Genomic DNA, 90,986 nt, shown 5'->3' with positions numbered 1-90,986 from the left:
TCCTATCATCAGCGTCCCATTTCAATCATCCGCGCGAATTCCTCGAAGAAGTATTTCGCGTCATGCGGTCCAGGCGCGGCTTCGGGATGGTATTGGACGCTCAACACAGGCGCTTCGCGATGACGCATGCCTTCGACGGTGCCGTCGTTGAGGTTGATGTGCGTGACTTCGACGTTGCTGGGCAGCGAAGAAGGATCAATGGCGAAGCCGTGGTTCTGGGCGGTGATGGAAACCCTGCCGCTGCGCAGGTCTTTGACGGGCTGGTTGCCGCCACGATGGCCGAACTTCAGTTTGAAAGTCTTGCCACCGTAGGCGTGGCCGAGAATCTGATGACCGAGGCAGATGGCGAAGATCGGCTTTACACCGATGAGCTGTTTGATCTCCTTATGGATGTAATCCAGCGCCGCAGGATCGCCGGGACCGTTGGAGAGAAAGACGCCATCGGGATTTTTGGCGAGCACATCCTTGGCGCTCGTGGAGGCGGGCACGACATCGACGCGGAAGCCGTTCTGACGCAGGCGGCGCAGGATGTTGCGCTTGATGCCGAAATCGTAGGCCACGATGTGATGCTTCGCGCGGGGCAGCGAATGGTACACTTCGCCATCAGGTCCGGCTTCGCGATTCTGTGAGGGGCTGGGGATGTCCCAGTCGCGGCTTTCCTTGTCCTCGGGATCCCAGAGATAGGGTTTCGGCGTGGTCACTTCCTTGACGTAATCGCTGCCTTCCATCGTCGGGCTGCTGGCGGCCATCTTCACAGCTTCTTCAGTGCTGGTGGCAGTCGTGGTGATGACGGCGCGCATCGCGCCACGGGTGCGCAGATGTTTGGTCAACGCACGGGTGTCGATGCCCTGGATGCCGGGGATGTTCCACTCCTTCAAATAAGCATCAAGCGACTGCGTGCTGCGCCAGTTGCTCGGCACATCGCAGAGTTCTTCGATGACGAAGCCGCGCACATGCGGTTGGTCGCTTTCGGTGTCGAGCGGGTTCACGCCGTAGTTGCCGATGAGCGGATACGTCATCGTCACGATCTGGCCGCGATAGGAAGGATCGGTGAGAACCTCCTGATAACCGGTCATGGAGGTGTTAAAGCAGATTTCGCCGGTGTGGGCGGCATCGGCGCCAAACGCCGTGCCTTCAAACACTCGGCCGTCTTCGAGGGCGAGGAGGGCTTTCTTCATCAAGGTGCGCCGCTGGTCATAGCCAGAAGGGCGGGGGGTGCAAGGAATGATCGCGCGGCTGTTTTGAGATCACTTTTCTTCGGCGATCTCCAGACGCGGGAACAACGGCACAGGTGCGCCGAGTTGATGGCCGCTTGGGAGCATGCCCCACTTCAAATCGCTAACCTTGAGATCATCCGGCAGCTCCCAGCCGATTTGAGCACGTGCTGTGACCATCGCGGTTGGCATGATCGGATTGAGCAGCATGGTGACGTGCGTGAGCGCCTCGGCGAGGTGGTAGAGCACGCTGTCGAGCCGTGCGGCTTGCGCGGGATCTTTGGCGAGGGAGAAGGGCTTGGTGCTATCGACAAACGCATTCGCATGCGTGACGATCTTCCACGCAGCGGCGATGCCTTCGTGGATGTCCCAGCCGTTCATCTTCTCAAGGTAGAGTGGCAGGGCCTCGGCGACGGTCTGGCGCAGGGCTTGATTGATTTCGTCATCGTAATCGCCGGGCGTGAGCACACCTGCGCGATACTTTTGCGCCATGTTGATCGAGCGGTTGAGCAGATTGCCCAAGCCACCGGCCAGCTCCTTGTTGTAGCTCATGATGATGCGTTCATCGCTGAAATCGGCGTCGTAGCCGGTCGCGATGTCGCGCATCAGGTAATAACGCAAGCCGTCGGGCGTGAAGTTGTTTGAGAGCACGTTCGGGTCGATCACATTGCCGAGGCTCTTGCTCATCTTCGCGCCTTTCACGTTCCACCAGCCGTGGACGATGAGTTTCGGGATCTGGTCGTCGGGGAAACCGAGCGCATGGAGCATGATCGGCCAATAGACGGCATGCGCGGGCACCAGGATGTCCTTGCCGATCACATGAGCGTCGGCAGGCCAGATTTTTTCAAACTCTGGCAGGCCTGCGTTGCCGACCTCACCGGCCAGATAACCGGCGAAGCTGACGTAGTTCACCAGCGCGTCGAACCAGACGTAGTTCACGAATTTTTCGTCGAAGGGCAGGGGAATGCCCCAGCTCAAGCGCTCGATGGGACGGCTGATGCACAGATCCTGCGCCGCTCCTTCGAGCGAGTTCAGCACATCGTTCGCACGATGCGGCGGGAAGATGAAATCAGGGTTTCCTCGGATGTGGTTCTTGAGCCATTCGACGTGGTCGCTGAGGCGGAAATACCAGTTCTCCTCCTGCAACTCGACCACTTCGCCCCATTCTTCGCCATACTGGCCGTCGGGGCCGCGTTCCTTGTCGGTGAGGAATTGCTCCTGGCGCACGGAGTAGAAACCGCCGTAGCTCTTTTTGTAAAGCTGGCCGCAGTCGTGCAGCTTTTGCAGCATCGCCTGCACCACACGCTTGTGTTTGATGTCCGTCGTCGCGGCCCAGCCGTCGTAACGCACGTTCAGCTTGTCCCACAGCTCGGTGAAGTGCTGCGTGATGCCATCGACGAACTCCTGTGGTGACTGCCCTGCCTTTTCGGCGCTCTTCTGCACCTTCTGGCCGTGCTGATCGACACCAGTGAGGAAATACACCTCGCGACCGTTCAAGCGCTGAAACCGCGCCATGACATCCGCCAGCACCTTTTCATAAGCATGGCCGATGTGCGGCGCTGCGTTGGTGTAGTCGATGGCGGTGGTGATGTAGTAGGGTTTCACGGCGGTAATTGGGGCGCGAATGATGTCGCGGAATGCCACGGGGGCAAGGTGAAGGCTGGAGACAAAAAATGGGGGCCGTGTGGCCCCCATTCGTGGTTTGAGATGAATTCGAGGAAGGCGCGGGTTATTTCGGCAGCATCGTCAGATACTGCTCGGTCATCTGCTTCACCTTCGTGCGCATCGGATCGAGCTGCGGCTGGAGCTTGGCGAGCTCGGTGGTGGCTTCGGCGATGATCTTGTCCTTCTCGGGGATTTCCTTCGTGGCGGCGGCGATGGTGGCCTCGGCGTCGGTCTTCTTCTTTTTCGCGCCTTCAAAGTCGGTGTTCGCTTTGGCGACTTCTGCTTTCTTGGCATCGAGAACCTTCTGCTCGGCGTCGAGTTTGGCGTGGGCGGCGGCGTAGGCTTGTTCGAGCGGCGGAAGGGCCGTTTTGGCGGCGGCGATGGCGGCGTTGATTGGCGCGATCTTGGCGGCGTAATCTTTCTCGATGGCGGCAGGCGCGGCTTGTTTCTCGGCGAGAGCCTTGCCCTGGGCTTCGATTTCTTTGGCGATGCTGTCACGCTGGCCGCGAAGAGGAGCGGCGGCTTTCTCGGCGGTGGCGAGTTCGTTTTTAGCCTGGGCAAGCTGCTTCTCGGTCTGCGCGACGGCGGTGTTGGCGTTGTTGAGGTCAGCCTTGGTCTTGCCGGCGATTTTGCGGGCCTCGGCAAGCTTCTTCTCCGCGTCGGTGCGAGCGGCTCGTTTGGCATCAAGTGCCTGCTGGGCTTGCGCAGGTTTTACAGCGGCCTCGGCTGCTGCTTTTTCCGAGGTGGCAACTTTGGCGGTCAGCGCGGCATCACCCGCTTTGGCTGCGAGTTCCTTCTTGGCGGCTGCGACGGCGTTTTGGGTGTCGGCAGCGGCTTTTTTGGCGTCAGCGAGCGCTTTGTCGGCGGCTTGAATTTCGGTCGTGAACTTCGGAATCGAAGCCTCGATGTCCTTGGCGGCTTTTTCCTGCGCAGGGAGAGCGGCGGTCAAATCGGCGGCGGATTTTTTCACGGCGGCGAGATTGCCCTCGAACTTGGCGACTGGAGCCTTCTTGGCCGTGACCTGAGCCTCGGGGCCATTGAGCTTGGCGTTCACCTCGGCGAGGCTCTTCTTCCTGGCTTCGATGAGCTTGGCGATGTCCTCGGCGGATTTCTTGGACGCGGCGATGGCTTCGTCCTTGGCTTTGGCGGCGGCGGCGAGTTCGGCTTCCTTGGTGGTGATGATGGTCTTCTGCTCAGCCACTTTGGCTGCGGCGGCGGCATCTGCGTCGCGGGTGGGCTTGGTGGTGGCTTCGAGAGCGGCGGCCTCGCCCTGCACTTTCTTCAAAGCGGCCTCAAGAGCGGGTTGTGCGGCGATGGATTCGGCGATGGCTTTCTTGGAGTCTTCGATGCGTGCGGCGGCGGAGACTTTGGCGGCCTCCGCGTCTTTTTTGGCTTCGGTGAAGTCGGTGAAGTCGGTTTCGAGTTTGGCGAGTTTTTCCTTCTCGACGAGCACGCCGGTGTTGAACTGGGCCGCCTTCAAAGAGGTGGGCACTTTTTGCAGCATGGCGATCTCATCGCTGGCGGACTTGGCGGCGGTCTGTGCGGCGGCGAGGGCGGTTTTGCCTGCGGCGGCATTGCCTTCGGCTCCTTTGATGCGATCCGGGCCGGCTTTGACGAGCGCGGGCAGTTTGGGCAGCTCGGCTTTCTTCGCGGCAATGCTGTCGGTGGCGGCTTTGATCTTGGCGTCGGTTTCAGCGATGAGTTTGTCGAGATCGGCGACGAGAGCAGGTGCGGCACCGAGTTCCGTCTTGGCTTTGGCAATGGCGGCGGTGAGTTGATTGGCCTTGGCCTTGTTAGGCGCGATTTTTTGCTGCTCGGCCTTCACTGCGGCGAGTTTGGCTTCGAGTTCCTTCAGCTTGGGCTGTTGCGCTGGATCTTTCTTGGCGGCTTCGAGCGCGGTGTTGGCATCGGCGACGGCTTTGTCGGCGGCGGGCAGTTTGGCGGCCTCTGCGGCGGCTGGAGCGAGTTCTTTTTCCTGCGCGGCGATCTTGGCGGCTTTTTCGCCGTAAGCTTTGATGGCGGCGTTGCGGGCGGCTTTGTCCTGATCGGCCTTGGTGCGGGCGGCTTTGAGCGCGGCGAGGGCTTTTTCCTCGTTGGTGATCTCGCCGGGGTAGGCCTTGCTGCGACGGTCGTATTCGGCGACTTCGGCACGGACTTTGGCGAGTGCTTCATCGCGGGCTTTGGCATCGGCCTCGGCTTTTTTGATCGCTTCCTGAAGCGAAGGCAGCTTGGCGGTGAGTTCGGCGGTGCGCTGCTCGGTTTGCACGATGCGCTGGGCGATCTGCGAGGGATTGCTGACGTAGCGGGCGGTTTCGATGAGAGCGGTGGCACCGAAGTTCCACTGGATGATCTCGCCGCGCCAGTTGGCGGAAATGGCGGACTTGGAATCAAAGCCTGCGACGACTTTGGTCACGAGATCGCCCTGGCTGGGGGCTTCGCCAAGTTTGGTGCCGTTGATGTCCCAGGTGCGGACGAGGCCGTCGTTGCCGGAGGAGACGATCTTGCCATCGGGCGTGAAGGAGACGGACTGCACGCCGCCGCCGTGAGCGGCCCAGTTTTTGACCTGCTTGCCCTCGTTCATCTCCCAGGTGGTGATGGTGCCGTCCATGGAGCAGGAGGCGAGGATGTTCGAGTCGGCGCGCCAGGAGAGATCAACGCATGAGCCTTTGTGCTGGCCGAGGATGTAGAATTCGCCGCCGCTGTCGGCCTCCCAGACCATGACGTTGCCGTTGCGGTCGCTGGTGGCGAGCAGGACGCCGTCGGGGCTGAAGGCGGTGCCCATGACCCACTCGGTGTGCTTGCTGATGACGTATTCTTCCTCGCCGGTGGCGGTGCTGTAGCACTTCACCTTCTTCGACGGGCTGCCGATGACGATGCGCTTGTGATCGGGGCTGATGTCGGCGGACATGACCTGGTCGAATTCCTTGCCGACTTCGGTGATGCGTTTGCCTGTCTTGACATCCCAGACAATGGCGTGGCCGATTTTACCGGCACGACCGCCACCCATGATGAGGAGCGATCCATTCCGGCTGAAGCGCAGGCTGCGGGCGTAACCTTCGGTGTAAGGGAAGATGCCGACGAGCTGACGTGTGTCGGTGTCGTAAAGCAGGATCTGCTTCGGTGCGGCGAGCGCGAAGAGCGAGGTCCACGGGCTGAAGGCCATCGCGGTGATGGCGGTGGTGCGCGGCGTGACGACGACGGGCTCCAGCAGAACGTGTTCCGGCTTGGCGATGGGGCCTTCCGGTTTGCCACCGGTGACGGCGACGGCCATGTCGATCTTCGGTTTGGCGGATTTTTTGGCGATGGACGATTTGGTGTCGAGCACCCCGCCTTTGACCCAGGCGGCGAGGAGATCGAGATCCTTCGTGCTCAAAGGGGCGCCTTCGGGCGGCATGAAGGGCTCTTCTTTTTTCGCGCAGGTGCTCCAGATGCGGCTGCCATCGACATTGCCAGCATCCACGATGGTACCGCCGCCGCCGCCCGTCATGAGGGCACCGAAGCTGGTGAGATCGAGATCGCCCTTCTTCTTGTCCGGGTTGTGACAGGAGAAGCATTTGTTCTCCAGCAGGGGGCGGATGTGGTCTTGATAGGTGATTTTTTCGCCAGCGTCCTGGGCGTGAAGGGACACTGCGGCGAAGGCCGCGCAAGTCAGCGAGAGGGTGGTTTTGGACATCATAGGGGGATGATGCCCTGAACTACGGGACTGAAGGGCGCGGACTTTCGAGAGAGAAGAGGCGGTCAAGAAATGGGTCAAGGAAGCCAAGAGGTGGTCAAGACGGGCAATCTTGACTCCTTGACGGCGCAGCCAGCTTGACCGCAAAGCAAAACTACTTGCCCAGCTTGTAGATGACTCCGTTCCAGTCGAGCACGAGCATCTCTCCAGCGGCGTTGGCGCAGAAGGCGGTGGGTTTGACCAGGACGGTGGGCTTCTTCTTGGGATCGTTGGCCGGGGTTTGCGGGCTGGTGTAGAGGAGTTCGTTGCTCTGCACTTTGCCTGCGTCGTCGGTTTTGAGCGCCCAGATTTTGCCGAGGACAAAGTCGCCGTAAACATAAGCGCCCTGGAGTTCAGGAAGCGATTTGCCCGCGTGAACGATGCCGCCGGTGATGCTGAGACCTTCGGCGTGGTTGTAGGAATGGATGGGTTCGATGAATTTGGCGTCGGCGGGCGGCGTGTCGGTGTTCAGAGCGAAGGGGACGGGGCCTTCGCGGAACTGCCAGCCGTAGTTGCCGCCGTTGGTGATCCAGTTGATCTCCTCCCAGATGTCCTGGCCGACATCGGCGCACCAAAGATGGCCTTTGGCGTCAAAACTCAGGCCCCAGGGGTTGCGGATGCCGTTGGCGTAGATTTGCGGCAGCGCATTGACGCCGCTGGCATACGGATTGTCGGCGGGGATGCCGTAGGCGTTGCTGTACTCGCGGCTGTTCACGTCGATGCGGAGGATTTTGCCGTAGAGCGTGGCATTGAGCTGGGACATCTTGAGTTCGCCATTGCGCTTCGAATTGTCGCCGACGCCGATGTAGAGGAAGCCCTCGGGGCCGAAGAGGATGTTGCCGCCATGGTGGTTCCAGTTGATGAGCGGGACTTCGAGCAGCACGCGCTCGGATTTTTCGTCGGCTTTGTCGCCGTCAGCCTTCATCTCGGTGACGATGAGACGTTTCGGCTTCTGCAGCGTGTAGCAGAGGTAAAAGAGGCCGTTGTCCTTGAACTTGGGATGGAAGGCGAGGCCGTTGAGGCCTTCTTCAAAGAGGCCGTCCTTCGCCTCCATGTCACGGGGGGTGAGATCTAGAAAGGTTTTGGCTTCGGCGGCCTGTTCGTCCTTCGGCAGGATCAAGATCTTGCCGCGCTGAAGGGCCAGGAACTCGCGTCCGCTGCCGTCCTCCGGGATCACGACGGCGATGGGGCGCTCGGTGGCGATTTTTTCGTAAACGCGGGTGAGTTTGTGTGTGTCAGCGGCGAGGGCTGTGGACGCGACGAGGGCGAGGCAGAGGAGGGAGCGCATAAGTTCGAGATAGTCAGTCTATGCGGCAGCAGTCTTGCAGGGCAATGAAGATTTTTGGCGTGGGAACGGTGGAAGCCTGGTTTTGATCAACGCCAGGAAGGCCATCAGGCGGACGATTGTCCCACGTCATGCCAACCCTCACGGCGTCATCTCTGCCTTCAGCATGAGAAATTTCTTTCCCGCGCTTTGTGGCACGCGGACGCGGCGCTGGGTGATGCTGCCGACCTGCGAGACGAATTCGCTGGTGGCGTCGATCCAGTTGGTGAGGTCGCTGGAGATGCGCGGGGTGATGACAAGATCGGTTTTGGCGTCATCCGTGGTGTAGTCGAAGAAGATCTCGCTGCCGCCTGGCTGTGGTGACACGGGCTGTGTGAGGTCGTGGATGAGTGGTGAGCCGCCGAAGGCGTATTCGTGCAGATTGCTGCGGCCGTCGCCGTCGGAATCGATGTCGGGGCCGGTGATGAAGCCGTTGCCGAGTTGATTGGCTGGGAAGAGGCCATTGAGCCATTGCGCGTAGGGCGGGCCGCTGGCGAAGGTGGTTGTATAAGTGATCGAATCGAGCCAGCAGGCGTCCAGGCCAGCCGCCACGGCTTCGTTTTTGATATAGCGCCAGCGCAGCAGGTGCTGGCCGGCGGGCACGCTGAAGGTTTGTTGCGTCCAGGGGAGGTTGTCGCCGCTGCTGTTGCCACTGATCTGAGTTTGCACGGTTTCGTCGATCTCGAAGCGGAAGTAGTCGGCATTGAGCTCGGATGAAACCGTCCACCAAAAGGACACGGTGCCAGGGCCGGTCACCGGCGTCTCGATGACGCTGCTGCGGCCATGATCGAGGAAGATGGGGCTGATGAGGGCATCCACGCCGTCGATGGTGCGGCGGTTCTGCAGCACCCACGAATCTGCGCTGGGCATCTGCCAGGTGAGGTTGGGATTGTCGAGCGTGTTGCCGAGGAGCTGCTGCACGCCCTGCACTTCCACTTGATCCACATAAAGGCGGTCCTGGCCGGTGCTGGCGCTGTCATCCTTCGTGTAGTTCCAGCGGGCGGTGTGGATGCCGGGCGGCACATAGAAGCCGAGCAGCCGCCAGGCGTGGAAGCCATCGCTGTACCAGAGTTCCTGGCCGTCGATGGAGAAGCGGAAGAAGTCGTAGCCAGCCTCGGAGTCGAGCTGAAACCAGAAGTGGACGTAGGCGGGGCCGGTGATGGTGGTTTCGAGCCAGCTTTGCTGGTTGTGGGTGATGTCACCACTCTCAGCGGCATCGCTGCCATCATGCGTGCTGGTGGCGGGGACGACCCACGGCACATCGCCACCGGTGGTGAAGATCAATTGCGGTGCGTCCAGCGCCTGGGCCAGCAGAGAGGCGGTGGAGCTGACATCGAGCACCAGTGTCTGCGTGTCCGTGCCGTCGGCGTTGGTGGCGGAGAGGGTGATGTTGAAGGTGCCAATCGCCGTTGGAATGCCGCTGATGGCTCCACTCGTCGTGTTCACAGCAATGCCAGCGGGCATGCCGCTGGCGGCATAACTGGCGGGCGAGTGGGTGGCGCTGATTTGATAATTGAAAGGCACATTGAGCACGGCCTGGGCGGCGAGCGTGCTGGTGATGACCGGCGGCGTTGGCAGACGCGCGTCGATGTTCATCACGAGTGTTGCATTGCCGGTGCCGAGGATGTTGGTGGCGCCGAGGGTGACGTTGAAGGTGCCCTGCTGCGTCGGTGTGCCCTGGATGAGGCCGCTGGCGCTCAGGCTCAGTCCATTGGGCAGTCCCGTGGCGGAAAAGGTCTGCGGATTGTTCGTGGCGGTGATCTGATAGCTGAAGGGCGACTCCACATTGCCGCTCGCGCTCAACACGCGGCTGATCACCGGCGGCGTGGTCGGCGGTTCGGTGTTCGCGCCGTGGAGCGTGAGCGTGGCGCTCGTCAGCGTGCCGAGATTGCCCCCGGCGAGGTCGCTGACTTTCACACTCCAGTTGCCAGCGGCACTTTCGCCCCAATGCCGCACGGAGGAGAAGGTCCAGTCCATGTCGAGATTGGCATCACCGGTGTGGGTGACGAACAACTTGCTCACGGTGCCGCCGGGTGAGGTGAGCGTGACGTTCATGTCACCGCGTTTGCCGTGCGTGGCGGCGATGTGGAGCGTGGCGTGCTCCACCCGCATGAAGACCGTGCCCGGCACGGTGAAGGTGCGCGTGACACCGGTGGCGCTGCCGTCGGGAATGGCATCGGCGAGACCCGTCTGGGCGATTTGATGCGTTGTTTGCGGGCCGAGGTTGGTCCAGCCGACGGCCATCGCCACGGCGGCCTGCGCGTTGATCAAACCGGCGCCGTAGTCGTGATTGAAGTGATAACCGGCGCTGTTGTTGATCCAGTCGGCATGCGTGGGATTCACCTTGGTGGAGCTGCGCAGCAGGATTTCCTTCACATCCCGCCAGCCGAGATTGGGATTGCTCTCCAGCAGCAGGGCCACGACACCCGCCGCCAGCGGCGTGGCGGACGAGGTGCCGCCGAAACTGTGCGTGTAGCCGCCGTTTGTCGTGGTGGTGGTGATGCCGCGATGGCTGCCGGTGCTGTCGTTGGAAGGCGCGCAGATGAGCACATTGGCCCCTGGTTCGGAATACGCGCTGCGCGTGCCTGTGTCGTTCATCGCCGCCACGGCGATGGTGTAGATGGAGTTGGCATAGCCGTCGTAGTTGGAGTTGTCCGTCACATCGCCGCCGTTGCCCGCCGCCCAGAGCCAGATGGAGCCTTTCCCGCCGCGGCCTGTGCTTGCGCCGCTGGCCAGCGCCTGCTTCACCAGCGGTCCGGCATCGCGCAGATCGCTGCCATCGTCATTGGGGCCCCAGGAGTTGCTGTAGAGATGAATGAGGTCGTTTCTCCAGGAGAGCGCCGCTGCTTCATCCGCATCGCTGATCGCGGCGGCAATGAGGCGCAGGCCGACAAGCGTGGCGTTTGGCGCGGAGCCGGAGGTGCCCGCGCCGTTGTTGCCGCGTGCGCCCGCCACGCCTGCGCAGGCGGTGCCGTGCGTGTCGGAGCTGGGATTGCCGGTGGGATCATCCGGCGTGCCGTCATTCCAGTCGTGATCGTTCACCGTGTCCGCATTTGGCGAGAGGTCCGGATGCGCGACCTCCAGGCCATCATCCACGATGCCGATGCGGATGCCGCTGCCGGTGAAGCTGTCCCACGTCGATGTCACGTTCACATCGATGCCCGCTGTGCCCGGCGACTGGCCGGTGTTGCGCAGATGCCATTGGTAACCAGGATTGGCGGCGTTGTAGGAGAAGAAGGTGTCGTTGGGAATGAGCCGCCGCTGCTGCTGCCGGGCCAACTGCGGTTCCACCGAAAGCACACCCGGCAGCGCGCGCAGCGTGTCCAGCGCCGCCAGTGCATCGCCGGGGCCTTGCACCGTCAACAGGACATATCCAGGCGCATAACCGGGCTTCTCCGTGCCCACCGCGTTGATCTTCAGCGCCGCCGCATTGAGATCAAAGCCTGCCGCCACTTTCATGAGCACCTTCCGTGTCACAATCCGGCGGGAACTCTCGTCGCGCGGCTTTCCCTCTTCATAGAGCACGATGTCCTGCTTCACGCCCGTCGCCGCCTCCGTCTGCTTCGCCTGCCTGCGCACTTCGCCGAAATTTTTGGCCGCTCTGGCCATCTTCGAGGCCCGCTCCTTGCCGCCCGATGGTTTTTCCGCCAGTTCATCCAGCGCCAGCTCAAAGCGCCGCTTTTTGCCACCGTCTTCAATCTCGAAAGCCGTGCGCGCGTCAATGGCGGCCGGTTGCTGCCCCGCCGCCAGCGTGCAGAGCGACATGGCGAGCAGGAGAGGGAGTCGTTTCATGATGCAGGCGGCTTGAGACAAGTAGCGGTCGGATTGGATCAATCAAAACACAATTCCGCCATGCCCGTGCCCGTTGACCACTGCGGCAAACCATCTACCATGCCCTCCCCATGAGCAACGCCACCGCCATCACCCCCACACGCGACAAAGACTTCCCCGAATGGTACCAGCAGGTCGTGCGTGCTGCCGACATGGCGGAGAATTCCGAGGTGCGCGGCTGCATGGTGATCAAACCGTGGGGCTACGGCCTGTGGGAGAACATCCAGCGACAGCTCGATGTGAAGTTCAAGGCCACCGGGCATGTGAACGCCTACTTCCCGCTGCTCATCCCGCTTAGCTATCTCGAAAAAGAGGCGCAGCATGCCGAGGGTTTCGCCACCGAGTGCGCCGTGGTCACGCATCATCGCCTCGAAGCGCAGAAGCAGCCGGATGGTACGACGAAGCTGATCCCCACCGGCGAACTGGCCGAGCCGTTCGTGATTCGCCCGACTTCGGAGACGATCATCGGCGCCGCTTTCGCCCGCTGGGTGGAAAGCTATCGCGATCTGCCGCTGCTGATCAACCAGTGGTGCAACGTCATGCGTTGGGAGATGCGTCCGCGTCTGTTCCTGCGCACTGCCGAATTCCTCTGGCAGGAAGGGCACACCGCGCATGAAACGGCCGAGGAGGCCATCGCCGAGACGGAGCAGATGCACAGGGTGTATGCCGACTTCCTCACGAACCATCTCGCCATCCCGGTGATTCCTGGCGAGAAGACCGAGCGGGAGCGTTTCCCCGGAGCTGTGCGCACCTTGACCGTCGAGGCGATGGTGCAGGACCGCAAAGCGATCCAGGCCGGCACGTCGCATTACCTTGGTCAAAACTTCGCCAAGGCCGCGAACATCCAGTTCCTGGGCCGCGACAACACCCGTCAGCTTGTACACACCACGAGCTGGGGCGTCAGCACACGCCTCATCGGCACGGTGATCATGGCGCACGGCGATGACGACGGCGTCATCATCCCGCCCCGCGTCGCGCCGAACCAGATCGTCATCCTGCCCGTCACGCCGAAGCCTGAGACGCGTCAGGAGATCATTGATGCCTGTGAGGCGCTCGCGCAGACGCTGCGTGCGCAAACTTTTGCCGGCGAGCCAATCCGTGTGCATGTGGACAAGCGCGACCTGCCCGGCGGCCAGAAGAACTGGGAGTGGATCAAGAAAGGCGTGCCGCTGCGCGTCGAAATGGGACCGCGCGACATCACCAGCCGCAGCGTGGCCGTGGTGCGCCGCGACAAGACGCCGAAGGACAAGGAATTCATTCCGAAGGAGGACTTCATCCAGACCGTGGCCGAGCGGCTGCACGAGATTCAGGATGCGCTGCTCGCGCGCGCCGTCGCGCTGCGCGATACGAACATGAAGAAGCTCGAAACACTCGAAGAGTTCAAAGCTTTCTTCGCCGAGAACTCCGAAGGCGGCTTCGCCCTCATGCACTGGGCTGGCAGCAGCGAGGATGAGGACACGCTCAGCAAGGATCTGAAAGTTACCATCCGCTGTATCCCGCACGGGGATCAATACGCCGAGGAAGGCAAGTGCTTCCTCACCGGCAAGGCGAGCATGCGTCGCGTGGTGTTTGCGCGGAGTTATTGAGCCATTTCATCCTCAACGGATGAAGTAGCTCAGGTTCTCCAGTTCCACCGCCAGATCGACGCTGTTCACCACGACGTGCTCCGGCACGTCGAGCACTGTGGGGGAGAAGTTCAGGATGGCCTGGATGCCGTGATCGACCATTTCGTTGACCACGGATTGTGCGTTGTGCGCCGGAACGGTCAGGATGGCCATTTTGACGTGGTGACGGTGGATGAAGCTCTCCATCTCGGCCATTGCCAGCACCGGCACGGTCACCTGTGGCAGTTTGCGCGGAGAAAGGTCGAACGCGGCGGTGATTTCGAAGCCCTCCTTGCGAAACCCCCCGTAGCGCAGCAGCGCCGAACCCAGATTTCCGACGCCGACGAGGATCACCGGCTGAAGTTTGTTCTGACCCAGCACCTCACCGATGGTGCTGCTCAAGGCATCGACGTTATAACCCAGGCCACGGGTGCCGAGCTGCCCGAAATAGGCCAGATCCTTGCGCAACTGGGTGGATTTCACCCCGGCGGCCTTTGCCAAGGCGGCGGAGGACACGGTGTCCACCCGGTTCTCACGCAGCCGTTGTAGGCAGCGCTGATAGATGGAAAGCCGGTAGATCGACTTGCGGGGGATGTCTATTTTGGCGGGCATTGGTTCAGGGCATGTGAAATTTCACCCGGATGCCACGGAAGTCAAACCTGCCAGATTGCCATCCTTCTCACCTTTGTGGCCCAGTTTGCGGCTCAGGCACCTTCCGCACCGGGGCCGCATCCGGGATGCGCTGTTCGGTCGGAATATGCAGATTCTGCTCCAGCAGCTTCAAAAACTCGACCAACCCCGGCGTGGCCTTGTTCGCATCGTAGTGGCGTTTCAAAATGGCATAACCCTTTCGCCATGAGTCAGGATCGTTCGACTGCGCATAGGCGAATCCGGCGAAGCGCTCGGTGAAGTTCAACCCGCCGTGCTGGAATGAGTTCCAATACGCGTCACCCGCCTGCTTGAAGTCCTTGCTGCGATGCCAGTGCGTGTCTCCGAGTTTCTGCCACAAGCGCGGATGGTCCGGCAGAAATTTCAAACCCTCCTCCAGGATGGCGACGCCGCGCATCACATGATCGTGAAAAAGCTGCCCACGTAGAGCTGGTTTCAGCTCCTGATTGTAAAGGTAGTAGGAGGCCGCGTTGTAAGCCATGTGCCACGATGCCTCCTCCCAGTAGCGTACGTTTCGCGGCTGCAACCGGGTCACCAGCTTGTAGAGGCTGTCCACCTTCGCCCAATTGACGTGGGTGAACTCCAGATGGGCGCGCAGTTGAAACATGCTGGCCGCAAGCCCGCGCAGTCCGCCCAACGATGCCGCGATGCCTGCCTGCCCCAGGTTTTCTCCCACACCGAGACGGATCGGCTCATCGAGCATCTTCTGCTTCCGCAAATCCTGCGTCACATGCTCCTCCAGCGGCAGCTTAGCCACGCCGAAGACCAGCAGCACCGCGATGGCCTGGAGTTCGCGTTTCATAGCTCCTTCTCCACGAACAAGAGATGCGTGACGAACAGATAAACCGTCACATACAGCGCCGCGATGCCCGTCATGTCGTAAACCGCCGCCCATGGCACGATCTCGCCGTTCACCACGCTGTCCACGATGTCAAACTGGGCCAGGTCCGGGCAGATCGCCGCCAGCAGCAGCGCCGCCGCACGGCCTGCCCAGCCGGACAGATGCGGCTGGAAAAAGAACTCACGGATCAAGGCATGTCCGTGCCCGATGATCGTGATGCAAAACGTCATGATGATGGTGAACAGCGTGGAGCTGGCGATGCAGGACAGAAGCAGCGCAACCATTGTCACGACAGAAGCCTTCAAAAAGATCGCCCACACGGCCCAATGCAGATTCCACGTCAGCCCCTGTCGGGCCACGATCTCTCGCACCTGCTCCACCACCTCTGGCGAGTCCATTTTTTCCAAACGCATGCGGGCCACGGCATCTTCAAATACCATCGACTGCCGCAGCCATAGGATCAGGCTCAGCACCACGTCCATCACGATCAAGCCGCCGCCGATCATCATCAGCACGCCCAGCAGCTTGCCGAGCAGGTAATCGAATCGCGGCACGGGTTTTGACAGAATCGTGTAGAGCGTACGGTCTTCCAGATCCTTCGGCAGCAGCAGAGCTGTTGCGACGACACCGAACACAATGCTGAAAATCTGCAAGGCTCCCAGCGTCACGCTTTTCAATAAGTTGAGTTGCTGCTCTGGGTTGATCACCGAGAACGCAAACCCCAGGCCGATCGCCATCAAACAGAACAATAACAGGAACACTAGGATCTTCATTCGTACGAGCTGCGTCACCGTCGCCATCGCCAACGTCCAGACACGCCGTGGCGAGAACCGCACCTTGGGCGTCATTGCGGCGACAGAAATGTTTGCGGCGTCGCTCATGATTTTTTCGCTTCGTTCGTGGCTTCGAGGAACAGGCGTTCCAGCGTCGTGCGTGGATGGCCGCTGCGCAGGATCTTCGTGCCACCGCTTTCGGCTTTTACCAACGCATCAATCTTCGCCAGCAGCTCCGGCGAGGCATTCTCCAGCACCATCTCGGTTTGATTCTCCACTGCGATCAAATCCTCCAGCCTTCCCTCCCGCACCATGCGGCCATGCGCCATGATGCCCACGCGGTCGCACACCTCCTGCATCTGCTCCAGCAGGTGAGAGGTGACGAGCACCGTGATACCACGGGAGCGGAACTCGATGATCAGATCACGAATTTTCCGCGAACCCGCCGGATCAACACCCGCCGTCGGTTCATCCAGCACCAGCAGGCGCGGTTCGTGAATCAACGCCTGTGCCAGACCGAGACGTTGCAGCATGCCTTTGGAATAACCGCCGACACGGCGCGATGCCGCATCTTCAAGGCCGGTCAGCTCCAGCATTTCCGTCGCACGTTCCTTCAGTTTCGTGCCGCGCATTCCGCACAGGCTGCCGTAGAAGTGGAGCGTCTCGCGTCCGGTCAGATGCTTGTAGAAATACGGGTTCTCCGGCAGGAAGCCGACGCTGTGGCGGCTGGCCACTTCGCTGCTCGGCACACCGAAAATGCTCGTGTCACCCTCGGTCGGCTTCAGCAGGCCCAGGATGACCTTCATCGTTGTCGATTTGCCTGATCCATTCGGCCCGATGATGCCATACACCTCGCCCGCCTTCACGGTTAGAGACAGATCATGCACCGCACGAAACGCCCCCTTCACCAAGGTGCCTTTGAAGACCTTGGTCAGATGGTTGACGGAAACGGCGGGCGTGTCGGACATGGCGGTTGGGTCGATCAGAACGCGAATGAGCACGAATACCCGCGAATCGTCGCGAATACAGACGATCTGCATGCTGGCAGCGAGCCATTCGTGTGAATTCGCGGCCATTTGCGGCCATTCGCGTTTTGATTCTGATTCATGGTTGGGCGGCGCTAATCAACGCACGATGCTGAATCCGCGCAAGTTTGGCTCTGCGGGCACCACTTTTACTTCGCTCCCCTTGATATGCGATCCCAGGCTGCTCCGCTCGATGTCTTCGAGGAACGCATCCAGCTCATCGATATCCAAGGCCTGCGCAAACAGCTCCACGCGGCCGTCCGGCAGATTTTTGACCCAGCCGGTCACATCGAAGCCGGAGGCGATCCGTTTGGTGCTGTAGCGAAAACCCACGCCTTGGACGTGGCCGGTGTAGAAAACATGTTTGGCAGTCATCACTTCATCAAAAGCTTCAAGGCGGCGCGTGCTTCTTCACTGGCCGCATCAATCAAAACCACGCCCGCCTCGCCGCGATTGCGCATCAGCGTCACAAACCGGCCCTGCGCGGTAAATTCGGCCTCGCCCTTCGTGTCATAGCGTTGTTTGAGCGAGTTCAGCATTGCCTTGTGAAAAGCATCGGCGGACGCTTTGTCCATGAACAGCGTCTGCCACGCCGCGTGATCGCGTTTCGCGCCGCCATCCGCCGCCCAGGCGAGAAATCGATCCGCCACGAGGCCACGCGTGCCCAGACCTGCGTCCTCATCGTTGTTGTAGGTGCGCAGCGCCGTCGCGCAGACGAATTTGCCGAGGCGGTCGTCGAGAAACGGCAGCGCGCCGCCGAGCTTCACGTCATCCAGCTTGATCTCCACCGGCGCAGGCCGTTCGGGATTCAAATACACCTCTGGTTCGATCACTTCCGCCGTGTTGATCGGCGGACGGCTGTAGGCGGAGTTGAGCTGCGGAAAACTTCCCGCGCTATGCAGCGTCTGTGCGAAATCAAAGCCACGGCTGAAAGGAAACAACGCCATTTCCCGCAGGAAGGCCGGCATCGGCACCTGGTTCAGCGGATGATCAGGATCTTCAGCGGGCAGATCGTCCTTCGGCGCTGAAGCTGGATTTTGCAGCGAATGCAGGAAGCGCGTCAGCCCCGCATCGCCCGAGATCAATGCCTCACGCGCCAGCCGCATGTCCGTCGTCAGCGGTCCGTGCTGCGGCTGAAACAAGGTGCTGCCGTATTCACGCAGCAATTGTCCGAAGGCGATGCCCGTCGGCTCGTTCGAGGTCACCGCAGGGCCGGATGCCGTTTCAGGATCGACGGTGAGCATCGTTTCCGTTTCCGCGTCATACCAGCCGCCGAGCTGACGTGCCAGCAGCGCCGCACGCAGCGGCAGCGGATCAATTGCTTCGGGAATCCAGCCCAGCGCCGCGAGGCCGCGAGCGAATTTCTTCGCCTCGTCATTCGGCTGCTGCCGTTTCAACCACGCGAGAATCGCTGATTCCACCTCCTGCTGGCTCACTGTCGTCGTCACCATCGGCAGCGCATGCAGCTTACGCATCTTCATCATCTCCAAACCCATGCCCACGAAGTCAGGAGCCACGCCATCGTCCTTCAAATTCATTTTCGGCGCGTCCTTCATGCCCAGCGTGCCGAGCTTTTGCAGCATCTGCGCGTTCTCATCCTTGAGCGCGTCGTTCTGGCCTTGCAGATACTCGATCTGTCCCTGCAACAGCACGATCTGCTTCTGCAAATCGTCCACAGTGCCGTTCGTCACGTTGATCGGCGCCGCTTCCGGCTTGGCGGCCACCACCACCGGCTTCTCCGGCTTCGTTCCCGCCAGAAAAAACGCCGCCGCGCCTCCAAGCGCGAGGAGAATGAGCAGCAGGGCGGTGGGGTTGAGCTTCATGCCGGTTCCATAGAGCAGCCCGCCGATCATCTCCAGTTTTCTCGTTGGACGGACGCAAATTCACGCCACCATGCCGCATGTTCCGCTGGCGTTTCGGCAACCACGACCTCGATCTCACGCATCGCGGCCTCATCATGGGCATCGTCAACGTCACGCCCGACAGCTTTTCCGACGGCGGCCGCTTCAACGACCACGGTCGCGCCGTCGAGCACGCGCTCGCCTTGATCGCCGAAGGAGCCGACATCCTCGACATCGGCGGCGAATCCACCCGCCCCGGTGCCGAACCCGTCGAGGAAGCCGAGGAACTGCGCCGCGTATTGCCGGTGATCCGCGCCGTGCGTTCCCAAACCAAGGCGCTCATCTCCATCGACACCATGAAGGCCGCCGTCGCCCGCGCTGCGCTCGATGCCGGGGCCGACATCATCAACGACGTCACCGGCTTGCGCGCCGATGCCGCCATGCCGCGTCTTGCAGCTCAAACCAGCGCCGGCCTCGTCGTCATGCACATGACCGGCACCCCGCAGACCATGCAGGCGAACCCGCACTACGACGATGTCGTCGCCGAGGTGCGCGGTTACTTTGAGAACCGCCTGCGCCTGCTCGAAAATGAAGGCATCGCCCCCGAACGCGTCGTGCTCGACCCAGGCTTCGGCTTTGGCAAGACCCTGGAGCACAACCTCACCCTCATGCGCGAGCTGCCAAAGCTCGCCGCGCTGCGCCCACTGCTCATCGGCGTCTCACGCAAATCCATGATCGCCAAAGTCCTTCATTCCGACGCCATGGACGATCGCTTCTGGCCTACCATCGCTCTTAGCGCCTACGCCCGCGAACACGGCGCCCGCATCGTCCGCGTCCACGATGTGAGGCCCAATCGCGAAGCGCTGCGGATGATGGAGGCGATTTTGACAAGCGTGTGAAATAGGTGCATTGGCAGAACAGTCGTTTATGGCCCATTTATTTTTTTACACAGGGGACGGGACTACAATCGTCCATGACCTGAAACATGACGCGACTACAATTGGTCGTCATCCCCAAAGCATTGTGATGCTCACTCACAATTCTGTATCGGGACATCATGCCGTCATTCGTAAACATGGTTCTAAATTCGACATTCAGGATCTCAGTTCCAGTAATGGCACGCGGGTGAACGGTGCCCAAATTGAGGAAGCCAGCCTCAATGATGGGGATCGAGTAGGCTTTGGGGATGTGCAGGCAGTTTTTTATTCCAGTAACCCAGCCCCCGTTGTCAAAACACAGGCAATGGAGTGGCCCCCAATAGTTCCTTTGAAGAAAAATGACATTGCGCCCGTGCAGCCGCAACCCGTAACCGTAGAAAACAAAGACAGCGGTTGTTATTCGCTGATTGGAAAGACCGTGGTGGGCTTGCTTCTGCTTGTTGGACTAGTTGGAACCATGATGGGGACACGTTCAAAGAACGACGTAGCCAATCCATCAGGCGAACCGGTGCAAGCACAGGCGACTCATTCTGCATTCCAGGAACTTTTACAGATGATTGACAACCTTAGGAAGACACAATTTCCTTCTCCAAGTGAAAGTGTTCGCTTCGCAATCTTGCGATCTTCTGAGATAGCAAGGATGCCAAATGTGGATGCCGAATTTGCGTCCCTTTTAAGATCTTATATACAAGCGCTCGTCGAAGCCCAAAAGGCCATGGGGGCTATGGAGGCTGAAGCCCGGGAATTGTCCGCCAAGGTTGAGGTTCTTGCATTCATTGGCCGTTTGTATGGGCTGAATCGCACTCAAGATCAGTTTGGAGGAGATTTTGGAGAGGCAATTACGCGCCTAGGATTGGCACCCGCACAACAACAAGAGCTCGAATCAATCCTAGCAAGGCACAGGCCTGCGTTTTCGCGTTGGCAATCAGAAACAGGTGTTTTTATCAAACATCTCGAAGAGCTGCGACAGAAGCTAAAAACGCGTTACCCACAGTGTGACTTTGATAGGCTTTGAGTTGCTGACTACTCCCCCCCAAAAAACGGAATCCCCAGCTTCTTCGCGAGACGTTTCGGCCTTCTCATCGCTTCTTCCATGCGCTGGGCTTCGTCGGCTCCGCGCAGGTCTTTGCAGGCGGGATGTGCTTCAGGAGCGGCGATGAGGCCGAGTTGATGGAGAACGTGCGCGGTGCTGTGCTTGTAGGGCGAGGCGCTCATGCGGTCGTCGAGGCGGAAGACGAGGTCTTCGAAGGATTGGAAGGCTTCGAAGAGCTTGTACACGCGTGTGTCGAAGCGGCCGGTGCCGGTTTTGAATTGCTTGTCGGCGACGCTGTCGAGCAGCCACATGTCGCGGGCGGCGCAGATGAGCGGGCAGGCGCTCACGCCCGCGCCGATGAGCAGCGGCAGGCCGAGCTTGATGGCGGTGGCGATGCCGTAGTCGTCGCCGCTGTGCGGTGAGAAGGGCAGGTTCAAGCCTTTGCACATGGCGGCCCAATAATGGAAGTGTGGCTCGTCGAGCGTGCTGACCTTGCCGCCGACATAGGCCGGATGCACGGCGATCTCATGGAACAGCCACGGATCAAACGGCGTGGCCCACGACACGAAGGACGGCTCCAGCGCATGCGCGATGCCGGGGCGGATGAGATGCTCGGCGATTTGGAAGTAGGCATCGCGTCGTGGCTCGTTTTCCAGCGTGTTGAGCAGCTTGCTGGTCATGATCATCATCTCGCAGTTGTCGTGCTCCTGCGCGATGTCGAGCAGCGGCCAGTAGCGCTCCGCTTTGAAGGCGCTGTCGTTCTCCGCACCGCGTGCGGTGACGCCGGCGATGAAGCGCTGCTCGGGAAACTCGGCGCGGAATCGCTTCAGTACCTCGGCGTAGAGGTCGTTGTCGAGATCGAAGATGTAACCGGTGTCCGCATTGAGCACGAAGACCATCTCGACGCCGTAATGCGCGGCGCACTGCTGCATCCAGCGCACGCTCTTGTTGAAGCCGTCCCAGTCGGGCTTCTTGTCCTTGAAGGGCAGCAGCGTGGCCACGCAGAGACGCGCCTTCGTGGTGTGATCGACGAGTTCCTCCTCGCTCGTGTAAGCCCAGACCGTCTCGTTCCAGGCGGTGGACGGTTTGAGGTCGGCGGGATTGGAAATGAGGGCGCGGGTGTCAGGCATGCGGCATGTAGAGCATGATCGGTCCGTGAGGCCAAGACGAATTCCGAATGCCTGAGATCGGAAATTCTGATTACCGAACGATTTCCAGAGTCCCTGCCGCTCCTGAAGGCCAGTTTGCGCCTTCCTTCACCCACTTCGTGAGGATGGCGTACTCATCCTTTGTCAGGCGCTCGCCCACGGCGGGCATGACGCTGACGTTTTGATGTGCGGAATGGACATTGGCAATGAGCAGGCTGTTCTCAGGATGACCGGGCACGATGTAAGCGCCCAACGCCCCGGAGCGCATCGCCTGCGTGCGGTTTTCGAGGCTCATGTGGCCCGGCAGCGCCTTGCGGTTGTGGCACATCACGCATTTCCGTTCCAGCACCGGCTTCACATGACTCACGAAATCCACCGGGCCGGCCTTCGCGGCCTTGATCTCTTCCTTGCTCAGCGCATTCTCGCCCATCGGCTTTGTTTCCGGGTCAGGCGGCGTGGCGCAGGAGGCGATGAGAAGGGCGTAGAGCAGGCTGAAGAGGTGGCGGATGTTCATAGGACAATGAGAATATGAAATACTGGCGCATGCAATGCGGCTGTCTGCTCATTTCTTGAACGCCTTCTCCGCTTTCACGCCCTTTCCCTCGTTTTGCAGCTTGTCGAACCACGCGGCCTTGTTGCCGGTATTGAGATCGTTGAATCTGCCTTTCACGTTGAAGAGATAATCGTCTTTGCTCATCGGCTTGCCAGCGGCGGGCGCGCTGGGTTGCTGCGCGGGGGCACCGTTCGTTGGCATCGGCACGGGGGTGCGCACCGCGACCTGCGGAGGCATCAAGGGCGTGGCGCTGCGATGAATGGCATAACGATTCTCACCGAGTTTCACCACCACGGTCGCATGACCGTGGATGCCGCTGGCGCTGAAGGCACCGCGTGGATCGGTGCGGCCTTTCTGCGGCTGGGCGGTGCCGCTGCTGTCGTAGGCGGCGATGTCGGCGTCGGCTACGTAGGCGTTGCGGATGGTGTCGCGCAACTGCACGCGGATGCCGCCATTCGTGGCGTCCTCATTGACCTCCAAATCGAGCGTGGTGAGCAGCACAAGCCCGCTGGTCATTTGTGAATCGCCACGGCAGATCACGAGATACGCGCCTTCGTCTTTGAGTGGCAGCTCGATGCTGCGTTTCTTCCACGCGTAGTCGAGTCCGTCGCCCAGCGGCACCTTCATCTCCGCCTGTGGTGTGATGCCAGAGAGATTCACACCGCTGACGCTGCTCAGATCCTTCTGGCGTTCGTGCAACTTCATCAAATCGACACGGTAGATGAGCAATGCCGCCTCCTTCACGTTGCGGTGGTCGAGTTCGAGCTTCACCGGCTGTCCGGGCTTCACCCGTGTCGCATGTGGCAGCTTCACGCCTTTTTCCTGAAGCACGGCAATGGACTCTCGGGCATCATCGAAATCGTCCTTCACCTTTTCATACCAGCGGATCGCCTCGGCGACCTTGCCCTGCGCGTGATGAATCTGCGCGGTGATGTAGCGCGCGTTCGGCGCATCCTCGCTCATGCCAGAAGCCACCGGCGCGGCGGCGGCGAGTGCCTCAGGAAACTGATACTGCCAGAAGCGGCCCAGCGCGGTCATGTAATGGAAGTTGTTCAGGAAGGTGCTCTTGGTGAACGTCGTCGCGGCATTCCCGGCCGTTGTGACGACGCTGGCGTAGTCTTTGAGATCGAAGAACACATTCGCGAGACTGAACGCGGCATCGTCGGCGAGATCGTCCTTTGCATGCAGCGTCACCAACTGCCTCAAAAGATCGCGGCTGCGTTCCAGAAGCTGGTTCTTCGTCCACTTCGCCGCTCCAGGCCGCAGCGGCACACTGGTGGGATTCGCCGCCATTTCCTGGAAGCGTTGCGCGAGGCTGAAGGAGGCGAGCAAGCCGTCCGCGCCATCGGGATACTCCATCCACAGGCTTGTTTGATGCTCGGCGCTGCCGGGGAAGTCACCGGCAGTTTCGAGCGCGGCGCTCACGCCCGCGTCGCTGACGAAGCTGCTGTCCATCGTGGCGCGATACACGAGCCAGGCACGCTCAAACTCGCCGATCTGGCGATACGCGGCGGCCACCTTCAAAATTTTGTCGAAGGGAATGACGATGTCGGGATGGCGTTCGCTCAGCGCCTCGAACAGCTCCACCACCTGTCGTGCGTCTGTTTTCTCGCGTGTGGTGTGAATCCACAGCAGCATGCGCGCGATGTCACGCTCATGGGATTTCATCGCCTCGGCGTCGTTGCGCAGGATTTCGAGATGTGTGCGGGCTTCTTCGAGCGCGTTCTCATTGAAGAGCAGTTCCGCCAGCTCCAGACGCTCGAAACCGTTCATCACATACGGATCGGTGGAAGGCTTGCCCGGCGCGAGAATTGTCAGTTTGCCCTCCGGCCCGGCATTGAAGCGCTCTGGACGGCAGGCGTCGCGCACGCGCGTGTGCGGGATGCGATAGGTGCCCGGATGCAGCGCGATTAACTCGTAACTGATCTCAGTGCTCTCAACAAACATGCCGGGGATGAACCACAGCCGCAGCATGCCCGGAAGCTGTTCCACGCGAGCCTCGTTCGCAGAAAGAGAACCCGGCACGAACATGCAGCCGCCGGGCAACGGTTCATCGATGATGACGTAGCCGTTTTGCGGCTGCTTCGGTGTCTTCAACTCCAGCCGCACGCGCAACCGCTGCCCCTGCGCCGCCACATTCACCGGCGAGCTGCTTTCCGCCTGCAATGGCAGATCGTGATGCCGCAAGCCTTCATGCAGCCACTGCCGTTTCGCGATCGTCGGTAACGAATCGACGGTGGCTGCTTTTAGATCGACGGGCTTCTCGTTGATGAAGGTCGTGATAACGATGGGCGTGCCTTTGTTGTCCTTCCAGCTCAGTCCGAGATGAATCTTGCCGTCCGCACCCGGTTTGGGTGTCGGGATTTGAATCTTCTCACCCGAGCCGACATTCCTCGTGTTGCCATTCAGCGTCAGTTTCATTTCCTCGGCTTCCGGCGTTTGATGCATGCCGGTGCTGATGAAATGCTCCGCCAACGCCGCCGTCCACAGGCCTTGCAAGGCCGACTGCGCGCCGAGATCGACGCCAAGCCGCTGCAACAGCACATCTGCTGCCTTTTTTGCCAACGTGGAGCCGGGTTCGGTCTTCGCCGCCGCGTACAGTACGATGGCGGTGGTGTCATCGTCACTGCTGAGGCGTGAGGTGGTCTTGCTTCCTACCCATACAGGCTTCGCTTCGAGCGCCTTGAGCAATTCCTTCGCCTCATCGACGCGATTCATGCGTTGGAACGCCGCCGCCAGCCACGCAAGCGCCGGATCGTTCAGTTTCGCACGGTCGCGATACATGCGGTTCGCTACCGAAAAGTCCGCCTCATTCACACAGGCCAGCGCATGCAGAATCACCGCCGCCTTGTCCGGTTCATCCGGTGGAATGATCGCCAGCGCTTTCTTCAAGTAGGCGCTGGTACCTTTGACGGCGGTTTCCTCCACCTCAAGGCCGAGCGCCTTCGCCTCCACCAGCGCCCACAACGCGAGGCTGCTCACGACGCTGTCATGCTGCCACTTCACGTCCTGCCATGTCCAGCCACCATCGCGTTGGGTGATTTGGAGCTCGGAGATGAGGAGACGAATCTGCTCCTCATTCGATGCTTTGCCAGCACGTGCCGTGGAAACGCGGCTCAGCAGACGGCTGGCAGCCGTTTGCGACAGAGAAGACATGTTCTGCAGCAACACGAACGGCGAGCCGAACACAGACGCCTGCAGACTTTGACCCGGAGCAGCAGCGATCAAGGCCTCGCCCGGAACAGCGAGGAGATTCGCGGCGTGAGTGCGTTGAGTTTCGCCAACGGGCGGCACGATGAAGTTCGCCGAGAGCGCAACCGTGCCCTTGTCGGTCTTCGCAGAGGCGGTGGCAATGCTCAAACCATGCGACGCGGGCGCCGTGACCGGATCGAAGATAACTTCGGCAGTTCCATCCGGCTTCAAGGTCACCATGCGTTTTTGAGTGCTAGTCGATTCAAACGTGGCCTCCGCAGTTGTTTCACCTTCGGGAGCGCCGTGAAGCAGCATGCGCGGTGTGAAGCTGTCGCCGGGACTGACCGCGACCGGCGTACGAATCTCGGGAGCGAAGTCCCATTTCGTGATCATCTCCTTCTCCGCCTGGCCGACGCTCGTGGTGATCGTGCAGCCACGGCTCGACAAACGCCAGGCACCGCCGACGCCGGGTGCGGTCATGGACACTTTCACTTTGCCCGAGGCATCGGTGACGAGTGGGCAAAGCCACTGCGCATCCGAGGCGAACGGTTTGCCGCCAGTCGAACGCGCATCGTCGGCTTGGAAGGCCATCCTTCCGACAATGGGTTGATCACCGGAGCGGAAGCCATAAGTGTTGAAACGCGTCGTGCCATTGATGTCGAAAGCTGTCGGAGAAGTTGGTGTGTTCATGACCAAGCCGCCGCTGAAAACTGCGCTGCTGCCGGACACGACCAAACCATTGCTGCCACTGATGTTGAGTGTCATCACGCCGTCGCCCAAGGCCAGTGCCTGGCCTCCTTGCGGCAGTTGCGGCGGATCAAACTCTGTCAAAAAGAGGCTTTCGCGTTGGACGAGCAGTTCATCGACGCTGCGATAAAGACGCTGGCGTTCGCTGGACTGCTGATACCACACGCGGCTTTCGTTCAACTGCATGTCACGCAAACGCTCGACATGCGACGGCGTGGTGTTCGCGCTGGCGATGACGTTACCGGACTCATCGCGCGTGAGGACTTGGGAAGCGGCGCGATGCTGGAAGCCGGCGTTGCTGTTGATACGCAGGCTGGTGGCGCGGCGCAGGCTGCCGTGGAAGAAGTCGTCGATGTTTTCGGTGCCATCCGCGTATTGCGCAAAGAGCGCGGCGCTGGCGAGTGCGAGGCTCAGCTCGGCGGCGACGGGTTTGCCGTTTGCATCGGTGGTGGTGAGCGTGATCTCGGCGGCTGCGCCGGGTTTCACCGCTTGAGCGGGTGTTTGAATTTCAATCTTGAGCGGACGCTTCACCGCGAAGCCCTTGCGGGCGCTGTGCAGCTTGTCGCCGTCGAGGCAGGCGATGCTGACCTCGAAGTGCGGCCAGTGCGCGGCGGCGATGGTGACGGGAAGTTCATTGTGACCGGGCGCGAGCTTGAGAATGCGATGCTCGATCATCTCCTCGCCTGCGAGCGTGATGAGCGCGAGCGGCGCGGGGATCCGGCTGTGCGCATCAACCTTGAGCGCGGCTCCTTCGTTGACCTCGTCATCGTCGCTGAACAAGCGAAGCTTCGTCGTGTCCTCGGGGCCGGAGGCCTGCACGCTGGTGGTGATCTCAACGGTATTACCGCGTGCGTCGGCGGCCTGCGCGTGAAGCTGGTGCGGGGTGGCGGATTGCAGCACCACGGTGGAACTGCCGAGACCGGTGGCGGCATCGGTTTGCACGGTGAACTCCGCGATCCGCTCCGGAACGCTGGCGTTTGGGATGTAAACGAGTCCCGGCAGGCCGGAGAGCACCGGGTTCGCCGGTTGCGTGTCGAGACGCGAGAGCGTGACCTTCACCGATGTCGCAGCAGGTTTACCGCGATGATCGAGCGCCTTCACACGAATGAGCGCGGGTTCGTCCGTGAGCGCGGGAGCTGGCACGCGATCCCACACGAGCCGCAATCCAGCGCTCAAGATGGCGACAGTGTGCGGCACGCTGCGACTGCGTGCGGGCAGTTCGGCATTGAAGGACACAAAGCTGCCGGGCTGAAACGCCGTGGTCTCTTGGGTGAAGGCGAAGACACCTTTTGTGTCGGTTTTGCCTTCAAGCAGCCGTCCATCAGGCATGCGCAGACGCACCGGCTCGTCCACGAGCGGCGAACCCCAGGAGTAGCTCACGCGCAGCGTGCCTTCGATTCGATCACCGCGAAACACGGCCTCCGGCTTTGTCTCGATGACGGCGCTGATCTCCTCAATCTCGAATTCCTTCACCTCAAACCACGCGCTGTGCGTTTCGTCGCCCTCCACGGCCTTCGCGGTGATGCGATAGCTGCCGACCGGCGTGCTGGCGGGCAGGGGCACGCTGTGCGTGAAGGTGCCGAAGTCGCTGAGCTTCGACTTCATGCGACGCAGCACGCGACCACCGTCATCCGTGATGCTGATGTTGTATTCGCGGCCCACGGGCACGCTGTAAGCACCGTCCTGCACCTCGCGGATGATGCCGCGGAAGTGAACCGCATCGCCCGCGCGGTAGGCGGGCTTGTCCGTGTAAATGAAACCGCGTCGTGACAGCACCACGCTGTCGCGATCCGTGCTGCCGCCGGTGATTTCTTGCGTCATACCGCGCAGATTGAGCCGTTGGATCGCCACGCCGGCCTCGGTGCGCACATGCACGCAGAGATCGGCCGCCTCGCGGATCATTTCGCCGCGCAGGCGGAACACACCGTCCTTTGCCGTCTTGCCCTGACCGATGATTTCCTTGCCGTTGCTGATCAACACCTCCACATCGGCCACGGCGGTGCCTTTGACGCGGTCCTGCACAAACACGAGCGCCTCCTTCCATGCGGACTGCACGATCAGTTCAATATCACTGCGAATGACAATGGTGCTGGCCTGCCAGTCCTCGCCTTCGACGCGGATGAGGCACACGCCGGGCTTCGCATCGTCAAAAGGCACGTCGATGGCCTGCTCGATGGGTTTGAGCCGCGTGTAGTCCGCCACGGCCACTTCCCAGGTTTTGTCCGGCTGGATCAAATCAATGTCGAGTGAGCCGATGCCCGACTCGCCATCAAGACGATGGCGGCTGCGGAAGAAATCTTCGAGATTCAGCGTGTAGCGCGAGACCTTCAGCTTCTCGATGTTGCGCACGTTCACGCGCACCTGTGCGGTTTCGTTCGTGCGGAAGGTGCGCGGCGTGCGGAGCGCCAGCGAGTGCTGCGGCATCATCGCGGCGCGTTCGGCGGCCAGTTGTTTCCAGCCGCCCCAGTTCAGGCGCTGAAAAGTGTTCAGCGCGTCTTCATGCCGGTCCAGATGCTCCGCCTGGATCACGCCGGTGCGGTAGAGTGCGAGCGAGGCTTCCTCGCTCTGCGGATGCTTGATGATGAGCCGCGCCCATTCGGCGATGGCGCTTTCAAACAGCGGCTTGGCCTTGGCGGCATCTTTTTCCTTCAACGCGGCCGCGTAAGGCCACTGCCCGTTCAAGAACAGCAACTGCGCGCAGCGAGCATCGAGGGGATGCGCGGCGATGAAGGCATCGAAGCGCTTCGTGGCCTCCTCGCGGTTGTCCGCCGCCACCGCTTCGAGGCAGAGCTGAAACTCCGCCTCGATGATCCGCGCCTGCGCCTGCTGCCAGAGGCCGCCATCGGGATGCTTGGCAATGTAGCCACGCCATTGCTCGATTGCCTGCGGATAACGCCGCGCGGCGAAATGCAGCGCGCCAATCTGGAAGAACGCCATCTGCCTCCAGGCTTCCAGGCGTTCCACCGGTGTGCGTTTGTCCATCTCGTTCGCGGCGGGCGCGGGCCAGTCGGCACGATCATAGAGCGCCTTGCAGGCCTCGATGGCCTCATCCGGTTTGTTTTGAGCAACGAGTGCCTGCACCAACGTTATCGCTGCCTCGGCGGATCGCGCATGCGCCGGATACGACTTCAAAAAGGCGCGCAGCGCCGCGACATGCTTCACGGGATCGCCTGCTGAGACAGGAAAATGCTGCATCGCGCCCTGCTGGATTTGCAGCCGCTGAAAAGATCCCTGCTGAACGTCCTCCCGGACTTGCGCGATCTGCGGCGGATCAAACTCGCTGTAAGCCGGAGCGCCATGACTGCGGCACAGCAGCCACTCCAGCTCGCCAATGTCCGGCTTCGTGCCTGCGGCGGGCGGCTTGGTCTTCCAGAGCTTCAGCATGTCCTCGGCGTAAACGCGTGAAGCATCACCCGCGCCGTTGACGAGCAGGTTCTCGATGAGCATCGCCCGCACCTCCCAGCGGCGCGCGCCAGTTTCCTTCGCGGGAGTCTTCGGTGCTTCGCTGCCAGTGAGACCGCGCCAGTCAGGATCGAACTCGCGTAGATACATATCGCAGGCGGCGGGAAACTCCTGATGCTTCTTGATGCGGCGGATGATCGCGGCGGATTGAAACAGCAGGTTCTCGCGCACCGTGGGACCGGTTTCGAGTTCCAATGCCTTGCGGTAAAGCGCCAGCGCCTTGTTGTAGGCGTCACCACTCACGCTTTGGCCCGGCACGGCCGGTTTCGTGATCTCCTGTGCGAGCACGACGAGTGACTCGGCCAGTTTTTCCTTCCGCATCGTCGCAAACAACTGTGTGGCCTCCGCGCTGTAGATCGCCTCGGCCTCCTGATGCCGTTTCAGCTCGGCGAGGCACTGCGCCTTGAGGAAAAGCGCCTTCCGCTGCCACGCGTGGCCTGCGGGCACCGCGTCACAGTCGGTGATGGCCTTGGCGTGCTGTTTGGATTCCGACAAGGCGACGGCCCGCAGGTAATGCGCGTAACCGGCGTCCTTTTCAGCGTTGATGACCGCGTCCGTGAGCTTGGTGGCGGCGTCCTGATAGCGTTGCTGTTGCAGCAGCAGGCTGGCGTCTTCGACGGGGCCGGCATGGAGAAAAGCTGCAAACGCGAGCGTGAGGATCAGAACGATACGATGGTGCATGACGGACTCCTTGGGTTGTTGGGCCATTATGCTCTTCCGAAGTTGCACATGGCAAGGTGCATGAGATGAGTGGCGTCAATTTACGTTCAGTTTACAGACAGCACCCCTTCCACACCATGAACCGCCGCCACTTCATCCGCTCCGCCGCCGCGCTGCCTTTCATTTCAGCGCTTGCTGCGGAGAAACCCAAGCGCCTCATCCTGCGTTCGTCGTGGCAGACGGTGAACATCGGCGACATCGCGCACACGCCGGGTGTGCTGGCGCTTTTGGAAAAACATCTTCCAGAGGTCGAGGTGCGGCTGTGGCCGAGCAAGGTGGACAACGGCGTTGAGGAAATGCTGAACGCACGTTTTCCGAAGGTGAAGATCATTCGCGGTGAGGAGGTGAAGAAGGCCTTCGAGGAGTGTGACTTCCTGCTCCATGGCTCCGGGCCGTCGCTGGTGGCGCAGAACGATGTGGCGAAGTGGAGCAAGGCCACCGGCAAGCCTTACGGCGTGTATGGCATCACGTTTTCGTCGCAGGGTTCCACAGCGACGAAGCCGTCGTCGGACAAATCCATCTTATCGACGATCGACGTGTTCAATGGAGCGAAGTTTGTGTATTTCCGCGACTCGGTGTCGCTCGAACTCGCGAAAAGCAAAGGCTGCACCCGCCCGCTCATGGAATATGGCCCCGACGGTGCCTTTGCGGTCGATTTGAAGGACGATGCGAAGGCGGAGGCGTTCCTGAAGGCCAACGGCCTCGAAGAGGGCAAATTCCTCTGCTGCATCCCGCGTCTGCGCTTCACGCCCTACTGGACGATTCCCGAAAAGAAGGCCTCGAAGGACGAAACGAAGCATGCCCGCAACGAGGCGATGAAGGAGCACGACTGCAAACCGCTGCGCGATGCGATTGTCAGCGTGATCCAGCAGACCGATCTCAAAATCCTGCTCTGCCCCGAAGACAAAACGCAGATGGCCGTGAACAAGGAGATGCTCTACGACAAGCTGCCGGAAGACATGAAGGCACGCGTGGTGTGGCGCGAGAACTACTGGCTCACCGACGAGGCCATCAGCACCTATCGCCGCAGCGCCGGCCTGTTCGGTCACGAGATGCACAGCCCGATCATGTGCATCGGCAACGGCATCCCCGCCATCGTCTGCCGCTGGGCCGAGCAAACGAGCAAAGGCTACATGTGGCGCGACATCGGCCTCAACGAGTGGCTCTTCGACCTGGACAAGGAAGAGGAGTTGCAAAACGTGGTCGCCACAGTGCTTGCGATGGCGAAAGATCCCGCCGGATCAAAGGCGAAGGCCGCGAAGGCGCGTGATTTTGTGATGGGCAGATTTGCCGCCAGCATGGCCGTGGTGAAAAGCCATCTTCCGGCGTGAGTTTGGCTCCCGCTCAAAAATAATCCGCGTTCGGTGAACCTTTTGGATCGAAAGGCCCACGTTGGGGATGATAGGCTGCGCTTGCAGCCGGTGAATTGCCTCCCAACCGCGTGGACACCACGAACCAACCACCCTTGCTCGAACGCCTCTTCACCGAGAGCGCGGGGGATCTGACGCGCTACTTCGCGCGTCGCCATGGCGGTGCGGAAGGTGTGCAGGACTTGGTGCAGGAGACGTTTCTGGAAATGGCGCGCGGCTTGCGTGATGGGAAGTCGCCGAAATGCGCGCGCGGGTATTTGTTTGGCATCGCGCGGCATCTGAGCCAGGCGGCGTGGTCGAAACGTGCGGAGGTGATTCCGCTGAACGCGGAGTTACATGATGTCGCCGAGCCGACTCGGGATGACCGCGTGGAAGCCGCGAGGGAGACAATCTCTGCGCTGGAGCCTGTGCAGCGCGAGATCTTGGATCTGCGCTTCGCCCAGGGGCTGTCGTATGCGGAGATCGCCGAGGCCTTGGGCATTCCCATCGGCACTGTGCGTTCGCGTTTGCATCACGCGGTCGCGGAGGTTCGGCACCGTCTTGAATCTGAAATCAACCCCTGAAAACCATGAAACCTGAATCCTTGCACGCTTTGATCATCGACCGGCACTTTGGCGAACTGACGCCGGAGGCATCTGAACTGCTAGAGCTACATCTCGCGCAGAACGCAGACGCCCGCGCCGAGGCGGAGCGCATCCTGGCATCGCTTTCCGTCACGCATGACGCGGTGCTGCGGCACCCGGAGCTGGCGCGTGTGATGCCTGCGCCGGTGGAAAAAAACATCGTGCGAGCGCCTCGCCGCTCTTTGGTTCCATCGTGGCTCGCGCGTGCGGCGGTGATTGCGCTGCTGGCGGGTACTGCGGGCTTCTTCGCCGGACGTTCCGAATCACGCATGGCAACGCGTGATGTTGAATCACCTACGCAAACACCGCACAAAGAAAGTCCGTGGGCAAAGTATCGCATGAGTTTCGATCCTGCGGGTGAAGGCATGCAGGTCGTGCGCGTGGACACGGAGAAACTTGAAACCAAATCGCTGCCATGAACTCGAAACGCGTCTTTTTTGCCCTCGCGCTGACCGCTCTGCTTCTCCCCGGCTGTCTGCCGGAGGAGCGTGTGTGGTGGTCACCGCAGGGAGACGTCGCGGTGGTCGCCGCAGGAGACAGCGTGCATCTCGCGACGGTGGACGGACATCGCGGGCGTGCGCTTAACCTCTCGATGGAAGGATCCCTGTTCAAAAGCGTGAGCTGGTTGCGCGATGGGAGCGGTTTCGTGGCGCAACGCACGCGGGTGGTCGCAAAGTGGGATGAACTGCGCGGCTTGATCCCGGTGGAGGAGATTCGCTCGGTGGAGATGCTGCTGCCGTTGGTCATCCCGTTGCTGGAGGCGGCGGCGAGTCTCGGTGATCAGGCGAAGACGCTCGAAGATATGATCTCCGGCCTGTCGGAGGAGCAAATGACTCGTTTTGCACACGCGATACGGCGGAAATTCGAGCAAGAGCCGGAGCGTGTCGAGAAGCTGCTCCTCGCCCTGCCGAAGGGAGGCGAACTGGCCTCATCGTTCAAGAAATCCGGCACGGGTTACGAAATCAGCGAGCTGTGTGTCTTCAAACTGGGTGATACAGAGTTTATTGACTCGAAATCGCTCACTCGCAGCCTGCTGCGGCCGGCTTTGATGCCGCGCATGTCGCCGAAGCATGACGCGCTCGCGTTTCTGCGTCTCGACGAGGATGGAGAGAGCGTGGCGTTGGAGGTCATCACGCTCGATGATGGTGCGGAGCAGACGGTCGCACGTCAGGTGAACGGTGCGTTTGACTGGACGCCGGACGGTCGCGCGCTGGTCTTTATGGCACCGCTCGGTGGCGAGGGAGAAAAACTGCAAAGCATTCATCGCCTCACTGTCATCGAGGAAAATGGAACGTTCACCAAACCGGGCAAGCCGGCCACGCTGGCCACGGCGATCACGCTGAACCGTCCGGTGGTGCAGGTGCTGGCGGACGGACGCGTGCTTTTCGCCAGCCAGCCGGTCACGTTGCCCGCGACGGGCACGGGGCCGGAGCTGGCACCGCGATTGTATGTCATCGCCGCCGATGGCAGCGCGGTGACACCGGTCCCGACCGCGCCGGGTGATCTGCCGGTGAATCTCGGCTTCTTCATCGCCTCGCCGGATGGCAAACACGTCGCGGTCGTCGAGAGCGAGACTGATGCCGTGGCCGTGGTCGAGATCGACACGGGCAAAACGCAGATCATCTCGCCACCGCATCCGCGCTGGCAGTGCCGCACCATGCCCGCGTGGAAATCCGCCACTGAATTGACCTTCGCCGCGCTGCACGAAGGCGCGCCCGCATGGATGCTGTGGAGCGAAGGCAAGCCCCTGCGCTGCATCAGCGAATCCTGGTCGAAAACCAAAACCGCAAAGTGGCTGGAGCAAAAGAGCGATAGCACCACGAACTCCTCCCCGATCTCCAAACCTGATTCCACCCGATGAAACACACCCTTTCATTTCTGCTCGTGGCCAGCAGTCTTCATGCCGCCGACACAGCCTTCTTTGAATCGAAGATCCGCCCGGTGCTCGTGAAGCACTGCTACGAATGCCACTCCGCTGAGTCCGGTAAATCGAAGGGCGGACTGATGCTCGACACGAAACACGGCATCCGCGAAGGCGGCGAGACAGGACCGGCGGTCGTGCCGGGCGATGCGGCGAAAAGCCTGCTGCTCACCGCGATCAAGCACAGCGATCCTGATCTCGAAATGCCGCCGAAGGAGCCGCAGTTGCCTCCATCGGTCATCGCGGACTTTGAAACGTGGATCAAAGCGGGTGCTGCTGATCCGCGTGAGTCAGCGGTGAAAGTGGCGGAGCGTCCGCCGGTGGATTTGGAAGCTGGGAGAAAGTTTTGGAGCTATCAAAAACCAAAACAGGTTGCCGGGAGCATTGATGGCTTCATTCAGGCGAAGCTGAAGGAAGACGGGCTGGTTTCTGCGCCGGAGGCGGAACCGGTGGCGCTGCTGCGCAGGCTGTATTTTGACCTGATCGGCCTGCCGCCGACTCCGAAGGAGGTGAAGGCGTTTTCGATGGATAAGCTGGAGGCGACTGTGGACGAGCTTTTGAAAAGCCCGCGCTTTGGCGAGCGCTGGGGCCGTCACTGGCTGGATGTGGCGCGGTTTGCGGAGTCGAACGGGCGTGAGTCGAATCTGACCTTCCCGCATGCATGGCGGTATCGCGACTACGTCATCGATGCTGTGAATGCAGACGTGCCGTTTGACCGCTTCATCACCGAGCAGATCGCGGGCGATCTTCTGACCGCGAAGGATGATGCCGAGCGCGCACGCCTACTCGTCGCGACGGGATTTCTCGCCTTTGGTCCGAAGGGATTGAATGAACAGAACAAAGCGCAGTTTGCCGCTGATGTGGCCGATGAGCAGCTCGACACCGTGACACGCGCGGTGATGGCAAGTTCAGTGGCCTGTGCACGCTGCCATGATCACAAGACGGAGCCGTTCAGCATGGAGGACTACTATGCGCTGGCGGGCATTTTCAAAAGCACGCAGACTTTTTACGGCAACTGGATCGACTCCGAGAACAACAACCACGGCCATCTCATCCGCCTGCCGGAAGTGCCCGGACAAATCATCCCGAACCGTCCGGTGTCCGCAGAGCGTGTGAAGCAGCTCAAGAGCGACCTGGCGAAGCTCAATCAAAAGGAGAAGGACCAGCAGGCCTACGCGCTGAAGGCGAAGTTGGAGGGCCGCGACATCAGCGGCGAGTTTTACGAGATGCTGCGCATCGCCATCGGCATCCTGTGGACGCGCGGCGGGCTCGAAGGCCAGCTCGAAACAGTGGATGACCAAGGCCGCGCACTGCCGCTGTGCATGGGGGTCCAGGACGCGAAACGCATCCAGGACTCGCAGCTCTATGTTCGTGGTGAGATCGCGCATCCAGTGAAGGCGGTGCCGCGTGGTTTTCCGCGTGTGATTGAAGTTAAAGGCAGCGTGTCGAAGCAGCAAAGCGGCCGCCTCGAATTCGCGCAGTGGCTCACCAGCCGCGATAACCCGCTCACCGCCCGCGTGATGGCGAATCGTGTGTGGCGTCATCTGTTTGGCGCGGGATTGGTGCGCACGGTGGATAATTTTGGCTTCAGTGGCGAGCGTTCGAGCCACCCGGAGCTGCTGGATCATCTCGCGATCAAGTTCATGGACAGCGGCTGGTCGGTGAAGTCGCTGATCCGAGAAATCGTGTTCTCCAAGACTTATCGGCAGGCTTCGACGCATCGTACGGATGCTTTCGAGAAAGATCCCGACAACCGGCTGCTTTGGCGTGCCCCCAAACGACGCCTCGATGCCGAGGTGATCCGAGACTCGATGCTCGCTGTCTCCGGCTTGCTCGACACGTCCCGCAGACCAGGATCGCTCGTGGCGGAACTGGATGGGCAGTCGGTGTCGTTGATCGGCTTCAACACCAAACTGCCGCCGGACCTCGATGGCTCGAAGCGCCGCTCGATTTACCTGCCCGTGCTCCGCGACAACCTGCCCGACGTGCTGGAGCAGTTCGATGTGGCGAATCCGAATCTCGTCACCGGCGATCGTGATGTGACGAACGTGCCGCTGCAAGCCCTCTACCTCATGAACGGCCCCTTCGTGCAGGAGCAAGCCGCCGCATTGGCCCAGCGTGTGATGAAGGAGAAGCTCAATCTACCAGAGCGTATCCGTCGTGCCTTCGCACTGTGTTTCAATCGGGCCCCCGATGCTAAAGAACAGCAACTCGCCGAGTCCTTCTTCCAAACCGCTGCTGGCGACGAAACAAAGCTCATGACGGCCTATTGCCATGCGCTGCTGTCGAGCGCGGAGTTCCGCTTTGCGGATTGATCCTGTCATGAGTTCACGCCTTTCCATTTTCACCTGCCTGCTGCTGACCTCGTTCATTGCAGCCGCGGATTCACCGTCTCTCTGCCGCATCGAGGTGGTGGAGAAAGGCAGCGGGTGGCCCGTGCCGCTCATCGAGCTGCGCACGACACATCATTTGCGTTTCATCACCGACAACGCAGGCGTCATCGCCTTCGACGCGCCGGAGCTGATGGGGAGTTTGACATGGTTTGATGTCATCGGCCACGGCTACGAGGTGCCGAAGGATGGTTTTGGCATGCGCGGCGTGCGTTTGACTCCGGAACCTGGCAAAACGCTGCGTGTGGAGGTGACGCGCACGAACATCGCACGCCGCATCGGCCGCCTGACCGGCGCGGGATTGTTTGCAGAAAGCCAGAAACTCGGCAGCGAGCTGGACTGGAAGGACTCGGGCATTCACGGCTCCGACAGCGTGCAAAACGCCGTGCATCGCGGCCGCTTGTTCTGGGCCTGGGGCGATACCCAGATGCCTTGCTATCCACTCGGCATCTTCGACATGAGCAGCGCCACCACGGCGATGCAGCCGCTCGCCTCGCTGGAGCCGCCGCTGCGTTTGAAGCTCGACTACTTCACCGACGACAAGGGCAAGGTGCGTGGCGTGGCCAAGATGCCCGGCAGCGGTCCGACATGGGTCACCGCTTATGTCAGCTTGCCCGATAAAAACGGCACGTCGCGACTCGTCGGCTCCTATGTGAAGATCAAGCCGCCCCTGGATGCCTATGAGTCCGGCCTGTGTGTGTGGAATGACGACACGAGCCGCTTTGACCTGCTGCGCGTGCTTTGGACGAAATCCGCCGCCGCTCCAAAACAGCCGCCGATGCCGGAAGGTCACCCCGCGCTGTGGAAAGACGAACAAGGCAAAGAATGGGTGCTGTTTGGCAATCCGCTGCCGACGCTGCGCTGCCCCGCCACCTTTGAAGCATGGCAGGACTCGAACACCTGGGAAGCGCTGAAGCCGCAGACGACGCTCGCATCGGCAGATGGCGGCACGGTCAAACCTCACACTGGATCGATTGCCTGGAATGCCTTCCGCAAACGCTGGGTCACCGTATTCATGGAGAACTTCGGCAAGCCCTCAGTCTTCGGTGAGCTCTGGTATGCCGAGACTGATGCGCCCACAGGTCCATGGGGGCCTGCCGTGAAGATCCTCACGCATGACAACTACACCTTCTACAACCCGCGCATTCATCCCGAGTTCACTCCTGACGGCTCGCCGGTACTCTTTTTTGAAGGCACCTACACCAAGGAGTTTGCCAAGCACGCGCATCCCACGCCGCGTTACGACTATAACCAGATCCTCTATCGGCTGGACCTGGATGATCCCAAGCTAAAACCCGCAGGACTCAAACCATGAATACGATCCATTCACGACGCGAAATGCTGACGACGATGTCGTCGGGAATAGGCTGGCTCGCTTTTTCAGCCTTGGCCCAACAGGCCGCAGCCAAGGGCGGTCTGGCCGCCAAAGAACCGCATTTTGCACCCCGGGCGAAGCGGGTGATCTTTCTGACGATGCGCGGCGGGCCGTCGCATGTGGACCTCTTTGATTACAAGCCGGAGTTGATCGCCCGAAATGGCAAGACGGCGAGTTTGGGCCGTGATTCATCAGGCGCGAAGCTGTTTGGGCCGGTGCATCCGTTTGCGCAATATGGGAAGTCGGGACAGTGGATGACGACGCTGTATCCGAAGCTGGCGAAGCATGCGGACGACCTGTGCATCATCAACTCAATGCACACCGACTTGCCGAATCACGCGCAGGCTTTCGGGCAGATGCACACGGGCAGTTTTCAGTTCGTGCGGCCTTCGATTGGTGCGTGGACGCTGTATGGCCTCGGCACTGAGAATGAGAATCTGCCGGGCTTCATCACACTGAATCCACCGGCGGACAATGGTGGCGCTCAAAACTACGGCAGCGCGTTTTTGCCCGCGATCTGCCAGGGCACGAAACTCGGCGGCAGTCAGTTGCCGGAGCTGTATGCAGCCTTGTTGAAGAAGGACGTGGCTCCCGGACCGCCGATGAAGAACATCGACAACAAAAACGTGCCACGCGACCTTCAGCGCGCGCAGATCGACCTCATTCGCGGTTTGAACGAGCGGAAGCTGGATCGCGATGGCTTTCATCCTGAGATCGAAGGTGCCATCCAGTCCTTTGAACTCGCGTTTCGCATGCAGAGCGAAGTTCCCAACGTGCTCGACCTGCGTAGCGAGCCGGAGCACATCCTGAAACTCTACGGCATCGGCCAGGGAAAAGATCAGTTCGCGCGGCAGTGCCTGCTGGCACGGCGCATGGCCGAAGCGGGCGTGCGTTTCATCGAAATCGCCTCGCCGGGCAACTGGGACCACCACAATCGCCTGCGCGAACTCCTCGCCACGAATTGCGCGGCCACGGATCAGCCCATCGCGGCGCTGCTCACCGATTTGAAAGCACGCGGCATGTTGAAGGACACGCTCGTCGTCTGGGCCGGCGAGTTCGGCCGCACGCCGTATGCGCAAAGCGAGGACGGTCGCGATCACAATCACAAAGGCTACTCCATCTGGATGGCGGGTGGCGGCGTGAAAGGCGGCATCACTTACGGTGCCACCGATGAAACCGGCTACAAAGCCGCGCTGAACCCCATGCACATCCACGACTGGCACGCGACCATGCTGCATCTGCTCGGCCTCGATCACACCAAGCTCACCTACAACTACGGCGGCAGGAATTTCCGCCTGACGAATGTGAGTGGTGAGGTGGCGAAAGGGATTTTGGCGTAACGAATCTGGCCTAAGATTGGGATTGCGGTCCTGCGAGGCGGGGAGGTAATATCTGCCTGATTCAACGCGGGCTGATCTGCGTGGATGCTGGTGGACTCAAACCTTGAAATTGCCATGCGCGACGGTTCCCCTGATGACTCTGCATTTTCTGCCAAGCCACCATCACGTTGGGGGAATATCTTCATCGGACTCGTGCTGGGAGGTGCCGTGGGTGCAGGAGCGTTGTATCTGACGAAGGTCGATCCCTCGTTGCTAGCCAAGGTGACATCACCTTCGTCGCAGTCGCCGACCACTGCCGCTGCTGCGGGCGAGGAGGTGGAGGCGCCGGTGAAACACGAGGGTCTGCCACGCACGCCGTTTGAAATGGGATCGCTGCCGCCAGCCGAAGTGGTGGATTCCATCAAGATCACGCTCGGGGTGGGCACGGAGGGCGCGGCGTTGAGCGAACCGGTGGATGTGCATCTGGGTCTTGGTTTCCCGCTGCGGCTCTATCCGCTTGGCGGAGTGAAGCGGGAGCCGTCGTTCGCGGCGTTTCCGCACAAGTCATCGCTTGAAGGCATGATGACGGCGATTCAGCCGGGACAGATGGCGACGTTTGAGTTTTCGGCGAAGGCCGGCGATGCCGGGAGCGATGCGTTGCGCACCTCGCAGCAGCTTTTGACCGGGGTGAAGTGCGGTGATCTACAGAGCATCGGTTTTGCCTCGCAGGGCCGCACGGACTGGGTGCTGGCGGGCTACCGCATCGAGGTGAATGGCAAACTTTTCGCCGCGAACGGCCTCGTCGATGCGCGCGCGCAGGAGAAGCTGGCCGCCAGCCGCGAAAGTCTCATGAAAATGCTGCCGGAGTATGAGGCGAAGGTGAACAAGACCACGCTGAGCGAGGATGAGAAGGCGGTGCTGAAGACGGAGCACGCGCTGGTGCGCGCCTTGAGCGGACGTGTCGTGGGAGCGACGCCCTGGCATGAGGAGTCGGATGAGAAATTTCAAACCACTCCTGTCGCAGGCACGATGGTGGAAAGCCTGCGCATCACGCTCACCGGCGGCAGCGGGCCGCAGCAGGGCACGCGGAATCCGGTGTACCTTCAGGCCGGGTCGCGGAAGTTTCTGCTCTCGTCTGAATCCGCTCCTTTGGCCGATGAAGCAAAGCCACAGATGTTTGAACTGGCCGGTTTTGAACTCGCGCTGAATCCGCTGACCAAAGAATCACTGGGCACGCCCGGAGTCGGGGTCATCGGCAGCGGCGCACCGACAAACAAGATTCCCGATCGTGCGCAGCTTCAGCGGGTGCTGATTGAGGCCGACGGCCAGCCAGTGTATGACAGTGAGAAGCAGCCGGACGATCAGAAGACGCTGCCCGTGCTGTGGCTGACGCCTGCGGCGCATTTCGATGAAGCGGGTGATCTGGTGCGCTCGACGGCCACCGCAACGGAGATTCCGGTGTGGACATCCGGCATGAAAACTGCCGGAACGCCTGCGGTCACGCCTTTGCCACCAGAGCCACCCAAACTGCCGCCGCTGGTCACCGGGCCGGGTGTGCCGCCTCTGCCACCGCCGCCGCTGCTGCCACCGGACCGCACCATTTTGCCGGGAGGGTTGCCGCCGCCGGGAGGTGGTGGATTGCTGCCGCTGCTCAATACGCTGGCGCAGTTGCTGTTCCCGCTGCCACCGCCTGCCGCGCCGCTCATCAGCGGCGTGCGCATCGCACCCACGACACCGATCGTGTGTGATGGCGATGTGGTGACGGTGAACTGGGCCGTGGGGGGCAATACATCGCAGATTACCTCCTGGCGTGTCGATTTGTTCGCGGTGCTGCCGCACAAGCCCGCGCCGGTGCTGATCACGCCGATGGCGACAAGGATTGGTGGTTTTCCCGGCTCCACGAGTGTCGTGATGCCGCCGATCAACCGTGCGGCGGTGGCCGCGCTGCTCGCGCCCGGTTCAGCGGAGGCGCTTTATCTTTACGTCCAGCCGCGTGTCACAGCGCTCGGACCCACGGGCAATGTGCTGACGGCGGCAAACGGCTCGTTGCTGCCGTTGTTCCCGGCGGGCACGCCGACTGCTGCGGTGAGCCTGCGCCGTGGCGGTGTTTTGCGGCCGCCACCGATCCTTGCCAGCGCTCCCGCGCCGAGTTTTCAGGTCACTCCGGTGGTGACGCCGCCTTTTTTGAACTGGTCGGCGATGCCGCTGGCCGATCCGCTGGTGAGCCGCAATGCGTGGAGCCTCACTGCCGAGCATGGCAGTCATTTCGGTCTTCTTTTCGCGAGTCATGAGAACATTCCGGGTGCGGTCACGCTGCCCGCGTGGAGCACAGCGGGGCGCCCCACGGGAAATGGAGCGGAGACGATCACGATACGTTTCGAGGGGTTTGTACCGTGGCCTCCCGCCGGGGCAAACGGGCTGCGCGCCATCGCGCATGTGGCTTTCGTCGGCGGCTCGGCGGCGGGCACCACGGGCCAGGTGCTGACGCGCGCGGAACTCAGCAGTGGCGCGCTGCGGCGCAATCTCGCCGGAACGGCGATTTTGCCTGGGTTTCAGCCGTTTTTCAGCCTGGAAACCACCACACAACTGCCGCCTGCTCCGCTGACCAAAACGCAGCCACTGTTGCTCGTGGACATGCCGTTGCGCTCCGACCGCCTGGGGGCCAACAACCTAGTGGGTTACCCGCTCGATCCGGTGAATGGCGCGTCCTTTACCTTCGTGCCGCCAGCGGTTCCCGCCTTCAATTTCCCCGCCTACACCGCGCAGGCAGGCACTGGCACGATGTACGTCACGCTCACCTACATGATTTCGCTTACCACCACCGATTTAACGGACGGCGTCGGTGTGATCGGAGTTCGCCTCGTCCCTGACAACACGCCATGAAAACGCTCCTGCCCCTTTTCATTCTTTTGTGCTTCACATCGCTCCATGCCGCCGATGGCGGTGTACACGGCCGTGTTTACGGCCAGGACGTGAAAGGTGAAAACCTCGGTCCCGTCGCCGGGGCGCGGATCGAACTGAAAAGCGAGACGGGCGGCGCTGCGGCGACGGTGACGACGAACAACCACGGTTACTACCAGATCGCCACGCTCACACCGGGCGCGTATCGCTACAAGGTCGCCGCCGCTGGATTTCGTGATGAGGATGAGCAGCGCGGCTTCGCCATGCCGCAGGACACGCGCGAGTTCGTGCATGATTTCCTTCTCACGCGTGAGCCAAAGCCTGGCAGCGGCCCCGCGCAGTCAAATGTGGTGCAGCCGGCCGTGCATGGCCGCGTTTACGGCCAGGATGAGAAGGGAGAGAACCTCGGCCCGATTCCCGGCGCGAAGATTGAGCTGCTGTCCGGGCAAGGCGGCACGGTGGTGGCGACTGCGATGGCGAACTCGCCCGGCGGTTACTACGAGATCAAGAATCTGTCGCCCGCCGATTACGCGTATCGCGTCAGCGCCGCCGGATTTGCGACGGAAGATGCTGGTCGCGGCTTCACCGTGCCGAAGAACACGCTCGAATACGTTCATGACTTCCTGCTGAGCAAAACACCGCCCAAGCGTGACCGCTGCGATCTCGCGATCCTCGTGGTGAAACGCATCAGCAGCGGCAAAGACCCGGCCAATGACGCGCGTCTGCCGGTGGCTAACGCCAAACTCATCCTCCAACCCACGGGCAATCTGCCCACTCCGGCCGGCCAACCCTTCGTGACCGATGCGAAGGGTGAATACCTTGCCAAAATGCTCGGGGAAGGGGATTACACCGTCGCCATCGACGCGCCGGAGTGCGAGCCGTTCACCGGAACGCTCATCGTGAAGTGCGACAAAGACGGCGAGGTCATCTTTGAACTCCAGCCCTGCAACGAACTGCTGCACGGCTACGTGCGCGCGATGCTGAACGACGGCTGGGGCACTTCAGCGCAGGCGAAGGCCGCGTGTGACCGTGCCTGGCAGCGTGCTGTGAAGGCCGGGCCGTTGGATTGCAGCCTGAACTATGCCCAGGCGCTCTGCCGCCTCAGCGCCGGGGATCATGCCGCCGCGCAGCAAAGCCTCGCCGCCGCCATCGGCAAGAAAGCCGACGACTCCGTGTGGGATCGCGCCTGCGAAGCACGCCTATGGATGAATCTTTGCCTGCATCAGCCGACGCAGGCGTTGCGGGAGATTCGCTCGTTGATGCAGAACCACTATGCCACCCGTGCCCCGACTCCCGCCGCAAAAGATACCGCGCATGTGTGCGGCATCGCCTTGGGTCTGTTCAAAGGTCCGTGGAAGGATCAAATCGCCGCGGGCGAAGCTGTGCTGCTGGAAAGCGAGCTGCTCTCCGCGCTCAAAGGCGATCTGCAGGCCGAGTGCGCGAAGGCCCGCGATCATGTGGCCGTGGAATACGGCAAGCTCAAAACCGCCGAGGACGCGGCGCGCAACAAACTGATGGCCGAGGTCACCGAGAAACGAAACGCCGAGGTGGCGCGCATGGCGGAGCGCCAGACGGTGATTAGCAAAGACGTGGCGGTGCTCGACGCGGACATCCAGACGCTGCAGGCCACGGTGAACCAGTTTGACCAGCAGTTCCGCGTGCAGGCCGCCGGTTTCATGCAGCAGCGGCAGATGAACGCCGCGCAGATCGCGCCGCTGAACGCACGCCTGCAGCAGATCACCGCCTGCATGGCGCAGGACCAGGTAAACATGCAGGCCGCCCGGCAGCCGATGCAACAGAGCCCGACCATGCAACCTGGCATGCAGCCCGGCGCTGGTGGCCTGGCCATCATGGCCGAGATACAGCAGCATCAGGTGGAGATTCAGCAGATCCGGCAGCAGATGGTGCTGATTCAAAATCAGGATGCGCAGATGGCCGCGCAGATCGTGAATCTGCAAAATCAGTTTGCCGCCAGTGCTGGAACCGCCCAGGCCAGCCTGAACACCAAATTGCAGCAGCGTGAAAGGATGGCGACTGAGTTTGACACGCTCGACCACCAGCGCACCGCCCCGTTTGACCCCGCCTCGTTCAGCACGCCGGAGATTGATAACCTTGTGCGCCAGGAGTGTGCGCTCAAAACCTACTGCGACCTGCCGCTGGAGCCGCGTCGTGAGGAATTGCTCGATCAATTCGACTGCGGAGCCGCCAAGGATCCCCAACGGCCCATGAACGCGATGACACCCATCTCGATCAATGAACCCCCTTTCACCGCGCAACGCCCGGTCTCAACGTTCCCGGCCTCGGCAACCGCTCCGATGCGTACTTTGCCCGCCGTGGCTCCGCTGACACCCGCGCCTTCGTCCGCGATGCCTTCGACGACGCTGGCTCCGCAGAACCCCGGCCTGCCGCCGCCTAAACCGTTGCCTGCATCCGCCACAGCGGTCAAACCGCCGCCCAACCTGGGTGATCCAGCTGAAGTCGTTGTTACCAACAATCACACCGGTGCGGTGCGCATCTTTGGCATCGCGCCCGGAGCGGAGAACGAGCAATTCGTGCGCTCGCTGCAATCCGGCGAGGAGGCGATGATTCCCGCCGCCATCGGCCAGACCTTCATCATCAAAGCCACCACCGGCGGCCGTGAGTTGCAACGCCACAAGATTGGCAAGAAGCTGGAAGTGCTGAAACTCAGTGGAGCGAGGTGAGTCGATCCCGAAGGGATCAGAGAAATTAGCCAGGGGTCGCATGACCCCTGGAATGCAAGTTCCATCACATTCTTTCAAGGGCGCATGCCGGAGGTATGCGAGAGGCATGCGCCAATCCGGCGTCAACGAGGAGCCGTCGGACACCTCTTGCATACCTCCGGCATGCCTCCTTGGGAATGTGAGTGGCATCTGGTTGTCCGGGGGTGGCGTCTGCTGCGCATACTTACCCCCGGCTACCATCTTTGATCCCTTCGGGATCAGGCGTGCCGTCCCTTGAACGTCAGCTCAGCGATGCCGGATTTGTCGAGACCACCAAGGCCGAGCACGACCATCTTGTCGTATTGGGACTTCGTGGCGTCGTTGAGCGGCAGATTCAGACCCACGGTCTTCGCGACATCGGCGGCGATGCCGCTGTCCTTGGCGGCGTGTTCGGCGGAGAACCAGCAGTCGTGCTCGCGGGCCACCATGTCGCCGCCATCGGTCTCCAGCACGCGTGAATTGGCCCCGGTCTGGCTGAAGACTTCGCGGATCATGCTCAAATCATGTCCAAGCGCGGCGGCGAGACCCAAGCCTTCGGCGAGACCGGCGGTATTGATGTTCATGACCATGTTCACCAGCGCCTTCACTTCCGCGGCACGTCCCGGGCCGCCGATGAAGCGGCGGTTCACGCTCATCTGCTCGATCATCGGCTGCACCTGTTTGTAAATGGCTTCATCACCGGCGAGCATGAGGTAGAGCTTGCCTTCACGCGCATGGCTGATGCTGGAGGCCATGCAGGCTTCGAGACTGTGCGCACCGGCTTTTTCAGCGGCGGCATAGACTTCGCGATGGATCGCGGGCGAAAGCGTGGCGCAGTTGATGAAGATCTTGCCCTTCGCATTGGTGAGCAGGCTGTCACCGCCGCCAAAAAAGATGCCACGCATCGAGGCATCGTTTGTCACGACGGTAAAAATGACATCGGCGGCTGCGGTGACATCGGCCAGCTTTGTGCAGGCCTTGCAGCCGAGTTCGGCGGCCAGATCGGCGGCGGCCTGGGTGTTCACATCGAGCACAGCGGTGACGCTGTAGCCACAATCTTTAAGACGACGGGCCATGTTGGCCCCCATTTTGCCGACTCCGACGAATGCAACGGTTTGGGACATGATTGAGATGGTTGGTTATTTGAACTCGGGATAAAACGGATTGCGCGCTTTTTCCTCGCCGACGCTCGTCATGGGCCCGTGGCCGGGGCAGATCACGGTATTGTCGGGCAGGGTGAAGATCTCTTGGCGGTTCGTGGCGAGCGCGTCAGCATATGAAACCAGGCCTCCGCCCATGCTGGACGCAAACAGGGCGTCACCCACGATTGCAACCGGGCGTTCGAGACCGCTCACGATGTAGGTGATGCCGCCTTTCGTGTGTCCCCAAGTGCTGCGGGGTTCGATTTTAAGAGCACCGGTCTGCCAGGATTCGGTGTCCTCGATGCGGAATGTTTTGCCACCGTCGCAGGATTCCCGCTCGTTGACGAAGGTCGTGACGGCACCGTTCACGGACAGTTTTGCCAGATCCATGATATGATCGGGGTGCGTGTGCGTGAGAAAGATCAGGCTGAGGTTGAGATGGTTCTTTTGGATGAACTCGATCATCGGGCCGGCATTGGCCCCGGTGTCGAAGGCGGCGGCGTTTTTCGTCTCAACATCCCACACAAGGTAGGAGTTCACCGTCATGTCATTCCAAGGTGTGTTGAATTGCGCCAGGCCGGTCAGGTTCACTTCCACAGGACGCCAGGCATTGTGTGACATTGTCACAAGCGAGGGGCCATGCAGCTTGAGATGCGGGGCCAGCTTGAGCAGTTGTGCGTAATCCGCTTTGCCGGCTCTTGCGTCCAGGATTTCATCCACGGAGAGCCCGGACTGGGCGGCAAGCCGTGAGTCGCTCAGGCCGAGTCCACGCTGGGCCTTGGCGATGACATCATTGAAAAGATCTTCGAGGGGAATCGACATGCGCGGCGATTCAAGGCGTTATGGCGACGAAGGCAAGATTTTATATGCAACATGGTGATTGGGGGAGGCATCCTGCCCGGCCGGACGATCTCATCGTGATCCAGGCCGCCACCGCCGCCGAAACCGTGCGTCATTTGAAGATGAGACATCGGGTCGCCTGTGGACTGAATCCAGCCAGCAGGACGAAATGCTTGCCAGATCACTCCGAATTCGGCTACTAGGAGCCTGCCCACCGCCATGACCACAACCACCGCCACTCTCGTCAGCATTGCCTGCGGCTATCTTTGCGGCTCCATCCCGTTTGGATACCTCGCCGGGAAATTGAAAGGCATCGACATTCGCCTGCACGGCAGCGGCAACATCGGCGCCACGAATGCGATCCGCGTGCTGGGGAAGGGGATCGGCATTCCGGTCTTCCTTCTCGACATGTTCAAGGGCTGGCTGCCGGTCTGGCTGGCGGCGGGCTGGATCGCGCACGCAGGTGCTTCGGTCGAAATGGTCTCCTTGGGCAAAGTGCTGGCAGGTTTCGCCGCCGTGCTGGGCCACATGTTCACCTTCTGGCTGGGCTTCAAAGGCGGCAAGGGCATCGCCACCACGGGCGGTGTGTTGCTCGGCATCTCACTGGCCGGGATGATCGGTGGCTGGGTCGGCTTTCTCACGTTTCTCTTCGCGTTTCGTTATGTCTCGCTCGGTTCGCTGGCCGCGGCGATCGGCGTTCCCACGGCGATGGCCATTCAAATGTGGCGTGAAGGCCGTTGGGATTACGTGCTGCTCAGCTTTGGCCTCGTGGTGATGGTTCTGGCCTTCATCCGGCATCGTTCGAACATCCAGCGCCTGCTCGCAGGCACGGAGAGCAAGGCCTTCACGAAAAAGACGCCGCAATCATGATTCAATCCGCCACAGTCATCGGTGCCGGAAGCTGGGGCACCGCACTTGCTATCCTGCTGTCATTGCGCGGCCTCCAGGTGCAGTTCTGGGGGCGCGATGCCGAATTGATGGCTCAGATTCGCGCGACACGTCGCAACGAGCGCTATCTGCCGGACTTGGTGCTGCCGGACAACATCGTGGTCACGTCCGATCTCGCGGCATTGCAGCCTGCCGGCATGCTCGTCTTCGTCGTGCCGTCCAAGGCGATGCGCAGTACGGCGGAACTCGTCGCGCAAAGCAGCGCGGCCTCTAAAGCGCGTGTGCTGGTCTCCTGTGCCAAAGGCATCGAACTCGAAACTGGCCGCCGCATGAGCGAGATGATCGGCGAATCGCTCCCTAGCATTCCATTGGCCGTGTTAACCGGCCCCAATCATGCCGAGGAAGTCGCCAACAAGCTCGCCACCGCCGCTGTCGTGGCATGTGCCGACGATGATATTGCCAAGGCAGTGCAGTCCTGCTTCACCCTGCCATTTTTCCGCACCTACACCACCGATGACATCATCGGAGCCGAATGGGCCGGGGCGATGAAGAATCCCTATGCCATCGCTGCCGGCATGGCGCTCGGTTTGAAACTCGGCGACAACGCCATCGCCGCGCTCGTCACTCGCGCACTCGCCGAAATGGTGCGTCTCGGTGTCGCTGAAGGCGGCAGGATCGAAACCTGCTACGGTCTAAGCGGCGTTGGCGATTTGATGGCGACGTGCTACTCCGAGCACAGCCGCAATCACCGCGTTGGCCTCATGCTTGGCCAGGGCAAGGCGCTTGATGACATCATCGCCAGCACCCGCATGGTCGCCGAAGGCGTGCCGAACACCGCCAGCCTGCATCGTGCCGCCAAAGCACGCGGTGTGCGCACACCGCTGCTCGACGAGATCTACGCCATCCTGCATCAAGGCAAGTCTCCCAAGGACGGCATGCGTGCTCTGCTTTCCCGCGATCCGCGACCAGAGGCGGATTGAATCACGCCACCGGCAGCACCTGCGGCTTCAGCACCGCCACCTGCATCGGTTCGAGCACGGTTTTGAGCCGCTTAAACATCGCGTCATCCTCGTAGGTACCCACGATGGCGCCGCCACTGCCGGTGAATTTGGCGCTGGCGCCCACGCTGCGGGCGCCTTCGATCATATCGACATTGCCCTGGCTGAGTTTGCAGATGCGGCGGCGCAAATCGAAGTTCTCGTTGAGCAGCGGACCGATTTCACGGCCACGGCCTGCGACCAGCATGTCGCGTACGCGTTGGGCGAGGTCGCCCCATTGATGCATCGCGCTCACCACGTCTATTTCTCCGCGATTCCAGCGTCCGCGCAGATCATTGTGCAGGACCTCGGTGCCCTCGCTGAGGCGCGTGGTGTAGGCCACATAGACCGGCGGCAGCGTGGAAGGATCGAGTTCCTCATAGATTCCGTGGCCGTTCCGGGCGATGTGCTCCCGGTCGAAGTTCATGAACACCATGCCTTCGTAGTTCTGAATCACGCGGTCCTGCAAACCAGCCGGGATGCCAAGTTCCTCGTTTTCCACGGCCAGAACCAAGGTGGGAATGATCTCCTTCGGGATTTCGACGCCGTAGAAGTCCATCAAAGCACGCCAGCAGGCGGTGATGATCGCACTGGAGCCGGCCATGCCGACTTGGGGAGGGATATTGGTACGATACCGCAGTGTGAAATTGCGGTCGTGCATCGGAATGCCGTTCTTCTGGCAGTATTCGAAGAAACGCTTCACACCCGCTTTCAGCAGGCGGATGCCTCCGTAGTAGCCGAACTGCCGCACGTTGCGTGTCAGCTCTTCGATGCTGTCGAACACTGAATCATCTCGTTCGCTCGGCGAGATGCGCAACTCAGGCGATTCAAATAGCGTCACCTCGGCCCAGAAATCACGGATGATGAAGGAAACGGTCTTGCCGAAGTAGCCGTCTGACGGGTTTCCGATTAGACCCGCACGGGCATAGGCTTTCTTTTTGAAGAGCATGAGGTGGTTGGGCGGGTGGAATAAAACGCGAAGGCTAACGACTGCCCTCTGTGCTGACAAGATTAAAGACGTTCGTTGATTCAATCCCGATTTGAGGCCATGAGCGGAGTCCATTCACATGTCTGACCCCAACGGCTATGAACTCCTCGACAGCGGCGCTTTTCAAAAGCTGGAGCGCTTTGGCAGCGTCGTGCTCTCACGACCTTGTGCGCAAGCCGTCTGGCAGCAGACTTTGCCCAAAGCCGACTGGCAAAAGGTGACCGCCACCTTCTTCCGCGAGGGTGGCAATCAATGGCGTGGCCGCGACAAACTGCCCGAAACCTGGACCATCGAAGTTGATGGCACGAAATTTCAGCTCAGTTCCACGGACTTCGGTCACCTCGGCATCTTTCCCGAACAGCGCGATCAGTGGCGGCGCATTCGCGAAACGTGTGAGGAATATGCCAAGCGAAATGGCAGGCCTGCTCGTGTGCTCAATCTCTTCGCCTACTCCGGCGGCAGCACGCTGGCCGCAGCGCTGGCGGGTGCCGAAGTCTGTCACGTCGATGCCTCGAAGGGCATGGTCGATTGGGCGCGCAAGAATGCCACGCTCAACGGTCTCGAAGAAAAGCCCGTGCGCTGGATTGTGGACGACGTGACGAAGTTCCTGGAGCGTGAACTGCGCCGTGAACGCCAATACGACCTGCTCATCCTCGATCCTCCCAGCTACGGTCGCGGAGCGAAGGGCGAAGTCTTCAAAATCGAAAACGATCTGCCACCGCTGCTTGCCTTGCTCGGCAAACTCTTGTCGCCGCAGCCGCTCGGCGTTCTGCTGTCCTGCCACACGCCGGAACTCACGCCCATCTCGCTCCATCACCTGCTCCAGCAGCAGTTTGGCCGAACCAGCGGCACGGTGGAGCATGGCGAGATGCAGCTTCGTGGTGCAGCGAACGTCCTGCCGCTGCCCAGTGGCAGTTTTGCCTGGTGGCTCGCCTGATTGACCATTCGACATTCCACATTCGTCATTCGACATTTCGTCAGATGCTCCCCTTCCTCCTCCGCCGCGCCCTCAGCAGCGTGATCGTGATCTTCTGCGTGATCTCGATCACGTTCGTGCTCGCACGCATCACGAAGGGCGGCCCGTTTGACAAGGAGAAGGAGCCGCCGCCGCACATCAAGGAGGCGCTGCTCACGCGCTACAAGCTCAATGGGACCGTCTGGGAGCAATACACCGCCTATGTCGGCTCTTTGATGCGTTTCGACCTCGGTTTGTCCACGCGCTATCGCGACTGGCGTGTCTCCGAGCTGCTGCGGCAAAAAATGCCGAACTCCTTCGCGCTCGGCACGCTGGCCTTCGTCATCGCAAGCTGTGCAGGCGTCCTGCTCGGCAGTCTGGCTGCAATGAAGAAGGACACATGGACGGATCGTGCGGCCATGTTCGGTGCGCTGCTCTCCATTTCGATTCCCTCGTTCATCAGCGGCCCGTTTTTAATCGCCGTGGTAGCGCTAGGTCTTGGCTGGCTGCCCGTCGGCGGTTGGGGCACAGCACAGCAGATGATCCTGCCTGCAATCTGCCTCGCCGCTCCCTACATCGCCTATGTCGCCCGTTTGATGCGCAACAGCCTGCTCGATGTCCTCAAAAGCGACTTCCTGCGCACCGCACGCGCCAAAGGCCTCACCGAAACGCAGGCCGTGGCCAGACATGCCGCGAAAGTCGCGATCCTGCCTGTCGTGACCTTCCTTGGGCCGCTTGCCGCGCATCTGCTCACGGGTTCGATGATCGTCGAAAGCGTCTTCAACATTTCCGGGGCCGGCATGATCTTTGTGAACTCGATTCAGAACCGCGATGTCTTCCTGCTCAGCGGTGCCGTCATCGTTTACTGCGTGCTGCTTGTGCTCTTCAACCTGTTCGTGGACGTGCTCTACACGCTGCTGGACAAACGCATCAAACTCTATGCCTGATGCCGTCGTTCCAGCACGAATCGCGCGGCCCGACGGCTGGCAGATCCTCAAGCGCAACCGCACGGCGCTCATCGCGCTCGGCTTTCTCGCCGCGCTGTCGCTCATCGCCATCGTGGTGCCCATGCTGCTGCCAGAGTCGTTGAAAGTCACTAGCAGCGCCTCGTTCGTGCCGCCGATGCAGCGTGCGGTGGAAACCTCCGCACTGCACGTCCTCGGAACCGATGTGAACGGCCAGGACATGCTTTACCGCATTCTGGCTGGTGCGCGTGTGTCACTCGGCGTGGGTCTCGTCGGTGCTCTTATCAGTCTCGTCATCGGCACGCTCTACGGCATGGTCAGCGGTTATGCGGGTGGCCGGGTCGATGCGATCATGATGCGCACGGTCGAAGTGCTGCAATCCGTGCCGCGCATCCTGTTCATCATGATCCTCATTGCCGCGCTTGACGACTACGTGAAGGAATGGATCGACGGTTGGCGCCTGCTCGCGCAGAAGAGCAACTGGCAGGATACCGCTGAATCCATGAGCGATTTGAAGGCCTACTCGAAGGTGCTGGTGATGATCGTCTCCCTCGGCCTCGTCGAATGGCTGACCATGGCCCGCATCGTGCGTGGTCAGGTGCTCGTGCTGCGCGAGATGACCTTCGTCACCGCGTCACGCGCGATGGGACAGAGCAGTTGGGGCGTCCTGCGCCGTCACCTGCTGCCGAACCTGAGCACCATCATCCTCACCTACCTCACGCTGACGATTCCCGCCGTCATCCTCGACGAATCCTTCCTCAGCTTCCTCGGTCTCGGCATCGAAGACCCCGCCGCAAGCTGGGGATCGCTCCTCAAAGACGGCGCACAGGTCATCAACCCGCTCGAAAGCAAGTGGTGGCTCCTCGTTTTCCCCGCCCTTCTCATGTCCGCCAGCCTCCTCGCCCTCAACTTCCTCGGCGACGGCCTGCGCGATGCCTTTGATCCGAAGAGCGGGGAGTAGCCATGCATTCAGAACCGGAGTTCAACAGGAGATAACAAAGAGAACGGAGAATTCAGAAACTCTATTGTCTTCGTTATCTTCTGTTCAATCAGATGCTTTTCAGCCTCTCGACAAATCCAATTCCTCAAGGTAGAATCACGCCATGACTGCCACTGTGGAACGCATCAAAAAGGAAATTCGAGGCCTCGATCCCTCGGATGTCGAAGCGCTGCTTCGTGATCTTCAAAATGAATACGTGATGCCGTCTCCTGTCGATGCTGATGAGGCGTCCGTTGAAGCCGAATGGGCTGCGGAGATCGACCGCCGGGTGCAGGAGATCGAAGACGGCACCGTCCAGTTGCTCACCGCCGAAGAGTCTGAGCGCCGCGTGGACGCCGTGTTTGCCAGACACGGGATTCAACGCCGCATCGCATGACCCCGTGGAATATCCATCCGGCGGCGGAAGACGAATTGGAAGCAGCGTTCGAGCACTACCTCAGCGTGGACGTTGAACTGGCTCATTCCTTTGATGAACACTATCGCCGCTATCGCCAGCAGATCTGCGAGAGCCCGCTGCTGTTCAATCTCCGCCGCCCACCCACCCGCCGGGCAAACCTCAAGCCCAGTTTCGGCGAATACTACATCGCTTACATGATCTGGCGGGAGAAGGTCGTGATTCTCGCCATCGCCCACGCCAAGCGCCGCCCCTACTACTGGCGCAAGCGCATCAATGAGGCGAAGCAGATGTTCTGATCCGCCAGCCACCTCGCCAGCGAAGGCCTGCGTGATGCGTTTGATGCGAAGAGCGGAGAGTAATTTGGCTTGCAAATTAGTTCCAAATCATCATCACGATCCACCAGATTATTATACCAACTGTCGTCCATAAAGCTGCATAGGCGATCTTGGCAGTTGGCGTACGCTTAGAAAAACGATGACCGCATGCCCTGCACTCAAAGTCGTGTGGTGTAGATTCGCGATGAAGCCACGCCAAGGGCAAGGAGAGAATCGCCACGCAGCCGGACGGATAGAGCGCATAGCGTTTGCCATGAGAAATGACCTGAGTGCTCTGGCATTTGGAACAAAAGAGCCGATGAGAGGATGGTGATTCCATGGCTTTCGGAAATTTTGAAAATCAATGCGCCTGGAGCCAATTCAAGCCTGTGCCAGCTTCGACTTCAACCGGCACGCCTTCGAGTGGCAGCGCGTTTTTCATCGCATCGAGAATGATCGCGCGAGCTTGATCGACCTCGCTCTCGGGCATTTCGAAGAGGAGTTCATCGTGGACTTGGAGGAGCATGCGGGTTTTCAGGCCGGCTTTTTTCAAGGCGGTGGCGACCTGGATCATGGCGAGCTTGATCATGTCGGCGGCGGTGCCTTGGATGGGGGTGTTCATGGCGACGCGTTCGGCGGCTCCACGAATGGTGGCGTTGCCGCTGGTGATGTCGCGGATGGTGCGGCGGCGGCCGGTGAGGGTTTCGACGTAGCCGCGGTTTTTGGCGTCCTCGACGATCTGCTCCATGAAGCGCTTCACGCCGGGGAACTGCTTGAAGTAGTTGTCGATGATGGTGGCGGCCTCGCCACGCGGGATGCCGAGGCGCTGGCTCAGGCCGAAGGCGGAGATGCCGTAGATGATGCCGAAATTGACCATCTTGGCGGTGCGGCGCATCTCGGGCAGCACGCCGTCGAGTTCGACGCCATAAACGCGCGCTGCGGTGGCTTGGTGAATGTCGAGACCTTGGGCGAAGGCTTCGATCATGGCCTTGTCACCGCTGAGCGCGGCCATGACGCGGAGTTCGATCTGCGAGTAGTCGGCGCTCATCAAGACCCAGCCATCGAAGCCGGGCACGAAGGCTTTGCGGATCTCGCGGCCGAGGTCGGAGCGGATGGGGATGTTTTGCAGGTTCGGATCGCTCGATGCCATGCGACCGGTGGCGGCCATGAGTTGATGGAAAGTGGTGTGGACGCGGCCGGTGACCTTTGAAACGGCATGCGGCAGCGCTTCGACGTAAGTGTTGTTGAGCTTGGTGACCTCGCGGTAGTCGAGGATGTCCTGAATGATGGGATGCAGGCCGGTGAGCGACTGCAAGACCTGCTCGTTCGTTTGATACTGGCCGGTGGCGGTCTTCTTCGGCTTCTCGATGAGTTTGAGGCGATCAAACAACACCTCGCCGAGCTGTTTGGGGCTGTTGAGGTTGAACGGGCCGCCTGCGGTCTCGTGGATGCGCTTTTGCAGTTCGACGGCTTTCTTGTCGAGTTCGACGCCGTATTCGCGTAAGGCCTGCACGTCGATCTTCACGCCGAAATTCTCCATGCTGGTGAGCACAGGCAGCAAAGGGGACTCGATGGTGTCAAACACACGCGTCTGGCCATGCGGAGCCATTTCAGGCCGCAGTTTGGCTGCAAGCTGCCAGGTGACGTCGGCGTCCTCGGCGGCGTAGTCGGCGACTTTGCGCGCATCTTCTACCGCCACGTCGGCCATGGTCGATTGGCTGAACAAATCGTCCTTCTCGACGCCGATGAGCGCCGTGATGGGCACGGGCGTGTAGCGCAGGTAAGTCTCCGAGAGGAAGTCCATGCCGTGGCGCTGCTCGGGCTCGATCAAGGCATGCGCGAGCATGGTGTCGAAATACGGGCCACTGACCTCGACGCCATGCGCGAGGAGCACGCTGAGGTCGAACTTGAGGTTGTGGCCGATCTTCTCGATGCCTTCACGCGTGAGAACATCGCGGAATTCTTCGAGCACGGCCTTCGCGGCGGCTTTGTCGCGTGGGAAATGCGCAAACCAGCCTTCATGCGCTTTCCACGAGAACGCGATGCCGACGATATTCGTGTCGCGTGGATCGAGTCCGGTGGTTTCGAGGTCGAAGCAGAAGGATTTCTGCTGGGCGAGCTGCGTGAGGAGGTTTTGGCGTTCTTCAGCACTCTGCACGAGATGATAAACATGTGGTGTGTCGGCGATGGTGGTGAGTTTCGCAGCGACAGGGGCTTCCACTTCCGCAGCAGCGAAAAGGTCGCTCGGCGCGGCTTCAGCAGCGGTTTTGCGGCCACGTCCTGCTTTGAAGTCATCGCCATAGAGCCGACGACCAAGAGCGTTGAACTCGAACTCGGTGAAGAAGGCCTTCAGCGCGTCGTCGTTGTGCGGTTTGAGGATGAGATCGGCGACCTGCGCGTCGTAAGGCGCGTCCACGAAGATGGTGGCGAGCTGTTTGGAGAGCAGGGCGTCGTCCTTGCTGGCTTCGAGCTTTTCCTTCTGCTTGCCTTTGAGCTGATCGGTGTTGGCGAGGAGATTTTCGACGCTGCCGAACTGCTGGATGAGCGCGGTGGCGGTTTTTTCGCCAAAGCCTTTCACGCCGGGGATGTTATCGACGGCATCGCCCATGAGCGCGAGGATGTCGATGACCTGCTCGGGGCACTTGATGCCCCAGCGTTCGCAGACTTCCTTCACGCCAAGGATTTCCACGTCGGCTCCCGCGCGGCCGGGTTTGTAGATTTTGACGTGCTCGGAGACGAGCTGGCCGAAATCTTTGTCCGGCGTGACCATGAAGGTCTCGATGCCTTCTTTCTCTGCTCGTTTCGCCAGGATGCCGATGATGTCATCGGCCTCGTAGCCATCACGCACGAGGATGGGCACGTTCATGGCCTCCATGAGGCGTTTGATCTGCGGGATGGCCATGCTGATGTCCTCCGGCATCTCCTCGCGCTGCGCTTTGTAGGCGGGAAACATCTCATGGCGCGGTGTGGGCGCGGAGGTGTCCAAGGCGACGGCCAGATGCGTGGGCTGCTGATTTTTGAGGATGTCGAGCAGCGTGTTGGCGAAGCCGTAGAGCGCGGAGGTGTTCAGCCCGTCGCTGGTGCGGATGGGGGCTTTGATGAAGGCGAAGTGCGCGCGGTAAAGCAGCGCCATGCCGTCGAGGAGGAAGAGGCGTTGGGACATTCGCCGCCAGACTAGGCGGGCAGCGGACACGCGCAAACGATGCTACTGTGGGCCAGATTGGGTCTCGCGCTGTTTTTTCTCCTCGATTTCGAGATCCTTCTCATGGTCGCGGGCCTTGGTAAGCGCGGCGGCAAGCAAACCGGTGGGAATGGCGACGATGCCGAGGCCGACAATCAGCACGAGCGAGGTGAAAATGCGTCCTCCTGCGGTGATGGGATAGGCATCGCCATAACCGACGGTGGTCAGAGTGACGACAGCCCACCACAGGCTATGGAAGACCGAGGCAAACACCTGCGGCTGCGCCTCGTGCTCGAACTGATAGATGCCCACTCCAGCGAGGTAGAGCACAATGAGAGCCGCGGCACCGAATAGGACGAGCTCCTCACGGGCATAACGAAAGGCCTGCTGGAAACGGCGGATCGCAGCAGAGTAGCGTGCCAGTTTGAAGATGCGGAAGATGCGCATGAGCCGGATGGCCCGCATGCTGCGCAGGTCAAAGGCAAGGCCGAGGTAAAAGGGGACGATGGAGATCAGGTCGATCACGCCCATGAATGAGCGGACATAGCCCATAGGCGGACGTGAGAGTGCCACACGAGTGACAAACTCGATGGTGAAGACCATGACGCTGAATGTTTCAAACCAGGCAAAGGCACGCTGCATGCCGGGACTGAGATCGGGGAGCGTCTCAAAGGCGAAGGCGATGAGATTGACCAGGATGAGGAGCTGAAGAAAGCCTTCGAGCCTGCCGAACTGAGCATGACCGCGTTTGTCGTGGGTGATCATGGCGGCAGTTTGAGCACGAAGAACGCATCTTCAAGCGCCTTGAAGAATCCGCGCGCGATCGACGATGGCACGACCGGCTTCGGTCTCGTCATTGACGACATGCGTGGCTCCGAGCCGTTTGAGACGCTCGACATCAGAGCTGAAACGCGCACGCGCGAGCACGGCGATGTCCGGGCGCAGCTCACGGATGACGGCGAGAGCCTGGGCGTTGACGGTGGCATCCGGGAAGGTGAGCGCGACGAGTCGCGCGTGCTTGAGGCGTGTCAGCTCCCACGTTTCCTGATGCGAGGCATCGGCAAAGAGCACGGTCTGGCCCTGGCGCTGAAGCTGGCGCACGGTTTCAGCATTCAACTCGACCACAAGCGTCGGCACACCGGCGTCGAGCAGGGCCTTGTTGAGCTTTTCGCCGACGGGACCGTGTCCGCAGATGATGGCGTGATCCGTGAGTCCCGCGACACGCTGGCGCAGAGTGCCTGCGTCGGATTTGACCGGCTTCCCACGGCCCCAGCCGCGCTTCACGAGCCAGTCACCGAGCGGCAGGCCGAGTTTGAGCAGGGCAGGGAGGAGGCCCATCGAGAAGGCGCTGGCGACGAGCAAGGTCTGCTGCGTCTCGACGCTCCAAAGATTCGCGGCCCCGGCCTGCTGGAGCAGCACGAGTGAAAACTCCCCCGCGCTGCACAGGCCGATGCCTGCCATGAGCGACTGGCGACGCGCCAGGCCGAGATAACGGGCGATGAAGGTGATGACCCCTGCCTTGATGAGCATCAGGACGGTGGTGAGGGTACAGATGGGCAGCCAGAGTTGCGCGGCGGCTTTCAGGTCGATCATCAGGCCAACGGAAACGAAGAACAGAGTGAGGAAGAGATCCTTCAAGGGCATCACGTCCGCGAGAATGCGGTGCTTGAAGATGGATTCGCTGACTGCCAAACCGGCGACGAAAGCACCGAGGGCCAGGCCGAGACCGAGCAAGCCGCCGATGAAGGCGAGGCCGACACAACTGCCGATGACCGTGAGGGTGAAGAGTTCGCGGCTGCGTGTGCGCGACACCGCATTGAGCACCCACGGAATGATCCAGCGTGCCGCCACGCCGGACAGGACCACAAACAAGCCACCGCGCAGAGCGAGCGAGCCAAGGCGTGGCATGAGCGCTGCCTCCACTCCTGGCTGCGGCAGCAACACAGGCAGGAACAAAAAGAAGACGATGATGAACAGGTCTTGAAAAATCGCCACGGCCAGCGCCATGCGCGCACCGGGACTGGCTTCGAGACCCATGTCCTGAAAACTTTTCAAACTGACCGCCGTGGAACTCATGGCGAGCGCCACGGCGACAATCACCGCCGCCTGCCACGGCAGATGCAGCACGGTGGAGGCCGCTGCGGCAATGAGCATGCACAGCCCCATCTGCCAGCCACCGCCGACGAAGGCCTGGCGGCGCAGGAAGCGCAGTTCACCGAGGGAAAACTCCAACCCGAGCGTGAACATGAGCAACACCACGCCGAATTCCGCCATCTGCGAGACACGCTCATGCGATTCACCGCCACCGAGCAGGTCGAGCACACCTGAATTGGCGATGATGACGCCACAGATGAAGTAACCGGCCAGCATGGACTGCTGGAGCCTCAGGAGGAGCAGGGAAACCAGCACCACACCCGCCAGCATCAGCGCCAGCAGGGCAAACAACGGCGGAATGCCTTCCGCGGCGGCGATGTGGAATGTGAAAATCATGTGCGGACGGTTTTCGCCTCTATGCCGTCCGGGTTCAAGCCGTCAATGCCTCGGAGATTCATTCCGCTGCGATTTTTTACAGACTACTGGCGATAGAATTCCAGCGTCTGTGCCAGGCCATCCTTCCAAGTAACTTTGGGCTCGCAACCCAGCGCCGTGCGCAAGGCCGAGATGTCCGCCTGCGAGTGCCGGATGTCACCGGGACGTGCGGGCTCATGCCGTGCCACCAGATTTTGACGCGTCAGATCGTTGATGTCGGCGACGAGTTGATTGAGCGTGATGCTTTCTCCTGTGCCTGCATTGAAGACCTGCCCGGCCACACGTTCCGCCGGGGCTTCAGCGGCGAGCAGGTTGGCCTGCACGATGTTGTCGATGAAGATGAAATCACGTGACTGGCCGCCGTCCCCAAAGATCACTGGCGTCTCACCGCGCAGCATGAGGGTGCAGAACCGTGCGATGACACCCGAATAAGGAGAATCGAACGACTGACGCGGCCCAAACACATTGAAGTAGCGCAGCGCCACTGTGGGCAGGCCGTAAAGCTGATGGAAAAGCTGGCAGTAGCGCTCAGAGGCGTACTTTTGCAGTCCGTAGGGAGTGACCGGCGCAGGCGCGTGAGACTCATGCTTGGAGGCGGCAGAGCTGTCGCCATAGATGGCGGAGGAGGAGGCGAAGAGGAATCGCTTCACGCCTGCGTCCCGCGCCGCGATGAGCAGCTTCAGCGTGGCGTCCATGTTTTGCCGGTTGGTTTCCAGCGGGTGTGCCACGGACTGCGGTACCGAAGCGACTGCCGCCTGATGAAAAACCCAGTCACAGCCGGGAACGATTTGTGCCAGCAGGCTTTCATTACCAGCATCTCCTTGGATGACCTCCAAAGCACTGTTCCCGTTACTCCAGTCGAGGTTCTGACGATCACCGGTGCTGAAATCATCCAAGACCACGACAGTGGCTCCCATGCGGGAGAGTGTTTGGGCGATGTGGGAGCCGATGAATCCGGCACCGCCGGTGACGAGTACTTTCATGGCAGAGGGAGTGAAATCATGGCTCGCGGCGTTCGTCGCCGCTGAACTGCAAATGATAGAGCTTTTGGTAAAGCGGACAGCGGTCGAGCAATTCTGCATGTGTGCCACAGTCCAGAATGCACCCGTGCTCCATGACCACGATTTGATCCGCCTCCAGAATGGTGGAGAGGCGGTGGGCGATGGCGACGACGGTTCTGCCCTCAGAGAGCAGATGAATGGCTTCCTGGATGATTTTTTCGCTCTCGGTGTCGAGCGCGGAGGTGGCCTCGTCGAGGAGCAGGATCGGCGCATCGCGCAAAATGGCGCGCGCGATGGAAATCCGCTGCTTTTGACCGCCGGAGAGGTTGCAGCCGCCTTCGCCGACGATGGCATTGTAGCCGCCGGCGATTTGAGTGACAAACTCATGAGCATGCGCTTTTTGCGCGGCGGCGATGATCTCGTCCTCAGTCGCGTTGAGGCGTCCGTAGCGGATATTCTCGCGGATCGTGTCGTGGAACAGGAAGGTGTCCTGGCTGACGACGCCGATGTTGGCGCGTAATGAGTCCTGCGTGATGCTGCGGACGTCACGGCCATCCAGCATCACCGCACCCTGATCAGGATCGTAAAAACGCAGCAGCAGGGAGTAAAGCGTGCTTTTGCCGGCACCGCTGGGGCCGACAAAGGCGTAGAATTTGCCGGGATCGAGCTGCAACTGGATGTTGCGCACGGCGGGCGTCTCTTTTCTCACGCCGTCCTTGTCGCGGTAGAAAAAGGTGACGTTTTGGAAGCTTGCCGCGCCGGTGGCGCGGCCGATGTCAACGGCTCCAGGCGAATCCTCGATGTCCGGTCGGCGTTCGAGCAGCTCAAAGACCATGCCGGCGGCGATGGTGGTCTTTTGCAGCAGCATCTGCACACGGCTCAGCTCTTTCACCGGCGGGTAGATCTGTGTCAGCGCCATGACGAGCAGGAAGAAATTCTCCGCCTCCAGGCCACGTTCCCAGGCATACACGAGTCCGGCGGCGATCCCGAAGGAGGCGACGGTCTCCACGATGGGGCCGACGAGTTCCATGGCTTTCGTCCAGCGCACCATGTTGCGCGTCATGCTGGCGTTGGCACGGTCAAAGCGGGCCGCGGCATGGTCTTCGCGTGCATAAGATTTCACCAGCCGGATGCCGGCGAAGGACTCCTGCATGGCGACCATGAGGGCACGCGCATCGTATTCCTCCCTGGCTCCGTTTTTGCGCACGCGCTTGCCGATGCGGATGATTGGCACGAGACAGGCCGGGAACACAATGAGCGACATCAGCGTGAAGAGCCAGTCCTGTGCGAAAAGCACGACGAGGATCGAGATGATCGTGAGCGGACGCTGTGCCAGCGTTTGAATGAGCATCATGGCATTGCGCTGTACCACGCTGGTCTGGCTGGTGACCGTCTGCATCAGCTCGCCAGTCTTGGCACTGTTGAAGAAACCGGGGGACTGACGCAATACACTGCGAAAGGCGTCGCTCCGAATCTGGTACACGACCTTGCTGGTCACCCAGGCCTGCATGTAACTGGACAGATACCCCAGAAACCCACGGAGGAAGATCAGTACTGGGATGAAGGAACAGGCAATCATGACGCCGATGAATCCAACGGGCGTGTCGTTGTCCGCACCGATGATCTGAGCGATATTGATTTCGCCGATCAGGGGCAGCTTGGTCGGCTCACCCAGCGTGCGGGTCTGCCCTTTGAGGACAAGGGAGAAGATGAGTTGAAAACCGATGAGCATCACACCATTGAAGACGGCGCTGAGCATGCCCAGCATCAGGCTCAGAGCGAAACGTCCACGATAGGGAAGCATGTACTTCCACATGGCTTTCATGGTTTGTTTCACCACTGCGGACAGATGTGGATCGGACAGGTGAAGAGGGGCCGGGGCTTGTTTTTTGGGAGTGCTGGGCATCAACGTGCGGCACTAACCGCCGCAAGGCCGGACACTCAACAGGGAATTGCGCATGGTAATCTTCCAAGCAGATGGTTGACGCGGCTTTACAAGGCTGGCGCTTGAGGCTTTGATGCTCTCTGGCTTTCCATCCTCATCACATTTATGCCCGTCAGAGAAAAATCGTCCGCAGCCGTGCTGTCCTCATGGCAGAAAAAGCTACACAATCACAGCCTCAAAGTGGGGATCATGGGAATGGGTTACGTGGGACTGCCTCTCGGGCTGCTGTTCGCGGAAAAAGGCTTCAAGGTTGTCGGCGTGGATCCTGATGAGCGTCGCATCCGCACCTTGAATCAAGGACGGTCCCCGATCAGGCATATCAAAAACGAGCGTGTCAAAGCCGTGGTAAAGAACGGCACATTTCAGGCAACTGCGGCGCCATCTGGTTTGAGCGAGGTGGATGTGGTTCTGATCTGCGTGCCCACGCCATTGACGAAACAGCGTGAACCAGATCTATCCTATGTCGAGTCCGCCTCCGAGTGGGTGGCGGGAAACGTCAAGCCCGGCTGTCTCGTCATTCTGGAATCCACCACCTATCCGGGCACCACACGAGACATCGTGGCGCCCATTCTGAGAAAAGCGGGGCTCAAGCCCGGCACGAACGTGTATCTGGCCTACAGCCCGGAGCGCGAGGATCCGAACAACGCAAACTTCTCCACCGCCAGCATACCGAAGCTCGTTGGCGGTACGGACTCCACCAGTGGAAAACTGGCAGTCTTGCTGTATGAGCAGATCATCTCCAAAGTTATCCCCGTGACCAGTGCTGAGGTGGCCGAGGCCGCCAAGCTGCTCGAAAACATCTTCCGCTCGGTGAACATCGCGATGGTGAACGAATTAAAGATCGTCTTTGACCGCATGGGCATAGACATCTGGGAGGTGGTGAATGCCGCGAAGACCAAGCCATTTGGCTTCATGCCGTTTTACCCCGGTCCGGGACTCGGCGGGCACTGCATCCCGATCGATCCGTTCTATCTGACGTGGAAAGCACGTGAGTTCGACATCTCCACGAAATTCATCGAGCTCGCGGGCGAGGTGAATACCAACATGCCCTACTTCGTGATCTCCAAACTGCAGGACGCGCTTGGCAGCCGTGGCAAATCGCTGCGCGGCAGCCGTGTTCTTCTGCTCGGCCTTGCCTACAAGCGTGACGTCGATGACTTCCGCGAGTCTCCCACGCTCAAGCTCATGGAAATCCTGGAGCGCAATCAGTGCCGGGTGACTTTCCACGATTCGTTCATCCCGCAATTCCCAGGCGATCATCATTTCCCCGCCCTGAAGCCGCGCAAGAGCGTGCCGCTTACCCGGAAAAACGTTGCCGAAGCCGATGCAGTGCTCATCTGCACAGATCACTCCAACGTGGACTACCGCTCGCTCGCCCAGTGGGCCTCCATCATTGTCGACACACGCAATGTCATGCCCTCCGGTGGCAAAAACGTCTTCCGTGCCTGATGAATCCGCGTGACATCAATGACTTGTGGGAAACTCCTGACGCACCGGCCTTCATCATCGCCGAGGTCGCGCAGGCGCACGATGGCAGCCTCGGCTCTGCGCATGCTTACATCGACGCGATTGCCAAGACCGGCGCGGATGCGGTGAAATTTCAGACGCATATCGCGGCGGAGGAAAGCTCCGAACTCGACACCTGGCGTGTGAAATTCAGCCGCCAGGACGCTACGCGCCATGATTACTGGCGTCGCATGGAGTTCACCGAGCCTCAGTGGCTCGAACTCAAGCAGCACGCGGAGGAGAAGAGCCTCGTTTTTCTGAGTTCGCCGTTCTCGCTTGCTGCCATCCGCCTGCTGGAGCGCGTCGGCATGCCGGCGTGGAAGGTTGCCTCCGGCGAGGTCACGAACCGTTTGTTTCTCGACGCCATGATCGCCACAGGCAAGCCCGTGCTCGTGTCCAGCGGCATGAGTTACATAGAGGAAATGGACGCCACGGTGGCTTTGTTGAAGGTCGCGCAGACTCCTGTGGCCGTGTTCCAATGTACCACGGCCTATCCTTGTCCACCGGAGAAAATCGGCATCAATCAGATCGCCGAGCTGGCCGCTCGTTATGGTTGCCCGGTGGGGTTGTCGGATCATTCCGGTACGCCTTATCCCTCGCTTGCTGCTGTCACGCTCGGGGCGAAGCTGATCGAGGTTCACATCACCTTCAGCCGTGAATTGTTCGGGCCGGATGTTTCAGCATCGCTCACCACGCAGGAATTCACGCACATGGTCGAAGGCGTGCGGTTCATCGAAAAAATGATGGCCAGCCCGATGGAAAAAAATGCTTCCGCAGACCAGATGGAGCCGCTCCGCCGCATGTTTGGCCAGAGTCTCGTCGCCGGGGCTGATCTGCCCGCTGGAGCCGTGCTCACGCGTGAAAACCTCTCCTGCCGCAAGCCCGGTCATGGCATCTCCGCCGCTGATGTGAATTCAGTGATTGGCAAGAAACTCAAGCATGCCGTGAAGGCGGCCCAGTTTCTGAGTTTGGACGATTTTCAGTGACGCGCCTGGTTGATGACGGTCTGGTAAAACTCCGCGAGTTCGCGGCTGTAATCGCCGAGCATTGGCAGTTCGGATTTGCGGCGTTTTTGGTGCTCCAAAATGGCGGCACGGAAGGCGGCGTCTTTCAACACGCGCCACACTGTGTCCGCGTAACCATCCACATCGTTCACCTCAAACAACGCCGGATGACCGGAGCCGAGCACGGCCTCGTTGCCTTCAATGCGAGAGGCCACGATGGGCAGATCGCAGGCCAGCGCCTGGAGCAGGGCCATCGGTTGTCCTTCCCACGTTGAGCCCAATGTGAACACATCCAGAGCCTGCATCCATGGGGCGATGGGGCGGCGCGCGCCCATGAGCTCAAAATTCGTCAACCGCATCTGCTGCACGGCTTCGGTGATGCGCGCACGCTCCCCCCCCTCACCAAAGGCAAGAAAACGGCCGGTGAAACCCCGCTCGCTGAGCCTGGCGGTCATCGCAACATTCAACAGATGATTCTTCGGTGGAGTAAGCGACGCGACGGTGCCGACGAGTGGCCGGCCGGCTTCCATACCAAGGGATTGCTGCAATTTCACAGGGTCGGCCGCTGGGTAAAAGGTTTCCTCATCCACCGGATTGGTGAAGACGCGCACGTTTTCCGGCGGGATGCCGAACACGCGGCACAAATCCTCACGGGTCTGCGCGGAGAGTGTGATGTGGGCTGCCGCACGGCGGGCAAGCGCACGCAGGACGATTTTCCGCCGCCAGCGCATTTCCGCATAGGTCTTGTGATGATGCAGCACGGCAGGGATGCCGGCGCGGTGTGCCGCGAGCACGCCATAGACATGCGCGTTATAGACATGTGTGTGGACGAGCTGGATGTCCTGCTCGCGCAGCCATTTGGCGAGCTTTAGGACGGCTCCGAGGCGGAAGCGTTTTCCTGGAACCCAGGGCAGAAGTTCCACCATACCAGGGAACCGCTGTTGCAACGACTCACCGACCTTGCCCAGCTCTTGCAGGCAGACGACGCGCATTTCCACGCCTGAAGGAGCGGTTCGCAGGATGTCGCCCACCAAATCTTCGGCGCCGCCCACGGGCATGCGGATGAACACGTGAGCTATCTTCATGAACCGCGGCTGGGAGAAGAAAAAATGCGACGACAGGCGGGAATCATGCATGAATGCAGAGTTGTGATCGAACCCCGCCTTCCATTGCTCTTGTCACCGGATTTCCCGGCGGACTTGTTGTGTCCTCTAAAGGTCATGCGCGCTTGTGAAATGATGAACAGCATGCTGCGGGCAGGCGCGGCGGCAAGCACATCCTCGCTGCTTGGAGAGTTCTGAACTGTCTGACTTCCTATGAGCCAGCTTTTGACACGCAAGATTCATGACTGGTATGCAGGCCTTGCATCCTCAGTTTCCAAGCTCAGGCGCACGGAGAAGCCCCCCGTGGATGCCTTGATCGAACAATGGCAGATTCAAACCGCAGGGGAGCATGTTTTCGACAACCGCTTTGAAGCAGAGGTGCTGGGCACTGCGGAAAACACGACGCGTTACTGGTGGCCGGATGCCTCGGCCTATCGGCTGCGTAACGTCCGGTTGGCAGGCGGGGCGGGGCAGGTGTACTTCCAAAACGGAGAAATCTTCAACGTGGATCCTCTCACGCGCAGGGAGAAGAAGGATCGTGTGCTGCGCAGGCCGGTGCCGGGCATGAGACATGAGGTGAAGGGGCCGCTGCTGCACCTGTGCGGACCGAATTCCGAGAATCACGGCCATTTCATCCTCGATTACCTGCCGAAGTTGATGCCTTTTTTGGAACGTTTTCGTGCCGAACCGCGTGCCCGCATTCTGCTGAGCCCCGGGCGAAAAAAATGGCAGTGCCGTTACCTGGCGCGCTTCGGTATTCCTGAGGATCGGGTGATTGAGGCAGGCTATGGCACGCTGGCTGCGGATGAACTGTGGTATGTGCCGATACTGCATGCGGAGGACGGAGTGGCCAAGTTGTCAGCTCCTAGGAACCATTTCGCGGCCCGAGATGCGCTGGCGGCGGAGCCAGATTCCAAGGACGCACCACTGTGCATATTCGCTTCACGTCTGGATGCACCGAACAAAAAACTGCTCAATGAAGAGCGTCTGGCAGAGAGGGCGCGAGAAATTCTCGGTGACGTCCGCACGATCAAGCTCTCGGAGCACTCACTGGCGGAACAGTTGCGGTTGTTTGCGTCAGCCACCGTCATCATCGGAGCGGTGGGGCAGAATTTGACCGAGGTGCTCTGCGCCACCGGCAAACTGGTACTGGTGATGACTGTGGAGGAAAAAATTCTGCCGGGCAGACGGTCCTGGGGGAGGGCGTACCACAATCTGGCGCTGCTGGGCGGCAACAAGGCCGTGCTGCTGACCCGCGACACGCCGTGGGATGCGGACCGCAACTGGTCGTTCAATGAGGACCGGTTTGCCGACGTGCTGGCGCGTGCGTGGAAGTTGTTTCAACAAGACAGGGCATTTGCTGGGAGATGAAGACACTGGCGGTTTATCACAAGCAACTGGGCGACACGCTGCTGCTTCAATCGGCGCTGGCCAGGCTGGCGCGTCAAGATGGTGAGCCGGTCGGTCTCGTTGCCCGGCCTGGTTTTGCCGATCTCGTCAGCCTCATGCCTGACGTGAGGTGTGTGTCCTGGAGGAACGCACCCGCCGTGGAGCGTCTGCTGGCTTACGACGCCGGTGACCGCAGCTCTTTTGTGAGTCTCTGGTGCCGAGCCCGGACAAAGCACCTGCTGACTTTTAGCAGCTTTTACGTACGCTTCTTTCATCGCTGGATCTTTGATCACATTCATTTGCGCGATCAGGTGCAGATGTATCGGGGGCTCTACTTTTGGTCCATCACACCTGGAGAGGTGGAAGATGCTCTCGAACCGCCAAAACTGAATCAGCCGCCTGAAGACTGGCTGCCCAAGGGGCTGCCAGCCGAACCCTACCTGCTGATCCATGCGACCTCTGCCTGGCAACGCAAGTGCCTGCCTGCACAGTCGTGGCGGCCGGTCATTGAACGAGTCAAACAAATGACCGGACTGCCGGTGGTGCTGACCGGGGGCGCTTCCGAATGGGAGCGCGGACTGTGTGCCGAGATAGCAGACGGAATACCAAGGGTGACCAACTTCGGAGGTCAGACCAATCTGCGGGGCATCATGGCCGTGGCCTCACGGGCGACGCTGGTGCTGGCGGTGGACGGCTTCGTGTCGCATCTCGCTTCCGCATTTCGACGGCCCTGCATGACCCTGTTTGGCCCCACCAATGTGAATCACTGGCACATGACCGCCCCATGGACGTGCGCGGTTTATCCGGGCAATGACCCTGCCGCAGCGAAGGGCCGCAAGATAAGCGACATCACCATTGAGGGTTTGCTGGGACGAACGGAAGACTGGCTGCGGGGAATCAATTTTCCGCCTTGATGAAGCGCACCGCAGAACTGACGACGCCGTTGTTCTCTTTCAGCAGGCGTTTGGTTTCGAGTGAGGATCTCAGGCGCACGTAACGTTTCAAGATGCTGCGGATGAAACGGGCGAAGACATTGTCTCCCTGTGGTGGATAAGGACGCCTCCAGAGGTCTGGGCGGATATTGTTGGCGCGCACATAGTCAATGCCGTCCTTCTGCCAGAAGCGTTTGACAACCTCGATGTAGGAGACGAGACCGGCGGCGTTTTCGGTCATGTAGAACAGTTTTTCCGCCCTGCCGCCGCGGATGAGCTTTCGGATGTGTCCTTCGGTGTGCCAGATGTTGAGCTGAACCTCGGCGCAAAGTTTTTGAAGATAGGTGGTGCGCCAGATGCCGGCATGAAATCCGGCCGACTGCGCGGCATCTGTGATGGGGGCAATCAACGCCGGAGGATCGTTTTCTGGGGCGGGTGCTTTAGGTCGCAGGCAGACCCAGTTGCCATCCTGATTTTTCAGCGGGTGGTAAACATCAGCAAGCCGTTGAACGGGCATCGGCTTGGTGAGCATGAAGTCATCCAGGAAGCAAAAGACGTATTCGGACGGCACTTGGGCAAGCCCTCTGGCGATACCGTCAGTCCAGGAAGTGTCCTCGCCGACTTTGACAGTGATGACGCGAGGATCGTCATACGACAGGTGGTTGGTCAGCAAATAGACGGGAGTGGGAACATCCGGCCAGTGTTTGAAGAGAAAGTGGAAAAACAGCGGCCACATGTCGCAGTATAAGTCGCAGGAAAAGACGGCGACTTTGAGATCTGGGAGATCTGGAGGGGAGGGGGCTGTTGTCTGCATGACGGAATCAGGAGCGGGTCAAGGTCGAGGGGTTTTCTAGGACTGGGTCAGCAGTGTTTCGGCGGTTTGAAAATCCGACTCCGTGTCGATGTTAACAAAGGCGTGGTTCACAATGCAAGCACCCGCATGGGTGCCGTAGATGCTACAGGTTTCCATGAGGCAACTGCGGGTGAAGGCATAGCAGATGCCGTTGCGGTAATAGAGCGGTTCCAATTGCTGCCGGGCGATGATTTGGTGTCCGCGGCTGTCCCAGAGATCGAGTTTTCCCTCGTCGATGCGGAGCACTTTCAAGGGATGGAATTTGAGATCAATGGGCGACACGGTCCACACGGCGTCATGGCCGTCCGCCACCAGTTTGTCGATGCAGGCGTCGATGTCTTCTGGCAGCCGGAGGGGGGAGGTTGGCTGCAGCATGAGAATGATGTCATAACGACAGCCGTCCGCCGCCTCGGCCTGTTCCAAGGCGTGCTGTAGAACCGGGAGATCGCTGATGCGGTCGCCGGAGAGATCATCGGGACGTGGACCGAGGCAGGCAAGGCCATGCTCCGTGGCAATGCGCGCGATTTCCGTGTGATCTGTCGAAACCACGGCACGGTCGATGCGTGGCACCTGCTGGATGACCCGTGCGGTGTGGGCGATCAAAGGCAGACCCGCGAGCAGCTTGATGTTTTTGAGCGGCACGCCCTTGCTGCCGCCCCGGGCGGGCACCACGGCAAGGATTCGAAGGTTTTCGTGCATCAGGAGATGGTGGTGGTGGAGGTGAGGTGTGCGTCGATCTCGTTGCAATCGATGCGCCGGAGACGGTCATGGGGGACCTGTGGGGTGTTCCACCCGCGATCATACGTGAAGGCCGCGCGGATGCCTGCGCCAGCGATGAAGCGGCGGGTGTCCGACGGCAGCGACCACTCGCTGCCATAGGGATAAGCCAGCCATGACGGCGTGATGCCGAGGTCTTGCAGGAAGCGCTTGTTCGTGTCGATGTCTGCGAGCAGACCCGCGTGGTCAAAACGGGAGAAGGGTTGATGAAGATGGCCGTGGCAGCCGATCAAGTGCCCACGTTCGGCCATGGCGCGGATCTCATCACGCGAAAGGTAGGTGCGCCGGCAGAACTCCTCCTCGTCCAGACCGTGGGCAGGCAGCATGCGGGTGGTTACATCGTCCACGCATTCGTACGGCAGGGTGAAGTTGATCAGGTATTTCAGCACCTGATGTTCTGGGGCGTCGAACTGGTAGGTTTCGGTGGCGGCCTTCTGGACGTCCGCAGGAGGCGAGGCGAGCACAGCCTGCCAGTTGGCTGGAAGCAAGCTGGAGAACTGATGCAGAAAATCCTCCGGTGGCGTATGAGCGCGGAGCCAGTGCACCTTGTGAACCGGCAGCGCCCGGCCTTCCAGTGCCGGACGCGAGCAGACAAAGAAGGCGCCACGCAGGCCGAGTCGTTCGAGTTCAGCCGCTGCATGAAGATGGTCGCGGAGGCCGTCATCGTAGGTGAGCAGCACGGAGGAAGTTGCGGGTGGAGCGCCGTTCATCCATGACTCGAACTGGTCAGGTGTGATGATGGGGTAGTGGCTCCTGAGCTTTTCGATTTGATGCAGAAACAGCTCCGGTGTGACCGGGTGGATGCCAGGGTGGGGGATGTTCTCCTTCCCGCGCACGTAGTGATAGGAAATGACGAGGACGCGGGAATTCATGAACGCGCTCCTGTTTTGCCCGATTCGACGGCACGCACCTTCTCAAAGGCCGCCAGCCAGCGCTGGTAGGACTCGCCGTCGGAAGGACCACAAATCTCATGCAGCAGTTCGTCCGCGGCGCTTCTTCTGGTTCCGGGGGATGACAGGGCCTCGGTGAGAGACTGCTCCAGCTCGCGCCGGCTTCGTGGAATCCACGTGCCGCTGCTGCGTATCACGGGGATGACGTGCGTGTAGGTGAAGAACCGCTCCATGAGGTTCGGCTGGCTCTCGTCCGCACCGCACACATAGCCGAGATTGATCACCGGTTTGTGCAGACACAATGAGTCGAGGCACATGGTGGAGAAGACGTTGATGATCACATCGCTGTGCATCAGCGTGGACATGCGCATGCGGTCTTCCTCGGGAGAGGGGATCCATCCCAGCCCGTCCGGCGCTTCATGACCCAGGGGATGCTGGATCGAGATGCTCTGGCGTTCACGCAGCGTGGCGGGAAACGGCACGCGCGGACTGGCACGGAAGAGCAGATGACATGGAAACCCCAGACGATTGTCCCCGATGATGCCAAGAATCTCGTTCACGAAGGGTTCGCATGCCTTGATGCCCGGCGGCTGGCCGTAGGCGTACAGGACGATTTTCGCGGCGGGGTCGATCTGGTGGAGTTGGCAAAACTCCTCCCGCGACAGCGGCGGGTTGCCTTGAAAGTAACAGTCAAACTGCAGCACACCGATCGGATGCACGCGATCCGTTGGAAAATCGTGAATCTCGCAAAAGTCACGCTTGATGAACTCCGACCAGACGAAGACATGGTCGGGAAGGACGGTCATGGGCCCCTTGGATGACGCCTGATCCCAGTTGGGCATGTCGAGAATCAGCGGAATGCCACGACGTTTGACCTCCCTTAGGAAGTCCATCTGTCCGATGAGAATGTTGAAGTAAACGACGTAATCGGGCCGCACCTCGTCGAGGATGGCGGCAATCTCCGTATAGCGCCCAAAGTTCTGCGCAACGCGGCTGATATGCCGCCAGCTCAGCCCTGCCCATTTTAACAGATGCGCGTAACCAAGCCGCACGTCCAGATTCTTGCCCCGCTGCTTCAATTGATGGCGGCGATCCTGCGAGAGCGTGGCGTGAGGCGCATGCACTGTGAGGAGATCTCTGGAAACCACGTGAACACCCTTTTTCAGCGTCCGGCCCAGCCAGTCGCGGGGACGCAACTGGTGGATGTCCAGCAGATGGAATTTGACTCCGGGAAGACGTTCCCGTTCGGCGGGCGAGGGATCCAGGCTTGGCGGCAGCACCACGGTGCATTCAAATCCTTCGTCGCCGGAGATGAGAGGCAGCAGCCTCGAGCGCGTCAGGTGCTGAAACGAGGTGGGGTTCTCGACAAAGAACAGGAGCTTGGGAGGTCTTGCGTTCACGAACGAGGATAAGAAGTGGGGGTGGCGCACGGATGGGAGGTGCTCAGGCGGCCCGGGCCGGTGTCTTTAGGTGAGGCCCAGTCGGCGGCGGTCAGTTGCGTTCAATTTCCAGACATCGGCCAGTTGTTGCAAGTGCCTCAAAAGATCAGGCGGCAGTTCCGCGCCACGACCTTCCACTCCCTTGTTGATGCGAGTGAATTTTCCACTGTTGTGCGGGTCGGAGGCCTGCTCGAGCGCCTGGAGATCACATGGCAGATTCATATGTTCCAGCACTTCACGCACCACCTCAGTCGGGCGGGCGATCATGTCGCTAAACTCGACCCAGTGGGCGTTGACCTTGTCACCATTGGTTTTCCACGACTGGTAGAAGCTGAAATACCAGGGCATATAGGCCCAGGTGATCCAGCGAAGTTGATCTTCGCGCGACCAGTCAAGAAAATCACCTGGCGCGAAGGCCATGGGATTTCGAGTGTGCTTGTGCAGGTGAATGTGATCCAGCAGCGAGAGGACGATGTCAGGCAGGTTTCGGGTCAGGACGACAGGCTGCATCCGGTACTTGGCCAGCAAGGCCACATTGTTGTCACCACCCTGGGTGTGCTGCTGTACCACGGAGAGCTTGCGCACGCAGCGTTCAAGCGCCGGTTCAAAAATGTTCTGTTCATCGTGTCCCATCTGGCAGGTGGCCTTCAATCCAACCCGATGGGTGGCGGCTTCGAGCAAACGTGCCATGTAGGTGGAACCGGATTTCGGCAGGCACGCCAGAAAAATGCAGCGGTTGGCCAGTGCGTCCGGATTTTTGTGACCGCATAGGGTCCGCGTCAGCCGGCCAGACAAGGAGTCCTGGAGAAGAAGTTTTCGGATCTGACGGTTGATCATAATGAATGCGAATGCGGGAGGGCGTTAATAAGGCCTGTCGATGTCTCCATCTCCCTTGGTGACGTACCATTTGTCAGGATCGTCGCCTTGGAGGCGCAGCTCTTCTGACGGCAGGTAATAGGCGAAATTGACGGTCTTGCGGTTCCGGTCAATGGGGTTGAACAGCATGGGGATCGTTTCATAGCCGGGCATTTCATTGCTGATAAAGCCTGCAGCCAGCAAGGCAGGAACATGGAAAGCGCCTGAAAAAAAGAAATCCACCAGATCCACGTCGTTTTTTTCACCATAACCGACCACATGCATGAGGAGGGAGGCCTCGGCGGCGTCGCTTGAAACAAAGTCGATGATTCGAGCGATCCGGTAGCCGGAGGAATCCTCAATGCGTACGATCGCGTAACCCTGGACCTCGCCGTCAGGCCCTCGACACACAAACATCTTATACGGGATCATGGGATGATCGGCATACCGCCAGTTGAGGTAGGAACTGTAGCGGTTGATGGTGATGGGGTATTTCTCCCGGACAGACAGCCAAAAATCGTCCACAGTCTCATCGAAAGAGTCGATCTGAACGCAGGAATTCTGGGAGAATCCGTCTTCCAAGGGTTTCCGTTCTGCCGTGAGCGGGGAGTCCTGTGTTTTTAAGCGCTCAACATGGCCTGGATTGAGCACTTTAAGATAGCGCTTCAGCAGGATGTTGCTCCGCCATCCCAGATTGCGGTAAACCGATGTCATCTCGTCGCTGTGGCCCATGCCGTACACCAGTTTGTCTGGCGCTCGGCCATATTCGATGAGCGCCACCCCCAGGCCGACTTTGCGCAGTTCTGGATCCACCCGAATGTTGGCGTAGCACCACGCAAAAAGGTCGCGCCCAAAAAAATTCAGGCTGAGGGGAACGGAGCCGAGGACTCCTTTCAGTTCCCCGGCCAGATCAATGAGAAACAGCGAGGACGGGCTGCCATTGTGGCGATGCTGCCAGTCAACAAAGCGCTTGTTGGTAAAAATATAATGTGGTCCATACATCCGCTGGACCATCTGCTTGAATGACCGCCAGTCCCTGTCCTCATAGCGGCGCAGATATTTGTCATATTTCAATTCCTTTGCCCTCCAAGATGGCTTTGATGGAGCGGTAGGAGGTCATTCGCAGCAGCTCGGTCTCATCAAAGCTGACGTGATATTCCTCCTCCAGATTGGTCACAAGCTGCAGATAACCAAAGGAATCCCAGCGCTCGATGTTTTCTGCGGAGGAGTTTTCGTTGATGGAGTCGGCGGGAACCTTGAAGGTCTCGGCCATTACGGTTTGGAGCCTGGTATGCATTCTTTCGGCAGTTTGGTTAGATAATAGTCCTTCAATTCCCGGTACAAGACCTTTTTGGTGGGGCCTTTGGGCAGGGAGTCAAGATTGGGCAAATGGTCGATGATGTAAATCTCCCGCGCCTGTTTGAAGTGAGCGATCTTGCCGGTGCAGAAGGCGGCGAGTTCATCCGTGGTCGCCTGCGCATCATCATGAAGTTTCACAAACGCGACGATGGCCTCTCCGAGCAAGGAATCGGGCACACCGATGACGGCGACTTCGGCGACAGAGGGATGTTCGAAGATGACGTTCTCGAGTTCGGCAGGGTAGATATTTTCACCGCCACGGATGATCATGTGATCCTTTCGAGAGCCAAAATAGAAAAAGCCGTCCTTGTCCATATGGCCAAAATCACCGCTGTGGAACCAGCCGTTGGCAAAGGAGATGCGGTTGCGTTCAGGGAGGCTGAGATATTCGTTGGCGACATTCAGACCCCGCATGCAGATCTCGCCCTCGGTGCCGGGGGGCACCTCGGTGCCGTTGTCGTCGAGCACGGCCATCTGGTTGCATGGCAGCGCCTTGCCAATGGAGCCGGGCTTCCTGTTTTTCGCCGGATAGTCACTGAATGAGGCGTAGGCGGTGGATTCGGTGAGTCCGTAGCCTTCGAACACAGGCACCTTGAAACGATCTTCAAAAGACTGCTGCAAAGCCTTGGTCAATGGCTGGCCGCCGCAGATGATGCCTTCCAAGGAGTGATCTTTCCGCTCGGATTTTAAGCTCAGCAGAATGGAAAGGATCGCGGGCATCACGCTGGTCCATGTCACCTCGTACTTCTGGATGAGCCCCCAGAAGGACATGAGCGAGACCTTACCCTTGGTCAAAACGACCGAACCGCCCGCGTAAAGGGGCGTCATCAGGGTCACAATCTGGCCGTTGTTGTGAAACATCGGCAGGATGGTCATGGTGCGGGTGGCAGAACTGAAGCTGAGTCGTTCTGAAAGAGCCTTCGCATCAGCCAGCATGCTCATGTGGGTCAGCACCACACCCTTGGGATTTCCGGTGGTGCCGGAGGTGTAGATGATGATGCCGATGTCTGTCGCACCAAAGTCTTCCGGCACAAGCGGCGCATCAGTCGCGTGCTGCAGAGGCAGGAACTCGGGATAACGTCCGGCGTCGCAGACCTGGGTCGAAGCGGAGATCATGCCGGCGAGTTCAGATGCCTTGTGCTGATAGCCGGGATCGTAAAAGACGATGCGGGACTCCGAATTGTTGATGATGAAGCTCATCTCCTTCGGCGCCAGATCCTCGTTGATCGGCACGACGACGATTCCCAAAGACAGGGCTGCGAAGTAGAGCAGAAGAAACTCGGCGCAGTTGGGAATGATCAGATTGATGCGGTGCCCCTTCTTCAATCCTCGGGCCTGTAGAAACCGGGCAGTCCGCAGCACCAGCTCATGAAACTCAGCGTAGGAGTATTCTTCCTTATCTGCTCCAGGGCAGATGAGAAACGTCTTGGTTGGAGCCGCCTTGGCCTGGAAGGCGAGGAGGGTGCCGACATTGGCATGATCAATCTGAAAGTCGCCGGGCAGGCGCTGGTGGGGCACTAAATGATCGTGGCGGCTCATAGGCGATAGCGAAATTGGCGGCACTACTTTTTAACCATGCAATCTACGGCATGCTTGTGAAGAGGATTAGATGGGGGTCAGTTTGTTGAGCGCGTCGCTGTAAATAGAGGACGTTTTTTCCTCAATGCGGCGAATTGTGGAATCGTCAAGCAAATGCCGGCGCTGTGCGGTCTCCTTGATCACGCCGTGGCTCACGTGATCGACTGAAAAACTGGATGCGGCACGAATGGGCATGCCATTGAAGGTGGGCTCCAGCACCGTTGGATGGTAGCTCAAGCCGGTGTTGCGGCAGATGGAGCGCATCACTTCTTCGGTGCGGGTCACCAGGTCCTCAAAGGTGTAAAGCAAAGTCTGCTGCGGCTTTTTGCCGCGCGATTCAAGGATGGCCTCCGTGGAGGCTGTCCACTGGTGGAGGCCATCTTCCAGGTTGCCAAACTTCTGAGGCATGTACTTGGAAGCCGAAGCATACCAGCTGCATGGATCACGAACGATGAAAATCACGCGTCCATCTGGATAATCCTGCCAGTATCTTTCCATGCTTGCAGGCCTTGAAGACAGGCTGGGTACAAAGCCGGAAACGTATTTTTTGGCGCCATGTAGATTGCGATTGTCGAGCCATCCGTTGAAATAGGCGGTGAAATACGAATCCAAAACGTCGCGCTGAGCAGGGCTGGGCTTGGAGCCCAGGTCGGCGAGAAAAGCCCGACGCATGATGCTGGGCAGAAAAAGGCAGCGAAAGGTCTCTTTCTGTTCGCGGGTTTTGATGTCCTTACGATAGCCGTTTTGCAGGAAGAACCGGGTGTTTTCCTCCCATATCTCGCCGAACAGTTTTCCCGGAGATTCCTTGGGGTCGAGCTGCGGCCAGTCCTCTTTTTTCGGCCGGCCAATTTTCAGTTCGTGAGGATGGGCGTGCAGTTCAGGATGGGCATCGAGCAACTGGCTCAGCAGTGTGCCGCCGGAACGCTGCACCTGCGAGATGAGAAGCAAAGGCTGTCTGACAGGGACCAAGTAGGTTAAAACCGCCTCGGTCAGATGCTTGCGCTCTCTGATGCCCTGGGTGAGCTTTTGGATCATTTTCTTCATCGCAGTAGCACTTCAAGGGACTGCTCAAGTTTCATGAACGTCGAGACTCGGGGCGGGGATGGTGACGCGGGAAAACATATGCTGACGATCCCAGTGGATCACGGCCTGCGGGAGCAGCGCTTTGATCGCATCACGCGTGCCGATGCGGCAGTCGAGGTAGGCGGTGAAGGGCTTCTTGTTCCATTCCGCCACGTCAAGAATGTCGCCATCAAGGTAACGCGGATCCTCCTTCTGGCTGGGAATCTCTGGGCCGTCGATGAAGACGAGGCCGTATTCATGCTGTGGCTTGTTCACGTAGCGGCGTGCGATGAAACCATTCACCTCACGGTCCTCGGTCGGGGAGAGGATCAACTGCACGCAGTCGTTCAACTCCGCAGGAAGCAGCTTTTTCAGATCCTCGTAGTAGAAGGGTATGTCTTCCATAGTCACCACCTGGCAGGCATGACCCGAGGCACGCAGTTTTTTGGCGGCGTAGCCCATGACGATGGTGCTCACACCGGGACCGAGTTCGAGCACGTATGCCGGTTTCTTCCGCAGGATGTGCGAGTAGAGCAGGTACATCTCATGAAACGTGCAGCCGGTGGACGAACTCGCCTTGCAGATCGGATCGAGTACGGCCCACAACTCCCGGTCGGCCTTCAGGCGTCGCATGCCGTGGACTTCCTGAAGGTATTTGCGGAGGCGACCGAGCCTTTCGTATTTGGGATACTTCATGTGGGAGAGGGCTGGCGCTTCGGAAAGCTTACAGAGGATTGGAGGCTTCCAGAATGATCGTGTCGGTGAGATTGAGATTGGCGAGGACGGACGTGTAGGCCGCGTCGAGTTGTTCGTCGCGCAGGAAGGACCAGTTCAGGTGTCCGCCAGGCTGGCCGTTGGACAGCCAGTGCAGGTGGTTGGCGAGCGGATAACGCTGGTAGCCACGAATCACGGGGTTCACGAATCCTGCCTCACGGGCGAAACGCTCCAAAGTCACGCGGCTGTGGAGGATGATGTGCTCGCTCCAGAAGGTGTGCTTCATGAAGGCTTCGCAGGCCAGGAAGCTGATGAGGAAGTCGCCGCTGTGCGGAACCTCGATGAGCACTTTGCCGCCTGGACGGATGCGGCTGCGCACGAGTTTCAGGAATTCGACCGGATCGGTGATGTGTTCGTAAACATGAAACAGGGTGGCGACATCGCAGGAAGCCTCCGGCACTTCCTTGATGTCTGCTTTGACGTCCAGCCCCAGATTTTCGGCAAGGCCACGGGCCAGCCGTTGCGGCTCAACCCCGACGGCTGACTTGGCGTAGGCGGAGAGTTTTTTGAGCGATCCGCCACCACCACAGCCCACGTCGAGCAGGGTCTTGTTGCGCACGAGATCCTTGAACATCGCTTCGCGGCGGCTGTCGTCGATCTCGGTCTTGAGAACAGCGGACTGCACGGAGTCGGCGTTGTAGTAGGAGAGGACTTCCTTCTCCTGATAGTGGCTGATCTCCATGTGATCCGTGCGGCTCAGCAGGATGGCACCGCTTTTGTTGCAGCGCAGCACGGCGATGTCGTCACGGTCGCGGACGCGGTCGAAAATCTGCACGAATGAACCTGGAGCGCTCAGATCGAGCTGAATCAGAAGGTCTTTGATCCGGTTTTGTGTCATAAAAGAGCTAGAAGGGGCGGCAGTTCATCCAGGCGGGTTATAACCATGGCCGGAGGACGAGTAAAGTGTGAAGTCGGCCCTTGGACGGCGATAAACGGGCAGTCGAATGCGGTGGCCGCTTCCGCATCGTGGTCGTCGTCTCCCACCATGAGCACGTCTCGGTGCTGCACTCTTGTTTGTGCGGCGGCGGTCTGCAGGTTTTCCAGCTTCCCCGGCGGGAAGCCAAGCACGCCCGTGAACAGGTGACTCCAGCCACGGCGCTCGATGATTTCGACCGCCGCCTCACCGGCGGTGGCGGTGTTGATGAAGAGCTTGTGGCTTGCGGACAGTTGTTGGAGCGTTTGTGCAGCCCCGGTGATTTCGGGACATGAGACGGCGCCGTCGATGCAGAAGCGATTGTAGCGGGCGGCAAGTTCAAGCACGCGCTCCTCGGTTGGTTCGCAGCCGGGCTCGCTCGCAGCGTGCAGTTGCTCCAAAACGAGGCGGATGACGACAGTGCGAAAGGCTTTGCGATGTGTCTCCAGCACGCGGGCCACCGTTGCCGTGCCCGTATTGAAGCCGGCGAACACATGGTCGAAACCCTGGCGCTTCACCGGGTTGGAATCGATCAGCGTACCGTCCAGGTCGAAGGCGATGACGGAGACCGGCATGGCTACGCGTCCAACTGATAGCGGCCCCACTGCTTGACAACCGTCTTGCGGAAGTCGCGGCCGCGCTCGTTGATGAGCTTGTCTTCGTAGAAGGAGTCGTCGTTGTGATGAGTGGTGGAGACTTCCTCGAAAATGACGCCGGTTTTGGACGAAAAGCTGTGCCAGGCACCTTGGGGAATGAGATACAGGTCACCTGGATAGAGCACGCGCAGACGGCCCTCCAGCACGAGTTCGAGCTGGCCGGCCAGCACATGGAAAGTCTCTTCTTTCCGTTTGTGAAAGTGGTTGGGGTGCGCCTGTCCGGGCAGTTGGATGACCAGCTTCTTGCAGTACTCGCGGTTGATGCAGTCAATCAGCACGGCGCCGGTTTCAGCGAAGTTTTCGATGCCGTAGTGATGTGAGAACTCGAGATTGAAGTCCACCGGAAGGAAGATGCGTGCCTCATTGAGCATGCTCTTGATCTCGTGGATGGCGTCGATGAGGCGGTGCTTCGGCGGCAACGGTGGCCGCTGGAGGATTCCCTCCATGACCGCCCCATCTTTGACCACAGGCTGAAGCAGGGTGATGCCGGGCTTCCAATGCTCGCTGGTCAACTGGCCTTCCGTCATTGGCATGGCGAAATAAACCGCATCGGATGCCAGCGCATCTCCGGTTTGCAGATCCCGGACGGCAAACACGCCGCGCTTCAGTGATTTGAGGGACTCTTGTTCGGATGCGATCGAGATCGGGCGTGTGACGGCGCCGCACATGACACGCGCGTCTTCCGCTGCGGCGATCCAGGCGTCTGTTTGATCCGGGGTGGAGGAATAGGCATTGAGCTGGATTTTATCCGTGACGACACCGATGTGACGCTCCAGCATTTCCGCACCTTTGGCCACGGCAACCATCACCGGACGCGTGTCTGCGGGATCTTCATGCGTGGAGAAACCGACGGTGATGCGTGGATGACGCTGCTTCAGCGTGGAAACCTGGTTGAGCTGGAGATGTTCCGGCGGGGTGGGATAGACCGACACGCAGTGCATGAGGGCGAAGTCCACGCTGCGGTGCTCGAGGAAACTGACCACGTCATCGATTTCGGCAAGGGTCAGGCCGCCGGTGGAGACGATCACGGGCCGGTTGTAACGGGCGGCTTTTTCCAGCAGAGGCCAGTCACGTGCGGAGCAACTGGCGATCTTGATGATGGAGATGTCGAGTTTCTCGATGAGATCGACCGACTCTTCATCGAACGGAGTCGCCATGGTGAGCATGCCGGCCTCACGGACGGCGGTGGTCAGCCGGGCAAAGTCATCATCGCTCAGCGCATTGGCCAGAAAGCGCGGGATGTGCTTGTTCGTGGAGCCGGATTGGTGAGCCGGGTGGATGAAGGTTTCAAAATGACGAAATTGAAACTTCAGCGCGGTCTTCACACCATGTTTGGCCACGGCCTGGCCGTGCTCCTGGATGATGCGCAGGCCATGATCCACCTGTCCTTGGTGGTTGTTGGCCATGTCCAGGACGTAAAGGCCGCGAAAATCGAATCGGTTCTGCATGCAAATGAGTTCTCGTGGGTGAATCAGACGAATCGGAGCGACTCCAGGCTGTAATCCGGAGGTGTTGGCAGTACCATTCTGCGGCCTGTGGCGTGGGAACGGTGGGCGGCGGCAACCACCATCATGGTGTCGAGACCAAAGTCGAGGTCGAGGGGACTGACGGGGGCTGCGGCATTCAGGGAGGCGTCGATGTGCTTCAGTTCCTCGATGAAATCATCCGGCCGGGCCTTCGCCACGGTGGTTATCACGGGATCCTTGCCGGTGAGGTGCAGGATCAGCGCATCGCCCGCCTTGCTGTGGTTCACATGATTCGTCAGCGTGCCTTTGCTGCCCTGAATGATGGCCACCTTACGCACGGGCTGCGTTACAACATCTTGAATCACTCGTCCGCAGAAGCCTTTGTCGGTGATCAGATGCAGCGAGCACAGCTCATCATAGTCCACGCGCTCGTTGGTCACGTAGCGCATGAGGGCGTCCACCTGCGTGACACGGCCAAAGTCAAAGCTGCGTGCAAGATGCTGCCAGAGATTGAGCGCGTGGGAATGTTCGCCACTGGCGCCGCCCCCCTGCTTCCAGAAGCCCAGATAGCTGTCGTGAGGTCCGGCAAGCCACGGGTGTGCGGCAAAAATACCGCCCCAAAACTCGCGGAATTCCACGTCGAGGGTGAGTACATCGCCGATGACGCCTTCCTTCACCATCTCGACGGCCTGGCGGGCGGATTTGCCCACCACATGGTCGTAACCGACAAACACCTTCACTCCATTGTCATTCGCTAGCCGCCTCAGTTCAGCCGCCGAGGCCATATCGGGCATGCAGAGGGGTTTTTCGACCTGGATCGCCTTGGGTTTCTCCTTCAGCGCTTTCAAAGCCAGTGGAACATGCGCGGCAGGAGGGGTTCCCACGCAGATAAGGTCGAATCCTCCCTCCGGTTCATCCTCGGAGGTGTGGAGTGTGATGCCATCATCCCAACGGCCATAGCGAGAGGGGTAGATGTCCTCCCGCATGCGGCGCAGCGCCTCGCGGTCACGGTCCACCACGCAAACGCTCATGCCGAGTGTCCGGGCCGCATTGGCCAGATGGTTGCCGATGGAGCCTGCGCCGTAGATTTTGATTCGAGATAAATTCATGGAATGGAAGCGGTGACTTTACCCGCATGAGACGCTCATCAACTTGGAACTCCAATATTTCGCAATGAGCGGGCGTCCTGTCAGCTCACTGACAAAGGCCAGCTTGGAATCAATGACCACAGGATCCAGGCCGGGGAAGCGCTGGTGCTGGTAGGTGTTGCGCGGTTTCCAAGGTTTGATGAATCGTGGATAACGGGAACGGATGGCCCGCTTTAACCTCTCGGACACCCCGCGTCTCGCGAATAAAGCGAGCGATGCGATGGCCGTGGTCGCAGGCAGTTCGTCTTCAACACTGGCCACGAGGCGGGCGAGCTTTTCAAAGCTCTCCGTGGACTGCTCCACATTGTCGATGAGGCTTTTCATCAGTGCCAGAGCTTCGGGGGTGAGAGTGGTGTGTGGAGGTTCTTCGAGCGTCAGGGCGGTGCTCAACCTGGCGATGACATCGTCCTCTGCCTCACAGCGTTCACCGACGAGGTTGGGAATTCTGCGCTCGAATCGTTCATCATGCAGCGGCTGGTAGTTGAGCACGTAGGTGCCGCACAGCCAGCCTTCGATGCCGGTGGTGCAGCCGCAGTGGATCAGGGCGTCTGCCGCGCGCAGCCAGGCGGTGAGGGAGCCGTGCACCTGGATCTCCGCTCGCGGGATGTATTTGAGGATGGCCTGATAGATGGCGTGGCCCTCGCTGGGGTGTGGGCGCAGGATGATCTTGTGGTCAGGGAAGCTATCGCTGAGGCGGCTGACGAGGCGGATGAAGATGGCCAGCTTCTGCTGGTGGTAGGCGAACTCCTGGATCAAGGGCGACCGCAGCGGCGAGTCCGGCGTGACGTGGTAGCGCTTGAAGAAGTACTCCGGCCCGGTACCAAAGTTTCCACGGGTGAAATTGGTGCTGACCAGAATGAACTTCCCGTGCTGGCGTTTCAGATCATTGATTTCGTTTTGATACAATGGGAGAAAACGGTCATGGCACAGGCTGAAGCGTGGATGGCCCGTGAGGGCGATGTTTTTGTCACAGGCGGGCTTCAGATCATGGTAGAGCTGCTCTTGAAACGTGCCCCAGGCGCAGGCGTGGTCTTCCGCGTTGAGCCAGCGCGGGTCAAACTTGCGGATCATGTCCTCCTTCCAGTCGTTGGGACCGCCGGCAAAGATTGCCCCCTCTTCATCAAGGTAAATGACACGGCAGTGGTTTTGCTTCAGGTCGTCGTAGCACACCCGCAGACGGGTGGGGGACACATTGAGGACGTTCTTGCCGACGTAGAGGCCGTGCCGCAGCCGTTTGCCCAGTTCGTAAATGTCCGTGTGGTTGCCCAGGAAGATCTGGTTTCCCGGCCTTGCGCAGTAACCGGCCAGCACCAGCTTGAAATCCAGCTCGCGGCTGATGGTTTCGACCGGGAACAGCAGTGCTTTTGTGCCGGGTTGCAGAAAGTCCGCATGAAAAAGTCGGGCGGCGAGGCCCGGCGTCTGGTCGGTCGATGGCGATGGTTGCTGTCTGTCCAATGCGGGAGAGCGGATGGGCCGGAGGAAGGCTGGCACGACTGGTAGCGTCGTTTCATCTGCTTGCAAGCCGTCTGGCTGACGCCTCTGCCGCGAATCATTTCACCGCCCGGTTTCGTGTTGCGAAGGCAGGGCTTCGCCGCCAGTCTGGTGCATCATCACCGAACTCGAGCATGTGTGGCATTCTTGGCGGGCTCAGCCTGCGAAAAAACTTTGATCAGGATCTTTGCCGTCGTGCGCTTGATCTCATGCATCACCGGGGACCGGATGCCTTTCGTCTGGAGATGATCGAGGAAGGTGGTGTCATGCTAGGCCACCAGCGCCTCAAAATCCTGGATCTCAACGACCGTGCGAACCAGCCGATGAAGTCCGCCTGCGGCAGGTATCTGATCGTTTTCAACGGCGAGATTTTTAATTACCGAGAACTGCGTGCGCTGGCACCCGAACACGACTGGCAGACGGACGGTGACACCGAGGTGCTGCTGGCGCTTTTCAGCCGGATGGGGGAAAAGATGCTCGATCATCTGAACGGCATGTTTGCCTTCGCGATTTATGATCGTGAGGAGAAGACGATCTTTGCTGCGCGTGACCGTTTCGGTATCAAGCCTTTTTACCACGCGCATGTGAATGGTGACTGGCTCTTTGCCAGCGAGATTCCTCCACTGCTGCTCCTGCTTGGAGAGTCCTTGCCTGATCTGGACACCATCAAGACCTATTTGGCCACCGGCGCTTATGAAATCGGCACCAGCACCTTCTTCCTTGGTGTGGGCCGTCTTGAGGCGGGCTGTTGCGCGCATGTGAGTCTGGAGGATCCCTCATCCGTGCGGATCAGCCGTTGGTATGATGTGGCCGCGAAGGCCTCCCGTCGCGTTGTCCTCAGCGGTGACGAATTGCTGGATGAACTGGATCATCTTCTGGCCGAGGTGGTGAAGCGTCATCTCATCAGCGACGTGCCCGTGGGGGTGAATGTTTCCGGTGGAGTGGATTCATCCGCGTTGATTCACTATGTCACGCGGTTCCATCCTGAAATCCACGGTTTCACCCAGGACTATGAAGATCCCTATAGCGAGCGGGAATGGGTGGAGCGCGCCACACGCGGCACCGGGGTGAACTGCCACTACGTCCTGCAGGATGCCGCCGACTGCCTCGCGCGCTTTGAATCGGTCATGCGGCATCAGGGTGAACCCTTCGGAGGCGTGCCGGTCATTGGCTTTGCGCCCCTGTATGAGTGTGCGCACTCGTTGGGAGTGACCGTACTGCTGGATGGCAATGGCGTGGATGAAATCTTCCTCGGCTACAAGAAATACCACCTGGCGGATCTGGCGCAGAAGCTGGGCACGGCGGCGTATGAAAGCGCGCTGGCCGAGTACATGGCCTTCTGGCAGGAGCCGCGTGCCAGCATCGAAAAAAGCCTGGTTCATGCCCGCGTCGGCGGTGGTGCGGCGATTGACGGCACGATTCCGTTTCATCGTGAATCACTCGGTTCCGCCCTGCAAAATGCCGAAATACGTGTGCCCGTCCTGCCGGCCTTGACCGGCAATGCCGCACGTGACCTGGCCATGAGTGATCTGGTGGCCACCAAGATTCCCCGCGCCCTTCGGTTCAACGAACGCATCTCCATGATGTACTCCAAGGAGCTGCGCGTGCCGTTCATGGACCACGAGTTGGTGGAGTGGGGCCTGGCTCTGCCGGCTGAGCTGTTGATGAACCGCCGGGGCACCAAGGCGCCCGTGCGCGAACTCTTGCGGCGTAAGATGGATCCCACCGTCGCCGAAGCGCCGAAGCGCACGGTGCAAAGTCCGCAGCGCGAGTGGCTGGGGCATGAGTGGCGGCCCTTCGTCGAGGAGGTGCTGAACAGCGCCTCCTTCCGTCAGCGCGGGTGGGTTTGTCCCGACCGTGCGAAGGAGCGTTATGCCCGCTATCTGGCCGGCGACAATCAGAACTCCTTCTTCATCTGGCAGTGGATCAATCTCGAAATATGGGCGCGTCAGTTTCTCGACTGATCAGGCGGCGTGCGTGCGGGAGAAAACCCGTTCCGCATGCTCCCAGTCTTCCATCGTGTCGAGATTGAGCGTCTCATCCGATGGAATCAGCAGCGGAATGCAGTTCGCGCCGTAGATGTCGTTATACGTCTCCAGCGTCGAAATACGGAAGAGGTAAACCGTGCCGTCGCGCGAATAAGCCTTGGGAACGTCCTGACGGCGTTTGATCGCGGCGCTGTCCGGCAGGTAATGAGTGAGATGTCCGTCGGGAGTGATCTTCATCGCGTAATGCGGCGCGTAATGCTGCGGGATTTCTGTCACGCCCACCACGGAGTCCACGCCTTCGGGGATGAGCAGTTCGCCCGCTTGTTTCAAATGCGCCGCACGACGCAGCGGCGCGGTGGGTTGCAGGAGCATGATGGCGTCCGGCAGCGTATCGGTGGCGCGCAGGTGCTCGATGAGATGCTTCAGCACCACGATCATGGGCGTGTCATCCTGGGCCAGTTCGGCGGGGCGCAGGAAGGGAACTTCAATGCCGAGCTTGCGACCCATATCCGCGATCTCCTCTGAATCGGTGGAGAGCATGACGCGTTCGACGACGCCGGAATCCTTGGCCGCCTCGAAGGCCCATTGCAGCAGCGGCTTGCCGCCGAGGGAGCGCAGGTTCTTGCCCGGGATGCCCTTGGAGCCGCCTCGTGCCGGAATGAGGCCGATGATGCGCGGCTTAGCCATGACGCAGAGGCAACGGCGCGTTTTGAATGCTGCGAATTTCGTCAATGAAGGAATCGATCCACTTCCGGTCCGGCAGGAAGTCCTTCACCGGCTCGCATTTACGGCAGAGGAAACCCACGTGCAGATGGTCGGCGGCATAGTTCATGCGCTCGACGCGCAGGCCGTGTTTGCGCAGGTAGGCCTCGATGGTCTGTTGCGTGAAGTAATAGGGATGGTCGATCTTGATCGCGTCCTCGATGCGCTGGTTGCGCAGATACGCCGCGCGGAAGTCCACGATGTCGATGAAGAACACGCCGTCATCCGTCATCGCGTCGCGCATGCGCTGGATGGCGAGGTCCACATCCAGCAGGTGGTCGATGCTCTGGCAGATCATCACGAAGTCGTAGGTGCCGCTGCCGACGTCCACGTCTTCGATGAAGCCGGGGATCACCTGCATGCCCATCTCACCGGCGACCACCAGCTCGTCCGGCGCGGGATCGACCACGGTGGCCTTGCAGCCGAAGGCTTTGATGAATTCCTCCGCCACCACGCCGGTGGAGCCGCCAATGTCCAGCAGGTGCCGCATTGGGCGGCCCTCGAAGGACGGGGCGATGAACTGGATCACTTCGGCGGCATAAGCGCGCTGCTCGTCCTGGATGGTTTTGGCGTCGATCAGGCGGTTGTGAAACGCGCTGACCAGCGGGCGGTAGGTGTGAATGTAAAACTCGGTGTAGGCCTCCTGCGTCATCACCGGATTGAGGAACACCAGGCCGGAGCTGCGGCACAAATCGGCCCGGGCGCGGTAGCCGTAGCGGTCCACATGGGTGATGGTGATAAGATCGGTCGCGCCGGAGAGGTTGCAGCGGCTGATGCGTTTCTTCGGCTGTGCGTCGAAGTTGTAGGCCAGGCTTTGGATGCGTTCGGCCCGGCTCAGAGGGGAGGGATACATGGAGGGTCAGTAGGTAAGTTTTTTCGCGGTTTCGAGCGGGACTTCGGACAGCAGTTTCGCGATGCGCGGACCTGCCAGTCCATCGCCATACAAATGGGAGGACTCGTAGTGGCCGTGCTTCAGTTGTTTTGACACCGCCGTGGCGATTTCATCCGCATCATAGCCGGCGTGCAGCAGGTTCGGCGCATGCTCGCGGCCTTCCTGGCGTGTGCCGATGTTGACCGCTGGAACGCCGAGGAACGAGCATTCGCGGATGGCCACGCTGGAGTTGCCCACGATGCCCTTGGAGCGCAGCAGCAACCGCAGGAAATCATTGCCGGCCATGTTCTTGAAGAAATGGAAGTTTTCGTCATGGCCGCGTTCACGGAGGATGCGGATCGCACGGGAAATGCCATCGGAGCCCGCATCCAGATTCGGCCAGAAGCACAGCACGGGAAGACCCAGACGACGTACAGCCTCCAGAGAGGCGTCCATCTGCTGCCGTGCGGCGGGGGCCTCGTTGGTCACCGGATGCTGCATGAGCACGATGTAACCGGAGGAGATATCGAGGATGTGGCCGACACCGCCGTATTTCTCAAAGATGTCCACGGACAGTTCCGGTGCTTGCAGCACCTCGGCGGCGATGTCGATGGAAGGGCAGCCGGTCTTAAACACACACTCGGGCGACTCGCCCATGCGGATCACGTAGCTGCGCGCCTGATCGGTGGAGACGTAGTGGGTGTCCGCCAGCTTGGTGATGGAATGACGCACCTTCTCGTCGATCGAGCCGGTGATCTCACCGCCCTGGATGTGCGCCAGCGGGATGTGCATGTAGGCGGCAGCCACGGCGGTGGACATCGTTTCAAAACGGTCGGCGATGGTCACCACGAGGTCGGGTTTCAAATTGTCGAAGACGGTGGCCAGCTCGATCAGGCCCAGGCCTGTGGTCTTGGCAGAAGTCAGCCGGCTTTGTCCATCCACCACGCTGTAAACGCGTGCGTTGACCTCAAAGCCGTCCTTCTGGATAAATTCGGCCACGTTGCCATACACATCCAGCAACGAGGAGGCGGCGAGCACGACTTGGAGCTCGACCCCGGGCATCTCGCGCAGCCTCAGCATGGTGCTGCGGATGCGGGAATAGCTCGGCCGGGCGGTGACGACGATGCAAACTTTTCGGGTCATGAGTGAAACAGGTCTCGTGCAGGGGTTCAAATTCAACGTTCAGGTCACGATGGCCGTTTTTTCCAGGATGCGGCCTGCGAGCTGGCGGATGCATTCTTCCAGCGTGTTCAGATCGGTGCGCAACTCGACCTCCGGGTTCACCGGGGCCTCATAGGGGGAGTCGATGCCGGTGAAGCCGGTGATGCCACCGGCTCGTGCGCGCTGGTAGAGGTGCTTGGGGTCGCGCTTCTCACACACTTCGAGCGGGGCGTTGATGAACACCTCCATGAACGGAACAGACGATTTTTCACAGCTCTGTCGCACCTTCAGGCGGTCCGCCTCAAACGGGGAGATGAGGGCGCAAATAACGATCAGCCCGGCCTCGGCCATGAGCTTGGCCACCTCGCCGGCGCGGCGGATGTTTTCAGTGCGGTCCTGGTCGCTGAAGGAAAGATCGGCGCACAGGCCGGACCGGAGGTTGTCGCCGTCCAGGATGAAGGAATGCTGCCGCTGCTGGTTCAAATGCTGGTCCAGGCCCACCGCGATGCTCGACTTGCCCGCGCCTGAAAGTCCGGTCATCCACACCACAACGCCGTGGTGTCCGGTGAGAATTTCGCGTTCCGAGGTCGCGATCAGGTAATGAGTGCGCGTGAGATTGGTGGCGGGCTCCGGGGGCATGTCGTCGTTGATAGCGTTGAATCTCCGCAGCAGCTGCGTGTGATCGTTTCCGGCTTTATCTTGGAATTTGCCGCTGCCCCGCGCAACGAAGAAACACAGTTCTTTGCACGCCAGGATTGGCGGCGTGTTTTTCCGCTTTCTTTTTGGCCGGGGACGGACAAGAGACGCTTTCTTGCACACCACCGTACCTTCCACCCAGCCTCACGCCCGCTGGTGCATCCTGCATTCCGAAGCCTCCCGCGGCTGGGGCGGCCAGGAGCATCGTGTGATGGCGGAATTGTCCGGCTTTCAAAGCCGCGGCTGTCCGGTGTGGCTGGTGGCGCACCCGCAGAGCCAGATCTTCAAGCGTGCGACGGCGGCGGGCATGGGCGTGCGCGCCTGCGCGTTTGACCGCCGGCGTCTGCCTTTCGACGCGGTGCGGCTGGCGCTCTGGCTGCGGCAGGAGAAGATCGAGATCGTCAACACCCACAGCTCGCGGGATGGCTGGCTGCTCGGCGTCGCTGCGCGGCTCGCGCGTGTGCCGCTGCTCATCCGCAGCCGGCACATCGACGTGAGCTATCCCAATCCTCGCATCAGCCGGCATGCCTTCACGACCTTTGCCGACCATGTGCTGACCACCAGCCAGAAGATCACGGATCACTTTCAGCGCATCTTCCCTCTGCCGGACGCCCACATCACCACGATGCCCACGGGCATTGATGTCGCGCGGTTTCATCCTGAGGGGGCGAAGGCGGAGCTGCCACTGCGGCAGGAGCCCGGCGCGCCGCCGGTCATCGGCATGGTCTCGGTGCTGCGTTCCTGGAAAGGGCATGCCGTGTTCTTTGACGCCATCCGCAAACTGCGCGAGGCGGGGCGTGATTTTCAGTTCGTGGTCGTCGGCGGTGGCGCCCCCATGGAAAACTACGCCGGCATGGCGCGGAAGCACGGCGTCGAAGGCCAGGTGCATTTCACCGGTCATCGCGAGGACATCCCCGAGGTGTTGCGCGCGCTTGATGTGCTGTGCATTCCCTCCCTCAAGCACGAGGGCGTGCCGCAGATCGGCCTGCAGGCGCTTGCCTGCGGCACGGCGGTGGTCGGCAGTGACTGCGGTGGCATTCCCGAGATCATTCAGAACGGCAAAACCGGCCGCATCTTCGCTTCGGGCGATGCAGAAGCGCTGGCGGCGCGCATCGCCGAAACTTTTGACCAGCGGGAAGAAACAACGCGCATGAACCGTGAAGGTCGTGCCATGGTCGAGCAGAAGCACAGCATCGAGTTCATGCTCGACCGGCTGGAGGAGATCTATCAAACCTATCTGGGAGAAAAGCATGGTTGAGAATCATCAAGACAACGAAGCCTATGAGTTGCTCGACAGCGGCGGCGGGCGTGTGCTGGAAAAGCTCGGCGGGATCATCAGCACACGCGCCTGCCATGCGGCCTGGTGGCGGCGCAAGCTGTCCGGGGCCGAGTGGCGGAAGGCCGTGGAACTCAAGCGCGAGCTCAAGGAGCCGCTGCGGGTGAAGATCGGCTCCGTGCGCTTCCAGCTTTCCCCTGCGGGCGGCGGTGTGCGCGCGCTGGCACCGGAACTGGAGGAGCATTGGGAGCGCGTGCAGGCGCTGTGCATCGCGTTTGCAGAGCAGCAGCGGCGTCCCGCGCGCGTGCTGAACTTGTTCGGCGGTGCGGGCGGCATCACGCTGGCGGCGGCACAGGCCGGCGCCGCCGTGGTGCATGTCGAGGGCTCCGCAGAGATGATCAAGCGCGCCCGCGATCACGCCGCCATCAACACCCTCGCCAACCGCGACATCCGCTGGGTCGTCGATGATCCGGTGAAGTTCGCCCAGCGTGAGCGCGCGCAGACGAACCGCTACGATCTCATCGTCATCGACCCGCAGGTGCCGCGCGACGCGAAACGCGGCGCGTTTGAGGTCGAGCGCGATCTCGGCGCGCTGCTCGGCACGGTCAGCGGTCTGCTGTCCGACAAACCGGCCGGCGTGCTGCTCTTCTGCCGTCAGGGCGCGGTCTCGCCCACCACGCTGCGGCACCTCATGCGTCAGGAGTTCAGCGTCTTCGGCGGCGGTGTCGAGAGCGGCGAACTTCTGCTGGAAGGAGCCGAAGGCGTGTCTTCGGTGCCGTATGGGGCCTACGCCGGCTGGCTCAAGGTGTCATGACCGCATTGACGCACCATCAGGGCTCGCATACCGAACACGCCGTGCTGCCCAATCCCAAAGTCACCGTGGTGATCGCCACCTACAACTGGAGTTCCGTCCTGCCTTATTCCATCGGCAGTGTGCTGCGGCA

At 60.4% G+C, this 90,986-nt stretch carries 69 protein-coding genes (1 of these 69 running past the window's edge); 27 read left to right on the top strand and 42 right to left on the bottom strand.

Features of this window, described 5'->3' with window-relative positions:
- Nucleotides 1-8: 8 nt before the first annotated feature.
- From carA to U1A53_RS24515, 5 genes are all read right to left on the bottom strand, one after another.
- On the bottom strand, nt 9-1,178 hold the full coding sequence (carA, locus tag U1A53_RS24535; protein WP_322284522.1) for a glutamine-hydrolyzing carbamoyl-phosphate synthase small subunit: 1,170 nt from the start codon (nt 1,176-1,178) through the stop codon (nt 9-11).
- A gap of 69 nt (nt 1,179-1,247) precedes the next feature.
- Nucleotides 1,248-2,819 (bottom strand): methionine--tRNA ligase, encoded by a 1,572-nt coding sequence (metG, locus tag U1A53_RS24530; RefSeq protein ID WP_322284521.1) that lies wholly within the window; start codon nt 2,817-2,819, stop codon nt 1,248-1,250.
- Nucleotides 2,820-2,943: 124 nt separating this feature from the next.
- Nucleotides 2,944-6,555: a c-type cytochrome domain-containing protein gene (locus tag U1A53_RS24525; RefSeq protein ID WP_322284519.1), complete on the bottom strand. Its 3,612-nt coding sequence runs from the start codon at nt 6,553-6,555 to the stop codon at nt 2,944-2,946.
- 151 nt (nt 6,556-6,706) lie between these two features.
- The gene (locus U1A53_RS24520; protein WP_322284518.1) at nt 6,707-7,879 is read right to left on the bottom strand and encodes a PQQ-dependent sugar dehydrogenase; all 1,173 of its coding nucleotides are present in this window, start codon (nt 7,877-7,879) and stop codon (nt 6,707-6,709) included.
- 138 nt (nt 7,880-8,017) lie between these two features.
- Nucleotides 8,018-11,707 (bottom strand): S8 family serine peptidase, encoded by a 3,690-nt coding sequence (locus U1A53_RS24515; RefSeq protein WP_322284517.1) that lies wholly within the window; start codon nt 11,705-11,707, stop codon nt 8,018-8,020.
- Nucleotides 11,708-11,817: 110 nt separating this feature from the next.
- On the opposite strand from U1A53_RS24515, the gene proS reads away from it, so the two are divergent.
- Nucleotides 11,818-13,332, top strand: a complete 1,515-nt coding sequence (gene proS / locus U1A53_RS24510; protein WP_322284516.1) for a proline--tRNA ligase — start codon at nt 11,818-11,820, stop codon at nt 13,330-13,332.
- A gap of 12 nt (nt 13,333-13,344) precedes the next feature.
- Here proS and U1A53_RS24505 read toward each other — a convergent pair whose 3' ends face one another.
- The 6 genes from U1A53_RS24505 to U1A53_RS24480 form a co-directional block, all read right to left on the bottom strand.
- Complete coding sequence (locus tag U1A53_RS24505) at nt 13,345-13,962, bottom strand: redox-sensing transcriptional repressor Rex (RefSeq protein WP_322284515.1); 618 nt, start codon at nt 13,960-13,962, stop codon at nt 13,345-13,347.
- Nucleotides 13,963-14,029: 67 nt separating this feature from the next.
- Complete coding sequence (locus tag U1A53_RS24500) at nt 14,030-14,821, bottom strand: hypothetical protein (protein WP_322284514.1); 792 nt, start codon at nt 14,819-14,821, stop codon at nt 14,030-14,032.
- Complete coding sequence (locus U1A53_RS24495) at nt 14,818-15,741, bottom strand: hypothetical protein (protein WP_322284513.1); 924 nt, start codon at nt 15,739-15,741, stop codon at nt 14,818-14,820. The genes U1A53_RS24500 and U1A53_RS24495 overlap by 4 nt, the downstream gene beginning before the upstream one ends.
- Nucleotides 15,738-16,709, bottom strand: coding sequence for an ABC transporter ATP-binding protein (locus U1A53_RS24490; protein WP_322284512.1), 972 nt, complete (start codon nt 16,707-16,709; stop codon nt 15,738-15,740). Before U1A53_RS24490 ends, U1A53_RS24495 begins: the two co-directional genes overlap by 4 nt.
- A 48-nt stretch (nt 16,710-16,757) precedes the next feature.
- Nucleotides 16,758-17,033, bottom strand: a complete 276-nt coding sequence (locus U1A53_RS24485; protein ID WP_322284511.1) for an acylphosphatase — start codon at nt 17,031-17,033, stop codon at nt 16,758-16,760.
- A complete protein-coding gene (locus U1A53_RS24480; protein WP_322284510.1) occupies nt 17,033-18,481 on the bottom strand; it encodes a hypothetical protein in 1,449 nt (482 codons plus the stop codon). The genes U1A53_RS24485 and U1A53_RS24480 overlap by 1 nt, the downstream gene beginning before the upstream one ends.
- A gap of 77 nt (nt 18,482-18,558) precedes the next feature.
- On the opposite strand from U1A53_RS24480, the gene folP reads away from it, so the two are divergent.
- Complete coding sequence (gene folP / locus U1A53_RS24475; protein ID WP_322284509.1) at nt 18,559-19,398, top strand: dihydropteroate synthase; 840 nt, start codon at nt 18,559-18,561, stop codon at nt 19,396-19,398.
- 28 nt (nt 19,399-19,426) lie between these two features.
- On the top strand, nt 19,427-20,452 hold the full coding sequence (locus U1A53_RS24470) for an FHA domain-containing protein (protein ID WP_322284508.1): 1,026 nt from the start codon (nt 19,427-19,429) through the stop codon (nt 20,450-20,452).
- Nucleotides 20,453-20,460: 8 nt separating this feature from the next.
- On the opposite strand, the gene U1A53_RS24465 is transcribed toward U1A53_RS24470, so the two are convergent.
- The 3 genes from U1A53_RS24465 to U1A53_RS24455 all read right to left on the bottom strand — a co-directional run bounded on the left by U1A53_RS24465 (nt 20,461) and on the right by U1A53_RS24455 (nt 30,253).
- Nucleotides 20,461-21,600 carry a hypothetical protein gene (locus tag U1A53_RS24465; RefSeq protein WP_322284507.1) on the bottom strand — a complete coding sequence of 380 codons (1,140 nt, stop codon included), beginning with the start codon at nt 21,598-21,600 and terminating at the stop codon, nt 20,461-20,463.
- Between the two features lie 70 nt (nt 21,601-21,670).
- A complete protein-coding gene (locus tag U1A53_RS24460) occupies nt 21,671-22,132 on the bottom strand; it encodes a c-type cytochrome domain-containing protein (RefSeq protein WP_322284506.1) in 462 nt (153 codons plus the stop codon).
- A 48-nt stretch (nt 22,133-22,180) separates the two neighbouring features.
- Nucleotides 22,181-30,253, bottom strand: coding sequence for an MG2 domain-containing protein (locus tag U1A53_RS24455; RefSeq protein ID WP_322284505.1), 8,073 nt, complete (start codon nt 30,251-30,253; stop codon nt 22,181-22,183).
- 116 nt (nt 30,254-30,369) lie between these two features.
- On the opposite strand from U1A53_RS24455, the gene U1A53_RS24450 reads away from it, so the two are divergent.
- From U1A53_RS24450 to U1A53_RS24410, 9 genes are all read left to right on the top strand, one after another.
- Nucleotides 30,370-31,623 (top strand): polysaccharide pyruvyl transferase family protein, encoded by a 1,254-nt coding sequence (locus U1A53_RS24450; protein ID WP_322284504.1) that lies wholly within the window; start codon nt 30,370-30,372, stop codon nt 31,621-31,623.
- A 110-nt stretch (nt 31,624-31,733) separates the two neighbouring features.
- Nucleotides 31,734-32,225, top strand: a complete 492-nt coding sequence (locus U1A53_RS24445; RefSeq protein WP_322284503.1) for a sigma-70 family RNA polymerase sigma factor — start codon at nt 31,734-31,736, stop codon at nt 32,223-32,225.
- A 5-nt stretch (nt 32,226-32,230) separates the two neighbouring features.
- Complete coding sequence (locus U1A53_RS24440) at nt 32,231-32,704, top strand: hypothetical protein (protein ID WP_322284502.1); 474 nt, start codon at nt 32,231-32,233, stop codon at nt 32,702-32,704.
- Nucleotides 32,701-34,146, top strand: a complete 1,446-nt coding sequence (locus tag U1A53_RS24435) for a hypothetical protein (protein ID WP_322284501.1) — start codon at nt 32,701-32,703, stop codon at nt 34,144-34,146. The genes U1A53_RS24440 and U1A53_RS24435 overlap by 4 nt, the downstream gene beginning before the upstream one ends.
- The gene (locus U1A53_RS24430) at nt 34,143-36,521 is read left to right on the top strand and encodes a PSD1 and planctomycete cytochrome C domain-containing protein (RefSeq protein WP_322284500.1); all 2,379 of its coding nucleotides are present in this window, start codon (nt 34,143-34,145) and stop codon (nt 36,519-36,521) included. Before U1A53_RS24435 ends, U1A53_RS24430 begins: the two co-directional genes overlap by 4 nt.
- Before the next feature lie 7 nt (nt 36,522-36,528).
- The gene (locus U1A53_RS24425) at nt 36,529-37,911 is read left to right on the top strand and encodes a hypothetical protein (RefSeq protein WP_322284499.1); all 1,383 of its coding nucleotides are present in this window, start codon (nt 36,529-36,531) and stop codon (nt 37,909-37,911) included.
- Nucleotides 37,908-39,311, top strand: a complete 1,404-nt coding sequence (locus U1A53_RS24420) for a DUF1501 domain-containing protein (RefSeq protein WP_322284498.1) — start codon at nt 37,908-37,910, stop codon at nt 39,309-39,311. Before U1A53_RS24425 ends, U1A53_RS24420 begins: the two co-directional genes overlap by 4 nt.
- Nucleotides 39,312-39,425: 114 nt before the next feature.
- The gene (locus U1A53_RS24415; protein WP_322284497.1) at nt 39,426-42,173 is read left to right on the top strand and encodes a hypothetical protein; all 2,748 of its coding nucleotides are present in this window, start codon (nt 39,426-39,428) and stop codon (nt 42,171-42,173) included.
- A complete protein-coding gene (locus U1A53_RS24410) occupies nt 42,170-44,893 on the top strand; it encodes a carboxypeptidase regulatory-like domain-containing protein (protein WP_322284496.1) in 2,724 nt (907 codons plus the stop codon). The genes U1A53_RS24415 and U1A53_RS24410 overlap by 4 nt, the downstream gene beginning before the upstream one ends.
- A 257-nt stretch (nt 44,894-45,150) precedes the next feature.
- On the opposite strand, the gene U1A53_RS24405 is transcribed toward U1A53_RS24410, so the two are convergent.
- Together U1A53_RS24405 and U1A53_RS24400 are read right to left on the bottom strand one after the other, a co-directional pair.
- A complete protein-coding gene (locus U1A53_RS24405; RefSeq protein WP_322284495.1) occupies nt 45,151-46,035 on the bottom strand; it encodes an NAD(P)-dependent oxidoreductase in 885 nt (294 codons plus the stop codon).
- Between the two features lie 15 nt (nt 46,036-46,050).
- Nucleotides 46,051-46,875: an MBL fold metallo-hydrolase gene (locus tag U1A53_RS24400; RefSeq protein ID WP_322284494.1), complete on the bottom strand. Its 825-nt coding sequence runs from the start codon at nt 46,873-46,875 to the stop codon at nt 46,051-46,053.
- A gap of 237 nt (nt 46,876-47,112) precedes the next feature.
- Here U1A53_RS24400 and plsY point away from each other — a divergent pair, with 237 nt between their 5' ends.
- Together plsY and U1A53_RS24390 are read left to right on the top strand one after the other, a co-directional pair.
- On the top strand, nt 47,113-47,763 hold the full coding sequence (gene plsY, locus U1A53_RS24395) for a glycerol-3-phosphate 1-O-acyltransferase PlsY (protein ID WP_322284492.1): 651 nt from the start codon (nt 47,113-47,115) through the stop codon (nt 47,761-47,763).
- On the top strand, nt 47,760-48,761 hold the full coding sequence (locus U1A53_RS24390) for an NAD(P)H-dependent glycerol-3-phosphate dehydrogenase (RefSeq protein ID WP_322284491.1): 1,002 nt from the start codon (nt 47,760-47,762) through the stop codon (nt 48,759-48,761). Before plsY ends, U1A53_RS24390 begins: the two co-directional genes overlap by 4 nt.
- A 1-nt stretch (nt 48,762) precedes the next feature.
- On the opposite strand, the gene U1A53_RS24385 is transcribed toward U1A53_RS24390, so the two are convergent.
- Nucleotides 48,763-49,767, bottom strand: coding sequence for a GHMP kinase (locus U1A53_RS24385; protein WP_322284490.1), 1,005 nt, complete (start codon nt 49,765-49,767; stop codon nt 48,763-48,765).
- A 118-nt stretch (nt 49,768-49,885) separates the two neighbouring features.
- Between U1A53_RS24385 and U1A53_RS24380 the strand changes: the two genes are divergently transcribed.
- The 5 genes from U1A53_RS24380 (at nt 49,886) to U1A53_RS24360 (ending at nt 53,419) form a co-directional block, all read left to right on the top strand.
- A complete protein-coding gene (locus tag U1A53_RS24380; RefSeq protein WP_322284489.1) occupies nt 49,886-50,743 on the top strand; it encodes a class I SAM-dependent methyltransferase in 858 nt (285 codons plus the stop codon).
- A 44-nt stretch (nt 50,744-50,787) separates the two neighbouring features.
- Complete coding sequence (locus U1A53_RS24375) at nt 50,788-51,708, top strand: ABC transporter permease (protein WP_322284488.1); 921 nt, start codon at nt 50,788-50,790, stop codon at nt 51,706-51,708.
- A complete protein-coding gene (locus tag U1A53_RS24370; protein WP_322284487.1) occupies nt 51,701-52,687 on the top strand; it encodes an ABC transporter permease in 987 nt (328 codons plus the stop codon). Before U1A53_RS24375 ends, U1A53_RS24370 begins: the two co-directional genes overlap by 8 nt.
- A 142-nt stretch (nt 52,688-52,829) precedes the next feature.
- Nucleotides 52,830-53,102 carry an addiction module protein gene (locus tag U1A53_RS24365; protein ID WP_322284486.1) on the top strand — a complete coding sequence of 91 codons (273 nt, stop codon included), beginning with the start codon at nt 52,830-52,832 and terminating at the stop codon, nt 53,100-53,102.
- Nucleotides 53,099-53,419, top strand: a complete 321-nt coding sequence (locus tag U1A53_RS24360; protein ID WP_322284485.1) for a type II toxin-antitoxin system RelE/ParE family toxin — start codon at nt 53,099-53,101, stop codon at nt 53,417-53,419. Before U1A53_RS24365 ends, U1A53_RS24360 begins: the two co-directional genes overlap by 4 nt.
- Before the next feature lie 379 nt (nt 53,420-53,798).
- On the opposite strand, the gene polA is transcribed toward U1A53_RS24360, so the two are convergent.
- From polA to U1A53_RS24335, 5 genes are all read right to left on the bottom strand, one after another.
- The gene (gene polA / locus U1A53_RS24355; RefSeq protein ID WP_322284484.1) at nt 53,799-56,600 is read right to left on the bottom strand and encodes a DNA polymerase I; all 2,802 of its coding nucleotides are present in this window, start codon (nt 56,598-56,600) and stop codon (nt 53,799-53,801) included.
- A gap of 42 nt (nt 56,601-56,642) precedes the next feature.
- Nucleotides 56,643-57,383, bottom strand: coding sequence for an ion transporter (locus U1A53_RS24350; RefSeq protein WP_322284483.1), 741 nt, complete (start codon nt 57,381-57,383; stop codon nt 56,643-56,645).
- 30 nt (nt 57,384-57,413) lie between these two features.
- A complete protein-coding gene (locus U1A53_RS24345) occupies nt 57,414-59,108 on the bottom strand; it encodes a cation:proton antiporter (protein WP_322284482.1) in 1,695 nt (564 codons plus the stop codon).
- An 83-nt stretch (nt 59,109-59,191) separates the two neighbouring features.
- Entirely contained in the window at nt 59,192-60,130 is a 939-nt protein-coding gene (locus tag U1A53_RS24340; protein WP_322284481.1) for an SDR family oxidoreductase, read from the bottom strand.
- 16 nt (nt 60,131-60,146) lie between these two features.
- Entirely contained in the window at nt 60,147-61,973 is a 1,827-nt protein-coding gene (locus U1A53_RS24335) for an ABC transporter ATP-binding protein (protein WP_322284480.1), read from the bottom strand.
- A gap of 225 nt (nt 61,974-62,198) precedes the next feature.
- Between U1A53_RS24335 and U1A53_RS24330 the strand changes: the two genes are divergently transcribed.
- Together U1A53_RS24330 and U1A53_RS24325 are read left to right on the top strand one after the other, a co-directional pair.
- Entirely contained in the window at nt 62,199-63,542 is a 1,344-nt protein-coding gene (locus U1A53_RS24330; RefSeq protein WP_322284479.1) for a nucleotide sugar dehydrogenase, read from the top strand.
- Entirely contained in the window at nt 63,542-64,585 is a 1,044-nt protein-coding gene (locus U1A53_RS24325; protein ID WP_322284478.1) for an N-acetylneuraminate synthase family protein, read from the top strand. The genes U1A53_RS24330 and U1A53_RS24325 overlap by 1 nt, the downstream gene beginning before the upstream one ends.
- Here U1A53_RS24325 and U1A53_RS24320 read toward each other — a convergent pair.
- Nucleotides 64,579-65,688 carry a glycosyltransferase gene (locus tag U1A53_RS24320; RefSeq protein ID WP_322284477.1) on the bottom strand — a complete coding sequence of 370 codons (1,110 nt, stop codon included), beginning with the start codon at nt 65,686-65,688 and terminating at the stop codon, nt 64,579-64,581. The two genes, U1A53_RS24325 and U1A53_RS24320, sit on opposite strands and share 7 nt — an antisense overlap.
- A 231-nt stretch (nt 65,689-65,919) precedes the next feature.
- Here U1A53_RS24320 and U1A53_RS24315 point away from each other — a divergent pair, with 231 nt between their 5' ends.
- Together U1A53_RS24315 and U1A53_RS24310 are read left to right on the top strand one after the other, a co-directional pair.
- Nucleotides 65,920-67,077: a glycosyltransferase family 61 protein gene (locus U1A53_RS24315; protein WP_322284476.1), complete on the top strand. Its 1,158-nt coding sequence runs from the start codon at nt 65,920-65,922 to the stop codon at nt 67,075-67,077.
- A complete protein-coding gene (locus U1A53_RS24310) occupies nt 67,074-68,009 on the top strand; it encodes a glycosyltransferase family 9 protein (protein ID WP_322284475.1) in 936 nt (311 codons plus the stop codon). The genes U1A53_RS24315 and U1A53_RS24310 overlap by 4 nt, the downstream gene beginning before the upstream one ends.
- Here U1A53_RS24310 and U1A53_RS24305 read toward each other — a convergent pair.
- From U1A53_RS24305 to U1A53_RS24235, 15 genes are all read right to left on the bottom strand, one after another.
- Nucleotides 67,993-68,841 (bottom strand): hypothetical protein, encoded by an 849-nt coding sequence (locus U1A53_RS24305; protein WP_322284474.1) that lies wholly within the window; start codon nt 68,839-68,841, stop codon nt 67,993-67,995. The genes U1A53_RS24310 and U1A53_RS24305 overlap by 17 nt on opposite strands.
- 36 nt (nt 68,842-68,877) lie before the next feature.
- Entirely contained in the window at nt 68,878-69,579 is a 702-nt protein-coding gene (locus U1A53_RS24300) for an acylneuraminate cytidylyltransferase family protein (RefSeq protein ID WP_322284473.1), read from the bottom strand.
- Nucleotides 69,579-70,529, bottom strand: coding sequence for a polysaccharide deacetylase family protein (locus U1A53_RS24295; RefSeq protein ID WP_322284472.1), 951 nt, complete (start codon nt 70,527-70,529; stop codon nt 69,579-69,581). Before U1A53_RS24295 ends, U1A53_RS24300 begins: the two co-directional genes overlap by 1 nt.
- Nucleotides 70,526-71,947, bottom strand: coding sequence for a hypothetical protein (locus U1A53_RS24290; RefSeq protein WP_322284471.1), 1,422 nt, complete (start codon nt 71,945-71,947; stop codon nt 70,526-70,528). Before U1A53_RS24290 ends, U1A53_RS24295 begins: the two co-directional genes overlap by 4 nt.
- 66 nt (nt 71,948-72,013) lie before the next feature.
- Entirely contained in the window at nt 72,014-72,823 is an 810-nt protein-coding gene (locus U1A53_RS24285) for a sulfotransferase domain-containing protein (protein WP_322284470.1), read from the bottom strand.
- Between the two features lie 24 nt (nt 72,824-72,847).
- Nucleotides 72,848-73,915, bottom strand: coding sequence for a hypothetical protein (locus U1A53_RS24280; protein WP_322284469.1), 1,068 nt, complete (start codon nt 73,913-73,915; stop codon nt 72,848-72,850).
- A complete protein-coding gene (locus U1A53_RS24275; protein WP_322284468.1) occupies nt 73,905-74,114 on the bottom strand; it encodes an acyl carrier protein in 210 nt (69 codons plus the stop codon). The genes U1A53_RS24280 and U1A53_RS24275 overlap by 11 nt, the downstream gene beginning before the upstream one ends.
- Nucleotides 74,114-75,739, bottom strand: coding sequence for a class I adenylate-forming enzyme family protein (locus tag U1A53_RS24270; RefSeq protein WP_322284467.1), 1,626 nt, complete (start codon nt 75,737-75,739; stop codon nt 74,114-74,116). Before U1A53_RS24270 ends, U1A53_RS24275 begins: the two co-directional genes overlap by 1 nt.
- Before the next feature lie 66 nt (nt 75,740-75,805).
- Nucleotides 75,806-76,822, bottom strand: coding sequence for a sulfotransferase (locus tag U1A53_RS24265; RefSeq protein WP_322284466.1), 1,017 nt, complete (start codon nt 76,820-76,822; stop codon nt 75,806-75,808).
- Nucleotides 76,823-76,846: 24 nt separating this feature from the next.
- Nucleotides 76,847-77,536, bottom strand: coding sequence for a hypothetical protein (locus tag U1A53_RS24260; protein WP_322284465.1), 690 nt, complete (start codon nt 77,534-77,536; stop codon nt 76,847-76,849).
- A gap of 28 nt (nt 77,537-77,564) precedes the next feature.
- Entirely contained in the window at nt 77,565-78,452 is an 888-nt protein-coding gene (locus U1A53_RS24255; RefSeq protein ID WP_322284464.1) for a class I SAM-dependent methyltransferase, read from the bottom strand.
- Complete coding sequence (locus tag U1A53_RS24250) at nt 78,449-79,102, bottom strand: HAD hydrolase-like protein (RefSeq protein WP_322284463.1); 654 nt, start codon at nt 79,100-79,102, stop codon at nt 78,449-78,451. The genes U1A53_RS24255 and U1A53_RS24250 overlap by 4 nt, the downstream gene beginning before the upstream one ends.
- 2 nt (nt 79,103-79,104) lie before the next feature.
- On the bottom strand, nt 79,105-80,631 hold the full coding sequence (locus U1A53_RS24245; protein WP_322284462.1) for an N-acetylneuraminate synthase family protein: 1,527 nt from the start codon (nt 80,629-80,631) through the stop codon (nt 79,105-79,107).
- 23 nt (nt 80,632-80,654) lie between these two features.
- A complete protein-coding gene (locus U1A53_RS24240) occupies nt 80,655-81,758 on the bottom strand; it encodes a Gfo/Idh/MocA family oxidoreductase (RefSeq protein ID WP_322284461.1) in 1,104 nt (367 codons plus the stop codon).
- An 18-nt stretch (nt 81,759-81,776) separates the two neighbouring features.
- The gene (locus U1A53_RS24235; protein WP_322284460.1) at nt 81,777-83,288 is read right to left on the bottom strand and encodes a surface carbohydrate biosynthesis protein; all 1,512 of its coding nucleotides are present in this window, start codon (nt 83,286-83,288) and stop codon (nt 81,777-81,779) included.
- Between the two features lie 134 nt (nt 83,289-83,422).
- Here U1A53_RS24235 and asnB point away from each other — a divergent pair, with 134 nt between their 5' ends.
- Nucleotides 83,423-85,252 (top strand): asparagine synthase (glutamine-hydrolyzing), encoded by a 1,830-nt coding sequence (gene asnB, locus U1A53_RS24230; RefSeq protein WP_322284459.1) that lies wholly within the window; start codon nt 83,423-83,425, stop codon nt 85,250-85,252.
- On the opposite strand, the gene U1A53_RS24225 is transcribed toward asnB, so the two are convergent.
- Genes U1A53_RS24225 through cysC form a run of 4 tightly spaced genes read right to left on the bottom strand, consistent with a single transcriptional unit; the run spans nt 85,253 to nt 88,709 of the window.
- Nucleotides 85,253-85,963, bottom strand: coding sequence for an acylneuraminate cytidylyltransferase family protein (locus U1A53_RS24225; protein ID WP_322284458.1), 711 nt, complete (start codon nt 85,961-85,963; stop codon nt 85,253-85,255).
- Entirely contained in the window at nt 85,956-86,891 is a 936-nt protein-coding gene (locus U1A53_RS24220) for a class I SAM-dependent methyltransferase (RefSeq protein ID WP_322284457.1), read from the bottom strand. The genes U1A53_RS24225 and U1A53_RS24220 overlap by 8 nt, the downstream gene beginning before the upstream one ends.
- A 6-nt stretch (nt 86,892-86,897) precedes the next feature.
- Entirely contained in the window at nt 86,898-88,052 is a 1,155-nt protein-coding gene (gene neuC / locus U1A53_RS24215) for a UDP-N-acetylglucosamine 2-epimerase (RefSeq protein ID WP_322284456.1), read from the bottom strand.
- Between the two features lie 39 nt (nt 88,053-88,091).
- Nucleotides 88,092-88,709: an adenylyl-sulfate kinase gene (cysC, locus tag U1A53_RS24210; RefSeq protein WP_322284455.1), complete on the bottom strand. Its 618-nt coding sequence runs from the start codon at nt 88,707-88,709 to the stop codon at nt 88,092-88,094.
- A 172-nt stretch (nt 88,710-88,881) separates the two neighbouring features.
- Between cysC and U1A53_RS24205 the strand changes: the two genes are divergently transcribed.
- The 3 genes in view from U1A53_RS24205 to U1A53_RS24195 are tightly spaced (each overlapping or abutting the next) and all read left to right on the top strand, a layout consistent with a single transcriptional unit that may run on beyond the window.
- Nucleotides 88,882-90,024: a glycosyltransferase family 4 protein gene (locus tag U1A53_RS24205; RefSeq protein WP_322284454.1), complete on the top strand. Its 1,143-nt coding sequence runs from the start codon at nt 88,882-88,884 to the stop codon at nt 90,022-90,024.
- On the top strand, nt 90,017-90,856 hold the full coding sequence (locus U1A53_RS24200; RefSeq protein WP_322284453.1) for a class I SAM-dependent methyltransferase: 840 nt from the start codon (nt 90,017-90,019) through the stop codon (nt 90,854-90,856). The genes U1A53_RS24205 and U1A53_RS24200 overlap by 8 nt, the downstream gene beginning before the upstream one ends.
- Nucleotides 90,853-90,986, top strand: the 5' end (the start) of a protein-coding gene (locus U1A53_RS24195; RefSeq protein ID WP_322284452.1) for a glycosyltransferase family 2 protein. It continues 766 nt past the right edge of the window; the window shows 134 of its 900 coding nt (coding positions 1-134); it begins with the start codon at nt 90,853-90,855; its stop codon lies off the right edge, out of view. Before U1A53_RS24200 ends, U1A53_RS24195 begins: the two co-directional genes overlap by 4 nt.

The sequence above is a fragment of the Prosthecobacter sp. genome, from assembly GCF_034366625.1.
Taxonomy (GTDB): Bacteria; Verrucomicrobiota; Verrucomicrobiia; order Verrucomicrobiales; family Verrucomicrobiaceae; genus Prosthecobacter.
The sequence above is the reverse complement of the archived record's forward strand: the minus strand, read 5'-3'. Positions and strand labels throughout refer to the sequence as shown.

Excerpts from the sequence above, each read along its gene's own strand:
- carA (WP_322284522.1), bottom strand. The coding sequence starts at position 1,178 with ATGAAGAAAGCCCTCCTCGCCCTCGAAGACGGCCGAGTGTTTGAAGGC.
- U1A53_RS24525 (WP_322284519.1), bottom strand. The coding sequence starts at position 6,555 with ATGATGTCCAAAACCACCCTCTCGCTGACTTGCGCGGCCTTCGCCGCA.
- U1A53_RS24520 (WP_322284518.1), bottom strand. The coding sequence starts at position 7,879 with ATGCGCTCCCTCCTCTGCCTCGCCCTCGTCGCGTCCACAGCCCTCGCC.
- U1A53_RS24515 (WP_322284517.1), bottom strand. The coding sequence starts at position 11,707 with ATGAAACGACTCCCTCTCCTGCTCGCCATGTCGCTCTGCACGCTGGCG.
- proS (WP_322284516.1), top strand. The coding sequence starts at position 11,818 with ATGAGCAACGCCACCGCCATCACCCCCACACGCGACAAAGACTTCCCC.
- U1A53_RS24505 (WP_322284515.1), bottom strand. The coding sequence starts at position 13,962 with ATGCCCGCCAAAATAGACATCCCCCGCAAGTCGATCTACCGGCTTTCC.
- U1A53_RS24500 (WP_322284514.1), bottom strand. The coding sequence starts at position 14,821 with ATGAAACGCGAACTCCAGGCCATCGCGGTGCTGCTGGTCTTCGGCGTG.
- U1A53_RS24495 (WP_322284513.1), bottom strand. The coding sequence starts at position 15,741 with ATGAGCGACGCCGCAAACATTTCTGTCGCCGCAATGACGCCCAAGGTG.
- U1A53_RS24490 (WP_322284512.1), bottom strand. The coding sequence starts at position 16,709 with ATGGCCGCGAATTCACACGAATGGCTCGCTGCCAGCATGCAGATCGTC.
- U1A53_RS24485 (WP_322284511.1), bottom strand. The coding sequence starts at position 17,033 with ATGACTGCCAAACATGTTTTCTACACCGGCCACGTCCAAGGCGTGGGT.
- U1A53_RS24480 (WP_322284510.1), bottom strand. The coding sequence starts at position 18,481 with ATGAAGCTCAACCCCACCGCCCTGCTGCTCATTCTCCTCGCGCTTGGA.
- folP (WP_322284509.1), top strand. The coding sequence starts at position 18,559 with ATGTTCCGCTGGCGTTTCGGCAACCACGACCTCGATCTCACGCATCGC.
- U1A53_RS24470 (WP_322284508.1), top strand. The coding sequence starts at position 19,427 with ATGGCCCATTTATTTTTTTACACAGGGGACGGGACTACAATCGTCCAT.
- U1A53_RS24465 (WP_322284507.1), bottom strand. The coding sequence starts at position 21,600 with ATGCCTGACACCCGCGCCCTCATTTCCAATCCCGCCGACCTCAAACCG.
- U1A53_RS24460 (WP_322284506.1), bottom strand. The coding sequence starts at position 22,132 with ATGAACATCCGCCACCTCTTCAGCCTGCTCTACGCCCTTCTCATCGCC.
- U1A53_RS24455 (WP_322284505.1), bottom strand. The coding sequence starts at position 30,253 with ATGCACCATCGTATCGTTCTGATCCTCACGCTCGCGTTTGCAGCTTTT.
- U1A53_RS24450 (WP_322284504.1), top strand. The coding sequence starts at position 30,370 with ATGAACCGCCGCCACTTCATCCGCTCCGCCGCCGCGCTGCCTTTCATT.
- U1A53_RS24440 (WP_322284502.1), top strand. The coding sequence starts at position 32,231 with ATGAAACCTGAATCCTTGCACGCTTTGATCATCGACCGGCACTTTGGC.
- U1A53_RS24435 (WP_322284501.1), top strand. The coding sequence starts at position 32,701 with ATGAACTCGAAACGCGTCTTTTTTGCCCTCGCGCTGACCGCTCTGCTT.
- U1A53_RS24430 (WP_322284500.1), top strand. The coding sequence starts at position 34,143 with ATGAAACACACCCTTTCATTTCTGCTCGTGGCCAGCAGTCTTCATGCC.
- U1A53_RS24425 (WP_322284499.1), top strand. The coding sequence starts at position 36,529 with ATGAGTTCACGCCTTTCCATTTTCACCTGCCTGCTGCTGACCTCGTTC.
- U1A53_RS24420 (WP_322284498.1), top strand. The coding sequence starts at position 37,908 with ATGAATACGATCCATTCACGACGCGAAATGCTGACGACGATGTCGTCG.
- U1A53_RS24415 (WP_322284497.1), top strand. The coding sequence starts at position 39,426 with ATGCGCGACGGTTCCCCTGATGACTCTGCATTTTCTGCCAAGCCACCA.
- U1A53_RS24410 (WP_322284496.1), top strand. The coding sequence starts at position 42,170 with ATGAAAACGCTCCTGCCCCTTTTCATTCTTTTGTGCTTCACATCGCTC.
- U1A53_RS24405 (WP_322284495.1), bottom strand. The coding sequence starts at position 46,035 with ATGTCCCAAACCGTTGCATTCGTCGGAGTCGGCAAAATGGGGGCCAAC.
- U1A53_RS24400 (WP_322284494.1), bottom strand. The coding sequence starts at position 46,875 with ATGTCGATTCCCCTCGAAGATCTTTTCAATGATGTCATCGCCAAGGCC.
- plsY (WP_322284492.1), top strand. The coding sequence starts at position 47,113 with ATGACCACAACCACCGCCACTCTCGTCAGCATTGCCTGCGGCTATCTT.
- U1A53_RS24390 (WP_322284491.1), top strand. The coding sequence starts at position 47,760 with ATGATTCAATCCGCCACAGTCATCGGTGCCGGAAGCTGGGGCACCGCA.
- U1A53_RS24385 (WP_322284490.1), bottom strand. The coding sequence starts at position 49,767 with ATGCTCTTCAAAAAGAAAGCCTATGCCCGTGCGGGTCTAATCGGAAAC.
- U1A53_RS24380 (WP_322284489.1), top strand. The coding sequence starts at position 49,886 with ATGTCTGACCCCAACGGCTATGAACTCCTCGACAGCGGCGCTTTTCAA.
- U1A53_RS24375 (WP_322284488.1), top strand. The coding sequence starts at position 50,788 with ATGCTCCCCTTCCTCCTCCGCCGCGCCCTCAGCAGCGTGATCGTGATC.
- U1A53_RS24370 (WP_322284487.1), top strand. The coding sequence starts at position 51,701 with ATGCCTGATGCCGTCGTTCCAGCACGAATCGCGCGGCCCGACGGCTGG.
- U1A53_RS24365 (WP_322284486.1), top strand. The coding sequence starts at position 52,830 with ATGACTGCCACTGTGGAACGCATCAAAAAGGAAATTCGAGGCCTCGAT.
- U1A53_RS24360 (WP_322284485.1), top strand. The coding sequence starts at position 53,099 with ATGACCCCGTGGAATATCCATCCGGCGGCGGAAGACGAATTGGAAGCA.
- polA (WP_322284484.1), bottom strand. The coding sequence starts at position 56,600 with ATGTCCCAACGCCTCTTCCTCCTCGACGGCATGGCGCTGCTTTACCGC.
- U1A53_RS24350 (WP_322284483.1), bottom strand. The coding sequence starts at position 57,383 with ATGATCACCCACGACAAACGCGGTCATGCTCAGTTCGGCAGGCTCGAA.
- U1A53_RS24345 (WP_322284482.1), bottom strand. The coding sequence starts at position 59,108 with ATGATTTTCACATTCCACATCGCCGCCGCGGAAGGCATTCCGCCGTTG.
- U1A53_RS24340 (WP_322284481.1), bottom strand. The coding sequence starts at position 60,130 with ATGAAAGTACTCGTCACCGGCGGTGCCGGATTCATCGGCTCCCACATC.
- U1A53_RS24335 (WP_322284480.1), bottom strand. The coding sequence starts at position 61,973 with ATGAAAGCCATGTGGAAGTACATGCTTCCCTATCGTGGACGTTTCGCT.
- U1A53_RS24330 (WP_322284479.1), top strand. The coding sequence starts at position 62,199 with ATGCCCGTCAGAGAAAAATCGTCCGCAGCCGTGCTGTCCTCATGGCAG.
- U1A53_RS24325 (WP_322284478.1), top strand. The coding sequence starts at position 63,542 with ATGAATCCGCGTGACATCAATGACTTGTGGGAAACTCCTGACGCACCG.
- U1A53_RS24320 (WP_322284477.1), bottom strand. The coding sequence starts at position 65,688 with ATGAAGATAGCTCACGTGTTCATCCGCATGCCCGTGGGCGGCGCCGAA.
- U1A53_RS24315 (WP_322284476.1), top strand. The coding sequence starts at position 65,920 with ATGAGCCAGCTTTTGACACGCAAGATTCATGACTGGTATGCAGGCCTT.
- U1A53_RS24310 (WP_322284475.1), top strand. The coding sequence starts at position 67,074 with ATGAAGACACTGGCGGTTTATCACAAGCAACTGGGCGACACGCTGCTG.
- U1A53_RS24305 (WP_322284474.1), bottom strand. The coding sequence starts at position 68,841 with ATGCAGACAACAGCCCCCTCCCCTCCAGATCTCCCAGATCTCAAAGTC.
- U1A53_RS24300 (WP_322284473.1), bottom strand. The coding sequence starts at position 69,579 with ATGCACGAAAACCTTCGAATCCTTGCCGTGGTGCCCGCCCGGGGCGGC.
- U1A53_RS24295 (WP_322284472.1), bottom strand. The coding sequence starts at position 70,529 with ATGAATTCCCGCGTCCTCGTCATTTCCTATCACTACGTGCGCGGGAAG.
- U1A53_RS24285 (WP_322284470.1), bottom strand. The coding sequence starts at position 72,823 with ATGATCAACCGTCAGATCCGAAAACTTCTTCTCCAGGACTCCTTGTCT.
- U1A53_RS24275 (WP_322284468.1), bottom strand. The coding sequence starts at position 74,114 with ATGGCCGAGACCTTCAAGGTTCCCGCCGACTCCATCAACGAAAACTCC.
- U1A53_RS24270 (WP_322284467.1), bottom strand. The coding sequence starts at position 75,739 with ATGAGCCGCCACGATCATTTAGTGCCCCACCAGCGCCTGCCCGGCGAC.
- U1A53_RS24265 (WP_322284466.1), bottom strand. The coding sequence starts at position 76,822 with ATGAAGAAAATGATCCAAAAGCTCACCCAGGGCATCAGAGAGCGCAAG.
- U1A53_RS24260 (WP_322284465.1), bottom strand. The coding sequence starts at position 77,536 with ATGAAGTATCCCAAATACGAAAGGCTCGGTCGCCTCCGCAAATACCTT.
- U1A53_RS24255 (WP_322284464.1), bottom strand. The coding sequence starts at position 78,452 with ATGACACAAAACCGGATCAAAGACCTTCTGATTCAGCTCGATCTGAGC.
- U1A53_RS24250 (WP_322284463.1), bottom strand. The coding sequence starts at position 79,102 with ATGCCGGTCTCCGTCATCGCCTTCGACCTGGACGGTACGCTGATCGAT.
- U1A53_RS24245 (WP_322284462.1), bottom strand. The coding sequence starts at position 80,631 with ATGCAGAACCGATTCGATTTTCGCGGCCTTTACGTCCTGGACATGGCC.
- U1A53_RS24240 (WP_322284461.1), bottom strand. The coding sequence starts at position 81,758 with ATGAATTTATCTCGAATCAAAATCTACGGCGCAGGCTCCATCGGCAAC.
- asnB (WP_322284459.1), top strand. The coding sequence starts at position 83,423 with ATGTGTGGCATTCTTGGCGGGCTCAGCCTGCGAAAAAACTTTGATCAG.
- U1A53_RS24225 (WP_322284458.1), bottom strand. The coding sequence starts at position 85,963 with ATGGCTAAGCCGCGCATCATCGGCCTCATTCCGGCACGAGGCGGCTCC.
- U1A53_RS24220 (WP_322284457.1), bottom strand. The coding sequence starts at position 86,891 with ATGTATCCCTCCCCTCTGAGCCGGGCCGAACGCATCCAAAGCCTGGCC.
- neuC (WP_322284456.1), bottom strand. The coding sequence starts at position 88,052 with ATGACCCGAAAAGTTTGCATCGTCGTCACCGCCCGGCCGAGCTATTCC.
- cysC (WP_322284455.1), bottom strand. The coding sequence starts at position 88,709 with ATGCCCCCGGAGCCCGCCACCAATCTCACGCGCACTCATTACCTGATC.
- U1A53_RS24200 (WP_322284453.1), top strand. The coding sequence starts at position 90,017 with ATGGTTGAGAATCATCAAGACAACGAAGCCTATGAGTTGCTCGACAGC.